This window comes from Erythrobacter sp. QSSC1-22B (assembly GCF_001678665.1).
In the GTDB taxonomy this organism is placed as follows: Bacteria; Pseudomonadota; Alphaproteobacteria; order Sphingomonadales; family Sphingomonadaceae; genus Qipengyuania.
Genome location: NZ_LZRP01000004.1, coordinates 1 through 113,471, shown reverse-complemented (window position 1 = coordinate 113,471; position 113,471 = coordinate 1). Strand labels below are relative to the sequence as shown.

The window sequence follows — 113,471 nt, the reverse complement described above, 5'->3', positions numbered from 1 at the left end:
GTCGGCACGGTGACGTTCGCGTTTGCAGACGGTGAAGCCCGCGCGAGCGCCCGTGCGACCGCCGGTGCCTTTGTCGATCGCGCCCAAGCGACGCTGCCGGCCGAAATCCGCGAGCAGATCACCCGCCGCCGCCGCGCAGGCGATCCCGATGCCGCGCTGGATCCGCTGGCCGATCCGACGGTCCGCGCGGCGATTGAGCGCGCCACCTTCGAGCTGTTGGTCGGTTTCCAGCTGACCGAAGAGCAGCTCGCCTACAACGCAACGCGCTAGATCGCATGGCGACGCCGCTTCGGCAGCGCCATTGCACCCCACGGTTCGATCCGTACGCGTTCCCCGCGGGCGCGCAGCCTGGCTGAGACATGACCGAGACGCAGACCCTCCACGCCCATTACGCCGCCAAGATCGATGCGGTGCTCAACGCGCTCGAGATGGAAGGCGACCTTCCGCCCGATAGCGACCGCAGGAATGTCGCGGTCGAGCCGCCGCGCGATCCGGCGCATGGCGATCTGGCGACCAACGCCGCGATGGTGCTGGCCAAACAGGCGAAAAGCAATCCGCGCGCGCTGGCGGACAAGATCGTCGCGCATCTGGCGCGCGATCCGGACATCACTGCGGCGGATATCGCCGGGCCGGGGTTCATCAACATCCGCCTGACGCAGGATGTCTGGTTGCGTGAACTGGCCACCATCGCCGCTCTGGGCGACGGTTACGGTCGCTCCACCAAGGGGCGCGGCACGCGCGTCAACGTCGAATTCGTCTCGGCCAACCCGACCGGACCCATGCATATGGGCCATTGCCGCGGCGCGGTGGTGGGCGATGCACTGTGCGATCTGCTCGCCTTCGCGGGCCATGACGTGATCCGCGAGTATTACGTCAACGATGCGGGCGGCCAGGTCGATGTGCTCGCGCGCTCGGCGCATATGCGGTATCGCGAGGCGCTGGGGCAGGATATCGGCACCATCCCCGAGGGGCTCTATCCCGGCGACTACCTCAAGCCGGTCGGCGAGTATCTGGCGGGCGAATATGGCGATCGCTATCTCGAGGCTCCCGAAGCGGAGTGGCTCGCGCAGTTCCGTGCCGCGTCGGTCGCGGCGATGATGGAGATGATCCGCGCCGATCTGGCCAAGCTGGGCATCGAGCACGACGTGTTTTCGTCCGAAGCGGCGCTGCAGGCGGCGGGCAAGCCAGAGGAGGCGGAAGCCTGGCTGCGTGCGCAGGATCTGGTTTACGATGGCGAGCTAGAGGCTCCCAAGGGCAAGGCTCCGCCGGAAGACTGGGAGCCGGTCGAACTGCCGCTGTTCCGTTCCACCAGGTTCGGCGACGATCAGGATCGCCCGATCCGCAAGTCCGACGGCAAATGGACCTATTTCGGCGCCGATCTGGCCTATCACTTCCAGAAGGCCGAGACCGCCGATGCGCTGATCGACATCTGGGGCGCGGATCATGCCGGCACGGTCAAGCGGATCACCGCCGCGGTCACCGCGCTGACCAAGGGTGCGGGGCGCGATGTACCCTTCGACGTCAAGCTGGTCCAGATGGTCAAGCTCATGCGCGGCGGCGAACCGGTGAAGATGTCCAAGCGCAGCGGCAATTTCATCACCATCGCCGATGTGGTCGAGGAAGTGGGCAAGGATGTGGTGCGCTTCACCATGCTGACCCGCAAGCCCGATGCGCAGATGGAGTTCGACTTCGCCAAGGTGGTCGAAGCCTCGAAGGACAATCCGGTTTTCTATGTGCAATACGCCCATGCGCGAATCCATTCGACGCTGCGCAAGGCGGCGGAACAGGGCCTCGCGCCTGCTTCCGACGCGCTGGAGCTGCTGGGCGAGGCGGATCTGGCGCTGATCCGTGAGGCGGCGCAGTTCCCGCGGATGGTGGAAGCCGCCGCCCAGGCGCGCGAACCGCACCGGATCGCCTTTTATCTCAATGACCTCGCCAGCGCCTTCCACAGTTTCTGGAACGCGGGTAACGACGATAGCTCGCTGCGGATGATCCAGTCCGACAATGAGACACTGACTTCAGCGCGGCTGTTCCTGGCCACGCAAGTGGGGCAGGTGATACGCAACGGCCTTGCCATCTTGGGCGTCGAGGCCGTCGAGGAAATGTAAGGGGCGTCGGGTGATTGCGGGCGAAGACGGAGATACACAGACCTATCCGGGCGAAGAGCTCGATCTGGGCCGTGACGGCGAAAGCCTGCCGTGGCTGGAATCGGTCGATGACGACGACGGCCACGAGCAGGGCTTCGACACCACCCGGCTGATCGGGATCGGTCTGCTGATGATCGTGGTGCTCGGGCTGATCGTGGGCGGCATCTGGTGGGCCACCAACAGCGCAACGGGCGGCCCCGAACCCGATGGTTCGCTGATCGAGGCACCCACCGAGCCCTATCGCGTGCGTCCGGAAAATGAAGGCGGCAAGACTTTTGCGGGGACCGGCGATACCAGCTTTGCGGTGGGCGAGGGCCAGACCCGCGAGGGCCGACTGGCACCGGCGACACCCGAGCCTGCTGCGGAACCGACCGACGACGCGCCGAGCCAACCGGCTCCGCCGCGCTCCGGCCCGCTCCCTGCGGGGACCGCGGTGCAGGTCGGCGCCTATTCCAGTCGCGCGGATGCCGAGACCGGCTGGAGCACGCTGATCCGACAGACCGAAGTCCTGTCCGGTGTCGATTATCGCATCGTCGAGGGGCGTGCCGATATCGGCACCGTGTTCCGCCTCCAGGCCGCCGCCGGCGACGCAGCTAACGCGCGGCGGATGTGCCAGGCGCTCAATGGCGATGGTTTGCCCTGCACCGTAAAATAGGCGCGGCAGGGCAGCGAAAGCCCGGTCGATTTCCACATCCGGCGTGACGGCTCGCTTGCGAAAGCAGCGTGAAGCTGCGATTCTGTTCCGATGACACCTGCGATCTTCGGAATTGGCGGCCCCAACCTGACGGAGGATGAGCGCGCCTTCTTCGCCGAGGCCGATCCGGTCGGCTACATCCTGTTCGCGCGCAATTGCGAGACCCGCGCCCAATTGCGCGCACTGACCGACGATCTGCGCGCCATCCACGGTCGCGAGAAGCTTTTCATCGGTATCGATCAGGAAGGCGGGCGGGTCGCGCGGATGAAGCCGCCCGAATGGAGCGCCTTTCCGCCCGGTGCGGTGTTCGACCGGCTTTACCGGATAGCCCCGGCCAGCGCGATCGAGGCGGCGCGGATCAACGCCCACGCGCTCGCGCTCGAACTCGCCGAAGTTGGGATTACCGTCGATTTCCATCCGCCGCTCGATCTGCCGCAGCCGGGTGCGCACGATGTCATCGGCGATCGCGCGCTCGGCCACGAGCCGATGCAGGTCGCGGCGCTGGGCCGGGCAATCCTCGATGGCTTCGCGAAGGCCGGGGTGCTGGGGTGCATCAAGCATATGCCAGGGCACGGGCGATCGGTGGTCGATACCCACAAGGAGATGCCGGCGGTCACGGCGAGCGACGAAGAACTCGCGCACGATCTCGCGCCCTTTATCCGGCTCAACCGGGCGGCACTGGGGATGACCGGGCACCTGCTCTTCACCGCCTGGGACGCCGAACGGCCTTCCACGCTGTCTCCGGTCATCATCGAGCAGATAATCCGCGGCAGGATCGGCTTCGATGGCCTGCTGTTGACCGACGATATCGACATGGAAGCGCTCAACGGGACCATCCCGGAACGCGCGGAACAGGCGATCGCCGCCGGCTGCGATGTCGTTCTCAATTGCTGGGCGCGGATGGAGGACATGATCGGCATCGCCGAGCGCTGCGGCGCCATGGGCGCGCCAGGCCTGGCACGGCTCGAACGCGCGCTCGCTGCCATGGGGGAGGCGCCCGAGAGTTTCGATCATCGCGAACTGATCGCCAAGCGCGACGCGCTGCTGGCGCTCGCCGGGGAGGCTGCGTGAAACAGGACGAGCTGCTCCTCGATCTGCCGCATGAGGCCGCGGCGGGAGCGGCTGGGGGCGAGGATTGGTCCGAAGATACGGCGCACAGGACGAACGAGCCCGAGGATGCGCTTTATCTCGACCTCGATGTCTGGGCCGGGCCGCTCTACCTGCTGCTCGACCTTGCGCGGCGCCAAAAGGTCGATCTGCGCCAGATCTCGATCCTTGCGCTGGTTGATCAATATCTCGAATACATCGATCAGGCCGACGCGCTGAAGCTGGAGCTGGCGGCTGACTATCTGGTGATGGCAGCCTGGCTGGCCTATCTCAAATCCTCGCTACTGCTTCCCAAAGAGGAGCAGGAGGAGCCATCCGCCGAAGAACTGGCGCTCAAGCTGCAATTGCGCCTGCAACGGCTGGGCGCGATGCGCGAGGCGGCGGCGCGGCTGATGGGGCGCGACCGGTTGGAGCGCGACGTTTTCCTGCGCGGTGCACCCGAGGGCTTGCGGATCGAGCACCTGACGCGGTGGAAATGCGACCAATACGCGCTGATCGAGGCCTATGGCCGGGTCAAGGCGCGCACCGCGCCTGCGGTCCACATGGTCCGCGACCGACCGGTGATGTCGCTCGACAGCGCGCTTGGCCGGGTCTCCGCGATGCTCGGAGTGACGCTCGACTGGATGGAACTGCGCGAGTTCCTGCCGCCGCATGCCGAGCCGCGGCTGCGCCGCTCGGCGCTGGCTTCGAGCTTCGTCGCCGCGCTCGAACTGGCCAAGATGGGCCGGGCCGAGCTGGCGCAGGACGAAATCTTCGGACCGCTGCGCCTGCGCCGGATCAAGGCATGAGCATGGACGATCTCGCGCGCGGGGTGGAGGCGGCGCTGTTCGCTGCCGAAGAGCCGATGAGTGCGGAAGCGCTGGCGGGCTTTCTCGGCGACGCCCCGCTGGCTGAGATCCGCTCCAGCCTGCGCGATCTGGCGGAGCATTATAGCGAACGCGGCATCCGCCTGGTCGAGCGCGGCAAGCGCTGGCATTTCCAGACCGCGCCCGATCTCGCCCACCTGCTCCGCCGGGAGAGCGAACGGACCCGCAAGCTCAGCCGCGCCGCCACCGAGGTGCTCGCGATCATCGCCTATCACGAGCCGGTCAGCCGCGCGGAGATCGAATCGATCCGGGGGGTGCAGACCTCGGGAGGAACGCTCGACGTCCTGATGGAGGCTGGCTGGGTAAAGATCGCTGGCCGGCGCGAAGCGCCCGGGCGCCCGACGATCTACGCCACCACTCCCGAGTTTCTCGACCATTTCGGTCTCAGCACCCGCCGCGACCTGCCGGGGATCGACGAATTGCGCGCCACCGGCCTGCTCGATCCGGTCGAGGAGGCCTATGACGCGCTGATCGGAGATGACGAGGTGGTCGATCCCGACGACGAGGATGAATCCGGCCTCGAAGAAGGCGGGCGCAGTGAAGCCTGACTGGCGCGAACCCGCGGGGATCGCTATATGGGGCGCAACGCTACGAAAAAGGTAATCCCATGTCGCTCGGCCCCTGGCAGCTCATCATCATCGCCCTCGTTATCCTGGTCCTGTTCGGGCGCGGGCGAATCTCCGAAATGATGGGAGATTTCGGCAAGGGCATCAAAAGCTTCAAGAAGGGCATGACCGAGGAAGAGCAGGCCTCGGATGGCCCCTCTCCGCGGATCGAAGGCCCAGGGCACGAGGCCAAGCCGGCTGGCGAGACGGTGACCGAGACCAAGCCCGCCGACCCCACCGAAGCCGGGCGTTGAAGCCCGGTCTAGAGGACTAGCGCCATGTTCGATATCGGCGCCAGCGAACTGCTGGTGATCGTGATCGTTGCGATCCTCGTCATCGGTCCCAAGGAAATGCCCCGCGCCTTGCGGACGGCAGGGCGCTGGATCGGCAAGATGCGGCGGATGTCCGCGCATTTTCGCAGCGGGATCGACACGATGATCCGCGAGGCCGAACTCGAGGATGCGGAGAAGGAATGGCGCGAACGCAATGATCGCATCATGGCCGAATCCTCCGGCAGCGACGTCCCGCCCGCGATGGAACCGCTCCCGCAGCAGGCTTCGAGCAAGGACGCTGCGGCAACCGACGATTACGACGCTCGCGCCGAAGCCGCCATCGCGCGCGCCCGGCCCAAAGGCCCAGCCGAAGATGGCAGCCCAACCGACCCGACGGACGCCGAACAGCCCTCGCTGCCTCTTGATCCCGCAGGCTCCAAGCCAGCAGGCCCCAAGCCCGCAGCCCCGAAGAAGGACGGCTGAGCCACCGTGATGAAGGATATCGACGAGAGCCAGGCCCCGTTGCTCGACCATCTGGTCGAATTGCGCGGACGGCTGGTGCGCTGCGTGCTTACGCTGGCAGTGGCGTTCGGCGTGTGTCTGTATTTTGCCGACGACATCCTCGGGTTCCTGATCCAGCCGCTCAAGGGCGCGTTTCAGGGCGATCAGGGGCAGTTGATCTTCACCAAGCTGTATGAAGTGTTCTTCGTCGAGCTGAAGGTGTCGCTTTTTGCGGCGTTCTGCATCAGCTTCCCGATCATCGCCAACCAGTTGTGGGCCTTCATCGCCCCCGGGCTCTATGCGAAGGAAAAGCGCGCCTTCCTGCCGTTTCTTTTCGCTACCCCGGTCCTGTTTGCGGCGGGCGCCTCGTTGGCCTACTTCGTGGTCATGCCGACCGCGTTCCGGTGGTTTTTGGCTTTCGAGGGCGAGGCCGGGGGGATGACTATCCAGGCGCTCCCAAGCGCAAGCGATTATCTCAGCCTGGTGATGCAGTTCATCCTGGCCTTCGGGATCAGCTTCCTGCTCCCGGTGCTTTTGCTGCTGCTCCATCGCGCCGGGATCGTTACCCGCGCGCAACTGGTGAGCGCGCGCCGCTATGTGGTCGTGCTGGTAGTCGCGTTCGCAGCGATCATCACGCCCCCCGATCCGGGATCGCAATTGCTGCTGGCTGTGCCACTGCTGCTGCTGTTCGAGCTGTCGCTGGCGATGATGTGGTTCTTCGACCGCAAAGCGGCCGAACCAGAGGATGCCGCGACCGAGTAGCTCGGCTCTTGGCTTCCCCACTTTTGGTATCGCGATCCGTACCCCACTGCATTTGGGTGGGGTGCTTGCCGTGCCCTCCGCAGACGCCGGTGCCGAAACCGGCTGATACAGAGCCGCGAACACCGGACACAACAAAAACGGGGCCCGAAGGCCCCGTTCCGTTAATCAGAATGTCGCAGTCGCTTACGGGCTGACGGCGTCGTCGTCGCCATTGTCGACGGCGATGAAGATGCCACCGATAACCGCAGCAGCGGCAAGCAGAGCGACGATGATCGAAACACCGCCACCGATTTCGGATTCACCCTCGACCGGCGCAGAGACGCGGTCGGCGGCGATTGCCGGGGTAGCGGCCATGGTTACGGCAGCAGCGGCTGCGGCGAGAAAACGGAACTTCATTCTTCAATCTCCTTACGAGAACTTTACCTGTCTCGATCACAGGGGCCTTTAAGTGAACTATCGGCCAAGTGCAACATAAAATCGGGCTAGCATAAAGAGCCTTGGGGGCCATCCTGCGTCCCGGGCGAAACGATCACCCCAATTTGCTTGGAGTTGCCGAATCAGGGGCTTACCGGATCATCGTCTTCCGAAAGAAAGACGATGGAAGCGGCCACCACGGCAATGCCGATGAGGTATATCAGCGGCGAATCCCCGCCAAGTTCGCTTTCCCCGGAAACGGGGGCGCTCTGGCGGGTAGTGCTCGCGGTTTCCTGCGCGGCGATCGGGCCGGCAATCAGAGAAGCGGCGGCTGCGGCCATCAGTAATTTACGAACCATGCAACGAACCCTTGTCGTTAGGAGTGTTTCGGGACGGGCCTGGCGCAACCTTCCGAACAGATTTTGCCCCGCGAAGTGCAACCGAGCACCACCTTCGCAGAGCGGACGGCGCCCTAGATGAGAAGTGGTTGCCACAACCTTAATTGCCTTATTTGCCCAGCCATCTGGGTCATAACGCAGGGAGCCTATCGAGGCCAGAGCGCGCCGCGCAACTATTCCGCCTTATACACTTGTCTGCCGCCGATCCAGGTCTGCAGCACGCGCGTGTTGCGCAGCTCTTCCGGCGTGGCCAGCAGCGGATCGCGATCGACCAGCACGAAATCCGCCCGTTCGCCGATAACAAGCTGCCCGAAGCGTCCTTCGGCAAAGCCTGCGAAGGCAGCGTCTCTGGTGAAGGCGGCCAGTGCGTCTTCACGGCCGACCCGTTCTTCCGGGCGCCAGCCGCCGAACGGCTGACCGTCTGCGTCGGTGCGGGTGAAGGCGGCAGCGAGCCCGGCGAAGGGATCGGGCGATTCGACCGGAGCGTCCGATCCGAAGACCAGCGGCGCGCCAGTGGCGGCAATGCTGCGCCACGCATAGGCGCCATCGAGGCGATCCGGGCCCAGCCGCGCTTCGGCCATGGTCCGGTCGCTGGTCTGGTGGACCGGCTGCATCGAAGCGATGATGCCGTGTTCGCCGAACAGGCGGATATCCGCCGGATCGAGGATCTGCGCGTGTTCGATGCGCCAGCGGCGGTCGCCGGGAAAGCTGTCGGCGATTTCATGCACCGCACTCAGCGCATCGGCATTGGCTGCGGTGCCGATGGCATGCAACGCGACCTGGAACCCGCCGTTGGAGGCGCGGACCAGAATGTTGCGCAATTGCGCCGGGCTCATCAGCGGCAGACCGGTGTTGCCCGGATCGTCGGCATAGGGCTGCTTGAGCCACGCCCCGCGCGAACCGAGCGCGCCATCGAGATAGAGCTTCACGCCGTTGAGCTTCAGCCGGTCGTCATACAGCCAGGGCGTGGGGCCCGAGCCGGCAACCAGTTCCATCGTGTCCGCGCTGGTTGCATACGACATGATCCGCAGCGTCAGCCGACCGTTGTCCCCGGCGCGGCGGAAGGTCTGCCAGTCCTCGATCGAGGTGCCCATGTCAGCGGCGGCGGTCACGCCCATCGAATGGAGGACCTCCTGCGCCCGCTGGAAAGCGAGATCGCGCTCGGCCGGGCGCGGGGCCGGGACTACACGCTGGACCAGCTCTTCGGCGGCATCGACGAAGACACCCGAAGGCATGCGCGATCCGGGGAGGCGTTCGACCCGGCCACCGGCGGGATCGCTGGTTGCTTCGGTGATCTGCGCGGCTTCCAAGGCACGGGTGTTGCCCCAGGCGGCATGGCCGTCGACGCGTTGCAGCCACACCGGTCGGTCGGACACGGCACTGTCGAGTTCGGCGGCGGTCGGGAAGCGGCCCAGGCCCCATTTTTCCTGGTTCCAGCCGCGTCCGAGAATCCACGGGCGACCGGGATTGTCGTCGGCAAACTCGCGGATTTTCGTCAGCGCCTCGTCGAGCGAATTGGTATCGGAGAGATCCAGCGTCAGCCGCGCGAGGCCGAGCCCCATGACATGGAGATGCGCGTCGATCATGCCCGGAAGCATCACCCGGCCTTCGCCGTCGAGCAGATAGTCGATATCGCTGGGCCGCTCGTCGTTGCGATCGTAGACCGCCTTCACCCGGCCACCGTCGTCGATCAGCAGCGCGGTGAAGCGATCGATCTTGCCGTCTTCGTCGATCCGCACGCCATCGACATTCTCGATCAGCTGGTCGGCGGCGGCGGGAGTGGCGAACAGGGCGGCGGCACAGGCGAGGAGGGTTATGCGGATCATGCGAGAGACACCGAAATCGTGGCTTGCTGTGGAAGTGCGAAGCGCCGGGGTTACGGCAAAGCGGGAAAGCCGCAAGACCTTTCCACGATTGCGCGGCTCCGCGATTGCGCGCCTCCACGATTGCGCGTCGGTGATGCCCGGACTAGGGCGACGCGCATGAGCCGGTCCGATGACACCTCCGCCACCCAGCAACTGACGCTGGCCGACGTGCGCGCTGCCGCAGCGCGAATCGCGGGGCAGGTGGTCGCGACGCCGATGCTGCATTCGCGCACGCTGTCGCAGATCGCCGGCGCCGATATCTGGCTCAAGTTCGAGAATTTGCAGTTCACCGCCGCCTACAAGGAGCGCGGGGCGCTCAACGCCTTGCTGCTGCTCGACGAGGAACGGCGTTCGCGCGGGGTTATCGCGGCCTCGGCGGGCAACCACAGCCAGGGGCTGTCCTATCACGGCACAAGGCTGGGCGTGCCGGTCACCATCGTCATGCCCAAGACCACGCCGACGGTGAAGGTGATGCAGACCGAGAGCGTCGGCGGTCAGGTCGAACTGTTCGGCGAGACCTTCGACGAGGCCTATGCCCATGCCCGCCAGCTGGAGAAGGAGCGGGGGCTGACCTTCGTCCATCCTTTCGACCATCCCGATGTCGCGGCGGGCCAGGGGACGGTCGCGCTCGAGATGCTCGAGGCGCAGCCCGATTTCGATTGCCTGGTGGTGCCGATCGGTGGCGGTGGATTGATGAGCGGGATGGCGACCGTCGCCAGCGCGATCAATCCGGCCATCGAGATGGTCGGGGTGCAGGCGCAGCTTTACCCGTCCATGTTCGCCAGGCTGCGCGGCGAGGAGGCGGTCTGCGGCGGCGACACTCTGGCCGAGGGGATCGCGGTCAAGGCGCCCGGTGAATTCACCTCGCAGATCATCGCGGCGCTGGTCGACGACATCCTGCTGGTCAGCGAACCCGCGCTCGAGCACGCGGTGGCGCTGCTGTTGCAGATCGAGAAGACCGTGGTCGAAGGCGCGGGCGCAGCCGGGCTTGCCGCGGTGCTGGCCAATCCCGAGCGCTTCAGGGGCAAGAAGGTCGGACTGGTGCTGTGCGGGGGCAATATCGACACGCGGCTGCTCGCCAATGTGCTGCTGCGCGACCTCGCGCGGGCCGGGCGGATCGCGCGGCTCAAGATCCAGCTGCAGGACCGGCCGGGGGCTCTCTATGCGGTAATGGGCGTGTTCGACGCGCACAATGTCAACATTCTCGAGATCCACCACCAGCGGATATTCACCTCGCTTCCCGCGAAGGGACTGTTCACCGAGATCGAATGCGAAGCGCGCGACGCCGCCCAGCTCGAGGGCCTGATCGAGGCGTTGCGCGCCAAGGGCTATTCGGTGGGCAAGGTTGAGCTCGACTGACAAATCGACCGCTCGGCGACAATCGGCCACGGCCTGTCCCAAACCGGAACCCCGCGACGCATTTGGGGGCCGAAATCTCTCTTTCGTGGTTAAGAAGCTTTTAACGGCGCGGCGAAACATGCATAAATTGGCCTAGCAGGCTAATCCGCCCGATCCCGCGAGAGGAAAGAGCACACAGTGACCGCCCCGATCCGCTTCCCCCGCTTCTTCGTGACCTCGCCCGCGCCATGCCCGTATTTGCCGGGCCGCAGCGAGCGCAAGGTCTTCACCGAACTGCGCAGCGAGAACGCGGATGAGCTGAACGAGGCGCTCGGCCGGATCGGTTTCCGTCGCAGCCAGACCGTCGCCTATCGCCCCAGCTGCCTCGATTGCCAGGCCTGCGTATCGGTCCGCGTTGTGGCGGAAGAGTTCAAGCCGTCGAGCTCGCAGAAGCGGCTGATGAAGCGCAACCGCGACATCGTCACCACCGAATGCCGCCCCTGGGCAACGCCGGAACAATACGAACTCCTCCAGAAATACCTCTCTGTTCGCCACCCCGGTGGCGGCATGACGCAGATGGAGGAGAGCGACTTTGCGGATATGGTGGAACACACTCCCGTTTCCAGCTATGTGATCGAATACAGGGAACCGGGTGTAGGGTCGCAACCGGGTCGCCTGATCGGCGCATGCCTCACCGACGAGCAGGGTGACGGGCTGTCGATGATCTACAGTTTCTATGACCCGGAGCATGAGGACCGTTCTGGGCTTGGCACATTCATCATCCTCGATCATATGCGGCGCGCAGCCGCGCGCGGCCTGCCCTATGTCTATCTGGGCTATTGGGTCGAGGGCGCCGAACGCATGCAATACAAGGTGCGGTTCCGGCCGCTCGAGCGGCTGACACGTGCCGGATGGGAGCGCATTTCCGATGAGGAGCACGGACGGCTTATCGCCGCGGCCACCGCGCCCCGATCGGGTGATTCCGACACCGGTTCCGCTCGCAAGCGTATCGATGGGCGCCCGCAGAAGGACGCGCTCCCTGCCGCATTCGACCTGGTCGGCTGACGCCCATTCTTTGCCTGCACGTTTGCTGGCCGCTGCCTGCGTGATAGCGCTGGTGGCGCCGGTTTCCGTTCAGGCGCAAAGCGGTCAGCCCTCGCTCGAGGAACTGATTCCCGACAGCGCGGTCGAAAATCCCGACGCATGGGCAGATCTGGGTGCCGAGGGCGAGGACCTGCCTGACGACCCTGTAGTCGATCCCGATACGCCGATGGCCGATCCGCCCGGCATGGATCTCGCCTGGCCCGAAGACATCGAACTGCCGCCGATCGAGGATGTCGAAGCGCCCGAAGAGGTCGAGTTCGTCGACCTCGAAATCGCCGGACCGCAGGTCGCATTCAGCGGTGCTGAAATCATCGAGATTTCGGACGATCTGGTGCTCGGTTTTCCGCAGCGCGAGCCGCCATTCGGCGGGCGTGTCGATTTCATCGAACGGTTCGAGGCGCTGTCCACCATTCGGGTTCTCGATACCGACGACGACAATATCGCTCAGCTCTCCGCGCGGGCGCGCGAGGACGAGGAGCTGCTCGACAATCTGCTGCGTGTCTATGGCTATTACGACGGGCGGGTAATCCGTTCGATCGGCTCGCGCGATGCAGGCGAAGACACCGCCAGCGAGCGGCCGATCGTGCGCTTCGACATCATTCCCGGCGAACGCTATCGCTTTGGCGCAATCGATCTGGGTTCGCTGTCGGCAGCCCCCGACGCCGAAGCCCTGCGTGCGGCTTTCGAGATCCAGAGCGGCGATTTCCTCCAGAGCGACAAGATCATCGAGGAACAGCTCGATCTCGATACCGCGCTGGGCGAGACCGGCTATCCCTTCGCCGAAATCGACGCGCCCGAACTGCTGATCGACCATGAGCGCGAAGAGGGCGATCTTACCCTGCCGGTGACGCCGAACGGCAAGTATGTTTTCGGCAATGTCGTCAGCAGCGATCCGGACTTCCTCTCTAGCCGCCATCTGGGCACTATCGCGCGGTTCGAACCGGGCGATACTTTCAAGCGTAGCCTGGAACTCGACCTGCGCCGCGCGGTGACCGCCACGGGGCTTGTGTCGACGGTCACGATCACTCCACGTGAAGTCACGCCTCCGAGCGAGGGCCAGCCGGGTGTGGTGGATATCGACGTCGCGCTGGAGCAGGCCGATCTGCGCACCATCGCGGGGGCGATCGGGTATGGCTCGGAAGAAGGCATCCGGCTCCAGGCGAGCTGGGAGCACCGCAATTTCTTCCCGCCCGAAGGCATGCTTCGCATTCGCGGCATCGCCGGCACGCAGGAACAGCTTGCCGGCGTCACCGTGCGCAAGAACAATTTCGGCGGTCGCGACCGGATCCTCAACATCGACGCCTACGCCAGCACGATCGACAGTCCCGCCTTCGAAGCGCGCACCGCCGCGCTGGTTGCGACCTACGAGCGGATTTCGACGCTCTTGTTCCAGAAGCCGCTGAGCTGGTCGATAGGCGGCGAACTGGTCGCGACGCAGGAACGCCCCCCGGCCACCAATGGGGTCAGCCAGCCGCGCGAGACCTACTTCATCGCTGCCATTCCCGCTTACGCGCAGATCGATACCACCGACGATCTGCTCGATCCGTCCGAAGGCTTCCGTCTCTCGGGTCGGCTTTCGCCCGAGGTGTCGCGCAATCGCGGGGTGCAGAGTTTCTATCTGCGCGGCCGCGCCGATGCGAGCTATTATCAGGAACTGCGCGAAGGCTTCGTGATCGCCGGACGCGCGGCCTACGGCTCGATCGTCGGGACCGATCTGCGCAACATCGCCCCCTCGCGACGGCTGTACGCTGGCGGCGGCGGTTCAGTGCGCGGCTACGGCTTCCGCGAGATCGGCCCGCGCGACGATCTGGGCGAGCCCAGCGGCGGTCGCAGCGTAGTCGAGGTCGGCATCGAAGCCCGCATCCGCACCGGCTTCATGGACGGTGCGGTCGCGATCGTGCCCTTCATCGATGCCGGTTCGGTCAGCACTTCGGTCACCCCCGACTTCTCCGAGATCAAGATCGGTGCTGGCATCGGGGTACGCTATTACACCGGCTTCGGACCGATCCGCGTCGATGTCGGCGTCCCGCTCAACCCCGAAGAGGGCGATGCGCCGGTCGCGGTTTATGTCTCGCTCGGACAGGCGTTCTGATGGCCGACGAGACGGAACTGCCCCCCCAGGCGGAAGCCGAACCGGAAACCGCGCAGGAACCTGCCGGGCGCAGGCCGTGGACGCGGCGCAAGCGGGTGAGCAAATGGGTGGTGGGCATCCTCGGCGCGCTGGTCCTGGCGATCGTCGGTGCAGTGGTTCTCCTCAATACGCCGATCGGCGAGCGTTTTCTGGCCAATCGCATTGCACAGCAGACGCTGCCCAACGGGCTCAACATCCGCATCGGCCGGATCGAAGGCAATCTCTACGGCGCGGCAGTGCTGCACGACGTGGTACTGTCCGACCCACAAGGCCCTTTCATGACCATCCCTCGCGCCGAGGTGGACTGGAACCCGGGCGGCTGGCTCAACAATACGCTCGACATCGACAGCTTCACTGGTCGCCGCGCCACGCTGATGCGGATTCCGGAATTCCTCCCGAGTGAGGAAGACGGCCCGATCCTGCCCGGCTTCGACATCGCAATCGATCGGTTCGAGATCGACCGCCTGACATTGGCCGAGGGGATCGTCGGCGATCGCGCCGAGACGCTCAGCCTGCTCGCCGAAGTACAGGTTCGCGACCGGCGCCTGAAGCTGACGGCGCGGGGCGGTCTTGGCACCGACCGATTTGCGATGCTCGTCGATGCCGCGCCCGATAATGATGTGTTCGATCTCGGGCTCGACTATCGCGCACCCGAAGGCGGTACGATCTCGCGGCTGCTCGGAACCGATGCCGCCTACCGCGCCCGGGTCGCAGGTGCGGGCAGCTGGAGCCGCTGGGACGGCGCGTTGGCGGTGCGGCGCGAGGAGGAGAGCTTCGGCGCGTTCAAGCTGACCAATCGCGGCGGCCGCTTCTCGCTGGTCGGACAGGCGCGCCCGGATGGTCTGCTCGAGGGCCTGCCCGCGCGGCTTGCCGGCGGCACCGTCTCGCTCAAGGCCGTAGCGACTATCGACGATCGCCGGGTCGAAGGCAGCTACGCCTTCCGCTCCGATGCACTGGCGGGGAGCGCGCGCGGCGTCGTCGATCTCGCCGAAAACCGCATCTCCGATTTCTCGCTCGACGCGCGGCTGCTCGAACCGACCGTGTTCAGCGAAGACCTGCGTCTGGACGATACGCGGGTGATCGCGACGCTTGATGGTGCCTTCGACGATATTGCCATCGAACACACACTCGAGATCGGTCGCCTGACCTCGGGCGAAACCCGCATCGAGGGGCTTACCCAGAGTGGCCTTGCGACCTATGACGGGGTCCGCTGGACCGTACCGATCAACGCTGCGGTGCAGCGGATTGCCACGGGCAACGATATGCTCGACCCGCGGCTCGTGCGCGGGCGCGTGGGTGGCACGCTGGTGCTGCAGGGCGACCGGCTGCTGTCCGACAACCTCGAACTTTCCTTCCCCACCGCAGATGCGCGGCTTGCGCTGCAGGGCGATCTGGGGGCGGGTACCTACAATCTGATGGGCGATGTCCGGGCGCGCCAGCTGGCTTTCGACGATGTCGGCGGGGTCAACGGCGGCGCGCGCTTTACCGTGGCGATCGGGCCGGGGACATGGAATATCGCGGCCAATGTCGATGCGCGGATTGCGCCGGTCGCCAATGCCACCCTTGCCAATCTGGCGGGCGATCCGATCCGGGTCCGCGGCGGGATCCGCATCGGGGCCAACGCGCCTCTGGTGTTCCAGGAATTGCGGATCGATGCGGCCAAGCTCACCGCCCGGCTCGATGGCCGGGTCGGACCGGGCGGCACGACGGTTGCGGGAAGCGGGCGCCATGTCGATTACGGACCCTTCACCGTCGAGGCGCAACTGACCGACGCAGGACCCGAAGCGGTGCTGGTGTTTGCCGATCCGCTCCCGGCGGCCGGCTTGACCGACGTCCGCGTGGCGATCTCGCCGGTCGGGGATGGCTTCCGGATCGAAACCCAGGGCGGCTCGACGCTGGGTCCCTTTGACGGCGTGCTCGGGCTTGTCGCTCCCGCGGGTGCGCCGGTGCGGATCGAGATCGAACGGCTGACCGTCTCGGACTCCCAAGTCACCGGGGACCTCACTCTGCTCGATGGCGGTATCGCGGGCGATCTGGCGCTTAGCGGCGGCGGGCTCGATGGCACCATCGCGCTGGCCCCGCGCGGCGGCGGACAGGGCTTCGACATCGATGTACGCGCCCGCAACGCCAATTTCGGCGGCGCGACCCCGATCCGTATCGCCCGAGCCGATATCCAGGCGCAGGGGTTGATCGCCGAGGGCAGCTCGACCTTCTCGGGCAGCGCCCGCGGTGCCGGACTGACCTATGGCACGCTGTTCCTCGGCCGCTTCGCTGCGCAGGGTGAGGTCACCGATGGCACCGGGCGGGTCGATGCTTCGGTGGCGGGGCGTCGTGGTGGAAGCCTGCGGCTCGATCTTCAGGCGGGCATCACCCCCGAGCGGGTGACGCTGGCAGCGCGCGGCGAATTCGCTGGCAAGGACATCGCCATGCCCGGTCGCGCGGTGTTGAACCGGATCGAAGGCGGCGGCTGGGAATTGCAACAGACCCGGCTCGACTACGGCGATGGCGCTGTGGTTGCCGCTGGCCGCTTCGGCGGGGGGGAGCTGAGCCTCGACCTCAAGCTGGCGGGAATGCCGCTGTCGCTGGCCGATATCGTCGTCGCCGATCTGGGGTTGGGCGGGACGATCTCGGGCGCGATCGACTATTCGCTCGGGCCCGACGGATTGCCGCGCGGGCGGGCACGGGTAAAGGTCGACGATCTCACCCGTTCGGGGCTGGTGCTGTCGAGCCGCCCGGTCGATCTCTCGCTGGTTGCAACGCTGACCGCGAACCAATTGCAGACCCGTGCAGTGCTGCGCAACGAGGATATCCGCCAGGGCCGGCTGCAGGCGCTGATCACGGACCTGCCGCAATCCGGGCTGGTGCTCGAACGCCTGCGTGCAGGAGATCTGTTTGCGCAATTGCGCTACGAGGGCGCTGCCGAGAGCCTGTGGCGGCTCGCCGCGATCGATGCCTTCGACCTGACCGGACCGGTGGCGATCGCTGCGAACGCGACGGGCACGCTGGCCGACCCGCAGGTGCGCGGCTCGGTGAGCAGCGACGATCTGCGCGTGCGCAGTTCGCTCTCGGGCACCGATATTCGCGATGTAAGCGTGAGGGGCCGCTTCACCGGCTCGCGCCTGCGGCTGGCCAGCTTTTCGGGCCGGGTCGGTGACGACGGCACGGTCAACGGCAGCGGCATCGTCGATCTCGCCGGGCTGGGCGAACGGGTCGAAGGACGGTTCCTCGAGGTGCGCGGACCGACACTGGACCTGCGCGCTTCTGCGCACAACGCGCGGCTGCTCAATGCCAACGGGCTCGACGCCACAATCACCGGGCCGCTGCGGATTGTTTCCGACGGTCTGGGCGGGACCATCGCCGGACGCGTCATCATCGATCGCGCGAGCTGGAGCCTGGGCAGCGGTGCCGAGGACATGGCGCTGCCGCGGATCAGCACGCGCGAAATCAACGTGCCGTCGGACACCGGGCCGCGCGTCGCCGCGGGCCGTCCGTGGCGCTATCTCATCAATGCGCGGGGCCCGAGCCGGATCGATGTCGACGGCATGGGTCTCGACAGCGAATGGGGCGCCGACATCATTCTGCGCGGCACCACCGACGAGCCCCGCATCGGCGGCGAAGCGCGGGTGGTGCGCGGCAGCTACAGCTTTGCCGGCACACGCTTCGAACTCGAACGCGGGGTGATCGAGTTCGACGTCAACGGGCCGATCGATCCGCGGATCGATATCCTCGCGGAGTCGGAAGCCAACGGTATCGATGTCGAGGTGAGGGTGGCGGGCAACGCCATGCAGCCCGAGATCACCTTCTCATCCAACCCCGCGCTGCCCGAGGAGGAGATCCTCGCGCGGTTGCTCTTCGGCGGCTCGATCACGACGCTTTCGGCAACCGACGCCCTGCAGCTCGGCGCGGCGCTGGCGAGTCTGCGTGGCGGCGGCGGAATGGACCCGATCAACCAGCTGCGCAGCGCGATCGGTCTCGACCGGCTGCGGATCGTTGGCGCCGATCCGGCGCTCAACCGCGGCACCGCGGTGGCGTTGGGCAAGAATTTCGGACGGCGGTTCTACGTCGAGATCATCACCGACGGGCAGGGCTATTCGGCGACCGAGGTGGAGTTCCGCGTTACCAGCTGGCTTTCGCTGCTGGCCTCGATCTCGACCATCGGACGCGAAAGCGTGCTCGCCGAAATCAGCCGCGACTACTGAGCAGGAGGCCCGGCACGGGCCATTGGCGCAGTCAGAACTGCGTCGATGGGGGCCACCACGCCATTGCTCGATTCGACCGCCTCGCCGACAAACCTTGCGACCGCACCATTGCTGTGGGTCGCGACGATGGTCTCGCCGTCGAGTTGGAAAGTGATCGCACCGCCGCCGAGGGTGGTCATTGCGGCGCTGCCGCCGCCATGCTCGATCGCGGCCCGGATAGCGATCGGGGTGACATGGCCCGGCAGCACATGGTCGCGCAGCAGACCCGCCAACAACGGGCGTTCCTCCAGCGTCAGCAACCGCTCCGCGTTCTCGCCCAGGGCTTCGAAGGCGGGATCGGTCGGGGCGAGCACCGTGTAGCTGCCCGCGCCATCGAACACTTCACTGAGCTGGGCGACCAAGAGCGCTTCGGAGGTGGTACCCAGATCCTGAAGCCTGGCGATCGACTGGTAGAGCGTCTCGCCATCGGTGGTCAGCCGTGCGGGCTCGGACTCTTCAGGCGAACCACAGGCGGCGGTTGCCAGCACCAGTGGCACCAGCGCCGCGCCGAGCCAGTTCCGGATCGGGCGGCTTGTCGGGCGTATTTTCTTCATGTCAAAAGATCGATCGCCGCGGTGACCAGCCGGGTGTCCGGATCGACGCGGTAAACATAGCCATCCACATAGCGATAGTTCGTTTCCGCCGAATCGGCGTAACGATCGCGGAGCGGGTAGGGCACGTTGTAGACATCGTAACCCGCGGGCAGGGGCTCGCCGACCGAGATGTCCTCGTCGACCAGCAACGCGACCACCGACTGGATCACAGCGCTCTGCGGATCGACGCGGTAAAGGGTGTTGTCGGCATAGCGGTAGCTCCCCGGTTGGCCCAGATTGTAGAAATCGATCAGGTAGGCGTGCACGGTCTGGCTGCCGTAGGAGCCGGGCCATATGTTGCCGCCCGCCAGCGCCCCGCCGAGCAGCGGGATATAGCCCGCGATCCCCTTGTCAGCAGCGGCGCCATTGGCGAGCCGGAGAAGAAAACCGTCGCGATAGAGATAACGCCCGGGATCGAAGCCGGGCAGCCCGAACAGTTGCGGCGTATAGGCGGTACCCAGCAAGCTCTCGCGCTGTCTGGACCGGGATTTCGCCTGTCCCGGAGCCTGGCAGCCGCCGGTCTTCGCCAGCCCGGGCGGGCAGCGGACCAGCATCCGCGCGGTGCGATCGAGCGGGCCCGCGAGCATGCGTTCGAATACCCCTTCGTGCCCGTCTCGCGACTGACCGTCGCGCGAAAAGAAGTCGCGCAGTCTGTTTGCGGTTTGCGTGGGTTGATTGCGCGCGGGTGGCTCTGCCCGGTCGGCGGCGGGTTGCGGAGGAACGCGCGCCTCGCGACGGTCTTGGTTCGAGAGTATTTCTCCGACCACCTGCTGCGCCTTGGGTTCGATCTCGCGCAAGGGGCGCAGGTCGACTTTGGAAGGCTGCGAATTTTCGGCGGGTGCAGCCGTGCCACGCTGCGCGTCGCGCTGATCACGGGCGTTGCCGGGCCGTTCCGCACCGGGTGGGTCGCTGCGCTGTTCGGCAGCCCGCTCCGCTGCCCGCTCCGCTGCTGGCTGGCCGGTATTTTGGGCGAGTGTACCCGACGCGGCCAGCGCAAGCGCGGCAACGCCAATACTGATTCTAAACATCGGTTAACTCCTGGTTGCCTTTTCCAACGTGGCGCAAGCCAGCGGGTTCCAAGCAGTCGGTAATGCATTCGACCCGGCAAACCCGCATCAAACTGCGGTTCATCTGCCTGCAAGGTAGAGCTTCGCCTCGGCCGCCCGGCGGCGAACCAGCCCCGCCATCACTCGCCCACCGGCGTGCTTCCATCGTGCGAACTCCTTGGCGGCGTCGGCAAATTCGCCCGCGAGGTGGCAACGCAACAAGGTCGAGCGGGCGAGCGCGCCGGTGTTGTAGTGGAAGCTGGCGAGCGCATCGAACGCGTGCTGGCTGGTGGGCGCGCCTCCGATGGCGCGCGCAACATCGGCGGCAAAGCGCTCCAGATCGCGGGCCAGCCGCTCGTCGCATTGCGCCTGCGTCCACACCGTGCCCGGTCCTATCCCCGCGCCGGTCGCGCCCCAGCCGATGGTCCAGGGATCGCCGCCGGTCCCGGGGTCGGAATAGGCTTCGACCATCCCGTCGCCGCGCCGCCGCGCGCAGCCCTCGAAGCGCTTGATCAGCGCTATGCCGTCGGGGCCGATGGCGCTTGGCTGGGCCAATGCATTGCCCTTTGCATCGCCAAGCGCGGCGTCGATGGCCCGGTCGAGCGCCGCCACCTCGGCCCGCCGGAACCCGCGCCCGAGCATCCGCCGTACCGCATCGAAAATTGTCCTGCGCTGCATGCTGCCACCTCATTCCAAGCCGAATCGAGGCGCGATAAGTAGGCAGAATGCGGGCGTGTAGGAAAATGGTTTCTACGCGATCCGTTCGCCCCGTGCGGAGTCGAGCGGAGCCGGCGCACCGTGTCGCGACGGCGCTCTACACCAACGGGGCTGGCCGGGTTCCAACCTCCTCATTGGGAGGAACCGAAGGCGACGCGGCAATCCAGCGCGCCGGTCCTACGAGGGGTTGGCCTGCGGCCTCCTTACTCCCCGGCAGAGCGCCTGCCTGACAAGAGCTCTTGACTGACAAGAAGTCTTTACAGTAAAGAGCTCTTGTCAGGCAGGAGATGGTTCGTTGGAAAACCGGTTGAAGGGCTATCGCGAGCAGCAGGGCTGGAGCCAGGGCGAACTGGCCCGTCGGCTCGGCGTCTCGCGCCAGACCATCAACGCGGTCGAAACCGACAAATACGATCCCTCGCTGCCTTTGGCGCTGCGCACGGCCAAGCTGTTTGGCGTGGCGGTGCCAGACCTGTTCATCGACCATTGGGAGCCCGAAAAATGATTGCTCAACCTCAAACATCCGCACCGACCCCGAAGAAGAAATCGCTGGCTCGCCGGCTGGCGCTGCCGATCGCGGGCGGTGCGATCAGCGGGTTTCTCGCCTCGCTGCTGTTTCTCAACCTAACCGACATTACCAGCGCGGACGGGCTGGGCGCCTCGCGCGATATCGGCGGTCTGGTCGGGGTACTCTACATCCTCACCGGGCTGGCGGTCGGGCTGGGCTCGGCCAGTCCCAAGGCCGGCGCCAAATTCCTCAATGTCGAGGATGCCGACGAATTGCGCGAGGGGCGGCGCATGCTGACCCTGAGTTCGCTTGCCATGGTGGCGCTGGGCGGGGCGCTCGTCCTGCTGGCGCTGTCGGGGCCGGTCGGGCCGATGGCACCACTGCTAAGTGCGGGCGGGGCGATTATCCTGATCGCCTGCGCCACCGCTCTGAGCGTGGTCTCGCGGCGCCTGACCGACGAGATGCAGCGCGCGCTGTCACGCGATGCAACGGGGAGCGCTTTCGCGCTGCTGCTGGTGATTGGTGGGGGCTGGGCGCTGCTGGCGCACACCGGCTTCGTCGCCGCACCCGCGCCGCTCGATTGGCTGACGATGTTTGCGGTGTTCCTGCTGATCGGCTGTTTCTGGCAGGGCGCGCGCCGCGGGCTGATGCTGCGCGGGCCGAACTGAAGCTGGCGAAACTGTACTCACAAAACCGAAGGGGCGCCCGGATTGCTCCGGACGCCCCCCTCGGTGAAGTCTTGGGCCTATCAGGCGCTGTAATACATGTCGAACTCTACCGCACAAGGAGTGGTCTCCATGCGGATGACTTCTTCCCATTTGAGCTCGGCATAGGCGTCGATCTGGTCCTTGGTGAAGACGTCGCCCTTGAGCAGGAACTCGTGATCCGCCTCGAGCGACTCGAGCGCTTCGCGCAGGGAGCCGCACACGGTCGGCACATCGGCCAGCTCGGCGGGTGGCAGGTCGTAGAGGTTCTTGTCCATCGCCTCGCCGGGGTGGAGCTTGTTCTGGATCCCGTCGAGACCCGCCATCAGCAGCGCCGCATAGGCGAGATAGGGATTGGCCATCGCATCGGGGAAGCGGAACTCGACCCGCTTGGCCTTCTCGCCCGCGCCGTAAGGGATGCGGCACGAAGCCGAGCGGTTGCGCGCCGAGTAGGCGAGCAGCACCGGCGCCTCGAAACCCGGGACCAACCGCTTGTAGCTGTTGGTGGTCGGGTTGGTGAAGGCGTTCAGCGCCTTGGCGTGCTTGATGACGCCGGCAATGAAGAACAGGCAGTTCTCCGACAGGCCGGCGTATTCATTGCCCGCAAAGGTCGGCTTGCCCTCGGACCAAATCGACATGTGGGTGTGCATGCCCGAGCCGTTGTCGTCCTTGATCGGCTTGGGCATGAAGGTCGCGGTCTTGCCATAGGCATGCGCGACCTGGTGGACGACATACTTGTAGATTTGCATGTTGTCGGCGGTTTCGACCAGCGTCGAATAGGTCAGCCCCAGCTCGTGCTGCGCAGCGGCGACTTCGTGGTGGTGCTTGTCGCAAGGCAGCCCCATCTCGAGCATGGTGGCGACCATCTCGCCGCGGATGTCGGTGGCGGAATCGACCGGGGCGACGGGGAAATAGCCGCCCTTGGCGCGCGGGCGGTGGCCCATGTTGCCGCTCTCGTATTCGCGGCCCGAATTGGTCGGCAGTTCGATATCGTCGAGCGTGAAGCCCGAACCGGCGTAGCCATCCTCGAAGCGGACATCGTCGAACATGAAGAACTCGGCCTCGGGCCCGACATAGATCGTGTCGCCGATCCCAGAATTGCCGAGATAGGCCTCGGCGCGCTTGGCGGTGGTGCGCGGATCGCGCGAATACCAGTCGCCGGTCGAGGGTTCGACGATGTCGCAAAAGACGATCATCATCGCCTCGGCGCTGAAGGGATCGAGATAGACCCGCTCGAGATCGGGCTTGAGGATCATGTCGCTCTCGTTGATTACCTTCCACCCGGCGATGGAGGAACCGTCGAACATCAGTCCGTCCTCGAGCATGTCCTCGTCGAGGGCGCCCGCGACCATGGTGAGATGGTGCCACTTGCCCTTGGGGTCGGTGAAGCGCAGGTCCAGCCAATCGATGTCTTCGTCTGCGATCCGCTTGAGGATCTCTTTTGCACTTGCCATGATCGTGTTCTCCGTCGGAATGAAATTTGTGTGGGACGCGCAGGCCGCGCCCTGATTTGCAGTGGTCAGTTCGGGGCGGTCAGATTGCGTCGTCGTCCCGCTCGCCGGTGCGGATGCGCAGCGCGGAATCGACCGTCGAGACGAAAATCTTGCCGTCGCCGATGCGCCCGGTCTGGGCGGCGTTGGCGATCGCCTCGACTGTGCGCTCGGCGATCGCGTCGGCGACGACGACCTCGAGCTTCACCTTGGGGAGGAAATCGACCACATATTCGGCGCCGCGATAAAGCTCGGTGTGGCCCTTCTGGCGGCCGAAGCCTTTGGCCTCGGTCACGGTGATGCCCGAGACGCCGACTTCGTGCAGCGCCTCCTTCACCTCGTCCAGCTTGAACGGCTTGATGATGGCCTCGATTTTTTTCACGTGATGGTCGTCCCCGTCTTCGGCCTACCTACGAATGCGCAAGGGTAGATGTTCCAAGAATCGTGCCAGGCGCGCAAACGAGCGTAAAGCATCGAAGCGGGCGCGCAAGGCCGGTTTGGGGCAAGTTTCGAAAAGTCGGAAGGTGCAAATTGCAACGGCATTGCAGCGACCGAGGGGGGTGCACAAATCTTGTGCGACCGCTGCCCGAAGTTTAGGCAGCGGGGAGCCGGAGCCCGGTCGTTTCGGGAAGGCCGCACATCAGGTTGAGCGACTGGATCGCCGCCCCGCTGGCACCCTTGCCGAGGTTGTCGAGCCGCGCGACCAGGCGCGCGTGCCAGCCGCCGGTATTGCCGAATACGAAAAGCTCCATGCCATCCGATGGCGGCGCGCTTTCTTCCAGGACCAACTCACTCGGCACGCTGCTGTCGGGTACCGATACAACCAGCGAATCCGCGTAGAAGTCCGCCAGCGCGGATCGTAGCGCATCAGCGGTCGGCTCGCCCGCCATTGCACCAAGATGCAACGGAACTTCGACGATCATGCCGCGATAAGCGGGGACGACCGAGGGAGCGAATATTACGCCGTGCTTCAGCCCCGCATGCGCTTTCATTTCGGGCCCATGCTTGTGCGCCATATCGTAGCCATAGGCGCGGAAGGCCGGTGCCTCGCCGCTCTCTAAGCGCTGGATCAATTCCTTCCCGCCACCGGAATACCCGCTGACGGCGTTGACCGTATAGGGCCAGTCGTCAGGCAGCAGCCCCTCGCGCACCAGCGGCGCGATCAGCGCGAGGAAACCAGTCGGATAGCAGCCCGGATTGCTCACCCGGCGCGCTTCGGCGACGCGGGTTCGCCCAACCAGTTCGGGGAAGCCATAGCACCAGCCCTCGGTGGTGCGGTGCGCGGAGGAAGCGTCGATCACCCGCGTTCCCGCATCCGGATCGAGCAGTTCCATCGCTTGCCGCGCGGCCTCATCGGGGAGGCACAGGATGGCGATATCGGCGTCGTTGAGCGCTTCGCGGCGCGCCGCCTCGTCCTTGCGGCGGGTTTCGTCGAGCTGGATCAGCGTGAAGCCATCGCGGCCCGTCAGGCGATCGAGAATCTCGAGCCCGGTGGTACCCGCTGCGCCGTCGACGAAAACGCTATGCGGCATGGCCGCTTGCGAGGTCGTCGCTTGCTGGCTCGCCGTCGGGGGCGAGGCTGGAAGCGGGGATATAGCCGCTCGGCCCTTCGGGCCCTCGGCACACCCAGCACCAGCCGCCCGAGCAGTCGAGCGCCTCGATCGCGGTGCCTGACCCGAGAACGGCCAGCTCTTCGCAATCCGCGCGTGGAGCCAGCATCAGCGGCGTGTCCGAAGCCCCGATCATGCGGATCTGCGGGATCACATAATGGACCGCGAGGAAGCGCTGCGCGAGCGCGATATGCGCCAGATCGGCGCGCAGCGGCAGCGTACCCGGTACCGGGCGTTCGACAGCACCGGTCAGGCCGACGATCCCGTCGGGCAGATCATAGGGCGCAGGCTGACTCACAGCGCGGTCGGGATCCTCGTCGAGGGCATGGCGGGGCGCTTAGCCGCGCGGACGCCCTGCGGCAAGCATGACGCCTTTGTTACGCACGACGCGAGGCTGGTCATGCTGGCCGCTAGGCGTTCCCATAGCGCTCCCGCAGCATGTGCCAGGCGGCGCGCAGGCCATAGGCTTCGCCGCCCTTGGGCCGCCCGGGCTTGGCAGCGGGGCGCCAGGCGAAGGTGTCGAAATGCGCCCAGTCCAGGCCTTCGCCGACGAATTTGTCGAGGAACAGTCCGGCCACGCTGGCCCCGGCAAAGGCATTGCCATGCGCGTTGTTGGTGTCGGCGATGTCCGAGGCGAGCCATTCGGCATAGCCTTCGGGCAGCGGGAGCCGCCAGGGCTGGTCGTCATGCGCGCGCCCTGCTGCGATCAGCGCATCGGCGGTGCCATCGCGGCGCGTCATCAGCGCCGGGAACTCCGGTCCCAGCGCGACCCGCGCCGCACCGGTAAGGGTGGCGAAATCGATGATCAGGTCGGGGTTCTCCTCGCTCACCCGGGTGAGCGCATCGCCGAGCACCAGCCGCCCCTCGGCATCGGTGTTGCCGATTTCGACGGTCAGCCCCTTGCGTGACGAGAGCACATCGCCGGGGCGGAAGGAATTGCTCGAGATCGCATTCTCGACTGCAGGGACGAGGCAATGCAGCCGCACCTTGAGCCCGCCGCCCATGATCAGACCGGCCAGCGCCAGCGCATGCGCGGCACCACCCATGTCCTTCTTCATCAGCTTCATGCCGCTGGCCGATTTGACATCGAGCCCGCCCGAATCGAAACACACACCCTTGCCCACAATCGCCAGCACCGGATCGCTTTCCTTGCCCCAGGTCAGGTGCAGCAGCCGCGGCGCATGCTTGCGCGCCGCCGCGCGGCCCACCGCATGGATCATCGGGTATTCCTGTTCCAGTGTATCGCCGCGCACCACGGTCAGTGCGCCCTGGTGCGTTTTGGCGAGCTGTTCGGCATGCTCCTCGAGCGCAGCGGGTCCCATGTCCTCGGCCGGCGTGTTGACGAGGTCGCGCACCAGACACACCGCACGCGCTTCGGCGATCGCGGCGTCGATCTTGCCCGCATCCTTGGTCAGCAGCACGCGCGGACCGGTGGGGCGTTCGGGCTTCTTGTAGCGATCGAAGGTGTATTGCGCCGTCTGCCAGCCATGCAACGCCGGGCCTGGTTCGCCCTCGGCCCGGCGATACGTGCCCGCGGGCAGGTCCTCGGCGAGCTTGGCCATGCACCAGCTCGATAGTTCGGCGGGGTTCGCGACCCCGCCGACTGCAAACCAGCCATCGCCATCGGGGACGATCGCGGTCTGATAGCCGCCGCCTTCGAATTTCTGTGCCGCGAGCGCGCTGCGCTGCCCGGTCGAGAGCTGCTTCGCCCACGCTTCGAAGCTGTCGCGCGCGACGAGGTGGATCGAAATCGCGTCCTGTCCGCGATCCGGCTGGATCAAATCACTGGTATCGGCCATTGGTCGGCTGTCCCTGTTCTGGTTTTGCATATGGCAAATCTGGTTTTGCGTATGGCAAAGGAATGCGAATGAACCCGCGCCTGTTCCTGATTGCAGCTCTGCTGTCGAGTGCCGCGTGCTCCGATGCCGACGAGATGGAAGAGCGGATCGGCCCCTCGGGCGAGGCGAATGCAGCCGCTGCAACACCGCTTCCGCCGGGCAGTGCGGCAGGCGATGCGCGCGCCATCGCCGAGAGCACCGAGGATTTCGAATTCGAATATTCCTGGCCGGGCGAAGCGAACGCCATCCCTGCGCTGGCCCGGCTGCTGCAGGGCCGCGCGGACACAGCGCGCGCCGAGCTGGTCGAGACGACGCGCGAGGACCGCGCGACAGCGGCGGAAGCCGACTATCCTTTCCGCCCACACAGTTTCTCGGGCGAATGGCAGCTGGTGGCGGATCTTCCCGGCTGGCTGAGCCTTTCGAGCACGATCTCGACCTATGCGGGCGGCGCGCATCCCAACACCGGCTTCGACAGCCTGTTGTGGGACAAGCGCGCCGGGGTGGCTCGCGATCCGCTGGCCCTGTTCCGCGACCCGCAGAACTTCCAGAACGCGATCGCGCGGCGGTTCTGCACCATGCTCGATGCCGAACGCGGCGAACGGCGCGGCGAACCGGTCGATCCCGATGCCGACGACTATTTCAGCGCCTGTCCGGGCGTCGAGGAGATCACCGTGCTGCTGGGTTCGTCCGATGGCGAGACCTTCGACCGGGTGGGGATATTGGTGATGCCCTATGTCGCTGGTCCCTATGCCGAGGGATCGTACGAATTCGACCTGCCGGTGGACACCGCGTTGCTCGATGCGGTGAAACCGGGCTACGAGAGAGCCTTCTCGCTGGGGCCCCAGAACTAGGAAACGCAGCAAAAACCTCGCAATTCGGCGCGCTTGTCGCTACATCGCGGCCATGACCGAATATCAGACCATCGACGGCACAGAGACCGTCCTTCGCGACGGCACCATCAAGCTTCACGGCGAGGAAGGCTATGCCGGTATGCGCCGCGCGGGCCAGCTCGCGGCGTCCATCCTCGACGAGATTGCGCCCATGGTGCAGCCCGGTGTTTCCACCGCGGCGATCGACGACAAGGTGCGCGAGCTCACGCTGGCCGGCGGCGCGGTGCCCGCGACCATGGGCTATCGCGGCTATGCGCACAGTTGCTGCATCTCGATCAACCACGTCATCTGCCACGGCATCCCGAGCGAGAAGCTGCTCAAAGAGGGCGACATCGTCAATATCGACGTCACCCCGCTGCTCGACGGCTGGCATGGCGACACCAGCCGGATGTATTTCGCCGGCGAACCGCCGCTGAAAGCGCGGCGGCTGGTCGAAGTGACCTATGAATGCCTGATGCTTGGCATCGCGGCAGCGCAGCCCGGGGCGCGACTGGGCGATGTCGGCGCGGCGATCGAGGCGCATGCCAGCCAGTACCGCTATGGTGTGGTCCGCGAATTCTGCGGCCACGGTCTGGGCCGCCTGTTCCACGACGCGCCCGAGGTGATCCACGCCGCCAGGGCGGGCACCGGACCGGTGCTCAAACCGGGGATGTTCTTCACCATCGAGCCGATGATCAACCTCGGCCGCCCGCACGCCAAGCTGCTCAACGACGGCTGGACCGCGGTGACCCGCGACAAGAGCCTCTCGGCGCAGTTCGAGCACTCGCTCGGCATCACCGAGACCGGCAACGAGATATTCACCCAGAGCGCGAAGGGCCTGCACCAGCCGCCTTACGCCTGAGGCTTGCTGCCCTGAATGATCTTTCCGCCGGACCGGCAGCTTTGTCGCTGTGATGGCGGCGCTACAGTGACCGGGAGTGGGCCGATGACCCGCCCTCTGTGATCGATCACATTTCCGGCTGGGGCCGCAAGCTTTCCACGGCGTCCTCGATCCCGGTGTAAATCGACGCGAGATCCTCGTCCGAAATGCAATAGGGCGGCATGACGTAGATCGTGTTGCCGAGCGGCCGCAGCAACAAATCGGCCTCACGGAAACGGGACAGGAGCGCCGGACCGAGATCGGAGAGATAACCGCCCTTGGCATCCTCGATTTCGACGGCGGCGATCGTACCGGCGCGACGAGCATTGGTAGCCCGCGGGTTGCGCGCCAATTTCTCGAGATGCTTCGCCTGCCGTTCGGCAAGCTTGCCAATCCGTTCGATGACCGGCTCGTCGCGCCAGATGGCGATGTTCGCCGCCGCAGCAGCGCAGGCCAGCGGGTTTGCGGTATAGCTCGAGGAGTGGAAGAACATCCGCGCGCGATCCTCGGAAAGATGGGCGGCATAGATCGGTTCGGTCGCCATGGTAACCGCCAACGGCATGGCTCCGCCGGTCAGCCCCTTCGAGAGGCAGAGGATGTCCGGGACGATCCCGGCCTGCTCGCATGCCAGCAGCGTACCGGTGCGCCCCCATCCGGTCATGACCTCGTCGGCGATGAACAGCACATCGTACCGGGCACAGATCTGGCGCATCTCCGCAAGGATGGCGGCGTCGTAGATCTTCATGCCGCCCGCACCGCAGATCAGGGGCTCCACGATCAACGCTGCCGGGTGTTCACGGCACAGGGCAGTCAATTTCTCGAGGGTCGTCGCGCCGTCGCCATGGGGAAAGGGGAGCGTCTCGACATCGAACAACAGCGGCGCGTAGGCGGCGTTGAAGACCCCGCGCGCGCCCACCGACATCGCGCCAACCGTGTCGCCATGATAGGCATGTTCGAGCACGAGGATCTTGTGCCGCGGCCGACCGGTGTTCGCCCAATATCCAAGCGCCATCTTGAGCGCCACTTCGACACTGGTCGATCCGGAATCGGAAAAGAATATCCGCGTCAATTCGTCGGGCATCAAGTCGCGAAGGCCGCGGGCGACGGTCTCGGCGGGTTCGTGGGTCCATCCCGCGAAGATGATCTGGTCGAGCTGTGCAGACTGTTCGGCGATGGCTGCCATGATCCTGGGATGGCAGTGTCCGTGGGTCGTCACCCACCAGGACGAGATTGCATCGACGATCCGCCGGCCATCGGCGGTGTAGAGTGCCGCGCCCTTGGCGCGCGCGACCTGTGGGATCGGCTCGCCCAGCCCATGCTGGGTGAAGGGATGCCAGATCGATGAGTTGGTCAAGAAAAGTCCTCCAGCCTGAAATTCGCAGCAAAGGCGGAGGAAAGACTGTCTCGCGTCAGCGGATCGAGCAATGGCAGCCGGCCGAGCCTGCGCACGCCGCCGATCCGCACAATGGCGCTCTCGCTTTCCTCATTGCCATCGCCGACGAACGCGATGCCGAGAATGGGCACTCCGCGAGTTCGCAAGGCCTCGATCGTGAGCAGGCTGTGGTTGATGGTGCCCAGTCCGGTGCGCGCGACGATGATCGCGGGCAGGCGCCAACGGGCGAAGACATCGGCAAAGAGAACCTCATCGGTCAGCGGCACGAGCACGCCCCCTGCGCCTTCGATCACCAGCGGGCGGGCCGCCGGCGGTTCGAGAAGCGAAGTGTCTATCGCGACACCGTCGCGCGCGGCCGCCTCGTGCGGGGAACAGGGCGTGGTCAGCCGATAGGCTTCGGGAAGGATGCGCGCGGTCGGCAACCCGCTCAGGCTTGCCACGCGGTCGCGATCGCTGCCGTCCTCGATGCCCGCCTGAACCGGTTTCCAGTAATGCCCTGCGAGCGCGCCCGCGAGACCCGCGGCGAAGACGGTCTTGCCGATCTCCGTATCGGTGCCGGTGACTACGAGTGCCGATCCGCTCATGGCAGGACCTCGGCGAGAACGTCCGCCAGCGCGGCAATGTCGCCGGGGCCGGTGTTGAGCGTCATCGAAATGCGCAACCGCGACGTCCCTTCCGGAACCGTCGGCGGTCGAATCCCGCGCACATCGAAGCCCGCTCCCTGCAGCGCCTCGGCCACGGCCATCGTGTGGGCGGGATCGCCGATCACCAGCGGCAGGATCGGTGAGCCGGTCCGGCGCGCACCCAGCGGGACGAGCAGCCGTTCAGCCTCCGCCACCAGGGCTTCCAATTGCGTCCGCCGCTCCGGTTCGTCGGCGAGGATTCGCAACGCCTCGCGCACCGCGCTCGCCATCAGCGGCGACGGAGCGGTCGAGAAAATGAAGCCTCGTCCGCGATTGACGAGAAAATCGCGGACGATCCGCGGACCGCACACCAGCGCGCCCTCGCAACCCAGCGCCTTGCCGCAGGTCTTCAGGGTGACGACGTTGGGACGACCGTCGAGCGCCGCTGCCAGCCCGCGGCCGTCGGGTCCGAAAACTCCGGTTGCATGCGCCTCGTCGATCAACAGGATTGCCTCGTCCCGCTCGGCGAGCGCGGCGAGGTCCGCCAGCGGAGCTCTGGCGCCGTCCATGCTGTAGAGACTCTCCACCGCGATCCAGGGGCGCCCGGTGCCGCCCGAGCTGCGCCAGCTGGCGATCGCATCGCCGAAAGCGTCGGTATCATTGTGCGCCACGGCCACCGCATCACAGCGTGCCAGCCGCATGCCTTCGTGCGCGCTGGCATGGATCAGCTCGTCGTGAAGGATCAGATCGCCAGCCTGCGGCAAAGTCGAGAGCAGGGCTGAATTGGCAGCGAAGCCGGACGAACAGTAGAGCGCAGCCTCGGTGCCGAAGAATTCAGCTGCTTCGGCTTCGAGCTCTTCGTGCTCGCAATGATTGCCGCGCAGGAGCCGTGAACCGCCCGAGCCAACCGGGACGCCGCGCGCCAGCGCGTCGGCAATCGCGCGCGATAGCCGCGAGGAGCCTGCGAGCCCCAGATAGTCGTTCGAAGAGAAATCGATCCCTGCGGGCATCCGCAGGCTTCACGCTTTGCCTTCGACCGAGAGCCTTTGCAGATCGGCAGCCTGGCTCGCGAACAGCGGATGGTGGCTTCCCATCGGCAGAGATCGACGGATGGGTGATCGTGTATCGTGCAGCATGCGGGAGCCTCTGCAGGACCCGCATCGGGAACTCAACTGCATGGCGGCCAAGCGATAGCTGCAGCCCCGGGGCACGCCCCAATTTCAACAGTGCGTCGATGCCGGCGAGATGCCGGTTCGATCGCACCGGCTGCGGTCCGGCCGTCCTAGACCCAGGGCACTCCGAGCCGCACCAGCCGGGCGATCCTCCCGCGCGTGATGTCCCAGGCAGCGGGATCGACCTCGGCGAGGATGGCGGTGCCCGAGCGTTCGTCGCCGACGACGACCAGCTCGTTGCGGGTGAACATCCGCTCGCGGGTCGAATAGAAGGCCAGCGCCTTGGGCCGCGTCCCATTGCGGCCACCCTCGATGACGACCCCCAGCCGGTCGTCGCGCAATTGCACGACGGTGCCCAATGGGAACACGCCGATGCTCAGCATGAATGCGGAAAGGATTTGCGGGTCGAAATGCCCTGACCACTCTCGCATCCGGGTGATCGCATCCAGCGGTGTCCAGGCGTCCTTGTAGGGCCGATTGGAAGTTACGGCGTCGTAGACATCGCAGATCGCTCCCATCCGCGCCGCCCGGCTGATCTGATCGGCGCGAAGTCCGTGGGGATAGCCGCTCCCGTCGATCTTCTCGTGGTGATGCTGGCAGACATCCAGCGCGGTGTCCGGGAGATTGTCGACCTCGACAAGCAGGCGATAGCCCTCCAGCGCATGGGTTTGCGCCAGCACATATTCTTCCGCGGTCAGTTTGCCCGGCTTGTTGAGCACCTCTGCCGGGACCATGACCTTGCCGATGTCGTGGAGCAGGCCCGCCGTTCCCAGCACCGCCGCTTCCTGCTCGTCGATCCCGAGCTGTCGCGCCAGATTGACCATCAGCGCGCAGACCGCGACCGAATGCAGGTAGGTGTATTCGTCCTTCTTCTTGAGCCGCAGGACCTTGAGCAGCGCGTGGCGATTGTTCTCGATCGAGGCGACGACCTCCTCGACCACGCTCGTGACGGCGCGGGATTCGATCGCCTTGCCCAGCCGTGCGGAATCGAAAACGCCGCGGACCACGTCGCGGGCGCGGTTGACCACCTGGGTCGCGGCGGCAGTTTTCTCGTCGGGGGTGCGGGTATCCTGGTCCGGCGTCTCCACCCAGGCTTGCGCCGGAAGCGGCAGGTCGCTGCCCTTCGAGGTGTCGATCAGCAGCGTCGCGATATCGGAGCGCAGCACGGTCGCCAGATCGCATTCGCGCCTGAGCAGGAAATTGCGGCTCCAGAACGGATGATCGAACCACGATCCCTCGAAGGCATGGATATACATGCCCACCCGCAGCTGGTCTCGTGGGATGCGCCTGAGCGTCACGCCGCTTTCTCTGCCCGCCCGACCATACGCGAATCCAAGGTCCTTCGCTCCAATAGAAAACCGATATCGGTATTATAGAGCGCCCGGCGGCAACCGCGGGCGATCGGATGGAAAGAGAGGCCGGTTGAAAGAGAGCCGCGACAAATTATCTAGGGTGCAAGAAGAGCTGGAAGCGTTTCAACGAACGCTCTGCCGGAACGCTCTGCCCGGGAGCCGGGCACCAAGGTCGGCCGTGAGGGCCGCCCGCGCAAAGTTTCGGCGCTGGTCCACCGCCCTATTCGCCTTCGACCTGGTCCGCCTGTGATTGGGCCGTCTGTGATTGGGCCGCCTGCGATCGGGCCGTCTTTGGTCCGGGAAGGCGATCGCCGAGCTGTTATTGGAGATTGATATGAAAATTCTTGTCGCCGGTGCTACCGGCAAAACCGGATTGCGGCTGGTCAAGGAGCTTGCCACGCGCGGGCACGATCCGATCGCACTCGTTCGCGAAAGCTCGGACACCGGCGATCTGCCGGATGGAACCGAGCGGCGGCGCGGCGATCTCACCGATCTGCAGGACGATGTCTGCGCCGGTTGCGACGCGGTCGTTTTCGCCGCGGGCTCGGGCGGGCATACCGGCGCGGACATGACCGACAAGGTCGACCGCGACGGAGCCATGCGCCTGATCGACATTGCTGCGAAGTCCGGCGCGAAACGCTTCGTGATGCTGAGCAGCATCGGAACGGAAGACCCGCCGGAAGATGGCGAGCTGGCGCATTATCTCCAGGCCAAGCACGCGGCCGACGAACATCTCAAGGCGTCGGGTCTGGACTATGCGATCGTCCGGCCGGTCGCGCTGACCGATGCCGACGGCAATCGCGACATCCGCTTCGGCGAGGACGTCGATCCGAAGGGCAAGGCCGCGCGTGGCGATGTCGCCTTCGTGCTCGCCAATGCGGTCGAGAGCGCAGACTGGCTCGGCAAGACCGCCGCGATGGAAAGCGTCTGAAGGGCTTGCTCCCGCTGTAGCCCGCCTCACCGATTGCCATTCGGCTAGGTTCTTCCGCATTCCTCCTTGCCATCGCAGGCACGGGCGGCTTTCAGGGTTGGCATGCTATCCGTCACCCCCGATGTCGCGCTCCTCGTTCTGGGCATCCTGCTGCTGACCACAGTGTTCGCAGGCTCGCTCTCGAGCCGCTTCGGGCTGCCGGCACTGATCGGCTTTCTCGCGCTGGGGATGCTGGCAGGGGTGGACGGGCCCGGCGGCATCGGGTTCGACAATTACGCGCTGACGCAGGGGATTGGCGTCGCCTGCCTGATCTTCATCCTGTTTTCGGGCGGGCTCGACACCGACTGGCGCGACGTGAAGCGCGTGGTCTCGCCCGCACTGGTCCTGGCGACACTGGGCGTGCTGCTCAGCGCCGGAATCACCGCGGCGGCGGCGGTGTATCTGCTCGGGCTCGAGCCACTGCAGGGCTTCCTGCTCGGCGCGGTGGTCGCCTCGACGGATGCCGCGGCGGTCTTCGCCATCCTGCGCTCGAGCGGGCTCGATCTGCATGGCGAGGTGCCCGCGCTGATCGAGGTGGAATCGGGTTCGAACGATCCGATGGCGATCTTCCTCGTCGGTGCCGCGATCCTGTTTATCCTCACCCCAGGCACATCGCCACTGTCGCTGGTCCCCGATTTCGCGATCCAGATGGCGATGGGAGCGGTGATCGGGCTGGGGATCGGCTACCTGCTCCCCGAGGTGCTCAAGCGCTCCAATTTCTATCATGGCGGGTTGGCGTTCGTGATCTCGATCGCCGGCGCGCTGATCGCCTATGGACTGGCCCAGCTGCTGCAGGGCAACGGCTTTCTCGCGGCCTATCTGGCAGGACTGGTTGCGGGCAACCGCACCTACAAGGCCAAGCTGATCGTCTCGACCTTTCAGGACGGGATGGCCTGGCTGGCGCAGGTGGTGATGTTCCTTACGCTCGGGCTGCTGGTGGCGCCGACCAATCTGCTCGACGTCGCGGTGCCGGGGCTGGCGATCGCCTTCATCCTGATGTTCGTCGCTCGCCCGCTGAGCGTGTTCATTTGCCTCGCCCCGTTCCGCCGCTTCGGCTGGCGCGCCAAGCTGTTCGTCTCATGGGCGGGGCTGCGCGGTGCGGTACCGATCGTGCTCGCCACGTTCCCGATCGTCGCCGGGGTGCCCGGTGCCTTCACCATCTTCAACGTGGTGTTCTTCGTCGTGCTGGTGTCGAGCGTGATCCAGGGGCCGAGCATAAACTGGATGGCGGCGCGGCTGGGGATCAGCGAGCGGGCCGATCGCAAGGGGATGGAGGGCGTCGCCGAGCCGATGCAACCTCCGCGTAAAGAGTCCGCCTAGCCTTCCCGCGCTGCGCGGATGGCGGCTCCGGCGGCGAAAGGGGCGACCGCGCACAGGCCGAGGCTGATCGCGGCGGTCAGCGCCAGTCCCGAGCCATCGGGGCGCGCCAGCGAACCGGCGCCGAAAATAAGGATCGGCACCGCCAGCGGGATCACCATCAGCCCCGAAAGCGCTGCGCCGCCGCGCAGCGAGGCGGTCAGCGCAGCGATGGCGACGCCGATGGCTGCCAGCCCCGGAGTACCCGCGAGCAGGCCGAGCAACAGCGTGCGCAGCGTCTCGGAAGGCAGGTTGAGCAGCGTCGCGGCGGGCAGCGCGGCGAGCAGCAGCAGCGGCGCGAACGCGAGCCAATGCGCCAGCAGGCGGCTTGCCATCGCCAGCTCCTCCGACACCCCGCGCAGATGCAGCTGGTCGAACACGCCGGCTTCCAGATCGGCGCTGACCAGTCGTTCGAGCGGGAGGATCGCTGCCAGCAACGCCGCGACCCAGATCACTCCGCCACCGGTGCGCGCGAGCAATTCAGGCTCGGGCCCGACCGCGAAGGGGTAGAGCATCGCCACCGCGAGGAAGAACAACAGTGGCAGCAGCGAGCCGCCGCGCCGTCCGCCGGGCAGCAGGACCGCCAGATCGCGCCGCAGCAGCGCGCCGATCACGCGGCGAACTCCGCCAGTGTGAGCGTGGCGGCCGGGGCGGTGAAGCGCTGGTGCGAGGCGATCACCGCGATCCCGCCATTGGTGAGATGATGCGCCACCAATTCCTCGACCAGCGCGACACCTCTGGTGTCGAGCCCGTTGAGCGGCTCGTCGAGCAACCAGATCGGGACACCCTGACCCAGCAGCCGGGCGAGCGCGGCGCGCTTGGTCTGGCCGGTGGAGAGATAGCGCACCGGAACATCGAACAGATTATAAAGTCCCAGCGCATCGGCATGCTCGGTGAGCGCCATCGGTTTGGTCCCGTCAAGCGCGGCCCAGAAGCCGAGCGCGGCTTGCAGGCTGGCCTGCGGGTCGAGAGCGGGACGCTCGTCGAGCAGACCGATGCCGCCGTTACGGGTTACATCCCCTGCGAACGGGCGCAGCAAGCCGGCGAGGATGCGGATCAGGCTCGACTTGCCGATGCCGTTGGCGCCCGCGACATGCAGCGCCTCGCCCGGCGCGAGAGCGCAGGATACGCCGCGGAACAGCAACCGGTCGCCGCGGCGGCAGGCGATATCCTTCGCGGCGAGACGGGCTTGCATGACTAGGTCCGATAGGCAAAAGCGCGCGAACCGACAAGCGAAGGAGATGGCTCATGCCGGTTCGACAATTGAACGATGACGAACGCGAGAGCTGGCTCGGGGCGCTGCAGGGCTGGGCGCTGGCGCGCGACGGCAAGGCGATCACGCGCAGTTTCGAGTTCGCGGATTTCAGCGAAGCCTTTGCCTTCATGACCCGCGTCGCGCTGATGGCCGAGAAATGCGATCACCATCCCGAATGGTTCAACGTCTACAACAAGGTCGAGATCACGCTGACCACGCATGATGCCGACGGGCTGAGCCTGCGCGACGTCAACATGGCCAAGGATATCGAGTCGCTGCTCTAGAGGGGAGCCGTCAGCGGCCAAGCGCGCGCGAGCTGCCGCGCGACATCTTGCGCAACCGGCCGGGCATCCAGCGCACTGCGAAGGCGAGCTTGCGCGCGGTCTTGCCGACCAGCGTGTGGACCACGTCGCCTTGCACTGCCGCCCATGCGGCCAGTGCAACATCTTCCACGGGAGTTATTTCCAGACCGGCAGCGTTGACGCGGTCGCGGATCGCCTCGTTGGCGCGATGGTTGGGGGTCTTGTCGAGCAACGGGGTCTCGATGAACCCGGGGCACAGCGACCGGACCTTGATCCCGTCCTCGTGCCACTCGCCATCGAGGCTTTCGGTCAGCCCGCGCACTGCGAACTTGGTCGCGCTGTAGACACTGGCGCCGGGCGAGCCGAAAATCCCCGCCGCGCTGGCGGTGTTGAGCAGGCAGGAGCCCGGCGCGGTCTTTTTGAGATGCGGATGCGCGGCCTGCGCGCCGAACAATACACCCTTGAGGTTGATGTCGAGGCAGCGCTCGATTTCCTCGGCGCTGTTCTCGATCAGCGAACCACCCAGCGGGATCCCGGCGTTGTTGACCACGACATCGATCCGTCCACCCGATGCCATCGAGAAGGCGTCGAGCGCGACATCCCATTCCGCCCGGTCGCGGACGTCGAGTCTGTGGATGTAGTGATACCCGCCGGGCAGGCCGTCGGCGGTGACCTCCATGCCGTGTTCGTCGATATCGCCGAGGCCGACGAACCAGCCCTGCTTGCCGAAATGCTGCGCGATCGCGCGCCCGATCCCCGAGCCGCCCCCGGTAACGAATATCGCCTTTTTCGCGCTCAACCCAATTCTCCACCAACAGACAGGCCGCGCGAAGATCCTCTCCGCGCGGCCCGCTTGTCCACTCGATTCAGGAGAGGGTCAACCGCCGAGCGCCTCGGCGAGTCCCTGGACGTATTCCTCGCCCTCGACGATCTGCGCGGTCGATCCCGCGACGGTGTCGCCGATCGGTTCGGCGCGCCCACCCAGACAGGTGGCGAGAAAATTCTCGGTCACCGCGTTGAAGGCGATGTTGTTGGTGGGCTTGGAAAAGCCGTGGCCCTCATCGGGGAACAGCACATAGGTGACCGGGATGTTCTGGGCCTGCATCGCGGCGACGATCTGGTCGCTTTCCGCCTGCTTGACGCGCGGATCATTGGCGCCCTGGCCGATCAGCAGCGGCTTGACGATCTTGTCGGCGGAATTGAGCGGGCTGCGCTCTTTCAGCATGGCGAGGCCTTCGGGGGTGTTGGGATTGCCCATCCGCTCGTGGAACTGTGCGATCAGCGGCTCCCAATAGGGCGGGATGGTCTCGAGCAGGGTTTCCAGATTGGACGGACCGACGATATCGACCCCGCAAGCGAATTTCTCGGGCGTGAAGGTCAGCCCGGCGAGCGTGGCATAGCCGCCGTAGGAACCGCCCATGATCGCCACCTTGTCGGCATCGGTGATGCCCTCGGCCACTGCCCAGTCGACCGCGTCGATCAGATCGTCGTGCATCTTGCGGCCCCATTCGAGATCGCCGGCGGAGATGAACTCCTTGCCGAAGCCGGTCGAGCCGCGGAAGTTGACGCTGAGCACCGCATAGCCGCGGTTGGCGAGCCATTGATGGTAGGAGTTGTAGCCGTAGCCATCACGTGCCCAGGGGCCGCCATGGACCATCAGCACCAGCGGCACGGCGGCCTCGGGCGTGCCGTCGCCATCGGCATCGCTGCCCGGTGGCAAGGTGAGATAGGAGGGCAGGGTGAGCCCGTCGCGCGAGGTCAGTTCGAGCGGGTGCATCGTCTGCAGCGGCGCACCGTCCAGCTCGGGCCGGGCATTGTAGAACTCGGTCAGCGTCTGCGCGCCGCGGTCGTAGATATAGGCCTTGGTCGGCGCGGTCAGCGGATCGTTCCAGACGACCCATTTGGTGTCGTCCTCGGTCCGCGACTGGACTCCGAAATTGCCTTCCAGCCGTTCGTCGAGCCAGTCGAGCGAGGCCTTGGTTTCCGGATCGGTGGCGGTCCATTCGGTGGTCAGATAGGTGAAGCTGTAGGCTTCCACTTCGCCGGTCCGCGGATCGGTCATCGCGCCGCCGATGTCGGCCTTGTCGTTCTGGGCGATCACGGTCTTCTCGCCGGTGGCGACATTCTGCGCGATGAGCGCCGCGGTGTTGCGGCCGCGGCTGTCGATCCAGTACATCGTTGTGCCATCGGTGGTGAAGCCGGCGGGCTGGGTGGTCAGCGAATCCTCGAGCCCGGTGGTGTCGCTCGGTTCGGCGGCGATCTCGCCATCGACGATTGGGAAGAAATCCATTCCCCCGCCCGCATTGGGGCGGAGCGCCATACGCAGGTCGAGATTGTCGTCGGCGAGGAAGCCGGCATAGCTGTCGTTCTGCTGGACCAGCGTCAGTTCGCCGCTGTTGAGATCGAGCATGTGGACATCGTGGAGCCGCGGATCACGGTTGTTGACCCCGATCAGCATCCGGTCCTTGATCCGGTTGGATGTGCCGACGACCTGAACGCGCGTGTTCTCGAACGGCGTCAGCGTGCGCTCGCTGCCCGAAGCGATGTCGACGCCGTAGAGCAGGAAGTTCTCGTCGCCGCCCTTGTCCTGGACATACAGCACGCTGCGGCTGTCCGGCGCCCAGAAATACTGCGGGATGGGCCGATCCGTGGAGGCGGTGATCGCCCGGCCTGCTGCGGGGTCGCTTGCCGGAGCGATCCAGACGTTCATTACTCCGTCCTTGGGTGCCCGCCAGCTGAGCCATTTGCCGTCGGGACTGATCTGGCCGCCGGTGCGGGTCGGGTTGCCGAACAGGTCTTCGCGCGGGATCAAGGGAGCAGCCATGGTCGGTGCAGTCGCCTGCTGGCTGTGATCGTCGGCGGCTGCCAGCGATGGGATGGCGAGCGAAGTCGCTGCGAGCAGCGCGGCTGTCTGTTTGATCATAATTGTTCCCCTGTCTCGAATTACGCTGAACTGTCCATAGACCAGATGCGCGGGAAAATGATGGCAATTCGACGAACGCCTGACAATCCGGGTTTGCGGTATTGTGTGCGTATTACAGCGCCGGATTTTCGTAAACGTGCCAGGTAAAAATAGCCATTGCGCCGCGGTGGGGCCGCCAGGGCGTGGCCATCTCGCGGAGCGCTTTCTCGTTGGGACGCTCCGCCAGCCCGAGGATTCCGCCGACACCCGCCTGCACCGCGAGATCGCCCGCCGGCCAGATATCGGGGCGGCCCTCGGCGAACAGCAGGTAGATTTCCGCCGACCAGCGTCCGATCCCCTTGATCTTGGTTAGTTCGGCGATCGCCTCCTCGTCGTCGTGGGGCAGGTTTTCAAGGTCGAGTTCGCCCGCCGCGACCAGTTCGCAGAGGCTGCGCGCGTAGCCCTGCTTCTGGCGCGACAAACCGCAGGCGCGCAGCGTGTCGAAATCGCGTTCGAGCAAGGTTTCGGGACGGAAATCCTCGCCCAGCTCTGCCTCGAGCTTGCGCCAGACGGCGGCGGCGGAAGCGACCGAAACCTGCTGGCCGACGATGGTGCGCAGCAAGGTCAGATAACCGGTCGGACGGATGCGCGGCTCGGGATGTCCGCAGCGTTCGAGCGCGCCCGCCACTGCGGGCTCGCGCTGCGCCAGTTCGCCGAGCGCGTGGTGCAATTGTTTTGCCGTGAGACCCATCTGTCCTCCCCGCGGCGCCCGCCTTGCCAAACCGCCCCGCCAGCCCTAGCAGCGCGACCGAACCGAAGCCACAGCACCAGGAGCGAAGAGACCCATGCCCAAGCTGATCGTCACCACCCGCGCAGGCGAAACCTCCGAGATCGAGGTCGAGAACGGCCTCACCGTGATGGAAGCGATCCGCGACAACGGCTTCGACGAATTGCTCGCGCTGTGCGGCGGCTGCTGCTCCTGCGCGACCTGCCATGTCCATATCGATCCGGCCTTCGCTGAAAATTTGCCCGCCATGAGCGAGGACGAGGACGATCTGCTCGAATCCACCGAGCATCGCAACGCCACATCGCGGCTGGGCTGCCAGATTCCCTTCACACCCGAACTCGACGGGCTGAAAGTAACTATCGCGCCTGAAGATTGATCTTGGTTGCGGGGAAATGGCCGCGCGCCTAGCTCGGCGATGATGACTGCCATTCCCGCACGCGCCAGCCCGCTCGATCTTATCGGCAACACCCCTCTGGTCCGGCTCGCCGGACCGAGCGAGGCAGCCGGTTGCGATATCTACGGAAAATGCGAATTCTCCAATCCCGGCGCCAGCGTCAAGGATCGCGCGGCGCTGTCCATCGTCCGCGACGCCGAGGCGCGCGGCGAGCTCAAGCCCGGCGGATGCATGGTCGAAGGTACCGCGGGCAACACCGGCATCGGCATGGCGCTGGTCTGCAACGCGCTGGGCTATCGCACGATCATCGTCATGCCCGACAACCAGTCGCGCGAGAAGATGGATACCCTGCGCGCTCTGGGGGCTGAACTGGTCACCGTGCCGCCGACCAAATATTCCGACTGCAATCATTTCGTCCATACCAGCCGCCGACTGGCCGAAGAGACCGAGAATGCCGTCTGGGCCAACCAGTTCGACAATACGGCCAACCGCAAGGCGCATATCGAAGGCACTGCTCGTGAAATCTGGGAGCAGATGGAAAGCCGGATCGACGGCTTCACTTGCGCCGCGGGGACCGGCGGGACCATTGCGGGCGTCGGCATGGGGCTCAAGGAATTCGACGAGAACGTGGTCATTGCGCTGACCGACCCGCACGGCGCCGCGCTGTACAATTACTACGCCAATGGCGAACTCAAGGCCGAGGGCTCCTCGGTCGCCGAGGGGATCGGGCAGGGCCGGATCACCGGCAATCTCGAAGGCGCTCCGATCGACACGCAATTCCGGATCTCGGACGAGGAAGGCCTCGAATGGGTCGCCCGGCTGCTGCGCGAGGAAGGGCTGTGCCTGGGCCTGTCGAGCGGGATCAACGTTGCCGGGGCGGTCGCGCTGGGCAAGCAGTTGCGAGCGCAGGGGCGCGAGGCTCCGCGCGTGGTCACCATATTGTGCGACACGGGTTTCCGCTATCTCTCCTCGCTCTACGATCCCGAATGGCTCGTGGCGAAGGGCCTCCCGGTGTTTCCCTGGCTAACCGGCGGAACGGCGAAGGATTGACCCGGTGGCCCTGCCCGTCCTACCAAAGGGCATGGCCCGCTTCTTCGACAGCAAGGCGAGGGCGCCTTCGGGCGATTTGCCCCCCATTCCGCTCGGGGGAACCCCCCAGCAGGCAATGAACCGCCTTCAGGTCGGCGTCGGCGTGCTGATCGGCGTGCTGATGCTGGTCGGGCTTGCAAGCGTCATCCAGAACCAGGCCGACGAGGCCGAGCGCAACGCGGTTCCCGAGGCCGCCGCGACCAACATCCCCGAGCCCAAGCCCAAGAGCGCCGATCCGCTGGTTGAGGCGGGCGTGGTCCCTGATCTTCCCGCCACACCGACGCCCGGGCCGACCGGGTCCGCGGCGACGGCCCCGGTCATGCCCGAACAAGGCACCTCCCGGCCTTCCTCGGGTCAATAGGATGCGCCTGTTTCTGACGAGCGCGCTGCTGGCCTGTAGCGCCTGCGGTGCCACCACCGACCAAGGTAGTGGAGGGGCCGAAGCACCCAGGCCTCCGGTTGGGCTGTCGACCACGCTGCCGATCTACTGGCCGGAAAGCGCAGAATTCGGCGCAGTGCTGCAAGAAGGGGGCGAGCCCGGCTGGGTCCGACAGGAAATCGAAACGCGTTTCGATCTGGCCCCGCTCGATTTCCTGAGCGCGGAGGCGCTGGCGCCGCTTGACCGGCTTCTGCTGGCGCAGCCACGTGCGCTTTCGGCTGCCGAGAACGTCGCGTTGGACGATTGGGTGCGTGCCGGTGGGCAGTTGCTGCTGTTCGCCGATCCGATGCTGACCAGCCATTCGCAGTTTTCGATCGGCGATCCGCGGCGTCCGCAGGATGTCGCGCTGCTCTCGCCGATCCTGGCACGGTGGGGGCTGGAACTGACTTTCGACACCGGCCAGCCGCAAGGTGAACGGCTCGAAGATGCTTTCGGAGTGGCGGTGCCGGTAGATCTGGCGGGCGCCTTCGTGCCGCTCGTCAGCGAAGCGGCGGGCGAATGCGCCATTGCGCAGTCGGGGGTCGCAGCGCGCTGCCGGATCGGCGAAGGACAGGTCACGCTGCTCGCCGATGCCGCGCTGCTCGACGGCGAAGAGGATCCCGACCTGCCGCGCCGTCGCGCCGTATTGGGCAAGCTGGTGGAACAATCGTTCGCTCTCTGAGAGAGCATCCGCACAATTCCGGGATTATCGGGGACACAGGTGACGCTGCGTCCGCCGACGGTGTGCGAGTCGAACGAATTCAGACACTTTTCGCAATTTGTTGTTAAGGTTTTCTCTGCGCAAGTCCGTGGTAAAATTAAAATAAAACAGGTGGTTATGGCTTCATCCCCAATAATCCCCTACTTTTCCCTTCCATCCCGCTCGCTCCCGCTGTAAACCGCAAAGCCATCGGACAGACCATGCCGTGCTGCGCATCGCGCCTGCGATGCGAGCCGCCCGCCATTGCGCAGGGCGGGGCGGGGAAGGTCTGTTCGGGGAGGAGATGCTCGCGCAAGCAGGCCAATTGGGGACAGCAAACGTGCTTTTCGGGGGTTACAGCGGACAGGCGTTTACGCCGGCTGGCGACAAGGGTCGCTACGTCCTGCCGCCGCTGTTCCGCAAGGCCGTCAAGGAAAGCAGCGACGCCCGCATCCTCTGCCTCGCCAAGCACGATCGCTGGAACTGCCTTGTCGGATTTGGCCTCTCGCGCAAGCTCGAGCTCGAGCAGCAGCTCGATCGCGAGGAGGAAATGGCCTTCAAGCTCAATCGCGAGTTCGATCGCGAAGTGCGTTCGAGCCAGCTCAACGGCTTCGTCGAATTGCCTTTCGACGACAGCGGTCGCTTCGTGATGCCCGAATATCTGCGCGATCTTGCCAATGTCGGCGAGGGCCTGTTCTTCCAGGGTGGCGGACGCTTTTTCACGCTGTGGAACCCTGCGGAACTGCTCGGCATGGGTGACGACTGGGCCGCAGCCAAGGCGGCCTGCAAGGCACTGGTCGACGAAGCCCAGGCCAAGGGCCGAGCCAAGTGAACGCCGCCCCGCATATTCCCGTCCTCCTTGATGAGGTCATCGCGGCGCTGAACCCCGGCGAGGGCGATGTCATCGTCGATGCCACCTTCGGCGCCGGCGGCTATTCGCGCGCGATCCTCGATCGCGGGGCGCAGGTCCATGCCTTCGACCGCGATCCCGACGCCATCGCTGCCGGTGCGGCGATGGAGGCCGAGTTCGCCGGACGGCTGACGCTTCACCCGCGGCGCTTCTCCGAGATGGTCGATACGCTGGCTGCAGCCGGCGTCGCCCGTGTCGATGGCGTCGTGATGGATATCGGCGTTTCCTCGATGCAGCTCGACCAGGCCGGGCGCGGCTTCGCCTTCTCGACCGACGGGCCGCTCGACATGCGGATGAGCCAGGAGGGCGACAGCGCCGCCGATTTCGTCAACACCGCCGAAGAAGCCGCGATCGCCGACGTGCTCTATCACTATGGGGAGGAGCGCCAGTCGCGCCGCGTCGCCCGCGCGATTGTCGCCGCGCGCCCTCTCGAAACCACCGGCGAACTTGCCCGCGTCGTCCGCAAGGCGCTCGGCCATCGTCCGGGCGCGCCCAAGGATCCGGCGACCCGCAGTTTCCAGGCGATCCGCATTCATGTGAATGGCGAGCTCGACGAGCTGGCCGAGGGCCTCGTGGCTGCCGAGCAGCTATTGAGCGAAGGCGGTCGGCTCGCGATGGTGTGTTTCCACAGTCTGGAGGATCGCATCGTCAAGCGCTTCCTGCGCGATGCCTCGCAGGCCGAAGCCGGTTCGCGCCACCTGCCCCAGCTCGATGCGCCCGAGCCGGTCTTCACCCGCGTCAGCAAGGCGATCCGTGCTTCCGAGGCCGAGATCGCGCGCAATCCGCGTTCGCGCTCATCGGTACTGCGTAGTGCGGTCCGCACTGCAACTCCGGCGAGGGAGGCAGCCTGATGGCCACTCGCCCCGCAGCCGTGCGGACCGGTAGCCGTATCCGCCAGATCGGCTGGGCGCTGGTGCTCGGCCTGTGCGTCGCCATTTTTCTGGCGCTGACCTTCAAGGTCAATGCGGTGAAGAGCGAGGTGCGGCTAACCGAGCGCCAGATCATCGCCATGGAGCGCGAGGCGCTGATGCTAGAAACCGAGTTCCAGACCCGTTCCAGCCAGCGCCAGCTCGCCGCCTGGAATGCGGTCGAATTCGGCTTCGTCGCGCCGAGCGCGCGCCATTTTCTCGAGAGCGAGCGCCAGCTCGCCGCGCTCGGGCTGCCGCGCGGCCTCAACGCTCCCGACCCGATCCGGGTCGCGCGCAGCGAACCCGTGGTCGAGGAGGAAGGCCTGTTCGCCGAATGGGTCTCGCCCGTCGCCGCCGCCGAACTCACCAGCGAAGCCAGTGGCGGCGAAACGGCGCTTGCCGCGGACCTCTCCGCCAAGGGTGGCAGCCTTGCGCAGCGCCTCGCCCGTTCCTCGACCGTATCCTCGGGCCTGTCGGATGCCGGCCAATGAACGCGATGACCGGTTTCGCGCCGATCGGGACCGCCGTTCCCTCTGCCCGGATCCAGCTGGTATCCATCCGTCAGCACTCGCTGGCAGTGGCCAAGTTTCGGGTGTTGTGGATTGTCCTCGCGTTTGCCTTCGTCGCCCTGCTTGCGGTCATGCGGATCGGATTTCTCGGGATGTCGGACCGCGCGGTGGCGGCAACTTCGCTCGAGGACGCGCTGTTGCCCAGCCGGGGCGAAATCGTCGATCGCAACGGCGTTCCGCTGGCGCGCGCCTTCCCGGCCTATGCGTTGTGGTTCAACCCTTCAGCGCTTGGTGAAGCCGGGACACCGCTGGTCCGCGAACCAGCCGAGGTTGCGCAAGACCTCAAGACTATTTTTCCCGATCTCGACGTTGCGCGGGTGACGCGCCAGCTCGCATCGGGTCAGCAGGGTTATCTGCGCCGCCGCGTGTTGCCCGAAGAAGCAAATCGCGTGCAGGAATTGGGCGAGCTCGCGCTCGAAGTGCCGCAGGAAACCGACCGTCACTATCCGCAAGGCTCCATGGCCGCGCATATCCTCGGCTATGTCGCAGCAGACGGCCACGGCCGGGTGGGCATGGAGCAGGTGCTCGACGAGCGGCTGCTCGACCCGACGCGCCGCGGCGCTCCGGTTGCGCTGAGCATCGATATGCGCGTCCAGGGTGCGCTCGAGGACGAATTGCGCCGCGGCATGAAGCTGGTCGATGCCAAGGGCGCGGCCGGTATCGTGCTGGATGTCGAAACCGGCGAGGTGATGGCTCTGGCCAGCCTGCCCGAATTCGATCCCAACAAGATCGATGCCGTTGGCCAGGACCGCATGTTCAATCGTGTCACCAACCAGGTCTATGAACTGGGTTCGACTTTCAAGCCGCTGACCGTGGCGGCAGCCATCGACGCCGGCGTCGTGCGAGATTTCGCCGCGCGGTGGGATGCCTCGCCCGTCAAGATGGGCCGCTACACCATCACGGACAGCCATTTCCTGGGTTCGACCCTGAACGTGCCCGAGACGCTGATCCATTCGTCGAACACTGTCACCGCGCGGATCGCCGACGAACTCGGCCCCAAACGGATGCGGCAGGCCATGATCGATCTGGGGATGAATGCGCGGCCGCATATCGAGCTGCCCGCCAAGGGCTTTCCGATCTGGCCCGGCGACAACTGGCCGCGCCTGCGCAATATGAATGTCGGCTTCGGTCATGGTATCGCGGTGACCCCGCTGCATCTCGCATCGGCCTATGCGGCAATGGTCAATGGCGGGATCATGCGCCCCACCACGCTGCACAAGCTGGGCGCGGGCGACGTGCCGCAGGGGCGCCGGGTGTTCAAAGCCAGCACCAGCGCCCGGATGCGCCAGTTGATGCGGATGATCTCGATCTTCGGCACCGGCCGCAGCGCGGATGCCCCGGGTTTCCGCGTCGGCGGCAAGACCGGCTCGGCCGAAAAGCCGGGCGCAGGCGGCTATCAGCGCACCTCGCTTATCTCGACCTTCGCGGCGGCTTTCCCGATGGACAAGCCGCGCTTCGTGGTAGTCACCATGCTCGACGAGCCGCGCGGCACGGTCGCCAGCAGCTTCCAGCGCACCGCCGCCTGGAATGCCGCACCGATCGTCGGTCGGCTCGTCCCACGGATCGGACCGATGCTCGGCGTGCTGCCCGACGAAACCCGTGATGTCGATATTTCCGATCTTCGACCGCTTATCCCGGCGTCGGACCGGTGAAGCTGGCCAAACTCTGCGCGGCCGCCGGGCTCGACTGCGGTCATGAAGTCATGGCTGCAGACGATGCCACCGTGACCGGTTTCGCGATCGATCACCGCAAGGTCGCACCGGGAACGGTTTTTGGTGCCTTCGAGGGCGCGCGGGTGAATGGCGAGACCTTCATCTCCGACGCGGTCAAGGCGGGCGCGGTCGCCGTGGTCGCGCGCGCCGAGGCCAGCGTCTCCGGCGCGCAGCATATCGTCAGCACCGAGCCACGCCGTACCTTCGCGCAGCTGGCGGCGCGGTTCTTCACCCCGGTGCCGCCGCATATCGTCGCGGTGACCGGGACCAACGGCAAGACCTCGACCGTCGAGATGACCCGCCAGATCTGGCGGATGGCGGGCGAGCGCGCGGCGAGCATCGGCACGCTTGGTGTCACGACTCCCGACGAAAGCGTCTCGACCGGGCTGACCACGCCCGACATCGTCACCTTCCTGAGCAATATGAGCGGGCTGGCGCGCGAAGGCGTGACCCATGTCGCCTATGAGGCTTCGAGCCACGGGCTGTTGCAATTCCGCAACGAGGGCGTTCCGGTCGAGGCGGTGGCGTTCACCAATTTCAGCCGCGACCATCTCGACTACCACGCCGACATGGACGAGTATTTCGCCGCCAAGATGCGGCTGTTCGACGAAGTTGCCAGCGACGATGCCCGCGCGGTGGTATGGGTCGGCGCGGGCGACAGCGAATGGACCGCGCGCGCGATCGATCATGCGCAGCGGCGCGGGCTTGCGCTCTTCACCATTGGCGAAGCGGGAGACGACATCCGCGTCATCGAACGCAGCACCAGCCAACTCGGCCAGTCGCTCACCATCGAGCATGGCGGCAACACCCGCAGCATCACCTTGCCGCTGATCGGCGCCTATCAGGTCGCCAATGCGCTCACCGCCGCCGGTCTGGCGCTGGCAAGCGGGATCGACGCTGGCCAGGTCTGGGACGCGGTCGCGCGGCTCCAGCCGGTGCGCGGACGACTCGAACGCGCGGTAATCACCCCGCGCGGCGCGCCCGTCTATGTCGATTACGCGCACACGCCCGACGCGATCGAGGCGGCGATCGTGGCGCTGCGCCCGCATGTGAAGGGCCGGCTGATCACCGTGTTCGGCGCGGGCGGCGACCGCGACCATGGCAAGCGCGGCCCGATGGGCGAAGTCGCATCGCGGGCATCGGATGTGGTGATCGTCACCGACGACAATCCCCGCGGCGAGGAAGCCGGGGAAATCCGCCGCGCGGTCATGGCGGGAACCGCCGCCAACGCGCACGAGGTCGCTGGACGCCGCGCCGCCATCGCCGAAGCGGTAGCGATGGCGGGGCGCGACGACATCGTCCTGATCGCGGGCAAGGGACATGAACGCGGCCAGATCGTGGGATCGGGCGAGAACGAACGAGTGCTGCCCTTCGACGATGTCGAAGTGGCCCGCGAATGTGCGGCGGCGGCGAATGACGGCAATTGGGACAACGATACATGAGCGCAGCGCTGATCCGCCATCCGGCCATGAAGGCCTGGCCGATTTTTCCCGCCGACCAGCTGCCGCTGGCGCTGTGGGATGCCGCCTCGATCGCCGCGGCGACCGACGGAGTGGCGAGCGGCGAGTTCCAGATTTCCGGGGTCGAGACCGATTCGCGCGATGTCCGCAACGGCGATCTGTTCGTCGCGCTGCAGGGCGAAGCCATGGATGGCCACCGCTTCCTCGACGCCGCTTTCGCCAGTGGCGCCAGCGCCGCGCTGGTCGACCGGCCAGTCGAATACCCGCATATCCTGGTCGCCGACACGACCGCCGCACTCCACGCGCTGGCTGCCGCCGCGCGCAATCGTGGCAAAGCCAAAATCGTCGGGGTGACGGGCTCGGTCGGCAAGACCGGCGTCAAGGAAGCGATCTTTGCCGCGCTCGAGCGCTCCAGCCGCGGGCAGGCGCACCGTTCGATCCGCAGCTACAACAATCATGTCGGGGTACCGCTCAGCCTCGCGCGGATGCCCGCGCGCAGCCGCTTCGGCGTGTTCGAGATGGGGATGAATCACGCCGGCGAAATCGCGACGCTGACCGACCATGTCCGGCCGCACGTTGCGGTCGTCACCACCATCGCCCCGGCGCATATCGAGAACCTCGGTAGCGAAGAGGCGATCGCGGATGCCAAGGCGGAAATCTTCGCCGGGCTGGAACCGGGCGGGGTCGCGGTCATCCCAGCCGACAGCCCGCATTTCGAGCGGCTGCGGGATCATGCCGAGAAGGCCGGCGCGCGGATCGTGTCGTTCGGGTGTGCTCGACACGCAACCATGCGGTTGCTCGACGCCATCCCCAGCGCCAATGGCGGCTCGCTGGTCACCTGCGAATATCCCGATGGCCGGATGTGTTTCACCGTCGCCGAGCCTGGAGAGCACTGGATCGCCAATTCGCTGGCGGTGATGGCCGCCGTTCTGGCCTGCGGTGCCGACATGGCCGCTGCCGGGCTGGCGCTGGCCGAGATGGGCGGGCTCGAAGGACGCGGGGCGCGCCATCAGGTCGCGGCACCGGGCGGCAAGGCCTTGCTGATCGACGAAAGCTACAACGCCAACCCCGCCAGCATGCGCGCCACGCTTGCGCAGTTGGGCGCCACCCCAGCCGTCCGCCGCATCGCGGTGCTCGGCGCGATGAAGGAATTGGGCGATTTCGGGCCTGCCTTCCACGCCCAGCTGGCCGAACCGCTGATCGCGGCGGAAGTCGATCATGCCATCCTGGTAGGCCCGGAAATGGCTCCGCTGGCGCGCGAATTGGGGAAAGGTGCCGCGCTTCCGCTTGGCTTTGGAGGCAGTTTCACCCATTGCGGCAGCGCTGCGGACGCGATCGCGGCGCTGGAGGACTTCGCAATCGTCGCCGGCGATGCGATCCTCGTCAAAGGGTCCAACTCGATCGGGCTCGGCAGAGTGGTGGAACACCTCACGCGCCGGGAAAGCTGAATGCTCTATCTGCTGGCACAATGGTTTGAATTCGAAGGGGTCTTCAACCTCGTACGCTACCAGACGGCGCGTGCGGGCGGGACGCTGCTGACGGCATTGCTGATCGGCCTGGTGATCGGGCCGCGCTTCATCGCCATGCTGCGGGTGCGTCAGGGCAAGGGTCAGCCAATCCGCGAGGACGGACCGCAGACCCATCTCGCCAAGCGCGGCACGCCGACCATGGGCGGGCTGATGATCCTCACCTCTCTGTTCCTGTCGCTGCTTTTGTGGATGGACCTTTCCAATCCCTTCATCTGGGCCTGCATCGCGGTCACCGCCGGTTTCGGGCTGATCGGTTTTCTCGACGATTACGACAAGGTCACAAAATCCAGCCATAAGGGGGTTTCGGGCAAGACCCGCCTGCTGCTGGAATTCCTCGTCGCCGGGATCGCCAGCTGGATCGTGGTCGGGCAGATCAACACCTTCCTCTACATCCCGTTCTTCAACGATTTCGGCATCGAGCTGGGCTATTTCTATTATGTCTTCGCCGCCTTCGTGATCGTCGGCGCGGGCAATGCGGTGAACCTTACCGACGGGCTCGACGGGCTGGCGACCATGCCGGTGATTATCGCCGCGGGCACCTTTGCGCTGATCGCCTATCTGGTCGGACGGGTCGATTATTCCGAATATCTCGGCATTCCCCATGTCGCGGGCGCGGGCGAGCTGGCGATCTTCTGCGCCGCGATCATCGGGGCCGGGCTGGCGTTCCTGTGGTTCAACGCGCCGCCCGCGGCGGTGTTCATGGGCGATACCGGCAGCCTCGCACTGGGTGGGGCGCTCGGCGCGATCGCGGTGGCGACGCATCACGAAGTTGTCCTCGGTATCGTCGGCGGGCTGTTCGTGTTCGAGGCGCTGTCTGTGATCATCCAGGTCGTCTGGTTCAAGCGCACCGGCAAACGGGTGTTCCGGATGGCGCCGATCCACCATCATTTCGAGCAATTGGGCTGGAGCGAGAGCAAGGTCGTGATCCGCTTCTGGATCGTGGCGATCGTGCTCGCCATCCTGGGGCTGGCCACGCTGAAGCTGCGATGATCGTCAGCCCCGCCTGGTCTGGCAAAAGGTTCGCCGTCCTCGGACTGGCGCGCTCGGGCAGGGCGACGGTCGAGGCGCTGCTGGCGGGCGGAGCCGATGTGCTTGCCTGGGACATGAAGCCTGAAGCGCGCGAACCGTTTGCGGGACGCGCGGTGCTCGCCGATCTGCTCGAAGCGGACCTGACTGGCTATGCGGGCGTGGTGGTCAGCCCCGGCGTGCCGCTCAACACCCACCCCATCGTCGGCCACGCGGCGAAATTCGGCGTGCCGGTGATCGGCGATATCGAATTGTTCGCGCAGGCGCGCGCGCATCTGCCGCCGCACAAGGTGGTCGGGATTACCGGCACCAATGGCAAATCCACCACGACGGCGCTGGTGCATCATATCCTCGAGACCGCGGGCGTGCCGACCACGATGGGCGGCAATATCGGTCTGCCGATTCTCGAGCAGGAGCCGCTGCCCGAGGGCGGGGTGTATGTGCTGGAACTGTCGAGCTACCAGATCGATCTGACCTTCAGCCTCGATTGCGATGTGGCGGTGTTGCTCAACATCACTCCCGACCACCTCGATCGGTACGAGAGCTTCGAGGCTTACCGTGCCTCCAAGCTAAGGCTGCTCGATATGCTATCCGGCGAGCACCTCAGCTTCGTCGGTGAGGATCAGCTTTATCGCGAGCTTGTCGCCCAGGGACGTTCGACCAATCCGGTAGAACTTGAGGATGGTGTAACCGCAGGCAACCCTGTGCTCGCTGGCCCGCACAACCAGCAGAACGCGATGGCTGCGCAACTGATCTGCATTGAACTCGATTTGATGCCACAAGAGATCGACCGAGGTATCGCCAGCTATCAAGGCCTCCCGCACCGCATGGAACGGGTCGCCGCCATCGCCGACATCGCCTACGTCAACGACAGCAAGGGCACCAACACCGCCGCCACCGCGCCCGCGCTCGCCGCCTTCGACAATATCCACTGGATTGTCGGCGGGCTCGCCAAGGAGCCGGGTCTAGGGGAGTGCGAGGCGCAGCTCGGTCATGTGAAGGCCGCCTACACCATCGGCAGCGCCGGGCCGCAATTCGCAGCATTGCTCGAACCGCGCCTACCCGTCACCCGCAGCGAGACGCTCGCTCACGCGGTTCGCGATGCCGCTGCTGCCGCCGACCCGGGCGACACCGTCCTGCTCAGCCCGGCCTGCGCAAGTTTCGACCAGTTCACCGATTTCGAGGCGCGCGGCGAAGCTTTCCGCGCCGCCGTCAGGGAGCTCGCAGCATGAGCCAGCAGCGTGCCTTCGTTCCGGGCGCCGGGCGCCGCGCTCCGCGGCTGGCGCAGCAGAAGCTGTCGCGCTGGTCCGAGCTCAAGATCTGGTGGCGCGAGATCGACCGGGTGCTGCTTGGCCTCATCCTCGCGCTGATGGCCTTTGGCGCGGTCGCGGTCGCCGCCGCCTCGCCCGCCAGCGCCGACCGGCTGTCGACCACCGCGGCCACGCTCGATCCGCTCTATTTCTTCTATCGCCACCTGGTCTGGCAGCTGCTCGGGGTCGCGGTGCTGCTGGCAGTCTCGATGTTCGATCGCGGCAATGCGCGGCGCTTCGGAGTGGTGCTCGGCGCCCTCATGTTCGGCGCACTGTTCCTCGTTCCGCTGATCGGATCGGAAGTGAACGGGGCGCGCCGCTGGCTCGAGTTCGGGATGCGCTTCCAGCCCAGCGAATTCCTCAAGCCGGGCTTCGTTATCGTCACCGCCTGGGTGCTGTCGTGGCGGGTGCGCGACCCCAATCTGCCGGTGATGGCGCTGACCTTCATCGGATTGGGTATCATCTCGCTGTTGATGATGCTGCAGCCCAATCTGGGCGATACCATGCTGTTTGTCGGGGTGTGGTTCGTGATGGTCCTGCTCGCCGGGGTTCCGGTGCAGCGGATGGGCGCGCTCGCGGGCATCGGGATTGTGGCGCTCACCGCAACCTACTTCCTCTACGACAATGCGCGCCACCGGATCGATTCCTTTCTCGGCGGCGGCACCGCCTACGACCAGGTCGATCTCGCCGAACGCACGCTGCTGGCAGGCGGCTGGACCGGCAGCGGCTATGGGCTCGGTATCCGCAAGATGAACCTGCCCGAGGCCCATACCGACTACATCTTCTCCGTGATCGGGGAAGAATTCGGGCTTATCGTTTGCGGGCTGGTGGCAATCACCTATCTGGCTATCGTGGGACGCGTTTTGATGAAACTGGTCGACGAAGACGATCTGTTCGCCCTGCTGGCGGGCTCGGGTCTCGTCACGCTGCTGGGCGGGCAGGCCTTCATCAACATGCTCGTCAATCTGCAGCTGTTTCCCTCGAAGGGGATGACGCTGCCGCTGGTGAGCTATGGCGGTTCCTCTACCATCGCGATCTGCCTGACCGTCGGGCTGCTGCTGGCCATCACCCGGCGCAATCCCTTCCTCAAGCGCGAGACGCGCGGGCTGGCCGATGTGCTGGGCCTGGCCGAACGGCGCGAACCCAAACCCGTCGAAACCATCCGACGCGAGATCCATCCATGACCGGCTCCAACCGCCATTACGTCCTCGCTGCGGGCGGGACCGGGGGGCATCTGCTCCCCGCCTTCGCGCTCGCCACCGAACTCGAACGGCGCGGGCATCACGTCGCGCTGATCACGGACGAACGTGGCGAGCAGATCCCCGGGCGCCCCGATTTCCTCACGACCCATGTCCTGCCCGCCGGCCGCTTCGGCAAGAACCCGCTCAAATGGTTCGCTGCCCTGCGCGCGGTGCTGCAGGGCCGCAAGATGGCGCTGCGGCTCTATGACAGCTTTGCGCCCAGCGCGGTGGTAGGCTTCGGCGGCTACCCCTCGCTGCCTGCGCTGCTGGCCTCGTCCTCTGCGGGCATCCCCAGCGTGTTGCACGAACAGAACGCGGTGCTCGGGCGAGTCAATCGCCTGCTTTCAGGCCGCGTCCAGGCGATCGCGACCGCCTATCCCGAGATCGAGCGTCTGAAGCCCAAGCATCGCGACAAGGTCGCGCTGGTTGGTAATCCGGTGCGCGCGCAGGTGCTGGCCTTGCGCGACGAGGAATTCCCGCCGCTGGGCGAGGAGGGGCTACTACGCGTGCTCGTTACCGGCGGTAGCCAAGGCGCACGCATCTTGTCCGAAGTGGTGCCCGACGGGCTCGCTATGCTTCCCCCGGCAGTCCGCCAGCGCTTGCAGGTCACGCAGCAGTGCCGTGCCGAGGATCTCGACGCGGTGCGTGAACGCTATAGCACCCACGACATTCCCGCCGAGCTCGGCACTTATTTCGAGGATATGGCCGGCCGGCTTGGCGACGCGCATCTGTTTATCGGCCGCGCCGGTGCCTCGACCATTGCCGAACTGACCGCGGTCGGGCGCCCGGCAATCCTGGTCCCGCTGCCGATCGCTACCGACGATCATCAGGCCGCAAACACCCGCGAGATGGCCAAGGCCGGCGGCGCGCGGATGATCCGTCAGGAGCGCTTCGGCGCCAAGGAACTCGCGAAGCAGATCATGGCGCTGGCCGACAACCCCGAAGGCCTCGCCAGGGCCGCTCACGCAGCATGGAATTGCGGCCGACCCGATGCGGTCAAGGACCTCGCCGATCTGGTCGAGGGCTTCGGCGGGGCGGACATGATGGATGTGATCCGCGTCGGCGCCAACAACGCCCGCGGCGCTTCGCAGGGCGTTCCCGCCGGGCAGGGCGCGGCGCGGGAGCACGGCGAATGAAGGGCGTTCCCACCGAGATCGGCACGATCCATTTCATCGGTATCGGCGGCATCGGCATGTCGGGGATCGCCGAGGTGATGGATAACCTCGGCTACAAGGTGCAGGGTTCCGACCTCAAGGAAAGCCCGACTATCGAGCGGCTGCGCGCGCGAGGAATGGCGGTTGCCATCGGCCATGCTCCCGAGAACGTCGAGGGAGTCGCGGTCGTGGTCACCTCGACCGCGGTCAAGCGGACCAACCCCGAAGTCGAATATGCGCTGGAAAACCGCATCCCGGTGGTCCGTCGCGCCGAAATGCTTGCCGAATTGATGCGGCTCAAATCCACCATCGCGGTGGCAGGGACCCACGGCAAGACCACCACCACCAGCATGATCGCCGCGCTGCTCGATACCGGCGGGGTCGATCCGACCGTCATCAATGGCGGTATCATCGAGCAATACGGCTCCAACGCGCGGCTGGGCGACAGCGACTGGATGGTGGTCGAGGCCGACGAGAGCGATGGAAGCTTCCTGCGGCTCGACGGGACAATCGCGGTGGTCACCAATATCGACCCCGAGCATCTCGACCATTACGGCGATTTCGACGGGGTGAAGGACGCCTTCGTCGAATTCATCCACAATGTGCCCTTCTATGGTGCGGCGATCCTGTGCATCGATCACCCCGAGGTGCAGGCGGTGATTGGCAAGGTGCGCGACCGCCGGGCGATCACCTACGGTTTCTCGCTCCAGGCCGACATCTGCGGCGTCAACGTGCGCCCCGACACGGGTGGGAACAGCTTCGACGTGATCGTCCGCCAGCGCGGTGAGGAGGATCGCCGGATCGAGGGTGTCCGCCTGCCGATGCCGGGTCGCCACAACGTCCAGAACGCGCTCGCCGCAATCGCGGTGGCGATCGAGATGGGCTGCTCCGACGAAGTCATTTGCAGCGGGTTTGCCGGTTTCGGCGGAGTCCGGCGGCGCTTCACCAAGGTGGGCGAGGTCGACGGCGCCGCGATCATCGACGATTACGCGCATCACCCGGTCGAAATTCGCGCTGTGCTGAGCGCCGCACGCGAAGCCGCGGCAGGACGCGTGATCGCGGTGATGCAGCCGCACCGCTATAGCCGCCTCAACGATCTGATGGATGATTTCCAGAGCTGCTTCAACGAGGCCGACGAGGTGCTGGTCACCCCGGTCTACGAAGCGGGCGAGGAACCGATCGATGGCGTTTCCGCCGAAGCGCTGGTGGCGGGGCTCAAGTCGCGCGGGCATCGCTCGGCCGCCACGGTCGCCGACGAGGGCGATTTGGCAGAGCTGCTGGCTGGTCATGTGGCCGAGGGCGATATCGTCGTCTGCCTCGGCGCAGGCGACATCACCCGCTGGGCCGCCGGGCTCGCCGACGCGATCGCCGCCAAGGGACGTGGCACATGAGCCCCCAACCCGGCGATGTGTGGAATTACGACACCGGTTCCGCCCCCGGTGGCGAGACCGAGGGCGGCGTCGATGCACCGGTCTCGATGCAGGGCCTGACCGGCAAGTTGACGCCGGACGCGCCGCTCGCGAAGCTGGTCTGGTTCAAGGCAGGCGGCAGTGCCGACTGGCTGTTCGAGCCCGAGGATGCCGACGAGCTGCGCACCTTTCTCGAACGGCTCGAGGGCAGCCTGCCGGTAATGGCGCTGGGGCTGGGATCCAATCTCATCGTCCGCGATGGCGGCGTCCCCGGCGTGGTGGTCAAGCTGGGCAAGGCCTTTGCCAAGGTCGAAGTGCGAGATGATCACGTGGTCGCCTGCGGTGCGGGCGCGCATGGCATCCTCGTCGCCAGCACCGCGCGCGATGCCGGCGTCGCAGGGCTGGAATTCCTGCGCGGCATCCCGGGCACGGTTGGCGGGTTCGTGCGGATGAACGGCGGCGCCTATGGCCGCGATGTCAGCGAGGTGCTGATCGATTGCGACGTGGTGATGCCCGATGGCCAGAGCCACACCCTTCGCGCGGCCGACCTGCAGTATTCCTACCGCCATTCGGTATTGCCCGCGGGCACGGTGGTGATTGGCGCGCGCTTCCAGGGGAAAGCGGGCGACCCTGAAATCATCGGAGCCGAGATGGACCGGATCGCGCAGGCGCGCGAGCAATCGCAGCCGGTCAGGACCAAGACCGGAGGTTCGACCTTCAAGAATCCGCCCGGACACAAGGCCTGGGAGCTGGTCGACGCCGCGGGCTGCCGGGGACTGACCATGGGCGGCGCACAGGTGAGCGAAAAACACACCAATTTCCTCATCAACACCGGAGGTGCGACCAGCGCCGACATCGAAGGGCTGGGCGAGGAGGTGAAACGCCGCGTCTATGTGCATTGCGGAGTGGAGCTCGAATGGGAAATCCAGCGGGTGGGCCGACCATGATACTCGATCGCAAACTTCACGTTGCCGTGCTGATGGGCGGCTGGGCCAACGAGCGCGAGGTCTCGCTGATGTCGGGCGAAGGCGTTGCCAAAGCGCTCGAGGAACGCCAGCACCGGGTGACCCGGATCGACATGGATCGCGATGTCGCAGCGCGCATCCGTGAGACTGCGCCCGATGTCGTTTTCAACGCGCTCCATGGCGTCCCCGGCGAGGATGGCACCGTGCAGGGCATGCTCGACCTGATGGGCGTTCCTTACACCCATTCCGGCCTCGCCACATCTGTGGTCGCGATCGACAAGCAGCTGACCAAGCAGGTGCTCGGTAGCCAGGGAATTCCTTTCCCCGGTGGGCGGATCGTCACCACCGAAGAGATTCACCGGCAAGATCCGCTGCCGCGCCCCTATGTGCTCAAGCCCGTGAACGAGGGCTCCTCGGTCGGCGTGGCGATCGTTACCGACGAGGCCAATTACGGCAATCCGATCGATCCGTCGGCCGAAGGGCCGTGGCAGCAGTTCGACCGCCTGCTCGCCGAGCCCTTCATTCGCGGGCGCGAGATGACCACGGCGGTGATCGACACCCCCGAGGGTCCGCGCGCGCTGATGGTCACCGAACTGGTGCCCAAATCGGGCTTCTACGATTTCGCCGCCAAATACACCGACGGCATGACCGAGCATGTCTGCCCGGCGCAAATCCCCGACCCGATCGCCGAATTGTGCCGCGAATATGCGCTGAAAGCGCATGTCCTGCTGGGCTGCGAGGGCACCAGCCGCACCGATTTTCGCTGGGACGACGAATTGGGCGAGGACGGGTTGTTCGTGCTCGAGACCAACACCCAGCCCGGCATGACCCCGCTCAGCCTGGTGCCCGAACAGGCGCGCCATGCGGGGATCGAATATGGCGAGCTGGTCGAGATGATCATCGCCGCGGCGCTTCGTAAATATGCTGGAAAACAGGCGCGCGAACAGGCGCGCAGGGCGGATCGCGATGGCTAAGGTTACTCGCTCGGCCTCGGGAGTGCGCCGTTCCGCGGCCACCCGCAACCGTCAGCAGAAGACCCGCGCGGCGAGGAAGCACACCGTCACGCTGTTCGACCGCGTGATGGCGCTGCTGCCCTTCACCGACGAGCAATTGCACAAGATTTTCCTGTTCCTCATCATCTCGGCGGCGCTTGCGGCAGCCTGGCTGGTCGCGAGCCTCGCCGGCGTGCCGCAGATGGCTCAGGCGCGGATGGCGGTGGCCGCTTCGGATGCGGGCTTCGAGGTGCGCAAGGTCAAGGTTACCGGCGTCGAGCGGATGAACGAGCTCAAGGTCTACGAACGCGCGCTGGCCGAGCGCGACCGGCCGATGCCGCTGGTCGATCTGCAGGCGGTGCGCGCCCGCCTGCTCGACCTGTCCTGGGTCCAGGATGCGCGCGTCTCGCGCCAGCTGCCCGATACGCTGATCGTCGACATCGTCGAGCGCCGCGAACACGCGGTGCTGAAGAAGCCGGGCCGGCTGATGCTGGTCGATGTGCAGGGTCACGAGCTCGAGCCGATCTCCGAAACCAATGCCAAGGACAAGCTGCTGATCGGCGGGCCGGGCGCGCAGACGCAGGTCGCGGCGCTCGACGATCTGCTGAAAGCCGCGCCGGCGTTGAAATCGCAGGTTGCCGAGGCCGAATGGGTCGGCAACCGGCGCTGGAACCTGACCTTCAAGACCGGCCAGGTGCTGGCGCTTCCCGAGGAGAAGGCACCCGCCGCGCTGGTGCGTTTTGCGACGCTCGATGGGCGCCATCGCCTGCTCGGCGGGCGCGCCACAGCGATCGACATGCGGGTGGCCGATCAGGCCTATTTCCGCTGCAGCGACGGGCCGTGCAATCTCGGCCAATTGGTCAAGACCGACAATTGATGGCCGGTCCGCGCATCATCCGCGCCTTTGCCGCGGTCAATATCGGTTCCTTCCGGGTTTCGGCCATGATCATGGGCGAGGACGAGAACGGCGCGATGGTGGTGCTGGGATCGAGCCACCGCAAGAGCGAAGGCGTCAAGCGCGGCTACATCACCGAAATGCGCGCCGCCAGCCACGCGATCCGCCAGGCGGTCGAGAAGGCCGAACAGAGCGCCGGAACCAATGTTTCGAGTGTCTGGATCGGTTGCGCCGGGGCCGGTCTCTACAGCCGCATCGCCAGCGTCGAGATCGCCATCGGCGGCCGCCGGATCGAGGACGACGACATCGAGCACCTGCTCTATGCCGCACGCGATCACATCCAGCCCGACGGGCGGATGGTCCTGCACGCGCAACCTGCGCATTACACGCTCGACGGCGCGCATGGCATCGCCAATCCGCAAGGCCTCCATGCCGAGGCGCTCGGGGTTGATATTCACGTGACGCTGGCCGAAGGCGCGCCGGTCAAGAATTTGATCGAGGCGGTCCAGATGGCCCATCTCGAGGTCGAGGCGGTGGTGGCGAGCCCGCTGGCCAGCGCCTATGCCTGCCTCAGCCCGGAAGAGCGCGATCTCGGCGTCGCGCTGATCGAGATCGGTGCCGACGTAACCAATGTCTCGGTCCATGCGGCGGGCATGTTGCTCGGATTGACCTCGATCCCGATCGGCTCGAACGACATCACCGATGCGCTCGCCTCGAACTTCGGCATTCGCCGCGGGCAGGCCGAGCGGCTCAAATGCGTTTCCGGTTCGGCGATGAGCAGTCCGACCGACCATCGCGAGATGATCCCGGTCAACGCGCCGGGCGATGATGTCGAAGGGCGGCTGGCGCGCGGCGCGGACGAGCACAACCGCGTCCCCCGCGCCGAACTGGTTGCAGTGGTGACCGAGCGGCTGTCCAACCTCACCGGAGAAATCCACAAATCACTGAAAACGATGGGCTTCTCTGGCGCGCGCAGTGGCCAGGTGGTGCTTACCGGCGGGGGTGCGGAACTCCACGGCATCGCCGAATTCATGCAGGCGGCGCTCGGTCGCCCCGTTCGGATTGGCAAGCCGCCGCGGCTGCAAGGGCTGCCCGAAGCGCATGCCACCCCTGGATTCGCAACGCTTGCGGGGCTGTGCCTCTATGCTGCGGACGACCCGGTCGACATCCGCTCGGTCGGCCCCAGCTACCAACCCACCAAGCGTTATCGCGGGATGGGTCTGGTCAATCGCGTGTTCCAGGCGGTCCGCGAATATTTCTGAGCCTGCCGTAACGGCGACCAACAGTGCGCGACCCTTGTGGAAAAGCCGATTAAAGCTTTGCAAGGTCGAATCAAACTGTGCCAAACTGTAACGAACCATTCTCAAATATCTGATTTCCCCGGAGCCAACCTCGATGAGCATCAATATCGGACCCGCATCTTCCGACGATCTGCGGCCGCGGATAACCGTGATCGGTGTCGGCGGGGCGGGCGGCAATGCGATCGCCAACATGATGCAGGCCCAGATCGAGGGTGTCGATTTCATCGTCGCCAACACCGATGCCCAGGCGCTCAGCAGCGCTTCGGCCGAAAAGCGCATCCAGCTCGGCCCGGACATCACGGGCGGGCTCGGCGCAGGCGCGCGCCCCGAAGTGGGCAAGGCTGCCGCGCAGGAAACGGTTGAAGAGATCGAACACGCGCTCGAGGGCGTGAACATGTGCTTCATCGCCGCTGGCATGGGCGGCGGCACCGGGACCGGTGCTGCCCCGGTCATCGCCGAGGCTGCGCGCAAGAAGGGCGTGCTCACCATCGGCGTGGTCACCAAGCCGTTCCTGTTCGAGGGCACGCGTCGGATGCGCGCCGCCGAAGCCGGGATCGAGGAGCTGCAAAAGCACGTCGATACGCTGATCGTCATTCCCAACCAGAACCTGTTTCTGGTCGCCAAGGCCGATACCACCTTCAAGCAGGCATTCGAGCTCGCCGACGAAGTGCTGCAGCAGGGCGTCCGCTCGATCACCGACCTGATGGTCATGCCGGGTCTCATCAACCTCGATTTCGCCGACGTGCGTTCGGTGATGAGCGAGATGGGCAAGGCGATGATGGGCACCGGCGAGGGCGAGGGCGAGAACCGCGCGCTCGAAGCCGCCGAACGCGCCATCGCCAACCCGCTGCTCGACGGTGTCTCGATGGCCGGTGCCAAGGGCGTCATCATCTCTATCATCGGCGGCGAAGACATGAAGCTGCTCGAGGTCGACGAGGCGGCGAACCACATTCGCGAACTGGTCGACGAAGATGCGAACATCATCTGGGGCTCGGCCTTCAATCCCGATCTCGATGGCAAGATCCGTGTCTCGGTAGTTGCCACCGGCATCGACCAGCATGCGCAGACCTCGGCCCCCACACGTTCCGACACGCGCCCGTTCTCGATGGGCGAATCGCGTCCGCCTCAGCGCCCCGCACTCGACCTGCCGCGCCGCGCCGAAGAGAGCGAGCCGTTCGAGCTCAGCGAGGGCCTTTCTGCAGAATCCGAACCCTTCGACAGCGGCGCTGCCAAGACCTCGAGCGAACCCGACTATGGCGACGATGAACCGATGGAGCTCACCGAAGCGGAATATGCCGGTTCCGACGAGTCCGCTGACCAGAGCGGTTCGGCTGCCGGGCGCGCCGGGGGCGGGATGAGCTTTGGCGCGTCCTATCCCGACGCCGACGAGGACGATGTCGAGGATGTCGACGACATCGTCGATCCCCTCGCCGGTCTTCGCAACGAAAGCGACGATGAGTTCGACGATTTCGATGATTTCGACACTGATGCGGGTGACACTCCGCCGCGTACGCCTTCGTCGGAAGGCAGCGCGCAGCACTCGCCAGCCCCAGGTGGCAGCGAAAGCCGTGGAGCCACCAGCGAGAGCTCGGGTTTCGGGGCAGGCGCTTCGCAGGACGAGCTCGAGCTCGACGCCGACCAGATGGAGCCAGCGGACAGCCCGCTGGCTTCCAAGCCGACGCGGCGGCGCATGCCCGGCTCGGGCGACGCCGCACCGACTCCTGCACCCGGCCCCGCACAGGCCGCAGCACCGGCGGGACGCAGCGGCGCTGCTGCCGCTGGTGGCGCCGCCTCGGGCAGCACGCTGTTCGAACGCATGGCGAACCTCTCGCGCGGCTCCAGCACGCGGCCGCAGGAAGAGGACGACGAGGACGAGGATGGCGGCTCGGCGCTCAACATTCCGCGTTTCCTCGGTCGTCAGAACAACCAGTAGGGCGCGCAAGCCACTGGGGGCAGCACACGATTTCGATCATGAACCGATCGGGATCCCGAACGGGGCGACATCGCGCCGCGCCAGACACGGCAACGACGGAGCGTAACTCTTGCAATCGCTTGCCCGACTTTCCCTGAGCCTGACCCTGGGCCTGTCCCTGAGCGGGCTGGCACTCGCCGCGCTCCCGCAGACCGCGGCGGCGCAGAACGCGATGGTACAGCCGCTGCCGCCACCCGAGGCCGAGGATCTGAACGAAGCGCTGCGGCGCCTGTCGCGGAGCCCGTCCGATCTCGATGCGCTGCTCGAAGCTGGCGAGGCCTCGATTGCACTCGGCGACGGCGACGCGGCGATGGGGTTCTTCGTTCGCGCTCAGGATATTTCGCCCGGTAACGCGCGCATGAAAGCCGGGCTGGGGCGGGTCTTTCTTGCCGAGGGACGTGCAATCGAAGCGTTGCGCTTCTTCGCCGAGGCCGAAACCTCCGGTTATCCGCTGGTCGAGATGGCCGCCGATCGCGGACTTGCTTTCGATCTGGTTGGCGACAACCTCAGGGCACAGGAACTCTACCGCCTCGCACTGGCGCGCAACGACGACCCGGCGACCAGCCGTCGTCTGGCGTTGAGCCTCGCGATATCGGGAGAGAGGGCGCAGTTCGAGCGAGTTCTGCTGCCGCAGCTAAAGGACGAAGACCGCGCCGGGTTCCGCACTCGCGCCTTCGGTCTGGCCATACTTGGCGACGAGCGCGAGGCGATCTCCATCGCCGAGGCGCTGATGCCCACCGATCTGGCGCTGAGGATGACCCCCTATCTGCGCTATATGGCGCGATTGACCAAGGCGCAGCAGGCTGCAGCAGCCAATCTTGGCACCTTTCCGCGCGCGAGCGATATCGGGCGCGATATGCCCGGGATTGCCGGTTACTCGGTTCAGGGTGTCGCGATTTCCCGGCAAGCCGATGCTTCGTTAACGCCCAGCGGCCCGGTCATGGGATCGGACCGTCCTGCGCAGGCATCCAGCCGACCCGCCATCCCGGCGCGCCCGCCAAGCCGTGCCGAGCGACGTCAGGCCGAACGCAGCGAACGCCAGGCGCTGGCGGGCCTCGATCCGATGTCGCGCGCGCGGGCCAGATCGGAACAGGCCCGGGTGACGCCGGCACCGACACCGGCACCAGCACCAGCACCAGCGCCCACGCCCGCTCCTGCCGCGGCACCGATCCAGTCCAACACGCCAGCACCGGTGCAGACCCCGACCTCCGAGCCAGCTGCGACGCAATTGGCCATCGCCTTGCCCGCCGAGACGCCACCAGCGAATGTCTCGCCTGCACCCCTGCAGGGGCCGACCGTAGCGGCCGAGCGGGGTATCGAAACCTTCGACCTGCCTCCGGCCACCACCGGCCGTCCGGCCTCGGAACCGCAACTCGTTGCATCGATGGATCCCGGGCCGCTTCCGACCGGGACCCTTGAAGACGTCTTCGCCGAGTTCGGGGCACTCCCCACAGCATCGCCCGGGGCCACGCTGGGGGCGGTGGATGTCACCGCGATCCAGCCACCGCGCGAGCGCGCCGCTCCGCCGCCGCCCGCTCCCGAACGAGCTGCTCCGCCCGTCGTCGAGCATCCCTCGCGCCACTGGGTACAGGTGGCGACCGGACGCGATCGCGATGCGCTCAAGTTCGACTGGCGGCGCATTTCGCGAAACGCCCAGACCTTGCTCGACGGCAAGGGCCCCTTCGTCACCCCCTGGGTCGAGGCCAACCGCCTGCTCGCCGGTCCCTACCCCAGTGCTGCCGAGGCCCGTTCGGTGGTGACCAAGCTCAAGGAGCTTGAGATAGATTCCTTCACCTTCCAGAGCCCGCGCGGGCAGGAGATCGAGACGCTCGACTAGGCGGCGCGGGCGCTTGTGCACAGCGTTTGCACAGGCGAGACCGGTTCTCCCCAGCACCGAGGTCTCGCCCGATTGCCAAGCGCCGCGGCCTTCCGGCATTTACCCTCCATGATCTGGACGGGACGCAATCGGTGAGAGCGGTGGAAAGCTACGAAGTCGACGAAGATTGCGCGCCGATCGAGATGCTTACGGCATTGTTCGAGGCGCGTGGCTGGCCCTGCGAATCGACCGCCGACGAATTGAGCGGCGAGATTCAGGGCAGCTGGGCGACCTATCAGGTCAAGGGAATCTGGCGCGCGGAAGACAATGTGCTGCAGGTGCTGTGCCTGCCCGATGTCCGCGTTGCAAAGGAGCATCGCGCGGCGGCGAACGAGCTGGCCACGCTGGTCAACGAACAGCTCTGGCTCGGCCATTTCGACATCTGGTCCAACGGCGGCGTGCTGCTCTATCGCAACGGCACGTTGCTGGCCGACAATGGCATGCTCAGCCTTGTACAGGCGCAGGCGCTGATCGAAATCGCGGTCGATGAATGCGATCGCTTCTACCCTGCGTTCCAGTTCGTGCTGTGGGGCGGCAAGAGCCCTCGCGACGCGCTGGAGGCGGCAATGGTGGATGCCGCGGGCGAAGCTTGACCCGCCCGGGGGGCAGGCAACGAATTAGGGTTAATTCGCTTTGTCTCGAAGCCTTTCGGTTTTCCTTGAAAAACACTGTCGCAACGCCGATATTACGGACATGGAGCGGGGCGCATTGTGCGCAAATCTCCGCGCAAAGGAGTTGGATTTAAGATGGCCGATTGGAACGACACTGAACAGCGACGGACGGGCTTCAGCTCGGTCCCGCGCGCTGGCGACGCCGTTGCCCGGCGCGAAACCTTCGACGCGGGCCTGCGCTCGCATATGCTGTCGATCTACAATTACATGGCATCGGGCGTGCTGCTTACCGGCATCGTCGCGATGCTGACTGCGCGTTCGGGCTTTGCCTATACGCTGGCTCAGGGCGGACTTCTGTTCTGGGTGGTGGCTCTGGCCCCGCTCGGCTTTGTCCTCGCGATGAGCTTTGGCGCGAACAAGTTCTCGCGCGGTACGCTCCAGGCGATGTTCTGGGGCTTCGCGATCACGATGGGCCTGTCGCTCAGTTCGCTCTTGTTGATCTACACCGGCGAGAGCATCGCAGCGACCTTCTTTGCCACCGCGGGCGCCTTCGCTGGCCTCAGCCTGTTCGGGTACACGACCAAGAAGGACCTGTCGGGCTTCGGCACCTTCCTTGTGATGGGCGTGATCGGTCTGATCATCGCGTCGGTGATCAACATCTTCATGCAGTCGAGCATGCTGGAGCTGGCGATCAGCTTCCTCGGCGTGCTGATCTTCGCCGGTCTGACTGCCTATGATACGCAACGCCTGAAGCGCGAGTACGAGCATCTGCGCGGGACCGAGTTTGCCGGCAAGGCGATCATCCTCGGCGCGCTGAGCCTGTACCTCGACTTCATCAATATGTTCCTGTTCCTGCTGCGCTTCATGGGCGTCAACCGCGAGTAAGCACACTCGCCCCGTCGCAGGACGGACTCAACTGATCGGGCCCGGGGTGCTATTTGCATCCCGGGCATTTTCATATCTGGCAGGGGCGGTTAAGACCCATCGCTTAAGCCTGCATCAATCCGAGCGAATGTAGGCACCGAGAGATTCAAGCATGCCAGAAATGCATCAGGGAGGGTCGCAGCCCATGCGCCGCGCACGAATAGTTCACATCCGACTGGCCGCCGTTGCCGCCGCACTGGCCACTCTTGCCGCTTGCGCCACGCCGCCACCGCCTCCGCCACCGCCTCCGCCTCCTCCCCCGCCTGTCGAGGTGATCCCGGCACGGCCATTGCCGCCGGGCGGCGCCGCAGCGGTGATGACTATTCCGACCGTTGGCGTCGATGGCGTGCGGCAAACGGTCAACAGTGGCCTGTCGACGGCACAGGTCGTCTGGAACCTGCGCTCGGCGCTCAATGTCGCGGCGCTCAACTGCATGACAGCCGAACATGGCGGACTGCTGGCGAACTACGTTTCCTTCCTGGATCGCTACAAGAGCAAGCTGTCGGCTACCAACCGCGCGCTCGCGAGCGAATTTCGTACCGAATACGGGCCGACCTTCCGAGACGTGCAGGATTCCTACATGACCCGGGTCTACAATTACTTTGCGCTGCCCCCGGCGCAGGACCGGTTCTGCGATGCCGCTCTGGTGGTCAGCGCCGAGGCACTGGCGCCCGAGACGACCGATCTCGATCTCTTCGCCATGCAGGCGTTGCCGCGGATCGAACGCGAGTTCGAGACCTTCTTTCGCGCTTACGAGCAATATCGCACTGATCTCGCAGCATGGGATGCGCGCTACGGCCCGCCGACACCGGAGGTGAGGACGACCTTCTACAGCAACTCCAACGGCACACCATCGGTCGGCTCGGCTACAAACCCGGCCGCGGGGCAGACCGTGATCGAACTGCCTGCGGCGACCGAAGAGGAAGCCACCCCGATCGAAACCACGGCCACTCCCGCCTCGGATGCCGTGCCACCGCCCGCGCCGCTTCCGACGCAGGGGCCGATCATCCTGCCTCAAGAGATCTTGCAGTCGCCAGGATCGGATTACGGCCCCCAGCAGGACGGTGAGACCACAGGCAGCGAGTAGCGATCCCGCGTTTAAGGCTTTGCAGCGACGCGCGCATTCGCTAAGCCGCGCGCTCGTTCCCGTCCGGACGCCACCGTTCAGACGCGGGAGCGAGCGACCTGGAACGGGGCCGTAGCTCAGTTGGGAGAGCGCGTCGTTCGCAATGACGAGGTCAGCGGTTCGATCCCGCTCGGCTCCACCAGGTCCCTGATTTCACCCGGAAACACAGTCGTTTTCGTCCCGCACAAGCTGCGGCTTCCGCATTGTCTACGATTTGCGGGCGCCCGCTCGCCCTTGCGGTCCTTCTGGGTCCGTTCTAGCGCTGCTACAGAGGCAAAACGACGATGCATTTTCTCGACCAGGCCAAGATCTATCTCAAATCGGGCGGCGGTGGACCCGGCGGGGTCAGCTTTCGGCGCGAGAAATACGTCGAATACGGCGGCCCTGACGGCGGCAATGGCGGCAAGGGCGGCGATATCATCTTCGAGGCGGTCCAGGGCCTCAACACGCTGATCGACTTCCGCTATTCGCAGCACTTCAAAAGCCGCGCGCGGCGACCCATGGCATGGGCAAGGATCGCACCGGCGCCGGCGCCGACGATCTCGTGATCCCGGTCCCGGTGGGCACCCAGATCCTGTCCGAGGACAAGGAAGAGGTCCTTGCCGACTTCACCGAGGTCGGCCAGCGGATCGTCTTTCTCGAAGGCGGGATCGGCGGACGCGGCAACGCCAGCTACAAGACCTCGACCAACCGCGCACCACGCCAGCACCAGCCGGGCATTCCCGGGCAGGAGATGTGGGTTTGGCTGCGGCTCAAATTGCTCGCGGATGTCGGCATGCTGGGGCTTCCCAACGCAGGCAAGTCGACCTTCATCAACCAGGTTTCCAACGCCAACGCCAAGGTCGGCCATTACGCCTTCACCACGCTGGTGCCCAAGCTGGGCGTCGTGCGCCACCGTGCGCGCGAATTCGTGGTCGCCGACATCCCCGGACTGATCGAAGGGGCCGCCGATGGCGCCGGGATCGGCGATCGTTTCCTGGGGCATATCGAGCGCTGCCGGGTGTTGATCCATCTGGTCGATATTTCGGGCGACGATCCCGCCGAAGCGATGCAGATCGTCCAGGCCGAACTCGAGGCTTATGGATCCGGGCTAGCCGACAAGCCGCAGCTGATCGCGCTGAACAAGATCGACCTCGCCGATGACGAGCTGGCCGAAGGCTTCGCTGCGGAATTGCGCGAAGCGGGCGCGGAACGGGTGTTTAGCATCTCTGGGGCGACCGGCGCCGGCATGGAGGCGCTGCTCGACGCGGTGCTGAGCTATCTGCCCGACCGCACCACGACCGAGACCAAGGCCGCCGCCGTGGAGGATACCCAAGCGGCAGACCAGATCGTCTGGTCGCCGATCTGACGGGTCTGCGCTAGGTCTGCCGCCGATGGAGATCGCCAACCTTTCGGACCTGCGCCGCGCGCGGCGGCTGGTCGTCAAGATCGGCTCGGCGCTGTTGATCGAGGACGGCAGGCCGCGCGCTGAATGGCTGGGCTCGCTGGTCGGCGAACTGGCGGCGCTGCGCGAACACACCGAAATCATCGTCGTCAGTTCGGGCGCGATCGCGTTGGGCGCGGCGCGGCTGGGGCTTGCAAAGGGCGGGCGCGGCAGCCTTGCAGATGCGCAGGCCGCGGCTTCGGTCGGGCAGGTCGAACTGGCGCGGCTGTGGTCCGAGGCGCTCGACCGGCATGGCATCATCGCCGCGCAATTGCTGGTGACACTGGGCGATCTTGAGGACAGGCGCCGCTATCTCAATGCCTCGGCCACGCTCGCCCGGCTGATCGAGCAGGGCGCGGTCCCGGTGATCAACGAAAATGACAGCGTTGCCACCGAGGAAATCCGTTTTGGCGACAACGACCGGCTGGCGGCGCGGGTGGCGCAGGCCGCGCGCGCGGATGCAGTCGTGCTGCTCTCCGATGTCGACGGGCTCTACGACCGTCATCCGCGCGAAGCAGGGGCCGAGATGATCGAGCGGGTCGATGGCGTAACGCCCGCGATCGTAGCAATGGCTTCCGACGTCTCGGGATCGGGACTGGGGCGCGGCGGCATGGTCGCCAAGATCGAGGCGGCGCGGATCGCCGAGCGCGCCGGGATCGCGCTGGCGATCATCAACGGCACGGGTCATGCGCCGCTCGGCAAGGCGCTGGAGGCGGGGCGCGGAACGCTGTTTCTGCCCCAGCGCGACGAGGGTGCGCGCAAGGCCTGGCTGGGTGGGAGGCTGGCGATTGCCGGGGTGCTCAGCGTCGACGAGGGCTGCGTTGCGGCAATGGGCGAGGGTGCAAGCCTGCTTGCCGCCGGCTTGAGCGATGTCGAGGGCGAGTTCGTACGCGGCGATCTGGTGGCCATCCACGGGCCTAAGGGCGAGCGTCTGGGCCAGGGGCTGGTCGAATACGCCAGCGACGAATGCCGCGCGATCATGGGCTTGCGCGAAGCCGAGCAGGCGGAACAGCTGGGCTATGCGCCGCGCGCCGCGGTTGTCCATCGCGATCACATGGTGCGGGCGTGACTCTCGCGGTGACCGGCGCGACCGGTTTCGTCGGGCGGGCGCTGCTCGATGCGGCCGAGTGCGGCTCGGCGAGCTTGCGCGCGCTGGCCCGCCAGCCGCAGGCACCACGCGAGGGGGTCGAGTGGATCGCGGGCGATCTTGCCGATGAGACCGCGCTGGCAAAGCTGGTCGCGGGAGCGGACGCGGTCGTCCATATCGCTGGCCTGACGAATTCCACCGACCCGAGCGCGTTTGGGCCAGCCAATGTCGATGGAACGGCGCGGCTGATCGACGCGATGAAGGCGGCCAGGGCGAAGCGGCTGGTTTTCGTATCCTCTCTCGCCGCTCGGGAGCCCTGCCTGTCCGCCTATGGCGCCTCGAAGGCGGAAGCCGAGGCGATCGTCGAGGGCAGCGGGCTGGACTGGACCATCGTGCGCCCGCCGGGCGTCTACGGACCGCGCGATGTCGATTATCTCGAGATGTTTCGCAGCGCCCGGTTCGGATTCGTGCCCTTGCCGCCGCGCGGGGCCAGTTCGATCATCCATGTCGCCGATCTCGCGCGGCTGCTGCTGGCGCTGGTCGATGCCCCGCTGGCGCTGGTCCGCAATCGGGTTTTCGAACCCGACGACGGGCGCGAGGGCGGGTGGAGCCACGCGGAGCTGGCAAAGGCGATCGGCGGCGCGATCGGGCGCAGGGTTTGGGCGCCGAATCTGCCCAGACCATTGCTCGACCTGGCGGCGCGGGCGGACCGGTTGATCCGCGGCAGCAGGGCGCGGCTGACGGCAGACCGCGTGGGTTACATGGTCCATCCCAACTGGGTCGCGCGTTCGTCGAAGAATGTCCCCGAGGCGGTCTGGAGGCCGTCCATCGACGGTGAGGCCGGATTGCGCCAGACCGCGGAATGGTATCGCCGCGAGGGTTGGCTCTAGAGCGTCAGAGGAATGGTTCCTCGCCAGGCTGGTGGATGCCGCACTCGACCTTGTCCCAACCCTTCCAGCGGCCCGAGCGCGGGTCTTCGCCCGGAGCGACCTTGCCGGTGCAGGGCGAGCAGCCGATCGACGGATAGCCACGCTCGACCAGCGGGTGGCGCGGCAGCTCGTGTTCGGCAAACCAGTTGGCGATCCGGTCGGCATCCCAGTCGATCAGCGGGTTGATCTTGAGCCGCCCCTGCACATCGGAGGTATCGATTTCGAACCGCGGCAGTTGGGCGCGGGTCGAGGACTGGAACGCCTTGCGTCCGGTGAAGGTGGCATCATAGCCCGCCAGAGCTGTGGCAAGTGGCCGCACCTTGCGGATCTCGCAACAGCCATCGGGGTCGAACGACCAGCGCAGGCCAGTATCGTCCTTGGCCGCTAGTTCGTCCAGATCGGGGTACAGGTTGACCAGATTGGTCAGCCCAAGTCGTTCGACCAGCGCATCGCGATAGGCGAGCGTTTCGGGAAAGTGCTTGCCGGTTTCGAGGAACAGCACCGGAATGCCCGGATCGATCTGCGACAGCAGGTGCAGCAGCACCGCGCTTTCCGCGCCGAAGCTGGAGACGGTCGCGAGATCGCCGATCAAATCGTCGTCGATCACCGCGCGCAGCATCTCCTGCGTGTCGCTGCCGCGGAACATGCGGTTGAGGCGGATCGCGTCGTGCTCCGAAAAGCGCGGCCGCGTGTCGAGCCGGTCTATGGCGCGGAGCTCGTTCATGCGTGACGCTTGGTCCAGATCGGGGTGCGATCGTCTGCGGCGGACTGGTAGACATCGGGCCAGCGCGCCAGCGCCGCCTCGACATCGCCTGCATCGAGCGGGGCGTCGGGATCGAAGGAATCGAAGCCGCAGCGGCGCATATAGGCGAGCTGATCGACCAGCACATCGCCCACGGCGCGCAATTCGCCATCGTAACCCGCCTCGCGCAGGATCCGGGCGGCGGAATAGCCGCGCCCGTCGCCGAAAGCGGGGAAATTGACCTCGACCAGCTTTACGCGGGCGAGATGCGGGATCAGCTCGCGCGCTTCGTCGCCCGGTTCGATCCGCACCGCGAGCGCATCGTCCTGATCGACGAAGGCATCGACGGTCACTGCCGCGTGACTGGCCGCCTTGTCGTCGCGGTAGCGCAGCAGGCCGCTGTTGTGGCCCTGGCCATCGCTCTGGGGGCCATCGCTGTGAGTAACCGGATCAGCCATAAAGCGCCTCCTTGAACGGGGTCATGCCGATGCGGCGGTAGGTATCGAGGAAGCGTTCGCCTTCGGTGCGTTCGCGTAAGTAGACATCGGCGGCGGTTTCGACCGCGTCGACGATCCCTTCTTCGGAGAAACCCGGGCCGGTGATCTTGGCGAGCGCGGTGTCTTCCGCCTCGCTGCCGCCGAGCGAGAGCTGGTAGTTCTCGACGCCTTTGCGATCGACCCCAAGGATGCCGATATGGCCCGCGTGGTGATGGCCGCAGGCGTTGATGCAGCCCGAGATCTTGAGCTTCAGCTCGCCCAGCGCCTCACCCTTGCCGCTCGCCTCGAACCGCTCGGAAATCTTCTGCGCCACCGGGATCGAGCGGGCGTTGGCGAGGCTGCAATAGTCGAGCCCCGGGCAGGCGATGATGTCGCCGATCTGGTCGAGATTGGGGGTCGAGAGCCCGGCCCCGTCGAGCGCGCGCCAAACCGCGGGCAGATCGGACTGGTGGACATGCGGCAGGACGATGTTCTGGGTGTGCATGACCCGCAATTCGTCGAAACCGTAACGCTCGGCGAGATCGGCCATCAGCCGCATCTGTTCGGCAGTAGCATCGCCCGGAATGCCGCCCACCGGCTTGAGGCTGATCACCGCGGAGACGTAGCCAGGCGCCTTGTGCGGGTTGGTGTTGCGCCGCACCCAGCGCTGGAATGCAGGCTCGGACGCGGTCTTTGCAGGCTCATTGGAAGCCGAAGCTTCGTCGGCTGCGCGGAACTCGGGATCGGCGAAGAAGGTGCGGATCCGCTCCAGCTCGGCGAACGGCGGTTCGACGCCCTGGTCGAGCATATGCGCGTATTCAGCATCGACCTGACGGGTGTATTCCTCCGCGCCGAGTTCGTGGACGAGGATCTTGATCCGCGCCTTGTACTTGTTGTCGCGGCGGCCGTGGCGGTTGTAGACCCTGAGGCAGGCCTCGGCATAGGTGATCAGCCGGTCGAGCGGCACGAACTCGTTGATGCAGGGCGCGATCATCGGCGTGCGGCCCATCCCGCCGCCGACATAGAATTGCGCGCCCAGCTCGCCGCCCTGCTCGCCATCGCGCTCGACGATGCGGATGCCGATATCGTGCAGCTTCATCGCCGCGCGATCTGTCGTCGACGCGATCACCGCGATCTTGAACTTGCGCGGCAGATAGGCAAACTCGGGGTGGAAGCTCGACCACTGCCGCAGGAGTTCGGCATAGGGTCGCGGATCGACCAATTCATCGGCGGCGGCTCCGGCGAAATGGTCGGAACTGATGTTGCGGATGCAATTGCCGCTGGTCTGGATGGCGTGCATCTCGACGCTGGCGAGATCGGCAAGGATGTCGCCCGCATCTTCCAGCTTGATCCAATTGTACTGGATGTTCTGCCGGGTGGTGAAATGGCCGTATCCGCGGTCGTATTTCTCCGCGATATCGGCGAGCGCGCGCATCTGATCGCCGCCGAGCGTGCCATAAGGCACCGCGACGCGGAGCATATAGGCGTGGAGCTGGAGATAGAGCCCGTTCATCAGCCGCAGCGGCTTGAACTGGTCCTCGGTGAGCTTGCCCTCGAGGCGACGGCGGCACTGGTCGCGGAATTCCTCGACCCGGGCGTCGACCATTGCCTGGTCGTAACTATCGTAGCGGTACATCAGATCACCCACTTGCCGATATCGGGATCGGTTGGCTTGAGAGAGAGGTCGAGGCGCACGGTCGGGCCGAGTGCGCGGACCCGGTCCTTGATATGCGCCGGGCGGGCGCTGCCCGCGTCGAGTTCGGCGTCGATCGCATAGGGGACGTTGACGCGGCGGGCCGCTTCTTCGCGCAAGGCGATCTCGTCCTCGTTGCCGGTGACATCGACGGCATCCTCCACGCGCAGCGACCAGTCGCTGCCGGTCCACCAGGTGACTGCTCCGGTCTTGAGGTCGTTGCCGGTCAGAATTCTCATTGCGCGGTTTCCTGTACAAGGTTCGCCAGCGTTGCATCCTCGCGCGCGGTCACTTCGCCGATGACGATCAGCGCCGGGCTGACGACGCGCTCGCGCTCGACCAGATCGGGGAGCGCGGCGAGGGGGCCACGGAGCACGCGCATGGCAGAACGGGTGGCGTTTTCGATAATGGCGATTGGCATATCGGGGGCGAGGCCATCGGCCATCAGCTTCTCGGCGATCTGCGGCGCGGTCTTGACGCCCATGTAGATCACCAGCGTGCGGCCCTTGCCCGCGAGTCCGGCCCAGTCCTGTTCGGCGAGCCCCTTGCACTGGCCGGCGACGAAGCTGACCGCGCTCGATGCGTCGCGATGGGTGAGCGCGATCTGGGCGGCGGCGGCGGCACCATTGGCGGCGCTGATCCCGGGGACGATCTCGACCGCAACCCCGGCGGCGCGCGCGGCTTCGGCTTCTTCGCCGCCGCGTCCGAACACCAGTGGATCGCCGCCCTTGAGCCGCACCACCATCCGTCCGGCGCGCGCTTCGCGGACCAGCAGCGCGTTGATTTCGTCCTGCGCCATGCTGTGATGCGCCCGGCGCTTGGCAACCGAGATGCGTTCGGCATCGGGGCGGGCAAAGTCGAGAATCTCGTCGGAGACCAGGCCATCGTGGACGATCACATCGGCGCGCGCGATCAGCCGCGCCGCGCGCAGCGTCAGCAGGTCTGGATCGCCGGGCCCGGCGCCCACAAGATGGATGATGCCTGTTTCTCGCATGTGGGGAAAATGCCTCTGCGGTGGCTTCGGCGCCAATCAGAATGCTTGTGCGTCTGCACAGTTCTGCTTTTGAAATGTGGGCTAGCCGCCCGCGAAGCTAGCCTTTGCCGCTCGTGCCATCTGCCGCCTGGCGTTGGGCCAGCGCCTCGATCAGGCGTTCGAACTGCTCGCTGTCGCGCAAATTGATGTCGCGCTGCGGGAACGGGATCTCGATATCGTGCTCCTTGAACAGCCACCACAGCCGCTTGAGGACCGCGGAGCGCACGTTGCCGACGCCTTCTTCCGGGTCCTGGATCCAGGTATGGATGACGAAATTGACCGAGGAGTCGCCATATTCGCTCATCCACACGGTGGGCGGCGGCGTCTTCAGCACGCGGGGCGCATCCTTCGCCGCCTCGAGCATCAGCTCTTCGGCCTTCTTCATATCGGCGCCATAGCTGACCCCGACCGGGATCTGCATGCGGACGTTCTTGGACGAGTAGGACCAGTTCTCGACCTGATTGATCATCAGGTTCTCGTTCGGGATCAGATACTCGCGCTGGTCGCGGGTGGTGACCGAGACCGCGCGGACGCCGATCTTGCGAATCTGGCCGAAGGTCTCCTTGCCCGTCATATCCGCTACCGCAATCACGTCACCCGGCTTGATCGACTTGTCCATCAGCAGGATGATCCCGGCGATCAGATTGCCGAAGGTCTTCTGCAGGCCGAAGCCGATGGCGAGACCGAAAGCGCCCGAGAAGACCGCCAGCGCGGTGAGGTCGACACCCAGGAGGTCGATGCCGATGAAGAACGCCATCCCCCAGACGACGATGGTGAGGATTTTGCGCCCGAGCAGCTGCTGCGTATCGTCGAAGCCGGTGAAACGGCGCAGGAGCCAGTTCAGGGATCTGGTTGTGAGCCATGCCACCGTAAGAACGAAGGCGAGGATCGCGAGCACCACGAGCACATCCCAGACCGACAGGCGGAAGTCGCCCACGCTGATCGCCAGAGCATCGAGCGTGTTGAGGAAATCGCCGGCGATCTCGCTCTGCGCCGAAACCCGCTCGCGGATGTCTTCCGACGCGGCGACGCTGTCCGCTGCAGGGGCCGGGTCGGCGAGGCTCCAGGCCTGCTCGACCGGAGCCTCGTCGACCGGAGCCTGGTCAATTGCCGGTTCCGTTTCGTCGCCGGTATCGGCAGGAGTCGGCAGTGTCGTGACGGTCATAGGGTGTCCATGGCGGCGAAGGCCCGTTCGAGATCGGCGATCAGGTCCTCGGGGTCCTCGAGCCCGATCGACAGGCGGATGGCGTAGCGATCACCGTCCTGCCAGCCCCGCCGCGGCCAGTCCATCGCCGCGCGCACGGGTTCCACATCGAAGGGCAGGGCGAGGCTTTCAAACCCGCCCCAGCTATAGCCGATCCCGAACAGTTCCAGCGCATCGATCAGCCGGCAGCGTGCGGCGTCGTAGCGTCCCGACAGAACGAAGCTGAACAGGCCGCAGCCGCCGGTGAAATCGCGTTGCCAGAGCTCATGCCCAGCGTCGCCCGGACGCATGGGGCACAGTACATGCGCGACCTCGGCGCGCGCCGCCAGCCACTCAGAAAGCGCAAGCGCGGTGCGGGTGGTGCGCTCCAACCGCAGCTTCATCGTGCGCAAGCCGCGCAGCGCCAGCGCCGCATCGTCGGGCGAGACCACATGGCCGAGATCCTGCGCGGTCCGGCGCAGCGCGCGATACCAGCGCTCGCCTGCACTCGCCGCGCCCATCATCAAGTCGGAATGGCCGCCGACATGCTTGGTCAGCGCCTGCACACTGATATCGCAGCCGCGCTCCAACGCTGGAAAGCCGAGCGCAGTGGCCCAGGTGTTGTCGATCAGGCTCACGGCATCACGTTTGCGCGCTTCGGCGGCCAGCGCGGGAATGTCGCAGACCTCCATGGTGAGGCTGCCGGGGTTCTCCAGCCACACCGCTCGGGTGCGGTTACAGAAGGCCTCGCGATAGGCGTCTAGATCGAGCGGGTCGAAGAATCGCGCCTCCACCCCGAGACGTTTAAGCAGGCCTGTCGCCATCGAGCGGCTGGGATCGTAGGCATTGTCGGCCACCAGCAGCACATCGCCGGGCTTCACAACCGCCAACAGTGCACCGGCGATCGCTGCGACCCCGCTGGGGTAGAGCACCGTGCCATGCGCGCCCGGTTCGAGCTCGGTCAGAGCCTCGGCCAGCGCCCATTGCGTTGGCGAGCCACGGCGGCCGTAGAAAAAATTGCCATCGGCATTGCTCTTCGTGCCCGCGCGCAGCTCGGCACAATCCGTGTAGAGATGCGTGCTGGCGCGATAAACCGGCGGGCTGACGACATGCGGATCGGGGCTACGCCCGCCAGTGACCAGCCTCGTGGCTGGCGATAATTGGTTGCGATTGTTCTTGCTCATGCTGCGCGCGGGGCTCCGGTTTGCTTGGGTGTGGCAGGATCGGCGCCCCATTCGGCCCAGCTGCCATCGTAGAGCGCGGTATCCTCCACACCGGCGAGATGAAGCGCGAACAGCAGCACCGAGGCGGTCATCCCGCTCCCGCAACTGGCGGTGATCGGCCGGTCGAGATCGATCCCGGCCTCGCGGAATAAAAGACGCAATTCGTCCGGGGATTTGTAGGTGCCGTCGGGGGTGAACAGGTCGCGGAAGAACAGATTGCGCGCGCCGGGGATATGGCCGCCCTCCAGCCCATGGACCGCGTCGGCAGTGGTACCGAGAAAGCGCGCGGCATCGCGGGCATCGATAACCTGCTCGGCGCCGGTCGCGATATTGTCGAGCATGTCTCGCTTGCTGCGGATGCGCGCCATGGGCGCGGAGGCGGTGAAATCCGACGCAGGCGGTTCGACCGCACCGCTCTCGGTCGGGCGATCTTCGGCTTGCCACTTGGCCCAGCCGCCATCGAGCAACACCACATCGGTCAGCCCGAACATGCGAAAGATGAACCAGGCGCGCGCGGCGCTGGCGATCGCGCTGTCATCGTAGATGACGATCCGGCTCGTCGGGGTGATCCCCAGCGCAGAGGCACGAGCAGCGAATTGTTCGGGCGTGGGCAGCGTATTGGCGACAGGCGCGGCGGTATCGTGAAGGCTGGGAAGGTCGAGAAAGCGCGCGCCGGGAATATGGGCGGCAGCGAAATCGTCGCGCGGGTCGCGCGTCACATCGGGAAGGTGCTTGGTCGCGTCCAGGATGACGAGATCGGGCTCGGCGAGATGCGCTGCCAGCCAATGCGTCGAAACGAGTGGGTCCATGCGCTTCAACTAGCGGGCCGCGGGTTCCTAGTCGAGCGCGCTAGTCGAGCACCCGTTGCGCCAGCGGTTCGTAGCCACGCGGACCCTCGTCGAGCCGGAACGGCTGGAGTCGACTGCTGCCACCGGTGCCTTGCTGCCCGACAACCACCGTCTGCGCCTGCGGATCGATGCCTTCTGCGGTGGCGCGCAGCCGCAACAGCGGCACCAGCAGCGGGGTATTGCCCTGACGCAGGATTCCCGCTTGGGACAATTGCAATTGCACCCGGCCCTCGAAGCGCGCCGACTGACCCGGGGAGAGGCGGGGCATGGTGTGGCGCGGCTCGAGCGCGGTCGCTGCCATGGCAACCTGCTCCTCGACCGGGCGATCTCCGCTCGCCGAACCCAGATCTGCCTCGATTACCACATTGGTCAGCGCCTCGGCTCCACGGTTGAGCACGGTGAGGCGATAGCTCAGTGTCGCGGCCATCACGCTGCGGCTCAGCCGGATCGCCTCAGGGCGCAAGGTGAGCGTAGCGCGGGGCGAGGCAATGGCCGCACCGCCATCCTTGCGCACCACCGGGGGTTCGATCCGCAACGGAACGGCGCGGGATCGGCGGAGCCACCAAGCGATTCCGATCGCCAGCACGGCGAGCAGACCCAGCCCGGTGAACAACCACCATGCCGGCGTACCCTCCTCCTCCACCGTCGCAACACCGGGGGCGGGGTTTGGCGTAGCGGCAACGGCTGGCGTATCGGGGGGCGGCGCGGCTTCGCCGCTGTCAGCCTCGAAATCGGGCACCTCGGGCCTCGCATCGGGTGTCGCCATGCTCGGTGGTGCTGCCGGGGCGTCACGGTTTGCCGGCAGCGTGATGGTCTGCGTCGCTTGGGGGCGCGGCTGGGTGCGAGGGGGCGGTGTCGCCACCGGACTGCGCACGGGGCTTGGGGTCGGGGTCGCTACCGGGGTTGGCACCGGGGTGGGGATGGGCCTTGGCCGCACCGGTGCGCCGCTCTCGCTATCGACCGGGCCCTGAACGGTCGGGGTCGGCGTGGCCGTGGGCGCCGGGTTCGGCGGCAGCTGAAAATCCTGCACCGATTGCGCCGATGCAGTCACCGGTCCGACAGCGAGGGCCAGGGCGAACAGCGAAAGTCTGGATGTGAAGCGGGTCATTGCCAAGCTTAGGTAGGGAGGAACCGAGCGTGTCGGGAAGCCGCGCTGAATAGGCTGTGAAGCGCAGGCTTCCAAGCGATCCCTTGCGCATATCTGTCGGAAGCGGCAGGAGCGCGGCATGGGCACCACACCAAACCCCAAGTTTCTTGGACAGGACAGCTCGCTTCCCGCTTCGCCCGAAGCGGCCGAACTGGACTATGTCCCCAATCCGCGCACCGGCGAGCTCTATCTCGTTCGCTTCGCGGTGCCCGAATTCACCTCGCTGTGCCCGGTCACCGGTCAGCCCGATTTCGCGCATCTCGTGATCGACTACGCCCCCGGTGAGACCATTGTCGAATCCAAGAGCCTCAAGCTCTTCCTCGGCAGTTTCCGCAACCATTGCGGCTTCCACGAGGATGTGACCGTCGGGATCGGCAAACGGTTGTTCGACGAGATGAAGCCGAAGTGGCTGCGGATCGGCGGTTATTGGTATCCGCGGGGCGGCATACCGATCGATGTCTTCTGGCAGAGCGCTGCTCCGCCCGAAGCACTCTGGCTCCCCGATCAAGGGGTCGCATCCTATCGAGGGAGGGGTTGATGAAGAACTTTCTGCACAGATTGCCCGAATACGCGTTGTGGCTGTCGCTGGCGGTGCTGGCCTGGTTCGTGTTCGCGGTGTTCGCGCCCAAGCTCGGCGTGATCGGCTGGCAAACCGGCTTTGGCTTCATGACCGTACAGGCGGGGCCGATCCTGCTCGGAATCGCGGCATTGGTCGCGCTTGTCGCGCTGGCGCTGGCGTTCTTCCGCACGCCGCGCGGGGTGTGGTGGAAAGCAGCGCTCGCCCTCGCGATACCGGTTGTGCTGTTCGCCGGGTTGCTGTCGGTCCGCGCGCAGGGCGATGCCGCCCCGCCGATCCACGATGTGGCGACCGACGTATACGACCCGCCGCAATTTTCGGCGCAGACGCTGGCGATGCGCGAGGAATGGGGCGCCAATGCGCTCAACGATTATTCGACCCCGCTCGGCCGACTCGAAATGTGGCAGGACAGGGTAGACCCTAACCTTGCCATCAAGACGCATGCCGATGTGATCGCCGAGAACTACGGCGATCTGCAGCCGATCGCGACCGGGCAGGTCAGCCAGGAACAGGCGCTCGACGCCGCGGTTGCCGCGATGGCCGACATCGGCCTGCAGGACATCCGCCGCGATCCCGCCGCCGGAACCGTCGAAGGCGTGGCTGAAACCTTCGCCTATGGCTTTCGCGACGATGTGATCGTGCGGATCCGCGACGGGCGGATCGACATGCGCTCGGCCAGCCGGGTCGGCTTGTCGGATCTTGGCTACAACGCCGAGCGTCTCCGCAAACTGTCGGACGCGATAAGGAAGCGGCTGGGGAATTAATCGCCGGCCCGGCCCGGCCCGGGCAGTTCTCAACGGTCAATGCAGTCATGAGCTTTGGTGCTGTGCTCGGGATCGGCGAAGACCTTTATCCGCTGCCATGGCGCGCTCACGACTACGATACCGGTGAGGGCGGCTATCTGGTCGAGATCGACAAGGACAGGCTCAACGGGGCGCCTTCTTACAAGCGTGGCGCGGAGCCCGAGTTCACCCGTCAGTGTGGCGAACGGGTCTATGCCTATTATGGCGGTATGTACCGATTTTGCGCCAGGCGGAGCGGGCTGGACTTCGGAGCGTCCTGAACGCTGTCGCACCCCGTCTCGGCAAGCGAGATTGCCTCAGCCCTCACCGACAGATCGCTGCGTTTGCTCAGACGCCCTCTTCGCATTCGGTATCGTCTTTTGCAGTGAAGCCGAGCTTTGCGCGGTCGCCAGAGGCGGCGGGATATCCCTCATCCCGGGATGATCTCATCAAGGGTCAGAGATTGAATTCGATCGTGAGTTGGAGTTAGAAGGATCCCATTCGACAACGGACGTGCCGAGAGCTTGGCCTCCGCCCCTAGGCAACCTATTGAATGGTCCCATTAATGAGTGCCAAATCACCCACTGATCCACTGGACTTTCTTGCGGATGGTGGAACGATGGCGCAAATGATGCGGGAACTCGATCAGAGCAGTACCGCGCTCGGATCGCCGGTGAAATGGGCGGCCTCTCTCCAATCGGTCGTCTCTCTGATGGTGAATTCGCGCTTTCCCATGTTCGTCGCTTGGGGCGAAGAACTCAGCCTGCTCTACAACGATGCTTACGCGGCAATCCTGGGTGAGAAGCACCCCCGGGCGCTGGGACGACCGTTCGAGGAAGTCTGGAATGAAATCTGGGATGATCTAACCCCCTTGGTCGAAAGTGCTCTGCAAGGGCGGGCGTCGTGGCTCGAAGATTTGCCGCTTACGATGAACCGGCACGGCTATGACGAGGCAACCTGGTTCACATTTTCGTATTCTCCCGTGAGAGGCGAGAGCGGCGAGATATGTGGCCTTTTTTGCGCCTGTACCGAGACCACCGAGAAGGTGCTCGCGATCCGTAGCATCAAGGCCGAACGGGCGCGGCTCGAGAACCTCTTCGAGCAGGCGCCGGGCTTTATGGCGATGCTTTCGGAGCCGGAACATACCTTCGAATTCGTCAACAAGGCATATCAGCGATTGATCGGAGACCGGCCGGTGATCGGGCTGACAATCCGGGAGGCGCTTCCCGAGCTTGTGGATCAAGGCTTCTACGAACTGCTCGACACGGTTTACCAAAGCGGCCAGCCCTATATCGGTCGGCAGCAACCGGTCCGACTGCAGAGAACGACGGATGGGCCGATCGAGCAGGCCTACGTCGATTTTATCTATCAGCCTGTTAAGGACGCCGACGGAAAGGTTACCGGCATTTTCGCCGAAGGCTACGATGTCACGGAGCAGCGGACAGTTGAGGCGCGCCTCGAATCCCATGCCCGCACACTCGCCATCCTGAACCGGACGGGCACGGAACTCTCGTCCGAACTCGACCTCGATAAGGTTGTACGCCACGTGACCGATGCCGGGGTGGCGCTTACGGGCGCTCAGGTCGGAGCCTTTTTCTACAATACCAAGGATGCCGAGGGAGAGAAGCTTACCCTCTATCACCTCTCGGGTGCAGAGCGCTCCCAGTTCGACAAATTTGGGCCTCCGCGCGAAACCGACGTCTTCAATCCCGATGCCGAGAGCTCCGGCCTCGTTCGCTCCGCGGATATCACCAGCGACCCCCGCTACGGCAACACCGATCCCCCATTCGGTATTCCCGAGCATGATCTACCGGTAAGGAGCTATCTCTCGGTGCCGGTAAAGTCCCGGTCGGGCGAAGTGATCGGCGAACTGTTCTTCGGTCATGAAGAGCCCGCCATGTTCTCGGAGGCTCATGAGGAGTTGATCCTCGGTATTGCCTCCCAGGCCGCCAGTGCCTTCGACAATGCTCAGCTATACCGCGAAGCCGAGATGGAAATCGCTCAAAGGAAGAAGTTCGAGGCGCGGCAGGTCCTGCTTATCAACGAGCTCAACCATCGGGTGAAAAACACCCTGGCGATCGTGCAGGGATTGGCACAGCAATCCTTCAAAACGGACCTTCCGACCGAGGATGCAAAGGCATCCTTTGGAGCTCGGCTGAACGCGCTGGCCGCGGCGCACAGTTTGCTGACGCGCCAGAACTGGGAGGCGGCTCTTCTCTCGGAAACCATCCATGATGCAGTCACTGCGGCTGCTGGCGAGACCGCCAGCCGCATCGTCGCAGAAGGACCGGATGTCGTCCTGCCTCCGCAAACGGCAGTTACATGGGCGATGGCGATACATGAGCTGTGCACCAACGCGATCAAATACGGTGCGCTTTCAAACGAATCCGGCACCGTAACGGTGCGATGGAGCATTGCCGAGACAAAGGGCCGATCGCATTTGCACCTGGAATGGACGGAGGCTGGAGGCCCCGCAGTAACAGCTCCACCCAAAAGAGGCTTTGGATCGCGTATGATAGAAAGAGCGCTGGCGTCGGAATTGCAGGGCGACGTTACCCTCAATTACGAGCCGTCAGGAGTGCGGTGCGTCATCGACGCACCGCTGCCGCAACCAAAATGATTGAACGCACCTCCGCGCTCGTCCTCGAGGACGAACCGATCGTCGCCTTCGCGGTGGAAGATATGCTGATCGATCTGGGCTTCGATCCGGTGCACGTGGCCACGACCTTGGACGAAGCGTATCGATGTCTCGAAAAGTTCACTCCGGGCGCTGCGGTTCTGGATGTCAACATCAGGGGTGACCGAAGCTACGGCGTGGCAGAAGCTCTGGTCAGTCGGGGTGTGCCGTTTGTGTTCGCGACCGGATATGGCGAGGCCGAGCATCCCGAGGCATTCAGGGGTGTATCAACTTTGACCAAGCCCTACGATCAAGCCCAGCTCAATGCTGCGCTGGAAGCTTTTCTCTGATTGAAATCCAATTCGGCCAAGCCCGACGCCGCATCTCCTCGGCTTCACCGAGCAATCGCGGCCCGCGGTTGAAAGCGAGAGCGCTTGCCGCCCTGCTGCGCCAGCCTGCTTTTCCGACAAAGAAAAACCCCGCAAATCCAGCGATTTGCGGGGTTTTCGAATGGTGGGCGTAGAGAGAGTTGAACTCCCGGCCCCTGCGATGTCAACACAGTGCTCTACCACTGAGCTATACGCCCACGATATCGAATATATCGCAGCCCTGTAAGGGTGCTGCGACAGGCGGGCCGTTTAGCGAGAGGTCCTTGCACACGCAAGAGGTCATTCGCGTGAATTCGAAGCTTTGCCCGCAGAGGTCCGGCTAGAGGATCGCCGAGATCCGGTCTTCGAGCACGCGCTCGACCTCGAGCACCAGATCCTTGAGGTGGAAGGGCTTGGACAGCACCTTGGCCAGCGGCTGTTCGCGGCTGGCCTTGAGCGTCACCGCGGCGAAGCCGGTGATGAACATCACCTTCGTATCCGCGCTGATCTCGTTGCAGCGCTGCGCCAGCTCGATCCCGTCCATTTCGGGCATGACGATGTCGGACAGCAGCAGGTCGTAGTGCTTCGAATGGAGCAGCGGCAGTGCCGCGGTACCGCGGTCGACCGCATCGACTGCGAAGCCGGCTTTCTCCAGCGCGCGCACCAGATAGGACCGCATGGCATCGTCGTCTTCGGCGAGAAGGATTTGGGCGCGATGAAAATCTGTCATGCCGAATGCCATAGGCCATCCACCTTAAAAAAGCCTTGGAGGATTTGCACCTGTCCACCGCTGGGGCAGGTCTGCCGCGGGGAATGGTTTTGACTTGCGCCCGTGATCCGTCCAGCAACCGGGTATGGCATCATCGAGGATCATCGCCTGGCCGGTCTCCGGCACTTCCGAAGGCGGATGCATCCCCGGCACGCAGGACCCCGCCTTCACCCTGCACGTTCCCGAGCGGCTGACGCTGCCGATCGTGATCGCGGCGCCGCATGGCGGACGCCATTATCCACCCGGTATCGAGGCCACGATGCGCGAGCCCGAATGGTCGCAGCTGCGGCTGGAGGACCGTCTGGTCGACCGGCTGGCGCGCGAGGTGGCCGCGGCCAGCGGGGCGGCGCTGCTGGTGGCGCATGCACCGCGTGCGCTGCTCGACCTCAACCGTGCCCCCGACGATATCGACTGGTCGATGGTGCAGGGCGAGGGTGCACCCCGCGCCAACCGCCTGGCGAGTTCGGCCAATCGCCGGTCGCGCAACGGGTTGGGGCTGGTTCCACGGCGCCTTCCCGGGCTGGGCGAGATCTGGCGCGACGCGCTGACGCCAGCGGCGTTGACCGAGCGGATCGAAAGCATCCATCGGCCCTATCACGCTGCCTTGGGCGGTGTGCTCGAGCAGGTTCGCGACCAATGGGGCGCGGTGCTGTTGCTCGATCTGCATTCGATGCCGCCGCTCAAACCGCGCAGCGGGCAGGATCGACCGGCCGAATTCGTGATCGGCGATCGCTTCGGGTCATCCTGCAGCGACTTGCTTGCGGCCACTGCGCTGCGGCACCTTTCAGCGGCGGAGCGGCGGGTGGCGCACAACCGGCCCTATGCGGGAGGCTATGTCCTCGAACGCCACGGCTCGCCCCGCCGCGGGATCCACGCGCTGCAACTGGAGGTCTGCCGCACCGCCTATCTCGAAGCCGAATTGCGCGACGCCGGTCCGCGGTTTCCGGGGATGGTGCGGCTGCTGTCCGGGCTGGTGCGGGCGCTGGCGACCGAAACCGCCGCGCTCGGAGCGGACGGCAGGATGCGTCACGCCGCAGAGTAGGGGCTGCGCCCAAGAAAAAACCACCTCGCGCAAGAATGCACGAGGTGGCAAAGGTTCAGGGAGGGGGTGCATATCAATGCACCCGGCCGGGCAAGCTATGAGGGGGGATGCCGCCCGGCTCCCTGCAAGATGGCTGTGCTACCCGCCCGTTTCAAGTGGTCGGCACGGGGGAGTCGACGCCCGATCAGCGCACGCCCGCACCGTCCTGTCGCATCCGTTCCAGGGCCGGTGTCGGGCGGGGCGAAGCCTCGCCTAGTTGACGCTCTGCGGGGCGGGTGCCGAAGCGGCAGCCGGAGCCGTACCCTGCTGCACCTGGCGCGAGAAGATCGTGCGCATCAGGTCGAGCGAGAAGATATGGGCATGGATCAGCAGCAGGAGCCCGTTCTGGTTCCAGGTGCGCAGCTGGTCGCCGCGAACTTCGAGCAGCTTCTCCTGATTGACCATCTGGAAGCCGCGATAGATGTAGGGCTTGTCCGGATTGTCCTGCTGCTGGATCGAAATCTCGCCATCCATCAACAAATCGTGCTTCTTGAGCTCGTCGATGAACGCCTTGGTGCGCTGGCCCGACTGCTCGAACTGCTCGCAGAATTCGAGGATCCGCTTGGTGTTGTCCGAGGCCTGGCCTTCGTCGTTGAACAGCGCTTCGCCTTCCTCGAACTCGCCGATGGCCTCGCTGGTCGGGTCGAAGCAGAGCGAGAGCTCGTCCTTGTCCTGCTGGAGCTTGGCGAGCATGAAGGGATAGCGGCGGATATAGGCTGGCAGATAGACCGGCTCGTTGATCTTGCCCTTGTCGTCGACGAAGGTGTTCACGCCCTCGTTCATGCCCATCAGCGCCAGCGGCAGCGGATTGTCGCCGGATGAGAACACGATCGGATAATTGCGCTGAGCCTGGACGAATTCGTCCACCGTCAGCGGGATCGCGTGCGCCTTCTTCATGAAGTCCGCGCTGTCGAGCGAGCGCGTGCGCCATTTCTCGTGGTCGCGGCTGTTGAGCGGCATGAGGTCGTTGTAGAACAGGGGCAGGCTGGGCTGCGGCGCGCTGGCCATGAAGCGTCTCCGGATCGAGCTGGAATGTCGTTTGCGTCTCCCGGACGGATCCGGGAGACGCGTGGAAATAGGGCGCTTTAGGCGTTGCCGTTCGCGCGTGCAACCCGGACCAGCTTGCCCGGATTGAGGAGGCCGTGGGGGTCGAGCGCTTGCTTGACCGCACGCATCATCGCGAGCGCCACCGGATCGCCCAGCCGCTCCAGCTCTTCTACCTTGACCTGGCCGATCCCGTGCTCGGCGCTGATCGATCCACCCCATCGGGTGACGAGGTCGTGGACGAAACCGCTGATCGCCTGGCCCTGATCACGTTCCCACTCGCCGCGCACGGCACCGGGTGGGGCGAGGACGTGATAATGCACATTGCCGTCGCCGAGATGGCCGAAGGCGATCGCGCTGGTGCCAGGAAAGCGCGCTTCGACCTGTGGGATGGTTGCTGCGACGAAGTCGGCCATGCTCGCCACCGGCACCGAGATATCGTGCTGCATCGCCGGGCCGATCGCGCGTTCGGCCGGCGATATCGAATCGCGCAAGAGCCAGAACGCTTCGGCCTGGGTTTCGCTGGCGGCGATGGTGGCGTCCTCGATCGATCCGAGACCGAGCGCCTGATCGAGCACGCTTTCCGCCAGCGGTTGCAAGCGCTCGGCCTCACCGGCTTCGGCAACCAGCTCGATCAGCGCATGCCAGGCATGCTCGCCCTGCAGCGGCGCGCGAGCGTCGGGCAAATGATCGAGCACCGCGGCGAGCGAATGGGCGGGGATCACTTCGAAGCCCTCCAGAAACTCACCCGCTTCTTTCTGAGCGAGAAGCAGCAATTGTCGCGCCTGGGCAATCGACGACAGTCCGGCCCAGATAACCAGCCGGCCGCCGGTCTCGGGCAGCAGCCGCAGACTGGCCGCGGTCACGATCCCCAGCGTCCCTTCGGAACCGATCAGCAATTGTTTGAGATCGAAACCGCGATTGTCCTTTTTGAGCGGGGTCAGCGAATCGAAAATGCTGCCATCGGCGAGCACGGCTTCCAGCCCCAGAACTTGCGCGCGCATCGTGCCATGGCGCAGCACCTGAGTCCCGCCGGCATTGGTGGATACCAGACCTCCGATCGTCGCCGAGCCCTTGCCGCCCAGCGTCAGTGGAAACCGCAGGCGCTCCGCCGCGGCGGCGTCGTGCAGGTCCTGGAGGATGACGCCCGCCTCGCAGACGATCTCCCTACCAGCGGTGTCGAATGTGCGGATGGCATCCATCCGCCGAAGGCTCAGCAGCAGGGCACCGCCGCTTCGGTCTGGCGTCGCGCCGCCCGACATGCCGCTGTTGCCGCCCTGCGCGACGATCGGCACCCGATGCGCGGCGCACAATTTCACCAGCGCGCTCACCTCTCCAGTGTTGCGCGGAGACGCAAGGCCGATGGCGGCACCCGTGTAGCGGCCGCGCCAGTCGGTCAGCCACGGCTCCACCAGTTCGGGATCGCGGGTGAAGCCGCGTTCGCCCAGCAGCTCGGCGATGGCAGCAAGAAAGGGGCGATTCGCTTCGGGTTCGGCAGCCATGGTGGCTCTCATGCCACATCCGCGGGTTTGCCCGCCACCATTTGTCCCCGCACTTGTCAAAGGCCAGTGAGGGATTAAGCCGCTATTCAAGCAGGGAAGGCCAGCAGCGGGTTTCATCGACCGCGCCGCAACCGGCGTGGTCAGGGAGCATAGTCCGATTACGCAATGAATTCGCTTGCCGTCATCCTCGCGTCTTTCGGGCTGGTGTTTCCCGTCGCGAGCGCTCCGTTTCATCCGGATGCGCTGGAGGATCAGCGCGTGCGTCTGACCGAAGAGGCAGCTTTGACGAGCCTCTCGCAGGGCCGGGCGATACGCCTGCTGCCCGCCGCCTATCTGCCTTTTCTTGCGCCGCAGCAGCCCCCGGTTTTCGAACAGGTGCGGATCGAACGGCGGGTGACCGTCCGGATCGCCCCGCGGCCCGGTCCGGTGCGCGAGAATCTGGTGACCAGCCTGGCACCGCGCGGTTCGCAGCCGCGCTATCTGGAACGCCCCATCGGCGATTGCCTGCCGGTGCAGAGCATCGCCGGCGTCCATGCCGAAGGCAGCAATCGTCTGCTGCTGTTCCTGCGCGACCGGCGGCTGATTTCCGCCACGCTGGAAAAAGCTTGTTCGGCTCGGGACTTCTATTCGGGCTTCTACATGGAAAACAGCCGGGACGGGCAGCTTTGCGTCGATCGCGACCAGTTGCACGCCCGCAGCGGCGCGAAGTGCGAAGTGGCGCGGCTGAGCCAATTGGTCAGAGTAATCGAATAGCCACGATTTGCCATCGGCCCACACCGTGAATTCTTGACTTTGGCGCGCTTTCCGGCGATGGGCGCGGCGCTTGCGCTGCATTTGTAGCCTCGGCGCACAATACTCCTGACCATTATCGGACTCCGCGAAACCGCATGACCTTTGCCGACCTCGGCCTCTCCCCGACCTTGCTGAAAGCGGTGGAATCCGCTGGCTATACCGTACCCACCGACATCCAGGCCCAAGCGATTCCGCCGATCCTGATGATGAAGGACATCGTCGGTATCGCTCAGACCGGCACCGGCAAGACCGCCAGCTTCGTCCTGCCGATGATCGACATCATGGCGAGCGGTCGGCGCCGGGCGCTGATGCCGCGTTCGCTGATTCTCGCACCCACGCGCGAACTCGCGGCGCAGGTTGCTGAGAATTTCGAGAAATACGGCAAGAACCACGATCTCAAGCTCGCGCTGCTGATCGGCGGCGTGCAGATGGGCGACCAGATCAAGGCCCTCAACGAGGGCGTGGATGTGCTGATCGCGACTCCGGGCCGATTGATGGACCTGTTCGAGCGCGGCAAGATCCTGCTCAACGGCTGCGAATTGCTGGTCATCGACGAGGCCGATCGGATGCTCGACATGGGGTTCATTCCCGATATCGAGTTCATCTGTTCCAAGCTGCCCGAGCAGCGCCAGACGATGCTGTTCTCGGCCACAATGCCGCCGCCGATCGAGAAGCTCTCGAAGAAATTCATGAACAATCCCAAGCGGATCGAGGTCAGTCGCGCGGCGTCCACCAACAAGGACATCACCGCCTTCAAGATCCAGGTGTCGGCGCGCAAGAAGCGCGAGACGCTGGAATGGCTGCTCCGCAACGATCATGTCGAAACCGCGATCGTGTTTTCCAACCGCAAGACCACGGTGCGCGAGCTCAACAAGCATCTGCAGCGCGAAGGTTTCTCCAGTGGCGAAATCCACGGCGATATCGACCAGTCGACCCGGATTCAGGAACTCGACCGGTTCAAGTCGGGCGATATCAACATCCTCGTCGCCAGCGATGTCGCGGCACGCGGGCTCGACATCAAGGGTGTCAGCCACATCTTCAACTACGACACGCCGTGGCATCCCGACGATTACGTCCACCGTATCGGTCGCACCGGGCGGGCGGGTGCCAAGGGACGGGCCTTCACCTTCGTCACCGACGATGACGCCGAGGCGATCGACAATGTCGAGAAACTGACCGGTCACAAGATCCCGGTGTTCGGCAAGGACGACGTCCGGGTCGCACTCAAGGGCAGCGCGCCCAAGCAGACCGGCGAGAAGCCGGCGGCCGACAAGCCTGCTGCGAAGACCGCAGCCGAAGACAAGCCTGCCGACGACAAGCCTGCCGGGGAAAAGCCGCGGCGGGCGCGCAAGCCGCGCGCCGGAGCCGAGGCTCCCCGTCAGGAAGCTCCGCAGGAAGCTCCGTCTGAAAACGAGCCAGAGCCGATCGCCGCGCAGGTCGAGCCCCGCAAGGAACGTCCCGCCAAGCCGCGGCGCGAACGTGCCCCGCGCGCGCCCAGGGATGAGCCCAAGGTAGCCGCAAAGCCGGCATCCCGCGAGCGCAAGGACGAACCGGCCGCCGACGGCGAATGGAACGGCCCTCGTCCCGATTTCCTCGGTGTGGGTTTCCGCTGAGCGCCAGCCGCGCTGACCGCTAGCCCTGTTACTCGGCCAGCTTGACGAAGCTGTCGAGCACCCGCTTGGTGCCTGCCTTCTCGAACGCGATCTCAAGCTTGTTGCCGTCCTGACCGGCCACGTTCCCGTAACCGAATTTGTCGTGGAAGACGCGCGCGCCGATGGCGATGTCGCTGCGTGGTTTGGCGGCGAAGCTGGCGGCGCTGCGCTTGCTCTCCGCGATCCTGACCGGCTTGCCGTCATAGCCCGTCGCCAAGGCCCGCTGCCAGCCGGGCCCGCGCGTCGCCGATTTGTCGGGGCGGGCGGTCGAGACATGGGCGAAGGGATCCTCCTGCTCGCTCCAGTTGGCGCGCCATAGCGAGGCCCCGCCCGCGAGAGTGGTTTCCTGCTCGACATGCTCGGCGGGCAATTCCTCGATGAAGCGGCTGGGGATCGAACTGGTCCACTGCCCGTAGATCCGCCGGTTGGCGGCGTGGAGGATGGTGCAGCGGCGCTTGGCGCGGGTGATCGCGACATAGGCCAGCCGGCGCTCTTCCTCGAGGCTGGCGAGACCGCCTTCGTCGAGCGAGCGCTGGCTCGGGAAGACGCCTTCCTCCCAGCCGGGCAGGAAGACATGATCGAACTCGAGGCCCTTGGCGGCGTGCATCGTCATGATGGTCACCTTTTCGCCCTGGTCGCGCCTGTCGTTTTCCATCACGAGGCTCACATGCTCGAGGAAATCGGTGAGCGTGTCGTAATCCTCCATCGCCCGAGCAAGCTCCGAGAGGTTCTCCAGCCGCCCCGCGCTTTCCGGGCCGCGATCCTTCTGCAGCATGTCCTCGTAACCGCTCTCGGTCACGACCCGGCGCAGCAGATTGGCCGAGGACTCCTTGTGCGCGCCCTCACGCCACAGCAGGAACTGCTGGAGCATGCCCTTGAGGGAATTGCGGGCGCGGGCGGGAAGCTCATCGCTGTCGCACAGGTCGATCGAGGCGGCGGCGAGCGGCATGCCCGTGCGTTTCGCGTGGCGCCGCATGGCTTCGAGCGTCTTCGCTCCAAGCCCGCGTTTGGGCTGGTTGTAGATACGCTCGAAGGCGAGATCGTCCGCCGGTTGCTCGATCACGCGGAGATAGGCGAGAGCGTCGCGAATTTCGGCGCGTTCGTAGAAGCGGAACCCACCGATGATGCGGTAGCCGAGGCCGATCTGGATGAAACGGTCCTCGATCTCGCGGGTCTGGTATTGCGCGCGGACCAGGATCGCCACTTCGTCGAGCGAGGCGCCCTCGCGTTCGAGGCGTTCGATATCCTCGCCCAGCCGCCGGGCTTCCTCGGGCCCGTCCCAGACCCCGATGGCTTTGATCTTGTCGCCTGGAGGCAAATCGGTCCATAGCGTCTTGCCCAGCCGCTGGCTGTTGGCATCGATCAACCCGGATGCGGCGGCAAGGATCTGCGGTGTGGAGCGATAGTTCTGCTCCAGCTTGATCACCGCCGCGCCGGGGAAATCCTTCTCGAACTTGAGGATGTTCGCGACCTCGGCGCCGCGCCACGAATAGATCGACTGGTCGTCGTCGCCCACCACGCAGATGTTGCGGCGCTGCTGCGCCAGCAAACGGAGCCACAGATACTGGACCTGATTGGTGTCCTGATATTCGTCGACCAGGATGTATTTGAAGCGCCGCTGATACTGCTCAAGCACATCGCGGTGGCGGCGCAATATGTTGAGCATGTGCAGCAGCAGGTCGCCGAAATCGCAGGCGTTGAGCGTCTTCAACCGCGCCTGATAGAGCGCGTAGAACTCCTTCCCGCGACCGTTGGCATAGGTCTCGTTCTCGACCGCATCGAGATCGCCGGGGTTGAGCCCGCGGTTTTTCCAGCGATCGAGCAGGCTGGCGAGCTGGCGCGGCGGCCAGCGTTTTTCGTCGAGTTCGGCCTCGCGGATCAGCTGCTTGAGCAGCCGCAGCTGATCGTCGGTATCGATGATGGTGTAATTGCTCTGCAATCCGACCAGTTCGGCATGGCGGCGCAGCATCTTGGCGCCGATCGAGTGGAAGGTGCCCAGCCACGGCATCCCCTCGACCGCATCGCCGATGTGCCTGCCGACCCGTTCGCGCATCTCGCGCGCGGCCTTGTTGGTGAAGGTGACGCAGAGAATCTCGCTCGGCCAGGCGCGCCTTGTGGCGATCAGATGCGCCAGCCGCGCCGTCAGCGCGGCGGTCTTGCCGGTCCCGGCGCCCGCCAGCATCAGCACCGGGCCTTCGGTGGTCAGCACCGCATCCTTCTGCGGCCCATTGAGATTTTGCGCATAGGCGGGCAGCGCGCCGGGGCTGGCGGGCGGCGGAGAGGTTTCGTGCGAAGTCATGATCTGGGCGAACAGGTAGGGAACGGCCGCCACGGAAGCAAGAGCCACGGAACCCTTGCACTTGTTCAGCGTAGAGAATGGGACAGTAACAGATTTGGAGACAGTCCTATGCGTAATCTCATTCTCGCCGGCGCGGCTGCGCTGGCATTCTCTGCCGCTCCTGCGATGGCCCAAGATATGGCTCAGGACATGGATGCCGGAGCATACAATATGAGCCCGGCCCAGCAGCAGATGTTCATGAGCTGGGAAGACGATCAGCGGATCGCCTACACGCGTTGGCCAATCAACGTTCAGGAATACTACTGGACTTTGAACGAAGACCAGACGCGCGGCTGGTGGGTACTCACCGACGAGCAGCGTGTGCAGATTGAGGGGCTGGCGCCGCAGCAGCGCGCTGCCGCCTGGACCGCAATCATGAACCAAATGACCGGCGCGACCACGATGCCGGCCACCCAGGCCGCTTCGAGCGCTCGAACCACCACGGCACCACGAGCGGCAACCGCCATGTCGGGGAATATCCAGTACCGGAGTACAGAGCGGGTTCAAGCTACTCCGGGCGATCAAGGCCCCCCCACCGGTGAAGTGCCGATCTGTTCTGCGAACGAACAGGACAATTGCATCAACGCATGGGAAGCGGGCAAGCGGGGCCCTGGCGTCGCCCGGCCTTTGGACTATTGGCCGGGTCAACCTGCCAGCGAAATGTAAGCTTGCGTGACACGTAAGAAAAAGGGCGGCACCGCGCATGCGGTGCCGCCCTTTTCTATTGCCCTGCGCATGTGCATACCTGCGGCTGAACCATCGAGGAGGGTCGATCGTGCTGACCGGGGGATGCCATTGCGGCGCGATTCGCTATGAAATTTCCGGCGAGCCGCTCAACCATTCGCTATGCCACTGTGTGGACTGCCGCCGGACCGCGGGCGCAGCGATGGTCGGCTGGGCGATGATGGCGCAGGAGCAACTTGCGCTCTCTGGCGAGCCATCGACCTACGCCTCGTCCGAGCACGCACGGCGACATTTTTGCATCCAGTGCGGGACGGGTCTGTTCTACACCAATGCCGAAATGCTTCCCGGGCTGGTCGATGTGCAGTCCGCCACGCTCGACGAACCGAATGAGCTCCCGGCGCAGGCGCATATTCAGACTGCAGAGCGGCTTTCGTGGATGGCTGAAGCGCATCGCCTGCCCAAATTCGAGCGCTTTCCGCCGCAACAGTGAGCTAGCTGGCGAGCCGCAGGAAGGTCAGCTTGGCCTTGCCGACGCGGCGTTCCGCCTCGATCTCGAGTTGCTTGATCGCCACGATTTCGTCGGCGCCGGTCTCGAGCACGATCCAGCTCGAGGCGTCGAACCAGCCGTAGCGCATCATCCGGTCGAGCGCGACCTGGCCCGCGCCGGTGCCATAGGGCGGATCGAGCAGGATAAGGTCGTGAGCCGAACGCGCGGCGCCGAGCGCCATCACCGAGCCCGCCTGCACACTGGTTCGGCTGCGCGCATCGAAGGCCGCGATGTTGGTGCGGATCGCCTTGAGCGCTTCGGGCTCCTGCTCGACGAACAGGCAATGCGCCGCACCGCGTGACAGCGCTTCCATCCCGAGAGCGCCCGAACCCGCGAACAGATCGGCGACCGACAGCCCCTCGAAGCTCCCGAGCCGGCTGGTCAGCATGTTGAACAGCGTTTCACGTGTCCGGTCTGCGGTCGGACGCGTGGTTTCGCCCTTGGGAGAGACCAACTTGCGCCCGCGCCAGGCGCCCGCGACGATTCTCATGCCTGCGGCTTTGGTTTCTTGGGCTTGGGCAAGGTGCCCATGAAGCGTTCCACATCCGCGTGGCGGATCTGGACCGCCTGCCCGCGCGGCAGATCGGCGAGATCGAAGGGGCCATAGCCGGTGCGCAGCAGGCGGCTCACCTCGAGCCCGAGATGTTCGAGCACGTTGCGCACTTCGCGGTTCTTGCCCTCGGTCAGCGTCAGGACGATCCAGCGGTTGCGACCCGAACCGCGCTCGAGATCGGCTTCGATGCTGCCATAGCGCATGCCGTCGATCTCGACCCCGTGCGAGAGGTCGTCGAGCTGCGCCTGGGTGATATCGCCGAATGCGCGCGCGCGATAGGTGCGCGGGATGCCGGACGAGGGCAGCTCCATCGCCCGCTTGAGCTCGCCGTCATTGGTGAGCAGCAGCAGGCCTTCGGTGGTGAAATCGAGCCGGCCCACCGGCATCAGCCGCGGTGTGCCCTTGGGCAGCGCGTTGCGCAGCGCGTCGTAGATCGTCGGACGTCCGGCGGGGTCGCGTTCGGCGGTAATCAGGCCCGAGGGCTTGTGAAAGGCGTAGAGCCTGGCTTCCTCGGCCCTGCCGACCGGTTTGCCGTCCACAGTCACGCCGCGCAAATTGAGCAGCTTGACCGCGGGGGTGTCGAGGACCTTGCCCTCGATCGCGACCCGACCATCGGCAATCATACGCTCGATCTCACGGCGGCTCGCCACGCCGGCGCGCGCGAGCAGCTTGGCGATCCGGTCACCGGCTTCGGGCAGTCTTTCGGCCATCTGCGCGCCGCTACGCGGTCACTCGGCGGCGCGCAAGGCTTCCGCGACCGTCTCGTGATAGCGCGCGATCCCGCCTTCGAGCGAACCGAGCGTCAATTCGGGCACCGCGCCGGTCTCCAGCCCCTGCTGCCCGAGCTCGGCAGCGCGGAAATCCTCGCCTGCGAACACCCCGCCGTCGAGCAGCGCCCAGCTGCGCTCCCAATGGTCGCGGGCCTTGTCGCCAAGTTTTCCGGGGGCAGGCTCCTCGGGGATAAGCATGAAATCCTCGACCAGCGTTAGGTCATGCGCCTGCGGCATCATCACCATTATGTTGAGATAGTCGGGGCTGGGGATGATCAGAGCACCGGGCACCAGCTGATAGGCGAAGGTCACCACCCGGCGCAGCGCGGCCATGTCGGTGAGGTCGACACGGTCCATCTCCTCGAGCCGACCGACTGCTGCCCGATGATGCGGGCCGATCAGATCGCCCGAGGTGACGCCGTCCTTAAAGTACGGGCCGATGGTTGCGGCGTGGAGGCGGGTGACGTGATAGCTCTCGAGGAAGGCGTCCATGATGAGCTTCCAGTTCGCCTTGACCGAGTGGGTCCTGCGCCGGAACAGCACGTGATCCGCGGTGCCGAAAGCATCCATATCCTCGCCGATTTGGCGAACGTGGCTGAAGTCCGCGCCCTCGACCGGGGCGAACCAGATCAGTCCGCCACTCTCGCAGCTCGGCAGCTCGACCAGCCCGTGCGAATCCTTGTCGAGCCCGGGAAAGGTGTCGGGGCGAGGGAGGGCGAGCAGGCGGCCATCCACCGAATAGGTCCATGCGTGATAGGGGCAGACGAGCTTTTTGGCGCAGCGCACTGCGTCGCCCTCGACCAGCCTTGTGCCGCGATGGCGGCAGACGTTCAGGAAGACGTGCACCGCACCCTGCGCGTCGCGGGTGATCAGCAACGGGCGCCCGGTGGCATCGTGCGGCAGCGCCATGCCCGGGTCGGGCAGCAGCGCGCTGGGGCACAGAATCTGCGGCATCCGCTCGTAGAGCGCGGCCTTCTCGCGCGCGAAATGCGCCGGATCGGTGTAGACGCTCGCGGGCACGCGCGTTACCGGCTGCTCCGGCGCCCTGCCGCCAGCGGCAACTTCGCGTGCCAGCGCGAGTTGGCCTTCGGTGGGACGGTGGTGGGGGGCTAGCGTGCTGGGAACGCCCATGCGTTCTGTTCCTTTTCCTGCAATCCACCTAGTGTCGCAAAAAATTCAATAAATCGAAAGGACCCAGACGAATGGCCGAAGCTGCCGAACCAGTGAAGCCTTCGAGCTGGAGCGTCCTGAAACTTGCTCTGAGGAACCGCAAGACGGGTTATATGGCGCTGTTCGGCTTCGCCAGCGGCCTGCCTTTCGCGCTGTTCCTCGGCACGCTCTACGCCTGGCTGAGCGAGGCCGAGGTCGATCTGGAGACAATGGGTGTCTTTTCGTTGATCGGTCTGGCTTACGCCTTCCAGTTCCTGTGGTCGCCGCTGGTCGACCGGCTCGACATTCCCGGCCTGCGCCGCCTCGGCAAGCGCAAGCAGTGGATCGCACCGATGCAATTGCTGCTCGGGATCATCCTCGTCACGCTGTCGCTGCTTGACCCCAAAAGCCAGCTCGGCTGGTTCAGCCTCCTGGCCGGGATCGGCGCCTTCGCCAGTGCGACGCAGGATATTGTCATCAATGCCTGGCGCATCGATATCGCGGATGACGAGGCGACGATCGACATCCTTTCCACCGTTACGCAGATGGGCTTTCGCCTAGCCGCGCTGGTGGGCGGGGCGCTGGGGCTGATCATCGCGGAGCGGATTGGCTGGCCACAGACTTATGTCATCATGGGGATCGTCATGCTCGGGATCGGTGTCGCCGGTCTGTTCGCCCCAGACGCCGATGTCGACAAGGCGGCGGCGACGCTGATGAACGAGGAAAAGACTGCCGAGCTGTACGAAATCGGCGAGATCGAGCCACGGGTGCGCAATTGGGCGTTGCTTGCAGTCGGACTGTTATGGGGCTGGGCGATCGTCACGGTGCTGATCTTCATGGTCCGCTCGCTCACCGCGCTGCCCGAAGACCGGCCCGACCCGACCCTGTTCACTGCGACCTACGGACCACTGATTATCGCCGCTACGATCATCGTCCCCGCCTTCATCGCCGCCTGGCTGGTCAAGCTCAACCGCGATGGGAAGCACGTTATCCAGGAAGGACGCGTTGCCAAGAAATCGGACGGGTTGGTCCTCGACCAGCTCTATCGCGCCTTGCTGCTGCCTCTGGTCGAATTCGTCGGCCGGATGGGCTGGTCGCTGGTGCTCGTGTTCGCGCTGGTGCTCACCTATCGCATCACCGATGCCATCTGGGGCACCTTCGCCTACCCGTTCTACTTGGGTGAGCTGGAATACACGCTCGACGAGGTTGCGGTGGCGTCGAAATTCTTCGGTGTCGGCGCGATCCTGCTTGGGCTGGCGCTGGGCGGCTGGATGATTACCGCGTTCGGTCGGATGTTCACGCTGACGCTGGGCGCATTCCTCGCTGCGGCCACGAACCTGCTCTATGCCGATTTGGCGCTGGGCGGTGCGAACATGCAGGCGGTCAGCGATTTCACCGGCTTCACCTGGGCGGTGATGCAGTTCCCCGGCGGGAGCGAGCGGCTGGCGCGGCTGATGATCACTATCGGCGGCGAAAACCTGGCGATCGGTATCGCGGGCGCGGCGTATATTGCCTGGCTCTCGTCGATTGTCGCCAAGGGCTATTCGGCGGTGCAATATGCGCTGCTCGCTTCGCTCACGCTGCTGGTCGGCACGCTGGGGCGCGGTGCACTTGGCCAGATGATCGAGGAGCGCGGCTATTACGACGTCTTCATCTTCACCATGCTGATCGGCATGGTGGCGGTGGTGCTGTGTATCCTCGAATGGATCCGCGAGAACCGCGCCGGGCGGGCCTCGGGCGTCGTGGCGCCGGACATCGCGGGCAAGGTGGCGACGGGCGCCTAGTCGGGCAGCGTTCCGTTGAGCCGCAGCACTTCGCCGGCGAGATAGAGCGAGCCCGAGACCAGCACCGGCAGGCCGTCGTCCGGCAGGGCGGCGAGGGCGGCGGGTATGTCCGCTGCCGGTCGCGCCTCGGGCCCGAACGCACTCGCGGGATGGCAGTCGTGGCCCGGTACGGGAACCACGGTCAGGCTGGCAATCGATCCCGCCAGCGGCCCGGTGAGCGCGCGCGGGTCCTTGGCATCTAGCATCCCGACGATCAGGTGCAGCCGTTCGCCCGCGAAATGCCGCCCCAGCGCTTCGCCCGCGCTGGGGTTGTGGCCGCCATCGAGCCAGATCGGTCGATCCCCGGCTGCCGATCCGCGCAAGGTGCCGGGCGCAAGGCGCTGCAACCGCGCCGGCCAGTTGGCGGTGCGAATCCCCTCGGCCATGGCATCGCGCGACACGGTGACGAAATCCTGATGGCGTAGCATCGCCACCGCCAGCGCGGCGTTCTCGGCCTGATGCGGGCCGGGAAGCGTCGGCAGCGGCAGGACCAGTTCGCCGTCGCGGTCGGCATAGTGCAGGCCGATGCCGGTGGTGCTGGAATGCCAGTCGCGGCCACGCATCGCTAGCGGCGAACCGGCAGCCATTGCCGCGCGTTCGATCTCGGCTTGCGCCTCGGGCGGATAGGACAGGGTCACCAGCGAGCCCCCCGGCTTGACGATCCCTGCCTTCTCGAAAGCGATGCGGGCGAGCGGGATCTGCGGCACGCCGGCCTCGGGGGCGAGCAGGAAGCGTTCGTGATCGATACCCAGCGCTGCGATCCCGCTAACGAAAGGGTTTTCGATCACATTGGTCGCATCGAACCGCCCGCCGAGACCCACCTCGATTATGCAGACATCCGCCGGAACCCGCGCGAATTCCATGAAAGCGGCGGCAATGGTGACCTCGAAAAAGCTGGGCCCCAGATCGCGCCCGGCATCGAGCACCTCTTCGAGCAGCGCGGCCAGCCGTTCGTCCGAGATCAGCGACCCGGCCACCCGGATGCGTTCGTTGTAGCGCACCAGATGCGGGCTGGTGGTCATGTGGACGCGCTGGCCGTCGGCCTCGAGCATGGCGCGCAGGAAGGCGCAGGTGCTGCCCTTGCCATTGGTCCCGGCGACATGGAGCACCGGCGGCAGGCGCTTGTGCGGATCGCCCAGCCTCGCGAGCAGGGCGCGAATCGTCTCGAGCCCGAGCCGCCCGTCGGGCACGCTGAGCGCCGCCAACCGATCGAGCTGTGCCTGGACGGCGGGGTCGGCGGAGGTGGCGAAGTCCTTCACGACCTCATCTCGCGGAGGTGCCGGTTACGCTGCAACCTTGGGCTGCAGATAGTCGAGCACCGTCGCCAGCATGTCTTTGAGATCATGGCGGTCGACGACCATGTCGACCATGCCGTGCTTGTGGAGATATTCGGCGCGCTGAAAACCTTCGGGGAGTTGCTCGCGGATCGTGTCCTGGATCACCCGCTGGCCGGCGAAGCCAATCAGCGCGCCCGGCTCGGCGATCTGAATGTCGCCCAGCATCGCGTAGCTCGCGGTGACGCCGCCGGTGGTGGGGTCGGTCAGCACGACGATATAGGGAAGGCCCGCTTCCTTGAGCCGGCGGGTCATCACGGTGGCCTTGGGCATCTGCATTAGGCTGAGAATGCCCTCCTGCATCCGCGCGCCGCCCGCTGCGGTGACGACGATATAGGGGCAGCGCCGGGTCATTGCGCGCTCGGCGCCCTGGCAAAAGGCGGTGCCCACCGCCATGCCCATGCTGCCGCCCATGAACCCGAAATCCTGCACCCCGACCACCGCCGGGCGCTCCTCGATCGTGCCGGAACCCACGGTGAAGGCATCGCGATGCGGGTTCTTGGCACGCGCCTGCTTGAGGCGGTCGGTGTATTTCTTGGTGTCGCGAAACTTGAGCGGATCCTCGCGGACCTCGGGCTGGGGCAGGACATCGAAGCCGGCGTCGAGCAATTGCCGCAGCCGCTCGTCGGCGCCGATCCGGCCATGGTGCTCGCAGCGCGGGCAGACCGAGAGGTTCTCGGCATATTCCTGCGCGAAGACCATCTGCTGACATCCCGGGCATTTGACCCAGAGATCCTTGTCGGTCTCGCGCTTGGGGAGGAAGGCGAGCGAATTGCGGACGCGGTTGAACCAGTTCATGGCGCAAGCCTATAGAGCGCTCACCCGAAACCGCCAAGACTGGTCGTTGCTAACCCCGTTCGTCATTGCGAGGAGCGAGGCGACGCGGCAATCCATGGAGCGCCCTCGCGACTCTCGCGACATTGGCAATGCCGGCCCATGGATTGCCGCGCGTTCTGACGGACGCTCGCAATGACGTGGTTTCAGCGCGCGGTGTGAACCGCCTCGGCAAGTGCGGCGGTGAGCGCGCGCAGGTGCTGCGGCGCATCGCCACAATGCTCGCCGACCAGTTCGACCAGCGCCGAGCCGACCACCACTCCATCGGCCACTTTCGCGATCGCTTCGGCCTGCTCGGGTGTGCGGACGCCGAAGCCGACCGCCACGGGCAAATCGGTCGCCGATTTGAGCCGCGCTACCGCTTCTTCGATCGAGCCTTGCGCGGCCTGCTGCTGGCCGGTGATCCCGGCGACCGAGACGTAGTAGAGAAAGCCTTCCGAGCCTTCGAGCACCCGCGGCAGGCGCGCGGCATCGGTGGTCGGGGTAGCGAGGCGGATCGGGGCGACGCCCTTGGCGCGCAATTGCGGGCCGAGCGCGTCGTCTTCCTCGGGCGGGATGTCGACGCAGATCACCCCGTCGACGCCCGCGGCGGCGCACTGGTCGGCGAACCAGTCCGGCCCGCGCCGCACCATCGGGTTGGCATAACCCATCAGCACCAGCGGCACGACCGGATGACGCGCGCGAAACGCGGCGGCGATGGCGAAAACATCGGCGGTGGTCGTCCCCGCTCCGAGCGAGCGGATGTTCGCCGCCTGGATCGCGGGGCCATCGGCCATCGGATCGGTGAAGGGCATGCCCAGCTCGATCACATCGGCGCCGCCCGCGACCAACGCGTCGAGATTGGCTGCGGTGTCGCCATCGCCCGCGGTGACGAAGCAGACGAGCGCGGGGCGGGGAGCGGAGAAAGCGGTGGAGAGACGGTCAGTCATCGAAGGGGCACGCACTCAAGTTCGAGTTTGCTTCAATCCAGCTTGTAGGGGTGCGGGACGGAGCGGCGCCGGTCCTTTGATTCCCGCGTCGCCCTGCGGGCTCCTCGCAATGACGAGAGATGAAGGAGAACACTAGATTTCCACTCCCAGCTTCTCGGCCACGGTGAAGATGTCCTTGTCCCCGCGCCCGCACAGGTTGGCGAGAATGATCGCGTCGCGGTCCATCTCCTTGGCGCGCTTCTGCACTGCGGCGATGGCGTGGGCGGGTTCCAGTGCGGGGATGATCCCCTCGGTGCGGCACAGCAGCTGGAATGCCTCCAGCGCCTCGTCATCGATGACGGCGGTGTATTCGACACGACCCGATTCCTTCAGCCAGGCGTGCTCGGGGCCGATGCCGGGATAATCCAGCCCGGCGCTGATCGAGTGGCCCTCGGTGATCTGGCCGTCCTCGTCCTGCAGCAGATAGGTCTTGTTGCCATGCAGCACGCCCGGGAAACCGCCGAGCAGGCTGGCAGCGTGTTCGTCGCCGTCGAGGCCATGCCCCGCTGCCTCGACACCGAGCATTTTCACCTCCGGATCGTCGAGGAAGGGATGGAACAGGCCGAGCGCGTTGGAGCCACCGCCGATGCAGGCCACCAGCAGATCGGGCAGCCGGCCGACGCGGTCCTGCATCTGCTGGCGCGCTTCCTTGCCGATCACGCTCTGGAAATCGCGGACCATCTCGGGATAGGGGTGGGGGCCCGCCGCGGTGCCGATGATGTAGAAGGTGTCGTGGACATTCGCGACCCAGTCGCGCAGCCCTTCGTTCATGGCGTCCTTGAGCGTGCCGCGCCCGCTGGTGACGGGCACGATCTCCGCGCCGAGCAGCTTCATGCGGAACACATTGGGCTGCTGCCGCCGGATATCCTCCGCGCCCATGTAGATCACGCACGGCAGGCCGAAGCGCGCGCAGACGGTGGCGGTGGCGACGCCGTGCTGGCCGGCGCCGGTCTCGGCGATGATGCGGGTCTTGCCCATCCGGATCGCAAGCAGGATCTGGCCGATGCAATTGTTGATCTTGTGCGCGCCGGTGTGATTGAGCTCATCGCGCTTGAACCATACTTGCGCGCCGCCGAGCGCTTCGGTCAGCCGTTCGGCGAAGTAGAGCGGGCTGGGGCGGCCGACATAATGCTCGAGCAGATCGTCGAATTGCGCCTTGAACGCCGGGTCGGCCTGCGCGGCGCGATATGCGCGCTCCAGCTCGAGCACCAGCGGCATGAGCGTTTCGGCGACATAGCGTCCGCCGTAATCGCCGAAATGGCCGCGTTCGTCAGGTTGTGTGCGGAAGGAATTGGGCTTGCTGTCCATGGGGCTCCCTTGCCGGTAGTGCCGGGCGAAGTCGAGACAGCTTGCGTTTGCACCCGCGCATTTCGGCTTCATACCCAGCGCCCGCTACCCGTCACCTGACGAGATCATGCGGCCTTCACGGCCTCGCAGAAGGCGCGGATCAGATCGACGCTTTTCTCGCCCGGGGCGGTTTCCAGCCCGCTCGAGGCATCGACCAGCGGGGCACCGGTGATGGCGATCGCCTCGCCGACATTCTCCGGGGTCAGCCCGCCAGCCAGCGCCCAGGGCATGAATGGCTCCCAACCCTGCAAAAGGTCCCACTGGAACGAGACCCCATTGCCACCGGGCAGCGATTTTGCGGGCGCATCGAACAGCAGCAGGTCGCTGGAATCCGCGAACTGCCGTGCGCGTTCAAGCGTCGCGGCCTCGCGCAGACCGACGGCGCGCCAGGTCTCGGTCTCGATGGTCTTGCGCACCAGCGCCATCCATTCGGGCGTCTCGGAGCCGTGGAACTGGATGACATCGGGCCGCAACGCCTCGTAGCACCGCGCGAGATATTGCGGTTGCATCGCCACGGTCACCAGCACCAGCTTGACGCCCTTGGGCACCCGCCGACGCAGCTTGGCGGCGTCTTCGAGCGCGACGTGGCGCGGGCTCTTTTCGTAATGAACCAGCCCGACATGGGTGGCGCCCGCGTCAATGGCGGCGTCCATCGTCTCGGGCGTCGAAAGCCCGCAAATCTTGATCTGCGTCGTCATGGAAATCCTACAATGTCGCTTCGATATCTCGTGCGGCCTCGAGCGGGTCGTCCGCGCGGCTGATCGGGCGACCGATCACCAGCACGCTCGCCCCGTCGTCGCGCGCCTGGCGGGGGGTGACGACGCGCTTCTGGTCGCCCGCCGCGCCGCCTGCTGGACGCAGGCCGGGGACGACGAGGAAACCATCCTTCCAGTCGCGGTGCACGGCCGCAACCTCGCGCCCGGAACAGACGATGCCGTCGAGCCCGGCTTCGCGCGCCAGATCGGCGAGCCGCATGACATGATCGTGCGGCGAACCTGCAACTCCAATGCGATCCAGATCGCGTTCGTCGAGGCTGGTGAGCATGGTCACCGCCACCACTTTGCAATGTTCGCCCGCGGCGGCCTTGGCGTCCTCCATCATCGCCTGCCCACCACTGGCGTGGACGGTGACGATGGCCGGTTCGAGCACGGCTATCGCCTGCATCGCCCGCGCGGCGGTGTTGGGAATGTCGTGCAGTTTGAGATCGAGAAAGATCGGTAGCCCGAGATGCGCGATGTCGAGCACGCCATGGTGACCGTGGGCGTAGAAGAACTCCATCCCCAGTTTCACCCCGCCGATATGCGGCTTGGCGCGCTCGGCGAGCGCATGCGCTTCCTTCAGACGAGGTTCGTCGAGGGCAAGATAGACCGGATTGCTCATGCGTTCGGCGTGGATGGCGTGGGGGTGACAGGGCCGGGCGAGGAAGGTGCTGTCGGCGCAGGGGTCAGCGGATCGGCCGGTTCGGGCTTGGGCCGGGCCGGTGCCGGAGTTGCGGCGGGCGCGACCGCATCGGGCTGCGTCGGCGCGCGCGACCGGCTGCCGACCCGCGCAACCGATTCCAGCGCCGCGATGCGCCGCTCCAGCCGCCACTTCGTGCCGCGATGGATCAGCCACATCGGCACCAGTCCGAGCAGGAATGCGGTGATCGCCAACGCCGGAATCTTGGTTTCGAGGACGGTGTTGGTCCAGATCGTCACTTCGACCGGCCGCCAGTTGAAGGCCGTGAAGACGAGCAGCATGACCAGGATCAGCACCCAGACGAGCGTGCGGATGATCTGCATGGTCTCGTAGTCCTTCCTCGTTCTCTAAGCCCGATGCTAGGCCCCGGCGGCGATTGCGTAAAGCCGCAAGCTCAGCCCTGCGGTTCCTGATCGAACACCCGCGCGAACAGCGTATCGACATGTTTGAAATGATAGCCGAGGTCGAATTTCTCCTCGAGCTCGCCTTCGGGCAGCGCATCGGTCACCTCGGCATCCTGCTTGAGCAGCTCGAGCAATTGCAGCCGGCCGTCCGAATCCCACACCTTCATCGCATTGCGCTGGACGATGGCATAGGCATTCTCGCGGCTCACCCCGGCCTGGGTCAGCGCCAGCAGCACGCGCTGCGAATGGACCAGCCCGCCCATGCGATCCATGTTGGTCTGCATCCGCTCGGGGTAGATCAGCAGTTTCTCGATCACCCCGGTCAGCCGCGCGAGCGCGAAATCGAGCGTGACGGTGGCATCGGGCGCGATGAAGCGCTCGACCGAGGAATGCGAAATGTCCCGCTCGTGCCACAGCGCCACGTTTTCCAGCGCGGGCAGGGCATAGGCGCGGATCATGCGCGCCTGCCCGGTGAGGTTCTCGGTCAGGATCGGATTGCGCTTGTGCGGCATCGCGCTCGAACCCTTCTGTCCCGGCGAGAAATACTCCTCGGCTTCCAGCACTTCGGTGCGCTGGAGGTGGCGGATCTCGACCGCCATCCGCTCGATCGATCCGGCAATCACCGCCAGCGTGGCGAAATACATCGCATGCCGATCGCGCGGGATGACCTGCGTGGAGATGGTTTCCGGAACCAGCCCGAGCTGCTCCGCGACATAGGCTTCAACCGCGGGATCGACATTGGCGAAGGTGCCGACCGCGCCCGAGATCGCGCAGGTGGCGATTTCGGCGCGCGCGTCCCACAGCCGGGCGCGGCAGCGCTCGAACTCGGCATAGGCCTGCGCCAGCTTGAGCCCGAAGGTCACCGGCTCGGCATGGATGCCGTGGCTGCGCCCGATGGTGGGGGTGTATTTGTGCTCCATCGCCCGGGCGCGCAGTGCGGCGAGCAACCCGTCCATATCCTCGAGCAGGAGATCGGTCGCGCGCGCCAATTGCACCGCCAGCGTGGTGTCGAGTACATCGGAGCTGGTCATGCCCTGGTGCATGAACCGCGCCCAGTCTTCGCCCGAATGTGCTGCCACCTGTTCGGAAACCCAGGTCAGGAAGGCGATGACATCGTGCTTGGTGACCGCCTCGATCGCGTCGATCGCGTCGACGTCGATCGTGGGATCGGTGGCCCACCAGGCCCACAGCGCCTCGCCCGCTTCCACCGGCACCACGCCGAGCTCACCCAGCTTCTGCGTCGCATGCGCCTCGATCTCAAACCAGATCCGGTACCGGGCCTCCGGTTCCCAGATGGCGGTCATGGCAGGGCGGGCGTAGCGGGGGACCATCGGAAACTCCGGTTGAAGGAATGCAGCGCGGCTAGAAGTCCGCTGGCGGGTTGGCAAGTCGGGCGCCTTCGTTCGGCGATTGATATTTGCGAATTGGAGAGGCAATGTCGCACGATGCCGGGATGGGACACCCGGTCAGGGGAAAACAATGCATTTCAACAGGGTTGCCGCCGCGCTTGCCACGTCTTGCGCCGCTCTTGCGGTCTGTCCGGCCTACGCCGGGGAGGTCCCGCTCTACGATGCGCCGCCGTCTTGGGTCGAGGTCGCCGAGCTCGACGAATTGCGCGACAGCCGCGGTCCGCTGCTGCTGGCCGAAAAGCAGGTGCGTCTGGAGGAGGGGCGCTTGTGGGTCTATTCCGACTTCGCGATCCGGCTCGATTCGCCAGAAGCGCTGACCCAGATGGGGACGCTGCAAACAGGCTGGCTGCCCGACAAGGGCGACCTGACCGTGCATCGCGTCGAATTGCTCCGGGGCGACGAGGTTATCGACGTGTTGGCGCAGGGCAGCCGTTTCGAGGTTCTGCGCCGCGAATCGCGTCTCGAACAGCGCGAACTCAACGGCATGCTGACCGCCACGATGCCTTTGTCGGGCGCGCAGATCGGCGATGTCCTGCGCCTCACGACCTCGACCACGGTGACCGACCAGGCGCTCGGGCGCGAATTGCAGTGGACCGACCAGCTGATGGCGGAGCCGATCCCCCTGGAGAGCGGACGGGTCATCGTGTCCTGGCCGGACGAGATGGACATCCAGTGGAAGATCCGCGGTGTCGAGCAGGCGATCGCGCCGCAAACCGACGCAGGCTATCGCGTAATCGATATCGCTCTGCCTTTGCCCAAGGCCCCGGAAACCCCGGACAGCGCCCCGTTCCGCTTTCTGCTGGGCCCGATGATCCAGGCCACGAGCTTTGCCGATTATGCGGCGGTGTCCGCCGTCATGGCACCGCATTATCGCACTGCCGGGGCGATCCCGCAGGGTGCGCCACTCGCCGATGAAGTCGCGAGGATTGCCGCTCAAACCGCCGATCCGCTCGAACGGGCCGCGATCGCGACGCGGCTGGTGCAGGATCAGATCAGCTACCTTGCGAACGGCATGGCGGGCGGCAATTATCTCCCGCAATCGCCGCAGGAAACCTGGGAGCTTCGCTACGGCGATTGCAAGGCCAAGACCTTTCTGCTCCTCGCGATGCTCCACGAACTCGGCATCGAGAGCGAGGCTGCGCTGGTCCGCAGCAGCGGCGGCGATGCGGTGCCCGACCTGTTGCCGATGGCCAGCAGCTTCGATCACATCATCGTGCGCGCCGAGATTGCCGGCAGGAATTACTGGCTCGATGGTACCAGAGCCGGAACGCGGCTGGCGAACATCGACGAGGTTCCTCGTTTCCATCATGCTCTCCCGGTTCGCGAGGGCGGGGCCGAACTTGTCGAACTGGACGAGCGCCCGCAATCTTTCCCCGACCAGACCGTGCGGCTGACGCTGGATCAGAGCGCAGGCGTGGCCGTGCCCGCGCTGTTCGAGGTCGAAATCGTCCGCAGCGGCTCGATGGGCGCGGCGCTGCGCTCGACCGCCGATCTCGATGAAGGCAAATTGCAGCGCGACGCGATCGAGAATGTCGTCGGTTCCGAATTGGGTCCGGTGCAGATGGTGGACTACTCGATTTCCTACGATGACGAGCCGGGGCTTGCCCGGATCACCGCCAAGGGGGTGATGACTTCGCCGTGGCAGGCGGAGCGCGGGATTTACGAATTCTCGCCCCCGGCGCAGGTGGCGGCCCAGCTCGATTTCAACGCGGCGCGCGGACGCGCAGAATGGCGCGACATCCCGATTCGCCTTAACGGCCCCTATTTCGGCAGGTCCGATCTGGAGGTTATCCTGCCAGAAGCGGGCGAAGGATTTACGCTCCGCAATGGCGATCGCATCGCGGCCGATATCGGCGGGGTCGAAGTTCGCTCGGATGTGGCTCTTTCCGGGCAATCTTTGACAATCAACCAGTCGCGCCGGTCCCACAGGGAAGAGCTGCCGGCATCCGAACTCACCGCAGTGAAGCGACAGCTGGCGCAGCATCTTCGCGCGCTGCCGATCGTCCGGGCGCCGGAAACCACCCGCCGCCCCTGGGATTACGCCGCCGACAGATCGGCGCTGGCGGCGCTGGAGCAAGCCTATGCCACGCTAATCGAGGATGCCGAGGATTTCGACAGTTCGGCACTGATCAATCGCGCATCGTTCCGGAGGGGCACCTTCGATCACGAGGGCAGCATCGCGGACTATGACGAGGCGATCGCCATGGATCCGACCACCGATCTCTATCTCGCGCGCGCCAGCGGCTATTTCATGCTGGGCGATTACGAGGCCGCTCTGGAAGACTACCGCATGGCCGAAGACACCGATCCGGACGGGAGCACCTATTCCTCGCAGATCGAGCTGCTCGGGCTGCTGGGCCGGGGCGAGGAAGCCCGGACGCTGGCCGAGGATTACGCCGATTTCGCGCAGGCACCGCATCACGCCGATGAAATTCTGGGGGTCGCGCTGGGCTGGGCCGGAGACGCCGCCGAAGGCACCGAGCTGATTCACACGGCGCTCGCCGCCCGGCCCGGCGATGGCAATCTGCTCAACACGCTGTGTTGGGAGAGCGGCAAATGGAACCTCGTGACCGGGGAAGTTCTCGAGACCTGCGTCGCGGCGGTCGAGAAATCCGATTATTCGCCATCCGCGCTCGATAGCCGCGCCCTGGCGCAATATCGTCTCGGCAATTACGAAGCCGCGCTGGCCGATGCCAACGCGGCGCTGGGCGAATATCGCCAGATGCCCGACACCCGCTTTCTCAAGGGGCTGATCCTGATCGCGATGGGTGACCGGCAGGCGGGGCAGGCCTCGATCGCCGAGGCCAAGGTCATGAAGCCGAGCGTCGAGCGGCAATATGCGGTGTGGGGTCTGACACCCTAGATCAGGTCCCTAGATCAGGCCCTTCGCGCGCAGCGACACATGGCTGTTGGCACCGACGATGACATGGTCGTGGACGGTGATGTCGAGATGGCGTCCGGCCTCGGCGATACGATTGGTGATCTCGATGTCGGCGCGGCTGGGTTCGGGATTGCCGCTGGGATGGTTGTGGACCAGGATCAGCGCGGTTGCCCCGATGTCGAAGGCCTTGCGGATCACCTCGCGCGGGTGGATCGCGGCCTGATCGACCGAGCCCTCGCTGGCAAGATGATCGAGTACGAGGCGGTTCTGCGAATTGAGGAACAGCACCCGGACGCGCTCGTGGGAGAGGTGCGCCATGTCCAGCGCGAGGTAATCGAGCAGCGCCTGCCAGCTGCCCAGCACAGGCGCGTTCTGCACGCGCCCCCGAGCCATTCGCCGCGCCGCCAGCGAGACGCTCCACAACGCCGCTGCGCCGGCGTCGCCGACACCCTTGACCTGCTTGAGCGCCGCGGGCTCCGCGCTGAGAACCGCAGAGAGCGAGCCGAAATGCGCGATCAGCGCCTTGGCGGTCGGTTTGGTGTCGCCCTGGCGCACAGCGGCGAAGAGCAGGAACTCGAGCAATTCGTAATCGGCGAGCGCGTCCGGTCCACCGGCAAGCAACCGCTCGCGCAGACGCGCGCGATGGCCGCTACCGGGATGGGCCGTTTTTGTATCCGCCTCTTGCGGCAACCTTTTGCTCCGCTTGACGTTGATCCGCGTTGCATTGCCTTTCGTCGGTCATGCGCGCAAGGGCACGCGAATGGATGGGGTCGATACCCAAGTGACCGCAGAGGCGGACCAGCCTCGCGAATATCGGTCGCGTTGGCGCAAGAAACGTTGGCTGGGTCCGCTGGGCATCGTATTGGCGATGCTGCTGGCGGCGCTTGGCGCGTGGCTGATGCGCGAACGGATCGCGGGCGACATCATCGAGGACCAGCTCGCCCTCTACGATATCCCCGCTAGCTACGACATCGCGCAGATCGGTGCGCAGAGTCAGATCCTGACCAATGTCGTGCTCGGCGATCCCGCCCGGCCCGACTTCACCGCCGAGCGCGTGGAACTGCATCTGCGCCACCGCTTCGGCACCCCGACGATTGAACGCGTTATCCTCGTCAAGCCGCGCCTGTTCGGCGTGCTGCGTGGAACGACGCCGAGTTTCGGGACGCTCGATCCGCTGATTTTTGCAGAGACCGACGGCGAGCCGGGCCTGCCCGAACTGGATGTCGCGATTCGCGACGGTCGCGGCCTGCTTGAAAGCGCTTATGGCCCGATCGGCTTCAAGCTCGATGGCGAGGGGCGGATCGACGATGGGTTTTCGGGCATTTTTGCCGCCACCGCGCCTTCGCTCGATCTGCCCGACTGCGCGCTGCGCGGGGCGAGTGCCTATGGCTCGCTGACGACCAGCGCAGGCGAACCCCGTTTCGCCGGCCCGGTGCGGTTGGGTTCCGCCGATTGCGGCGGGATCACGCTGGCGCAATTCGCGGCGCGGGTTCGGGCAAAGGCCAGCCCCGACCTGGAGGATTTCAGCGGCCGGGCCTCAGTCCGGTCGAATCGGATCGCCGCCCAAACCATCGCCGCGAACGGTCTCGACGGGACTTTTCGGGCCAGCTGGCGCGACGGCGTCTTGGCCTCCAGCCACAGCCTTGCCCTGCGCGGCGTCAGCACGCCCCAGCTGTCGGGGGCTCTGCTTACGCTCGACGGGACCGCGCGTGCCGAATCGGCCCTCGAGAATGCATCCTGGCAGGGGGATGTCGAAGCCAATGGCTTGCGCCCCGGTAGACAGACTGAAGCGGCGCTGGCCGGACTGGCAGAGACCGGGGCGGGGACACTGGTCGAACCGATAGCCCGGCGGATCGCCGCAGCCTTGCGCAACGAAGCCCGCGGAAGCGCATTCACTTCCGACCTGACCGCACGCAAGCGGGGCGAGCGCTTGTCTGTCTTCATGTCGCAGGCGGAGTTGCGGGGGGGCAGAGGCCGACGGCTGGCTTCGTTCTCGCAAGTCGAAGCCAGTCGGACCGGGGAGGGTTCCGCACGATACTCGGGCAATTTCGCCATGAGCGGTTCGGGTCTGCCCAGCGTAAACGGTCGAATGGAAAGCGGCGCCGGGGGCGATTTGGTATTCCGCATGGCGATGGCACGCTACGAGGCGAGTGGATCGTCTCTGGCTATTCCCCGGCTCACGCTGGCGCAGGGCGCCGACGGGGCTTTCGGTTTCTCGGGCGAGGCTGTTCTGAGCGGCGCCTTGCCCGGCGGATCAGCGCGCGAGCTGCAATTGCCGCTGTCGGGTCGCTGGGCGCCCGGCGGATCGCTCGCGCTATGGCGCGAATGCACCGATATCCGCTTCGAGCAATTGCAGTTTTCCGGGCTCAGGCTGGACCGTCAATCGCTGACCCTGTGCCCGCCTCCGGGAAGCGCGATCGTCGAGAACGGACCGCGCGGCCTGCGGATCGCCGCGGGAGCGCCCCGGCTTTCCCTGACAGGGATGCTCGGTGGCACCCCGATCCGGCTGGCCACCGGGGCCGTCGGCTTCGCCTATCCCGGCGCTATGACCGCGCGCCAGATCGATGTGGTGCTCGGCCCGGAGGAGACCGCCACCCGTTTCGCTATTGCTGACCTCGATGCCCGCTTCGGCGACGCGATTGCAGGCAGCTTTGCCGACGCCGACGTGACGATCGAAGCGGTGCCGCTCGATATTCGCGGCACCAGGGGCAAATGGCGCTATGCCGATGGGCGGCTGGATATGACAGGAGGGAGCTTCACCCTGCTCGACCGCGCGGAGCCCGACCGGTTCGAGCCGCTCGAAGCGCGCGATGCGACGCTGTCGCTGGTCGACAATCTCATCACCGCCTTTGCCGAGTTGCGCCATCCGGGCAGCGACCGCGTGGTCACCGCTGCCGATATCCGCCACGATCTTTCGACCGGTCGCGGCGATGCGGATCTGGCCGTGGCCGGTCTGCAGTTCGACCGACAGCTGCAGCCCGACGATCTTTCGCGACTGGCGCTTGGCGTCGTCGCCAATGCAGATGGCATCATGGCCGGCAGCGGGAGGGTCGCATGGGGCGAAAACGGCGTGACCAGTTCGGGCGTATTCGCCACCAACGATTTCGATTTTGCCGCCGCCTTCGGCCCGGTCCGCGGGGCCAGCGGAACGATTGTCTTCACCGATCTCCTGAGCCTGACCACCGCTCCCAACCAAAGCATCAGGGTTGCTTCGGTCAACCCCGGCATCGAGGTTATCGATGGAACGTTCCAGTTCGAACTGCGCGACTGGACCATGCTCTCGGTCGAGGGCGGTAGCTGGCCTTTCATGGGCGGCGACCTGATCCTGCGCGAGGTCGATCTCAACTTCGGGATCAAGGAAGAGCGACGCTATGTTTTCGAGGTGGTCGGACTGAATGCGGGCGTTTTCGTCGACGGGATGGATATCGGCAATCTCGCCGCGACCGGCATTTTCGACGGGACGATCCCGATCGTCTTCGATGCGTCGGGCAATGGCCGCATCGACGACGGCGTGCTGATCTCGCGGCCGCCAGGGGGCAATATCTCCTATGTCGGAGAGCTGACCTACGAAGACCTTTCGCCGATGGCCAATTTTGCCTTCGATGCGCTGCGCAGCCTCGACTATTCGCAGATGCGCCTGTTGATGGACGGACCGCTGACGGGCGAGATCGTTACCCGGGTACGGTTCGACGGTGTCAGCCAGGGTGAGGGCACCAGCAACAATTTCATCACCAGGCGGCTGGCTCGCCTGCCGTTGCAGTTCCGGATCAACATCCGCGCGCAGTTCTACCAGCTGATCAATTCAATGAAATCGCTCTACGACCCCGCAGCCGTGCGCGACCCGCGAGGGCTTGGCCTCGTATCGGACGACGGCACCAGATTGCTGCGGCGCGAGATAACCGGCGAAGAGGCCGGACCGGAAATCGACCCGGGCGATCCTTTTGCGGCCGATCCGGGCGAACCCACCATTCAGGAGCAGGAAAGCGAGTGACCGCTATGACAGGGCAGCAATTGACGGGCCGCGCGCGGCTTGCGACACCCGGCACAATGCAGGGGATCGGGAACGAGCGTGGCCTGAAGGCGGGCAGGAACAGGATGGCGTTGCCGATCCTGGCTTCGCTCGCGCTGGCAGGATGCATCACGGTGAACGCGCCCGAGGAAGCGATCGTGATCGAGCTCAACGTGAACATCCGCCAGGAAGTGATCTACCGGCTCGCCGCGGATGCGGGCAACACGATCGAGGAAAACGCGGATATCTTCTGATGCCGCAGTAGGGGTAACATGATGAACAGACTTACCAAAACGGCCCTCGGGCTTGCTGCAGCGGCGCTCGCGGTCGGCGGAATTGCCGCGCCTGCCTTTGCGCAGCGCGATCCGGCCTACGACAGCGCGCGCTCTGCGGGTCAGATCGGCGAAAAGATGGACGGCTATCTGGGCATCGTTGTGGCGGAGTCCGAATCCCTGCGTCGGATCGTCAACAGCATCAACATCAAGCGGCGGGCGGTCTATTCGGACAAGGCGCAGGCAGCCAATGCCACGCTCGAGGAATACGCCTTTGCTGCCGGATGCCAGGCGATCCTCAAGACGTCGCCGGGTGAAAAATACCAGGCGCCCGATGGCAGTTGGCAGACCCGTGGCAGTGGTGCGCCGTTGCGCGATCCGCGCTGCCCTTGAGCAACATAGCGCACATTCCCGCAGCGATACGAC

107 protein-coding genes, 2 tRNA genes and 1 pseudogene (1 of these 110 running past the window's edge) are annotated in these 113,471 nt (G+C 65.7%); 64 read left to right on the top strand and 46 right to left on the bottom strand.

The annotated features are described in order from the left end of the window. The 9 genes from A9995_RS08260 to tatC form a co-directional block, all read left to right on the top strand. Window positions 1–270, top strand: the 3' end of a protein-coding gene (locus A9995_RS08260) for a hypothetical protein (protein WP_067611336.1). Its footprint begins 381 nt before the window's first position; only the last 270 of its 651 coding nucleotides appear in the window; its start codon lies off the left edge, out of view; its stop codon occupies window positions 268–270. Window positions 271–359: 89 nt separating this feature from the next. Beyond that, a complete protein-coding gene (gene argS, locus A9995_RS08255) occupies window positions 360–2,108 on the top strand; it encodes an arginine--tRNA ligase (RefSeq protein WP_067611328.1) in 1,749 nt (582 codons plus the stop codon). A 10-nt stretch (window positions 2,109–2,118) separates the two neighbouring features. Then, complete coding sequence (locus A9995_RS08250) at window positions 2,119–2,802, top strand: SPOR domain-containing protein (RefSeq protein WP_082992582.1); 684 nt, start codon at window positions 2,119–2,121, stop codon at window positions 2,800–2,802. Between the two features lie 90 nt (window positions 2,803–2,892). Next, window positions 2,893–3,912: a beta-N-acetylhexosaminidase gene (gene nagZ, locus A9995_RS08245; RefSeq protein WP_067611325.1), complete on the top strand. Its 1,020-nt coding sequence runs from the start codon at window positions 2,893–2,895 to the stop codon at window positions 3,910–3,912. Further along, window positions 3,909–4,736 carry a ScpA family protein gene (locus A9995_RS08240; RefSeq protein WP_233998139.1) on the top strand — a complete coding sequence of 276 codons (828 nt, stop codon included), beginning with the start codon at window positions 3,909–3,911 and terminating at the stop codon, window positions 4,734–4,736. The genes nagZ and A9995_RS08240 overlap by 4 nt, the downstream gene beginning before the upstream one ends. Window positions 4,737–4,738: 2 nt before the next feature. Further along, window positions 4,739–5,362 carry an SMC-Scp complex subunit ScpB gene (gene scpB / locus A9995_RS08235; protein WP_067611320.1) on the top strand — a complete coding sequence of 208 codons (624 nt, stop codon included), beginning with the start codon at window positions 4,739–4,741 and terminating at the stop codon, window positions 5,360–5,362. Between the two features lie 59 nt (window positions 5,363–5,421). Further along, complete coding sequence (gene tatA, locus A9995_RS08230; RefSeq protein WP_067611317.1) at window positions 5,422–5,673, top strand: twin-arginine translocase TatA/TatE family subunit; 252 nt, start codon at window positions 5,422–5,424, stop codon at window positions 5,671–5,673. A gap of 24 nt (window positions 5,674–5,697) precedes the next feature. Beyond that, entirely contained in the window at window positions 5,698–6,174 is a 477-nt protein-coding gene (tatB, locus tag A9995_RS08225) for a Sec-independent protein translocase protein TatB (RefSeq protein ID WP_067611315.1), read from the top strand. 9 nt (window positions 6,175–6,183) lie between these two features. After that, a complete protein-coding gene (gene tatC, locus A9995_RS08220) occupies window positions 6,184–6,954 on the top strand; it encodes a twin-arginine translocase subunit TatC (protein WP_199797244.1) in 771 nt (256 codons plus the stop codon). Between the two features lie 183 nt (window positions 6,955–7,137). On the opposite strand, the gene A9995_RS17040 is transcribed toward tatC, so the two are convergent. The 3 genes from A9995_RS17040 to A9995_RS08205 all read right to left on the bottom strand — a co-directional run bounded on the left by A9995_RS17040 (window position 7,138) and on the right by A9995_RS08205 (window position 9,592). Beyond that, window positions 7,138–7,350 carry a hypothetical protein gene (locus tag A9995_RS17040; RefSeq protein WP_067611310.1) on the bottom strand — a complete coding sequence of 71 codons (213 nt, stop codon included), beginning with the start codon at window positions 7,348–7,350 and terminating at the stop codon, window positions 7,138–7,140. Between the two features lie 161 nt (window positions 7,351–7,511). After that, a complete protein-coding gene (locus A9995_RS08210; RefSeq protein WP_067611304.1) occupies window positions 7,512–7,709 on the bottom strand; it encodes a hypothetical protein in 198 nt (65 codons plus the stop codon). 230 nt (window positions 7,710–7,939) lie between these two features. Next, window positions 7,940–9,592: an amidohydrolase gene (locus A9995_RS08205; RefSeq protein ID WP_067611301.1), complete on the bottom strand. Its 1,653-nt coding sequence runs from the start codon at window positions 9,590–9,592 to the stop codon at window positions 7,940–7,942. A gap of 156 nt (window positions 9,593–9,748) precedes the next feature. Here A9995_RS08205 and A9995_RS08200 point away from each other — a divergent pair, with 156 nt between their 5' ends. From A9995_RS08200 to A9995_RS08185, 4 genes are all read left to right on the top strand, one after another. Then, on the top strand, window positions 9,749–10,990 hold the full coding sequence (locus tag A9995_RS08200) for a threonine ammonia-lyase (protein WP_067611298.1): 1,242 nt from the start codon (window positions 9,749–9,751) through the stop codon (window positions 10,988–10,990). Between the two features lie 177 nt (window positions 10,991–11,167). Further along, on the top strand, window positions 11,168–12,034 hold the full coding sequence (locus A9995_RS08195; protein ID WP_067611294.1) for an arginyltransferase: 867 nt from the start codon (window positions 11,168–11,170) through the stop codon (window positions 12,032–12,034). 10 nt (window positions 12,035–12,044) lie between these two features. Further along, entirely contained in the window at window positions 12,045–14,165 is a 2,121-nt protein-coding gene (locus tag A9995_RS08190; RefSeq protein WP_233998137.1) for an autotransporter assembly complex family protein, read from the top strand. Continuing rightward, window positions 14,165–18,403 carry a translocation/assembly module TamB domain-containing protein gene (locus tag A9995_RS08185; protein WP_067611291.1) on the top strand — a complete coding sequence of 1,413 codons (4,239 nt, stop codon included), beginning with the start codon at window positions 14,165–14,167 and terminating at the stop codon, window positions 18,401–18,403. The genes A9995_RS08190 and A9995_RS08185 overlap by 1 nt, the downstream gene beginning before the upstream one ends. On the opposite strand, the gene A9995_RS17035 is transcribed toward A9995_RS08185, so the two are convergent. The 3 genes from A9995_RS17035 to A9995_RS08170 all read right to left on the bottom strand — a co-directional run bounded on the left by A9995_RS17035 (window position 18,397) and on the right by A9995_RS08170 (window position 20,759). Then, window positions 18,397–18,996, bottom strand: coding sequence for a fasciclin domain-containing protein (locus A9995_RS17035; RefSeq protein WP_067611288.1), 600 nt, complete (start codon window positions 18,994–18,996; stop codon window positions 18,397–18,399). The two genes, A9995_RS08185 and A9995_RS17035, sit on opposite strands and share 7 nt — an antisense overlap. Continuing rightward, window positions 18,993–20,063 (bottom strand): hypothetical protein, encoded by a 1,071-nt coding sequence (locus tag A9995_RS17030; protein WP_067611285.1) that lies wholly within the window; start codon window positions 20,061–20,063, stop codon window positions 18,993–18,995. Before A9995_RS17030 ends, A9995_RS17035 begins: the two co-directional genes overlap by 4 nt. 99 nt (window positions 20,064–20,162) lie before the next feature. Then, a complete protein-coding gene (locus A9995_RS08170) occupies window positions 20,163–20,759 on the bottom strand; it encodes a lysozyme (RefSeq protein WP_067611282.1) in 597 nt (198 codons plus the stop codon). 334 nt (window positions 20,760–21,093) lie between these two features. Between A9995_RS08170 and A9995_RS08165 the strand changes: the two genes are divergently transcribed. After that, complete coding sequence (locus A9995_RS08165) at window positions 21,094–21,300, top strand: helix-turn-helix transcriptional regulator (protein ID WP_067611279.1); 207 nt, start codon at window positions 21,094–21,096, stop codon at window positions 21,298–21,300. Further along, window positions 21,297–21,971 carry a hypothetical protein gene (locus tag A9995_RS08160; protein ID WP_067611275.1) on the top strand — a complete coding sequence of 225 codons (675 nt, stop codon included), beginning with the start codon at window positions 21,297–21,299 and terminating at the stop codon, window positions 21,969–21,971. Before A9995_RS08165 ends, A9995_RS08160 begins: the two co-directional genes overlap by 4 nt. An 80-nt stretch (window positions 21,972–22,051) precedes the next feature. Here A9995_RS08160 and glnA read toward each other — a convergent pair whose 3' ends face one another. From glnA to A9995_RS08135, 5 genes are all read right to left on the bottom strand, one after another. Continuing rightward, on the bottom strand, window positions 22,052–23,461 hold the full coding sequence (gene glnA, locus A9995_RS08155) for a type I glutamate--ammonia ligase (RefSeq protein ID WP_067611272.1): 1,410 nt from the start codon (window positions 23,459–23,461) through the stop codon (window positions 22,052–22,054). A 79-nt stretch (window positions 23,462–23,540) separates the two neighbouring features. After that, window positions 23,541–23,879 carry a P-II family nitrogen regulator gene (locus A9995_RS08150; RefSeq protein WP_067611269.1) on the bottom strand — a complete coding sequence of 113 codons (339 nt, stop codon included), beginning with the start codon at window positions 23,877–23,879 and terminating at the stop codon, window positions 23,541–23,543. A gap of 211 nt (window positions 23,880–24,090) precedes the next feature. After that, window positions 24,091–25,029, bottom strand: a complete 939-nt coding sequence (argC, locus tag A9995_RS08145; protein WP_067611266.1) for an N-acetyl-gamma-glutamyl-phosphate reductase — start codon at window positions 25,027–25,029, stop codon at window positions 24,091–24,093. Then, window positions 25,019–25,405: a hypothetical protein gene (locus tag A9995_RS08140; protein WP_067611263.1), complete on the bottom strand. Its 387-nt coding sequence runs from the start codon at window positions 25,403–25,405 to the stop codon at window positions 25,019–25,021. Before A9995_RS08140 ends, argC begins: the two co-directional genes overlap by 11 nt. Window positions 25,406–25,517: 112 nt before the next feature. Further along, window positions 25,518–26,906, bottom strand: coding sequence for a M17 family metallopeptidase (locus A9995_RS08135; protein WP_067611260.1), 1,389 nt, complete (start codon window positions 26,904–26,906; stop codon window positions 25,518–25,520). 68 nt (window positions 26,907–26,974) lie between these two features. On the opposite strand from A9995_RS08135, the gene A9995_RS08130 reads away from it, so the two are divergent. Both A9995_RS08130 and map read left to right on the top strand, forming a co-directional pair. Next, complete coding sequence (locus A9995_RS08130; protein ID WP_233998136.1) at window positions 26,975–27,796, top strand: DUF4163 domain-containing protein; 822 nt, start codon at window positions 26,975–26,977, stop codon at window positions 27,794–27,796. 52 nt (window positions 27,797–27,848) lie between these two features. Continuing rightward, window positions 27,849–28,676, top strand: a complete 828-nt coding sequence (gene map / locus A9995_RS08125) for a type I methionyl aminopeptidase (RefSeq protein ID WP_067611254.1) — start codon at window positions 27,849–27,851, stop codon at window positions 28,674–28,676. Window positions 28,677–28,782: 106 nt separating this feature from the next. Here the strand turns inward: map and A9995_RS08120 are convergent, their stop codons facing one another. The 4 genes from A9995_RS08120 to A9995_RS08105 form a co-directional block, all read right to left on the bottom strand. Then, window positions 28,783–30,048 (bottom strand): adenosylmethionine--8-amino-7-oxononanoate transaminase, encoded by a 1,266-nt coding sequence (locus A9995_RS08120; RefSeq protein ID WP_067611251.1) that lies wholly within the window; start codon window positions 30,046–30,048, stop codon window positions 28,783–28,785. After that, on the bottom strand, window positions 30,045–30,671 hold the full coding sequence (bioD, locus tag A9995_RS08115) for a dethiobiotin synthase (protein ID WP_067611248.1): 627 nt from the start codon (window positions 30,669–30,671) through the stop codon (window positions 30,045–30,047). The genes A9995_RS08120 and bioD overlap by 4 nt, the downstream gene beginning before the upstream one ends. Next, on the bottom strand, window positions 30,668–31,726 hold the full coding sequence (locus A9995_RS08110) for an 8-amino-7-oxononanoate synthase (RefSeq protein WP_369815824.1): 1,059 nt from the start codon (window positions 31,724–31,726) through the stop codon (window positions 30,668–30,670). Before A9995_RS08110 ends, bioD begins: the two co-directional genes overlap by 4 nt. A gap of 266 nt (window positions 31,727–31,992) precedes the next feature. Then, entirely contained in the window at window positions 31,993–33,180 is a 1,188-nt protein-coding gene (locus A9995_RS08105; protein WP_145916869.1) for an HD-GYP domain-containing protein, read from the bottom strand. 388 nt (window positions 33,181–33,568) lie between these two features. On the opposite strand from A9995_RS08105, the gene A9995_RS08100 reads away from it, so the two are divergent. Together A9995_RS08100 and A9995_RS08095 are read left to right on the top strand one after the other, a co-directional pair. After that, window positions 33,569–34,165: an SDR family oxidoreductase gene (locus tag A9995_RS08100; RefSeq protein ID WP_067611242.1), complete on the top strand. Its 597-nt coding sequence runs from the start codon at window positions 33,569–33,571 to the stop codon at window positions 34,163–34,165. A gap of 102 nt (window positions 34,166–34,267) precedes the next feature. Next, window positions 34,268–35,524 carry a potassium/proton antiporter gene (locus tag A9995_RS08095; RefSeq protein ID WP_082992579.1) on the top strand — a complete coding sequence of 419 codons (1,257 nt, stop codon included), beginning with the start codon at window positions 34,268–34,270 and terminating at the stop codon, window positions 35,522–35,524. On the opposite strand, the gene A9995_RS08090 is transcribed toward A9995_RS08095, so the two are convergent. Then, complete coding sequence (locus A9995_RS08090; protein ID WP_067611240.1) at window positions 35,521–36,174, bottom strand: heme exporter protein CcmB; 654 nt, start codon at window positions 36,172–36,174, stop codon at window positions 35,521–35,523. The two genes, A9995_RS08095 and A9995_RS08090, sit on opposite strands and share 4 nt — an antisense overlap. Beyond that, complete coding sequence (gene ccmA, locus A9995_RS08085; protein ID WP_067611237.1) at window positions 36,171–36,755, bottom strand: heme ABC exporter ATP-binding protein CcmA; 585 nt, start codon at window positions 36,753–36,755, stop codon at window positions 36,171–36,173. The genes A9995_RS08090 and ccmA overlap by 4 nt, the downstream gene beginning before the upstream one ends. A 53-nt stretch (window positions 36,756–36,808) precedes the next feature. On the opposite strand from ccmA, the gene A9995_RS08080 reads away from it, so the two are divergent. After that, the gene (locus A9995_RS08080; RefSeq protein ID WP_067611234.1) at window positions 36,809–37,099 is read left to right on the top strand and encodes a 4a-hydroxytetrahydrobiopterin dehydratase; all 291 of its coding nucleotides are present in this window, start codon (window positions 36,809–36,811) and stop codon (window positions 37,097–37,099) included. 10 nt (window positions 37,100–37,109) lie between these two features. Here the strand turns inward: A9995_RS08080 and A9995_RS08075 are convergent, their stop codons facing one another. The 3 genes from A9995_RS08075 to A9995_RS08065 form a co-directional block, all read right to left on the bottom strand. After that, on the bottom strand, window positions 37,110–37,916 hold the full coding sequence (locus tag A9995_RS08075) for an SDR family oxidoreductase (RefSeq protein ID WP_067611231.1): 807 nt from the start codon (window positions 37,914–37,916) through the stop codon (window positions 37,110–37,112). Window positions 37,917–37,994: 78 nt separating this feature from the next. Then, entirely contained in the window at window positions 37,995–40,040 is a 2,046-nt protein-coding gene (locus tag A9995_RS08070) for a S9 family peptidase (RefSeq protein WP_067611228.1), read from the bottom strand. A 112-nt stretch (window positions 40,041–40,152) separates the two neighbouring features. Continuing rightward, window positions 40,153–40,770, bottom strand: coding sequence for a DNA-3-methyladenine glycosylase (locus tag A9995_RS08065; protein WP_067611226.1), 618 nt, complete (start codon window positions 40,768–40,770; stop codon window positions 40,153–40,155). Window positions 40,771–40,864: 94 nt separating this feature from the next. Between A9995_RS08065 and A9995_RS08060 the strand changes: the two genes are divergently transcribed. The 28 genes and pseudogenes from A9995_RS08060 (at window position 40,865) to A9995_RS07925 (ending at window position 70,697) form a co-directional block, all read left to right on the top strand. Next, window positions 40,865–41,182, top strand: coding sequence for a 2Fe-2S iron-sulfur cluster-binding protein (locus tag A9995_RS08060; RefSeq protein ID WP_067611223.1), 318 nt, complete (start codon window positions 40,865–40,867; stop codon window positions 41,180–41,182). A gap of 42 nt (window positions 41,183–41,224) precedes the next feature. Next, window positions 41,225–42,250, top strand: coding sequence for a cysteine synthase A (locus A9995_RS08055; protein WP_067611797.1), 1,026 nt, complete (start codon window positions 41,225–41,227; stop codon window positions 42,248–42,250). A gap of 4 nt (window positions 42,251–42,254) precedes the next feature. Further along, window positions 42,255–42,650 (top strand): hypothetical protein, encoded by a 396-nt coding sequence (locus A9995_RS08050; RefSeq protein WP_145916868.1) that lies wholly within the window; start codon window positions 42,255–42,257, stop codon window positions 42,648–42,650. A gap of 1 nt (window position 42,651) precedes the next feature. Next, a complete protein-coding gene (locus A9995_RS08045; RefSeq protein ID WP_067611218.1) occupies window positions 42,652–43,389 on the top strand; it encodes a Gldg family protein in 738 nt (245 codons plus the stop codon). Window positions 43,390–43,747: 358 nt separating this feature from the next. Continuing rightward, the gene (locus tag A9995_RS08040; protein ID WP_233998135.1) at window positions 43,748–44,239 is read left to right on the top strand and encodes a division/cell wall cluster transcriptional repressor MraZ; all 492 of its coding nucleotides are present in this window, start codon (window positions 43,748–43,750) and stop codon (window positions 44,237–44,239) included. Further along, window positions 44,236–45,168, top strand: coding sequence for a 16S rRNA (cytosine(1402)-N(4))-methyltransferase RsmH (rsmH, locus tag A9995_RS08035; protein WP_067611214.1), 933 nt, complete (start codon window positions 44,236–44,238; stop codon window positions 45,166–45,168). The genes A9995_RS08040 and rsmH overlap by 4 nt, the downstream gene beginning before the upstream one ends. Then, entirely contained in the window at window positions 45,168–45,716 is a 549-nt protein-coding gene (locus A9995_RS08030; protein WP_067611212.1) for a hypothetical protein, read from the top strand. The genes rsmH and A9995_RS08030 overlap by 1 nt, the downstream gene beginning before the upstream one ends. Then, complete coding sequence (locus A9995_RS08025; RefSeq protein WP_067611210.1) at window positions 45,713–47,446, top strand: penicillin-binding protein 2; 1,734 nt, start codon at window positions 45,713–45,715, stop codon at window positions 47,444–47,446. The genes A9995_RS08030 and A9995_RS08025 overlap by 4 nt, the downstream gene beginning before the upstream one ends. Then, entirely contained in the window at window positions 47,443–48,948 is a 1,506-nt protein-coding gene (locus tag A9995_RS08020; protein ID WP_067611208.1) for a UDP-N-acetylmuramoyl-L-alanyl-D-glutamate--2,6-diaminopimelate ligase, read from the top strand. The genes A9995_RS08025 and A9995_RS08020 overlap by 4 nt, the downstream gene beginning before the upstream one ends. After that, window positions 48,945–50,414, top strand: a complete 1,470-nt coding sequence (gene murF, locus A9995_RS08015) for a UDP-N-acetylmuramoyl-tripeptide--D-alanyl-D-alanine ligase (RefSeq protein WP_145916867.1) — start codon at window positions 48,945–48,947, stop codon at window positions 50,412–50,414. Before A9995_RS08020 ends, murF begins: the two co-directional genes overlap by 4 nt. After that, the gene (gene mraY / locus A9995_RS08010; RefSeq protein WP_067611205.1) at window positions 50,415–51,485 is read left to right on the top strand and encodes a phospho-N-acetylmuramoyl-pentapeptide-transferase; all 1,071 of its coding nucleotides are present in this window, start codon (window positions 50,415–50,417) and stop codon (window positions 51,483–51,485) included. Beyond that, complete coding sequence (gene murD, locus A9995_RS08005) at window positions 51,482–52,753, top strand: UDP-N-acetylmuramoyl-L-alanine--D-glutamate ligase (protein WP_067611202.1); 1,272 nt, start codon at window positions 51,482–51,484, stop codon at window positions 52,751–52,753. The genes mraY and murD overlap by 4 nt, the downstream gene beginning before the upstream one ends. After that, window positions 52,750–54,015 carry an FtsW/RodA/SpoVE family cell cycle protein gene (locus A9995_RS08000; RefSeq protein WP_067611199.1) on the top strand — a complete coding sequence of 422 codons (1,266 nt, stop codon included), beginning with the start codon at window positions 52,750–52,752 and terminating at the stop codon, window positions 54,013–54,015. The genes murD and A9995_RS08000 overlap by 4 nt, the downstream gene beginning before the upstream one ends. Further along, the gene (murG, locus tag A9995_RS07995) at window positions 54,012–55,208 is read left to right on the top strand and encodes an undecaprenyldiphospho-muramoylpentapeptide beta-N-acetylglucosaminyltransferase (protein ID WP_067611196.1); all 1,197 of its coding nucleotides are present in this window, start codon (window positions 54,012–54,014) and stop codon (window positions 55,206–55,208) included. The genes A9995_RS08000 and murG overlap by 4 nt, the downstream gene beginning before the upstream one ends. After that, on the top strand, window positions 55,205–56,617 hold the full coding sequence (gene murC, locus A9995_RS07990; RefSeq protein ID WP_067611191.1) for a UDP-N-acetylmuramate--L-alanine ligase: 1,413 nt from the start codon (window positions 55,205–55,207) through the stop codon (window positions 56,615–56,617). Before murG ends, murC begins: the two co-directional genes overlap by 4 nt. Further along, window positions 56,614–57,582 carry a UDP-N-acetylmuramate dehydrogenase gene (gene murB / locus A9995_RS07985; protein WP_082992578.1) on the top strand — a complete coding sequence of 323 codons (969 nt, stop codon included), beginning with the start codon at window positions 56,614–56,616 and terminating at the stop codon, window positions 57,580–57,582. Before murC ends, murB begins: the two co-directional genes overlap by 4 nt. Then, window positions 57,579–58,574 carry a D-alanine--D-alanine ligase gene (locus A9995_RS07980; RefSeq protein WP_067611785.1) on the top strand — a complete coding sequence of 332 codons (996 nt, stop codon included), beginning with the start codon at window positions 57,579–57,581 and terminating at the stop codon, window positions 58,572–58,574. The genes murB and A9995_RS07980 overlap by 4 nt, the downstream gene beginning before the upstream one ends. Beyond that, a complete protein-coding gene (locus tag A9995_RS07975) occupies window positions 58,567–59,469 on the top strand; it encodes a cell division protein FtsQ/DivIB (protein WP_067611782.1) in 903 nt (300 codons plus the stop codon). The genes A9995_RS07980 and A9995_RS07975 overlap by 8 nt, the downstream gene beginning before the upstream one ends. Then, on the top strand, window positions 59,469–60,749 hold the full coding sequence (gene ftsA / locus A9995_RS07970) for a cell division protein FtsA (protein WP_067611189.1): 1,281 nt from the start codon (window positions 59,469–59,471) through the stop codon (window positions 60,747–60,749). Before A9995_RS07975 ends, ftsA begins: the two co-directional genes overlap by 1 nt. 133 nt (window positions 60,750–60,882) lie before the next feature. Beyond that, window positions 60,883–62,721 (top strand): cell division protein FtsZ, encoded by a 1,839-nt coding sequence (gene ftsZ, locus A9995_RS07965; protein WP_067611186.1) that lies wholly within the window; start codon window positions 60,883–60,885, stop codon window positions 62,719–62,721. 109 nt (window positions 62,722–62,830) lie between these two features. After that, window positions 62,831–64,597, top strand: coding sequence for an SPOR domain-containing protein (locus tag A9995_RS07960; protein ID WP_067611183.1), 1,767 nt, complete (start codon window positions 62,831–62,833; stop codon window positions 64,595–64,597). 182 nt (window positions 64,598–64,779) lie between these two features. After that, window positions 64,780–65,229 (top strand): YbjN domain-containing protein, encoded by a 450-nt coding sequence (locus A9995_RS07955; protein WP_067611779.1) that lies wholly within the window; start codon window positions 64,780–64,782, stop codon window positions 65,227–65,229. 153 nt (window positions 65,230–65,382) lie between these two features. Continuing rightward, window positions 65,383–66,132: a Bax inhibitor-1/YccA family protein gene (locus A9995_RS07950; RefSeq protein ID WP_067611179.1), complete on the top strand. Its 750-nt coding sequence runs from the start codon at window positions 65,383–65,385 to the stop codon at window positions 66,130–66,132. Window positions 66,133–66,487: 355 nt separating this feature from the next. After that, on the top strand, window positions 66,488–67,258 hold the full coding sequence (locus tag A9995_RS07945) for a hypothetical protein (protein ID WP_067611176.1): 771 nt from the start codon (window positions 66,488–66,490) through the stop codon (window positions 67,256–67,258). Window positions 67,259–67,363: 105 nt separating this feature from the next. Continuing rightward, window positions 67,364–67,439 (top strand) — tRNA-Ala (locus A9995_RS07940). Window positions 67,440–67,581: 142 nt separating this feature from the next. Then, window positions 67,582–68,645 (top strand): annotated as a pseudogene (gene obgE / locus A9995_RS07935) (GTPase ObgE). A 25-nt stretch (window positions 68,646–68,670) separates the two neighbouring features. Continuing rightward, complete coding sequence (gene proB, locus A9995_RS07930; RefSeq protein ID WP_082992577.1) at window positions 68,671–69,789, top strand: glutamate 5-kinase; 1,119 nt, start codon at window positions 68,671–68,673, stop codon at window positions 69,787–69,789. After that, on the top strand, window positions 69,786–70,697 hold the full coding sequence (locus A9995_RS07925; protein WP_067611171.1) for an NAD(P)-dependent oxidoreductase: 912 nt from the start codon (window positions 69,786–69,788) through the stop codon (window positions 70,695–70,697). Before proB ends, A9995_RS07925 begins: the two co-directional genes overlap by 4 nt. 4 nt (window positions 70,698–70,701) lie before the next feature. Here the strand turns inward: A9995_RS07925 and A9995_RS07920 are convergent, their stop codons facing one another. From A9995_RS07920 to A9995_RS07880, 9 genes are all read right to left on the bottom strand, one after another. Then, a complete protein-coding gene (locus tag A9995_RS07920; protein ID WP_067611168.1) occupies window positions 70,702–71,460 on the bottom strand; it encodes a phosphoadenylyl-sulfate reductase in 759 nt (252 codons plus the stop codon). Next, complete coding sequence (locus A9995_RS07915; protein WP_082992575.1) at window positions 71,457–71,936, bottom strand: DUF934 domain-containing protein; 480 nt, start codon at window positions 71,934–71,936, stop codon at window positions 71,457–71,459. Before A9995_RS07915 ends, A9995_RS07920 begins: the two co-directional genes overlap by 4 nt. Continuing rightward, window positions 71,929–73,590: a nitrite/sulfite reductase gene (locus A9995_RS07910; protein WP_067611165.1), complete on the bottom strand. Its 1,662-nt coding sequence runs from the start codon at window positions 73,588–73,590 to the stop codon at window positions 71,929–71,931. The genes A9995_RS07915 and A9995_RS07910 overlap by 8 nt, the downstream gene beginning before the upstream one ends. Further along, entirely contained in the window at window positions 73,590–73,886 is a 297-nt protein-coding gene (locus A9995_RS07905) for a DUF2849 domain-containing protein (RefSeq protein ID WP_067611162.1), read from the bottom strand. The genes A9995_RS07910 and A9995_RS07905 overlap by 1 nt, the downstream gene beginning before the upstream one ends. Continuing rightward, window positions 73,883–74,641, bottom strand: a complete 759-nt coding sequence (gene cobA, locus A9995_RS07900) for a uroporphyrinogen-III C-methyltransferase (protein ID WP_067611158.1) — start codon at window positions 74,639–74,641, stop codon at window positions 73,883–73,885. Before cobA ends, A9995_RS07905 begins: the two co-directional genes overlap by 4 nt. 97 nt (window positions 74,642–74,738) lie before the next feature. Then, window positions 74,739–75,845, bottom strand: a complete 1,107-nt coding sequence (locus tag A9995_RS07895; RefSeq protein ID WP_067611155.1) for a mechanosensitive ion channel family protein — start codon at window positions 75,843–75,845, stop codon at window positions 74,739–74,741. Next, entirely contained in the window at window positions 75,842–77,047 is a 1,206-nt protein-coding gene (metC, locus tag A9995_RS07890; RefSeq protein WP_067611151.1) for a cystathionine beta-lyase, read from the bottom strand. Before metC ends, A9995_RS07895 begins: the two co-directional genes overlap by 4 nt. Continuing rightward, window positions 77,044–77,895: a 3-mercaptopyruvate sulfurtransferase gene (gene sseA / locus A9995_RS07885; RefSeq protein WP_067611148.1), complete on the bottom strand. Its 852-nt coding sequence runs from the start codon at window positions 77,893–77,895 to the stop codon at window positions 77,044–77,046. The genes metC and sseA overlap by 4 nt, the downstream gene beginning before the upstream one ends. A gap of 40 nt (window positions 77,896–77,935) precedes the next feature. Next, entirely contained in the window at window positions 77,936–78,700 is a 765-nt protein-coding gene (locus A9995_RS07880) for a hypothetical protein (RefSeq protein WP_067611145.1), read from the bottom strand. Here A9995_RS07880 and A9995_RS16630 point away from each other — a divergent pair. The 6 genes from A9995_RS16630 (at window position 78,699) to A9995_RS07855 (ending at window position 83,407) form a co-directional block, all read left to right on the top strand. Further along, window positions 78,699–78,905 (top strand): hypothetical protein, encoded by a 207-nt coding sequence (locus tag A9995_RS16630; protein WP_145916864.1) that lies wholly within the window; start codon window positions 78,699–78,701, stop codon window positions 78,903–78,905. The genes A9995_RS07880 and A9995_RS16630 overlap by 2 nt on opposite strands. 255 nt (window positions 78,906–79,160) lie before the next feature. Further along, entirely contained in the window at window positions 79,161–79,619 is a 459-nt protein-coding gene (queF, locus tag A9995_RS07875) for a preQ(1) synthase (RefSeq protein WP_067611142.1), read from the top strand. Beyond that, on the top strand, window positions 79,619–80,422 hold the full coding sequence (locus A9995_RS07870; protein WP_067611139.1) for a DUF1499 domain-containing protein: 804 nt from the start codon (window positions 79,619–79,621) through the stop codon (window positions 80,420–80,422). Before queF ends, A9995_RS07870 begins: the two co-directional genes overlap by 1 nt. Before the next feature lie 47 nt (window positions 80,423–80,469). Further along, window positions 80,470–80,721 carry a hypothetical protein gene (locus A9995_RS07865; protein WP_067611136.1) on the top strand — a complete coding sequence of 84 codons (252 nt, stop codon included), beginning with the start codon at window positions 80,470–80,472 and terminating at the stop codon, window positions 80,719–80,721. 284 nt (window positions 80,722–81,005) lie between these two features. Further along, the gene (locus A9995_RS07860) at window positions 81,006–83,060 is read left to right on the top strand and encodes an HWE histidine kinase domain-containing protein (protein ID WP_168157361.1); all 2,055 of its coding nucleotides are present in this window, start codon (window positions 81,006–81,008) and stop codon (window positions 83,058–83,060) included. Further along, the gene (locus tag A9995_RS07855; protein WP_067611130.1) at window positions 83,057–83,407 is read left to right on the top strand and encodes a response regulator; all 351 of its coding nucleotides are present in this window, start codon (window positions 83,057–83,059) and stop codon (window positions 83,405–83,407) included. The genes A9995_RS07860 and A9995_RS07855 overlap by 4 nt, the downstream gene beginning before the upstream one ends. A 161-nt stretch (window positions 83,408–83,568) precedes the next feature. On the opposite strand, the gene A9995_RS07850 is transcribed toward A9995_RS07855, so the two are convergent. Beyond that, a tRNA-Val gene (locus A9995_RS07850) sits at window positions 83,569–83,643 on the bottom strand. A gap of 122 nt (window positions 83,644–83,765) precedes the next feature. Then, a complete protein-coding gene (gene cpdR, locus A9995_RS07845; protein WP_067611773.1) occupies window positions 83,766–84,155 on the bottom strand; it encodes a cell cycle two-component system response regulator CpdR in 390 nt (129 codons plus the stop codon). Window positions 84,156–84,279: 124 nt separating this feature from the next. Between cpdR and A9995_RS07840 the strand changes: the two genes are divergently transcribed. Then, window positions 84,280–85,236 (top strand): N-formylglutamate amidohydrolase, encoded by a 957-nt coding sequence (locus A9995_RS07840; RefSeq protein WP_067611127.1) that lies wholly within the window; start codon window positions 84,280–84,282, stop codon window positions 85,234–85,236. 252 nt (window positions 85,237–85,488) lie between these two features. Here A9995_RS07840 and A9995_RS07835 read toward each other — a convergent pair whose 3' ends face one another. Together A9995_RS07835 and A9995_RS07830 are read right to left on the bottom strand one after the other, a co-directional pair. Beyond that, on the bottom strand, window positions 85,489–86,283 hold the full coding sequence (locus A9995_RS07835) for a SapC family protein (RefSeq protein ID WP_067611124.1): 795 nt from the start codon (window positions 86,281–86,283) through the stop codon (window positions 85,489–85,491). A 77-nt stretch (window positions 86,284–86,360) separates the two neighbouring features. Continuing rightward, window positions 86,361–87,833, bottom strand: coding sequence for an FAD-binding oxidoreductase (locus A9995_RS07830; RefSeq protein ID WP_233998134.1), 1,473 nt, complete (start codon window positions 87,831–87,833; stop codon window positions 86,361–86,363). A gap of 153 nt (window positions 87,834–87,986) precedes the next feature. Here A9995_RS07830 and A9995_RS07825 point away from each other — a divergent pair, with 153 nt between their 5' ends. Together A9995_RS07825 and A9995_RS07820 are read left to right on the top strand one after the other, a co-directional pair. Further along, a complete protein-coding gene (locus tag A9995_RS07825) occupies window positions 87,987–88,574 on the top strand; it encodes a hypothetical protein (protein ID WP_067611118.1) in 588 nt (195 codons plus the stop codon). A 134-nt stretch (window positions 88,575–88,708) separates the two neighbouring features. Further along, entirely contained in the window at window positions 88,709–90,226 is a 1,518-nt protein-coding gene (locus A9995_RS07820; protein WP_067611115.1) for a DEAD/DEAH box helicase, read from the top strand. Window positions 90,227–90,254: 28 nt separating this feature from the next. Here the strand turns inward: A9995_RS07820 and A9995_RS07815 are convergent, their stop codons facing one another. Beyond that, on the bottom strand, window positions 90,255–92,564 hold the full coding sequence (locus tag A9995_RS07815) for an ATP-dependent helicase (protein WP_067611770.1): 2,310 nt from the start codon (window positions 92,562–92,564) through the stop codon (window positions 90,255–90,257). A 108-nt stretch (window positions 92,565–92,672) separates the two neighbouring features. Between A9995_RS07815 and A9995_RS16625 the strand changes: the two genes are divergently transcribed. Both A9995_RS16625 and A9995_RS07805 read left to right on the top strand, forming a co-directional pair. Next, window positions 92,673–93,269, top strand: a complete 597-nt coding sequence (locus A9995_RS16625; protein ID WP_199797235.1) for a hypothetical protein — start codon at window positions 92,673–92,675, stop codon at window positions 93,267–93,269. Between the two features lie 109 nt (window positions 93,270–93,378). Then, window positions 93,379–93,777 carry a GFA family protein gene (locus tag A9995_RS07805; protein ID WP_067611112.1) on the top strand — a complete coding sequence of 133 codons (399 nt, stop codon included), beginning with the start codon at window positions 93,379–93,381 and terminating at the stop codon, window positions 93,775–93,777. A 1-nt stretch (window position 93,778) separates the two neighbouring features. On the opposite strand, the gene rsmD is transcribed toward A9995_RS07805, so the two are convergent. From rsmD to A9995_RS07790, 3 genes are read right to left on the bottom strand one after another with little or no spacing between them, the layout of a single operon-like run. Beyond that, entirely contained in the window at window positions 93,779–94,324 is a 546-nt protein-coding gene (rsmD, locus tag A9995_RS07800) for a 16S rRNA (guanine(966)-N(2))-methyltransferase RsmD (protein WP_067611109.1), read from the bottom strand. Continuing rightward, a complete protein-coding gene (locus tag A9995_RS07795; RefSeq protein WP_067611106.1) occupies window positions 94,321–95,097 on the bottom strand; it encodes a pseudouridine synthase in 777 nt (258 codons plus the stop codon). Before A9995_RS07795 ends, rsmD begins: the two co-directional genes overlap by 4 nt. A gap of 18 nt (window positions 95,098–95,115) precedes the next feature. Further along, window positions 95,116–96,288 carry an aromatic ring-hydroxylating dioxygenase subunit alpha gene (locus tag A9995_RS07790; protein ID WP_067611103.1) on the bottom strand — a complete coding sequence of 391 codons (1,173 nt, stop codon included), beginning with the start codon at window positions 96,286–96,288 and terminating at the stop codon, window positions 95,116–95,118. A 71-nt stretch (window positions 96,289–96,359) separates the two neighbouring features. Between A9995_RS07790 and A9995_RS07785 the strand changes: the two genes are divergently transcribed. Beyond that, window positions 96,360–98,090 (top strand): MFS transporter, encoded by a 1,731-nt coding sequence (locus A9995_RS07785; RefSeq protein ID WP_067611100.1) that lies wholly within the window; start codon window positions 96,360–96,362, stop codon window positions 98,088–98,090. On the opposite strand, the gene A9995_RS07780 is transcribed toward A9995_RS07785, so the two are convergent. The 8 genes from A9995_RS07780 to purB all read right to left on the bottom strand — a co-directional run bounded on the left by A9995_RS07780 (window position 98,087) and on the right by purB (window position 105,805). Continuing rightward, entirely contained in the window at window positions 98,087–99,388 is a 1,302-nt protein-coding gene (locus A9995_RS07780; RefSeq protein ID WP_067611097.1) for a folylpolyglutamate synthase/dihydrofolate synthase family protein, read from the bottom strand. The genes A9995_RS07785 and A9995_RS07780 overlap by 4 nt on opposite strands. A gap of 24 nt (window positions 99,389–99,412) precedes the next feature. Then, window positions 99,413–100,261, bottom strand: coding sequence for an acetyl-CoA carboxylase, carboxyltransferase subunit beta (accD, locus tag A9995_RS07775; protein ID WP_067611094.1), 849 nt, complete (start codon window positions 100,259–100,261; stop codon window positions 99,413–99,415). Between the two features lie 182 nt (window positions 100,262–100,443). Then, window positions 100,444–101,226 (bottom strand): tryptophan synthase subunit alpha, encoded by a 783-nt coding sequence (gene trpA / locus A9995_RS07770; protein ID WP_067611092.1) that lies wholly within the window; start codon window positions 101,224–101,226, stop codon window positions 100,444–100,446. A gap of 132 nt (window positions 101,227–101,358) precedes the next feature. Continuing rightward, window positions 101,359–102,573: a tryptophan synthase subunit beta gene (trpB, locus tag A9995_RS07765; RefSeq protein ID WP_067611089.1), complete on the bottom strand. Its 1,215-nt coding sequence runs from the start codon at window positions 102,571–102,573 to the stop codon at window positions 101,359–101,361. A gap of 104 nt (window positions 102,574–102,677) precedes the next feature. Then, on the bottom strand, window positions 102,678–103,310 hold the full coding sequence (locus A9995_RS07760) for a phosphoribosylanthranilate isomerase (protein ID WP_067611086.1): 633 nt from the start codon (window positions 103,308–103,310) through the stop codon (window positions 102,678–102,680). Window positions 103,311–103,317: 7 nt separating this feature from the next. Then, window positions 103,318–103,992, bottom strand: coding sequence for an orotidine-5'-phosphate decarboxylase (gene pyrF, locus A9995_RS07755; protein WP_067611083.1), 675 nt, complete (start codon window positions 103,990–103,992; stop codon window positions 103,318–103,320). Continuing rightward, complete coding sequence (locus tag A9995_RS07750) at window positions 103,989–104,393, bottom strand: hypothetical protein (protein ID WP_067611080.1); 405 nt, start codon at window positions 104,391–104,393, stop codon at window positions 103,989–103,991. The genes pyrF and A9995_RS07750 overlap by 4 nt, the downstream gene beginning before the upstream one ends. A gap of 71 nt (window positions 104,394–104,464) precedes the next feature. Then, window positions 104,465–105,805 carry an adenylosuccinate lyase gene (gene purB / locus A9995_RS07745; protein ID WP_067611077.1) on the bottom strand — a complete coding sequence of 447 codons (1,341 nt, stop codon included), beginning with the start codon at window positions 105,803–105,805 and terminating at the stop codon, window positions 104,465–104,467. A 148-nt stretch (window positions 105,806–105,953) separates the two neighbouring features. Between purB and A9995_RS07740 the strand changes: the two genes are divergently transcribed. Then, window positions 105,954–108,746 carry a DUF3857 domain-containing protein gene (locus A9995_RS07740; protein WP_067611074.1) on the top strand — a complete coding sequence of 931 codons (2,793 nt, stop codon included), beginning with the start codon at window positions 105,954–105,956 and terminating at the stop codon, window positions 108,744–108,746. A gap of 9 nt (window positions 108,747–108,755) precedes the next feature. On the opposite strand, the gene radC is transcribed toward A9995_RS07740, so the two are convergent. Further along, window positions 108,756–109,454, bottom strand: a complete 699-nt coding sequence (gene radC / locus A9995_RS07735; RefSeq protein WP_067611071.1) for a DNA repair protein RadC — start codon at window positions 109,452–109,454, stop codon at window positions 108,756–108,758. Between the two features lie 70 nt (window positions 109,455–109,524). Here radC and A9995_RS07730 point away from each other — a divergent pair, with 70 nt between their 5' ends. From A9995_RS07730 to A9995_RS07720, 3 genes are read left to right on the top strand one after another with little or no spacing between them, the layout of a single operon-like run. Continuing rightward, window positions 109,525–112,755, top strand: coding sequence for a YdbH domain-containing protein (locus tag A9995_RS07730; protein WP_067611069.1), 3,231 nt, complete (start codon window positions 109,525–109,527; stop codon window positions 112,753–112,755). Between the two features lie 5 nt (window positions 112,756–112,760). After that, on the top strand, window positions 112,761–113,027 hold the full coding sequence (locus tag A9995_RS07725; RefSeq protein ID WP_233998146.1) for a YnbE family lipoprotein: 267 nt from the start codon (window positions 112,761–112,763) through the stop codon (window positions 113,025–113,027). Window positions 113,028–113,048: 21 nt separating this feature from the next. Continuing rightward, on the top strand, window positions 113,049–113,438 hold the full coding sequence (locus A9995_RS07720; RefSeq protein WP_199797233.1) for a YdbL family protein: 390 nt from the start codon (window positions 113,049–113,051) through the stop codon (window positions 113,436–113,438). The last annotated feature ends 33 nt before the right edge of the window (window positions 113,439–113,471 follow it).

What these genes read in the sequence shown, in the direction of transcription:
- tatB (WP_067611315.1), top strand. Translation starts at nt 5,698, where the DNA reads ATGTTCGATATCGGCGCCAGCGAACTGCTGGTGATCGTGATCGTTGCG.
- A9995_RS07980 (WP_067611785.1), top strand. Translation starts at nt 57,579, where the DNA reads ATGATACTCGATCGCAAACTTCACGTTGCCGTGCTGATGGGCGGCTGG.
- A9995_RS07830 (WP_233998134.1), bottom strand. Translation starts at nt 87,833, where the DNA reads ATGAGAGCCACCATGGCTGCCGAACCCGAAGCGAATCGCCCCTTTCTT.
- A9995_RS07835 (WP_067611124.1), bottom strand. Translation starts at nt 86,283, where the DNA reads ATGGCCAGCGCGCCGCAGCCCAGCCTGCCCCTGTTCTACAACGACCTC.
- nagZ (WP_067611325.1), top strand. Translation starts at nt 2,893, where the DNA reads ATGACACCTGCGATCTTCGGAATTGGCGGCCCCAACCTGACGGAGGAT.
- cpdR (WP_067611773.1), bottom strand. Translation starts at nt 84,155, where the DNA reads ATGACAGATTTTCATCGCGCCCAAATCCTTCTCGCCGAAGACGACGAT.
- purB (WP_067611077.1), bottom strand. Translation starts at nt 105,805, where the DNA reads ATGGTCCCCCGCTACGCCCGCCCTGCCATGACCGCCATCTGGGAACCG.
- A9995_RS08080 (WP_067611234.1), top strand. Translation starts at nt 36,809, where the DNA reads ATGCCGGTTCGACAATTGAACGATGACGAACGCGAGAGCTGGCTCGGG.
- pyrF (WP_067611083.1), bottom strand. Translation starts at nt 103,992, where the DNA reads ATGAGCAATCCGGTCTATCTTGCCCTCGACGAACCTCGTCTGAAGGAA.
- trpA (WP_067611092.1), bottom strand. Translation starts at nt 101,226, where the DNA reads ATGACTGACCGTCTCTCCACCGCTTTCTCCGCTCCCCGCCCCGCGCTC.
- A9995_RS07860 (WP_168157361.1), top strand. Translation starts at nt 81,006, where the DNA reads ATGAGTGCCAAATCACCCACTGATCCACTGGACTTTCTTGCGGATGGT.
- ftsZ (WP_067611186.1), top strand. Translation starts at nt 60,883, where the DNA reads ATGAGCATCAATATCGGACCCGCATCTTCCGACGATCTGCGGCCGCGG.
- argS (WP_067611328.1), top strand. Translation starts at nt 360, where the DNA reads ATGACCGAGACGCAGACCCTCCACGCCCATTACGCCGCCAAGATCGAT.
- murF (WP_145916867.1), top strand. Translation starts at nt 48,945, where the DNA reads ATGAGCGCAGCGCTGATCCGCCATCCGGCCATGAAGGCCTGGCCGATT.
- map (WP_067611254.1), top strand. Translation starts at nt 27,849, where the DNA reads ATGACCGAATATCAGACCATCGACGGCACAGAGACCGTCCTTCGCGAC.
- murG (WP_067611196.1), top strand. Translation starts at nt 54,012, where the DNA reads ATGACCGGCTCCAACCGCCATTACGTCCTCGCTGCGGGCGGGACCGGG.
- A9995_RS08055 (WP_067611797.1), top strand. Translation starts at nt 41,225, where the DNA reads ATGACTGCCATTCCCGCACGCGCCAGCCCGCTCGATCTTATCGGCAAC.
- A9995_RS07720 (WP_199797233.1), top strand. Translation starts at nt 113,049, where the DNA reads ATGAACAGACTTACCAAAACGGCCCTCGGGCTTGCTGCAGCGGCGCTC.
- A9995_RS07815 (WP_067611770.1), bottom strand. Translation starts at nt 92,564, where the DNA reads ATGACTTCGCACGAAACCTCTCCGCCGCCCGCCAGCCCCGGCGCGCTG.
- sseA (WP_067611148.1), bottom strand. Translation starts at nt 77,895, where the DNA reads ATGGACCCACTCGTTTCGACGCATTGGCTGGCAGCGCATCTCGCCGAG.
- A9995_RS17030 (WP_067611285.1), bottom strand. Translation starts at nt 20,063, where the DNA reads ATGTTTAGAATCAGTATTGGCGTTGCCGCGCTTGCGCTGGCCGCGTCG.
- accD (WP_067611094.1), bottom strand. Translation starts at nt 100,261, where the DNA reads ATGAACTGGTTCAACCGCGTCCGCAATTCGCTCGCCTTCCTCCCCAAG.
- A9995_RS07920 (WP_067611168.1), bottom strand. Translation starts at nt 71,460, where the DNA reads ATGAACGAGCTCCGCGCCATAGACCGGCTCGACACGCGGCCGCGCTTT.
- A9995_RS16630 (WP_145916864.1), top strand. Translation starts at nt 78,699, where the DNA reads ATGCTCGGTGGTGCTGCCGGGGCGTCACGGTTTGCCGGCAGCGTGATG.
- A9995_RS07870 (WP_067611139.1), top strand. Translation starts at nt 79,619, where the DNA reads ATGAAGAACTTTCTGCACAGATTGCCCGAATACGCGTTGTGGCTGTCG.
- A9995_RS07880 (WP_067611145.1), bottom strand. Translation starts at nt 78,700, where the DNA reads ATGGCGACACCCGATGCGAGGCCCGAGGTGCCCGATTTCGAGGCTGAC.
- murB (WP_082992578.1), top strand. Translation starts at nt 56,614, where the DNA reads ATGAGCCCCCAACCCGGCGATGTGTGGAATTACGACACCGGTTCCGCC.
- A9995_RS07795 (WP_067611106.1), bottom strand. Translation starts at nt 95,097, where the DNA reads ATGGCCGAAAGACTGCCCGAAGCCGGTGACCGGATCGCCAAGCTGCTC.
- A9995_RS07785 (WP_067611100.1), top strand. Translation starts at nt 96,360, where the DNA reads ATGGCCGAAGCTGCCGAACCAGTGAAGCCTTCGAGCTGGAGCGTCCTG.
- A9995_RS07895 (WP_067611155.1), bottom strand. Translation starts at nt 75,845, where the DNA reads ATGACCGTCACGACACTGCCGACTCCTGCCGATACCGGCGACGAAACG.
- rsmD (WP_067611109.1), bottom strand. Translation starts at nt 94,324, where the DNA reads ATGAGAATCGTCGCGGGCGCCTGGCGCGGGCGCAAGTTGGTCTCTCCC.
- A9995_RS07915 (WP_082992575.1), bottom strand. Translation starts at nt 71,936, where the DNA reads ATGGCTGATCCGGTTACTCACAGCGATGGCCCCCAGAGCGATGGCCAG.
- glnA (WP_067611272.1), bottom strand. Translation starts at nt 23,461, where the DNA reads ATGGCAAGTGCAAAAGAGATCCTCAAGCGGATCGCAGACGAAGACATC.
- A9995_RS07740 (WP_067611074.1), top strand. Translation starts at nt 105,954, where the DNA reads ATGCATTTCAACAGGGTTGCCGCCGCGCTTGCCACGTCTTGCGCCGCT.
- A9995_RS08170 (WP_067611282.1), bottom strand. Translation starts at nt 20,759, where the DNA reads ATGCAGCGCAGGACAATTTTCGATGCGGTACGGCGGATGCTCGGGCGC.
- queF (WP_067611142.1), top strand. Translation starts at nt 79,161, where the DNA reads ATGGGCACCACACCAAACCCCAAGTTTCTTGGACAGGACAGCTCGCTT.
- A9995_RS07725 (WP_233998146.1), top strand. Translation starts at nt 112,761, where the DNA reads ATGACAGGGCAGCAATTGACGGGCCGCGCGCGGCTTGCGACACCCGGC.
- A9995_RS08160 (WP_067611275.1), top strand. Translation starts at nt 21,297, where the DNA reads ATGATTGCTCAACCTCAAACATCCGCACCGACCCCGAAGAAGAAATCG.
- A9995_RS08025 (WP_067611210.1), top strand. Translation starts at nt 45,713, where the DNA reads ATGAACGCGATGACCGGTTTCGCGCCGATCGGGACCGCCGTTCCCTCT.
- A9995_RS08065 (WP_067611226.1), bottom strand. Translation starts at nt 40,770, where the DNA reads ATGGGTCTCACGGCAAAACAATTGCACCACGCGCTCGGCGAACTGGCG.
- A9995_RS07820 (WP_067611115.1), top strand. Translation starts at nt 88,709, where the DNA reads ATGACCTTTGCCGACCTCGGCCTCTCCCCGACCTTGCTGAAAGCGGTG.
- mraY (WP_067611205.1), top strand. Translation starts at nt 50,415, where the DNA reads ATGCTCTATCTGCTGGCACAATGGTTTGAATTCGAAGGGGTCTTCAAC.
- A9995_RS08095 (WP_082992579.1), top strand. Translation starts at nt 34,268, where the DNA reads ATGCTATCCGTCACCCCCGATGTCGCGCTCCTCGTTCTGGGCATCCTG.
- A9995_RS17035 (WP_067611288.1), bottom strand. Translation starts at nt 18,996, where the DNA reads ATGAAGAAAATACGCCCGACAAGCCGCCCGATCCGGAACTGGCTCGGC.
- A9995_RS07905 (WP_067611162.1), bottom strand. Translation starts at nt 73,886, where the DNA reads ATGAGAATTCTGACCGGCAACGACCTCAAGACCGGAGCAGTCACCTGG.
- murC (WP_067611191.1), top strand. Translation starts at nt 55,205, where the DNA reads ATGAAGGGCGTTCCCACCGAGATCGGCACGATCCATTTCATCGGTATC.
- A9995_RS07975 (WP_067611782.1), top strand. Translation starts at nt 58,567, where the DNA reads ATGGCTAAGGTTACTCGCTCGGCCTCGGGAGTGCGCCGTTCCGCGGCC.
- A9995_RS07840 (WP_067611127.1), top strand. Translation starts at nt 84,280, where the DNA reads ATGGCATCATCGAGGATCATCGCCTGGCCGGTCTCCGGCACTTCCGAA.
- A9995_RS08000 (WP_067611199.1), top strand. Translation starts at nt 52,750, where the DNA reads ATGAGCCAGCAGCGTGCCTTCGTTCCGGGCGCCGGGCGCCGCGCTCCG.
- A9995_RS07825 (WP_067611118.1), top strand. Translation starts at nt 87,987, where the DNA reads ATGAATTCGCTTGCCGTCATCCTCGCGTCTTTCGGGCTGGTGTTTCCC.
- A9995_RS07865 (WP_067611136.1), top strand. Translation starts at nt 80,470, where the DNA reads ATGAGCTTTGGTGCTGTGCTCGGGATCGGCGAAGACCTTTATCCGCTG.
- argC (WP_067611266.1), bottom strand. Translation starts at nt 25,029, where the DNA reads ATGCCGCATAGCGTTTTCGTCGACGGCGCAGCGGGTACCACCGGGCTC.
- A9995_RS07790 (WP_067611103.1), bottom strand. Translation starts at nt 96,288, where the DNA reads ATGGGCGTTCCCAGCACGCTAGCCCCCCACCACCGTCCCACCGAAGGC.
- A9995_RS08100 (WP_067611242.1), top strand. Translation starts at nt 33,569, where the DNA reads ATGAAAATTCTTGTCGCCGGTGCTACCGGCAAAACCGGATTGCGGCTG.
- A9995_RS07760 (WP_067611086.1), bottom strand. Translation starts at nt 103,310, where the DNA reads ATGACGACGCAGATCAAGATTTGCGGGCTTTCGACGCCCGAGACGATG.
- tatC (WP_199797244.1), top strand. Translation starts at nt 6,184, where the DNA reads ATGAAGGATATCGACGAGAGCCAGGCCCCGTTGCTCGACCATCTGGTC.
- A9995_RS07950 (WP_067611179.1), top strand. Translation starts at nt 65,383, where the DNA reads ATGGCCGATTGGAACGACACTGAACAGCGACGGACGGGCTTCAGCTCG.
- bioD (WP_067611248.1), bottom strand. Translation starts at nt 30,671, where the DNA reads ATGAGCGGATCGGCACTCGTAGTCACCGGCACCGATACGGAGATCGGC.
- proB (WP_082992577.1), top strand. Translation starts at nt 68,671, where the DNA reads ATGGAGATCGCCAACCTTTCGGACCTGCGCCGCGCGCGGCGGCTGGTC.
- A9995_RS07910 (WP_067611165.1), bottom strand. Translation starts at nt 73,590, where the DNA reads ATGTACCGCTACGATAGTTACGACCAGGCAATGGTCGACGCCCGGGTC.
- ftsA (WP_067611189.1), top strand. Translation starts at nt 59,469, where the DNA reads ATGGCCGGTCCGCGCATCATCCGCGCCTTTGCCGCGGTCAATATCGGT.
- ccmA (WP_067611237.1), bottom strand. Translation starts at nt 36,755, where the DNA reads ATGCAAGCCCGTCTCGCCGCGAAGGATATCGCCTGCCGCCGCGGCGAC.
- A9995_RS08060 (WP_067611223.1), top strand. Translation starts at nt 40,865, where the DNA reads ATGCCCAAGCTGATCGTCACCACCCGCGCAGGCGAAACCTCCGAGATC.
- A9995_RS08030 (WP_067611212.1), top strand. Translation starts at nt 45,168, where the DNA reads ATGGCCACTCGCCCCGCAGCCGTGCGGACCGGTAGCCGTATCCGCCAG.
- trpB (WP_067611089.1), bottom strand. Translation starts at nt 102,573, where the DNA reads ATGGACAGCAAGCCCAATTCCTTCCGCACACAACCTGACGAACGCGGC.
- tatA (WP_067611317.1), top strand. Translation starts at nt 5,422, where the DNA reads ATGTCGCTCGGCCCCTGGCAGCTCATCATCATCGCCCTCGTTATCCTG.
- A9995_RS08205 (WP_067611301.1), bottom strand. Translation starts at nt 9,592, where the DNA reads ATGATCCGCATAACCCTCCTCGCCTGTGCCGCCGCCCTGTTCGCCACT.
- A9995_RS17040 (WP_067611310.1), bottom strand. Translation starts at nt 7,350, where the DNA reads ATGAAGTTCCGTTTTCTCGCCGCAGCCGCTGCTGCCGTAACCATGGCC.
- A9995_RS08045 (WP_067611218.1), top strand. Translation starts at nt 42,652, where the DNA reads ATGCGCCTGTTTCTGACGAGCGCGCTGCTGGCCTGTAGCGCCTGCGGT.
- A9995_RS08135 (WP_067611260.1), bottom strand. Translation starts at nt 26,906, where the DNA reads ATGGCCGATACCAGTGATTTGATCCAGCCGGATCGCGGACAGGACGCG.
- metC (WP_067611151.1), bottom strand. Translation starts at nt 77,047, where the DNA reads ATGAGCAAGAACAATCGCAACCAATTATCGCCAGCCACGAGGCTGGTC.
- A9995_RS16625 (WP_199797235.1), top strand. Translation starts at nt 92,673, where the DNA reads ATGCGTAATCTCATTCTCGCCGGCGCGGCTGCGCTGGCATTCTCTGCC.
- A9995_RS08200 (WP_067611298.1), top strand. Translation starts at nt 9,749, where the DNA reads ATGAGCCGGTCCGATGACACCTCCGCCACCCAGCAACTGACGCTGGCC.
- A9995_RS07945 (WP_067611176.1), top strand. Translation starts at nt 66,488, where the DNA reads ATGACTATTCCGACCGTTGGCGTCGATGGCGTGCGGCAAACGGTCAAC.
- A9995_RS07750 (WP_067611080.1), bottom strand. Translation starts at nt 104,393, where the DNA reads ATGCAGATCATCCGCACGCTCGTCTGGGTGCTGATCCTGGTCATGCTG.
- A9995_RS08210 (WP_067611304.1), bottom strand. Translation starts at nt 7,709, where the DNA reads ATGGCCGCAGCCGCCGCTTCTCTGATTGCCGGCCCGATCGCCGCGCAG.
- A9995_RS08185 (WP_067611291.1), top strand. Translation starts at nt 14,165, where the DNA reads ATGGCCGACGAGACGGAACTGCCCCCCCAGGCGGAAGCCGAACCGGAA.
- scpB (WP_067611320.1), top strand. Translation starts at nt 4,739, where the DNA reads ATGGACGATCTCGCGCGCGGGGTGGAGGCGGCGCTGTTCGCTGCCGAA.
- cobA (WP_067611158.1), bottom strand. Translation starts at nt 74,641, where the DNA reads ATGCGAGAAACAGGCATCATCCATCTTGTGGGCGCCGGGCCCGGCGAT.
- A9995_RS08130 (WP_233998136.1), top strand. Translation starts at nt 26,975, where the DNA reads ATGAACCCGCGCCTGTTCCTGATTGCAGCTCTGCTGTCGAGTGCCGCG.
- murD (WP_067611202.1), top strand. Translation starts at nt 51,482, where the DNA reads ATGATCGTCAGCCCCGCCTGGTCTGGCAAAAGGTTCGCCGTCCTCGGA.
- A9995_RS07855 (WP_067611130.1), top strand. Translation starts at nt 83,057, where the DNA reads ATGATTGAACGCACCTCCGCGCTCGTCCTCGAGGACGAACCGATCGTC.
- A9995_RS08070 (WP_067611228.1), bottom strand. Translation starts at nt 40,040, where the DNA reads ATGATCAAACAGACAGCCGCGCTGCTCGCAGCGACTTCGCTCGCCATC.
- A9995_RS07730 (WP_067611069.1), top strand. Translation starts at nt 109,525, where the DNA reads ATGGATGGGGTCGATACCCAAGTGACCGCAGAGGCGGACCAGCCTCGC.
- A9995_RS07955 (WP_067611779.1), top strand. Translation starts at nt 64,780, where the DNA reads ATGCTTACGGCATTGTTCGAGGCGCGTGGCTGGCCCTGCGAATCGACC.